This window comes from Streptomyces sp. NPDC005808 (genome assembly GCF_042871385.1).
In the GTDB taxonomy this organism is placed as follows: Bacteria; Actinomycetota; Actinomycetes; order Streptomycetales; family Streptomycetaceae; genus Streptomyces.
The window spans coordinates 57,672-141,020 of sequence record NZ_JBIAIK010000020.1; the positions used below are offsets into that span (position 1 = coordinate 57,672).

Genomic DNA, 83,349 nt, shown 5'->3' on the forward strand with positions numbered 1-83,349 from the left:
CGGTACGGCCGCCACGGTCTACGGCTGGGGCGATACGACGGGGGGCGGCGACTACGCGCACAGTCTGCGGGCCGCGCGTGTGAGTGTGCTCCCCGATACCGCCTGTGAGGGGGCCTACCCCGGCAGTGCGGTCGGCACCTACCGGGCGGCGTCCATGCTGTGCGCCGGGGAGCTCACGGGCGGGCGGGACGCCTGCCAGGGGGACAGCGGCGGACCCCTGGTCGCCCAGGGGCGGCTCATCGGCCTGGTGTCGTGGGGGAACGGCTGTGGCCGCGCCGGGAGCCCCGGCGTCTACACGCGGGTCTCCGATGCCCTCCGGACGCTCGAGGCGCCCCGGTGAGCCTCTGCGGGGGCTCTTCGGGTGCGCTGAGTCGGCGGACCGGCGCTGGTCGGGTGCCCGCTGGGCCGCTGAGCCGCTGGACGGGTGGCCGGGCCGGTCGCGGTGAGCCACCGTACGAGTGCTGAGCGAGCGCGCTGAGCGTTACCTGTCAAGCGGTACGAATGCGGGCGGCCACTCCCTGTGTCCAGGAAGTGGCCGCCCGCACACCGGCCTATGCCGGCACCCGCTCGTCGTTGATGCGAAGTGTCAGCGTTCTTCGTCGTTGACGCTTTCCGGAACGGACGTCAGTCGCTCCGTCTCGTCCTGTATCTCAGCGGCGATCTTCTTGAGTTCCGGCTCGAACTTGCGACCGTGGTGGGCGCAGAAGAGCAGTTCTCCGCCGCTCAGGAGGACGACGCGCAGATATGCCTGGGCGCCGCAACGGTCGCAGCGGTCAGCGGCCGTCAGCGGGCTCGCGGGGGTCAGAACAGTAGTCACGTCGCCTCTTCTCTAGCTCGACGAGCTGTCGTACCAGGGTCAACATCCAACCAGGCCGAAAACGTTCCCGCTCGGGGCCCTTCCTCGAAAATTTCTCTCCAGGGCGGCTGTCTGCTGCCAGGTGGCGGCGAATGGGCCGTATTGCGTGTCTTCGTGTCTTACGGGTTCGCGCTGTCTGTCAGGGTCGGTCCTCCCGGCTGGCTTGCCGGTTGTTCTTGAGGACGTGCCCGGAGCCTAAATGGTTCATGCCCCGAAGGGAACGTGATATGTACTTCACTCCATCGAGGGATCGAACACCCATGCGACCCTGGACTAGGGTGTTTTCATGCGAGGGTGGCGTTACAACGGCTCTACCAGGCCTCGGTACCCTCTGAGCGGCGACCGAAGCCGGGCCCTACCCAATTTGGCCCCATCCGAAATTCAGCGAGGAGCGAACCGCGTGACCGCCGAGACGTCCGTGCCGTCCACAGCGTTGCTGACCGGAGCAGACCGGGACGGTTCCAACTACACCGCGCGGCACCTGCTCGTCCTCGAGGGGCTCGAAGCCGTACGCAAGCGCCCCGGCATGTACATCGGGTCGACCGACAGCCGCGGTCTGATGCACTGCCTCTGGGAGATCATCGACAACTCGGTGGACGAGGCCCTGGGGGGCTACTGCGACCACATCGAGGTGATCCTGCACGACGACGCCTCGGTGGAGGTGCGGGACAACGGCCGTGGCATCCCGGTGGACGTGGAGCCCAAGACCGGCCTTTCCGGTGTCGAGGTCGTGATGACCAAGCTGCATGCCGGCGGAAAGTTCGGAGGCGGCTCGTACGCGGCCTCCGGCGGCCTGCACGGCGTCGGCGCCTCCGTGGTGAACGCGCTCTCCGCCCGCCTGGACATCGAGGTGGACCGCAGCGGTCACACCCACGCGGTGAGTTTCCGGCGCGGCACCCCGGGAGAGTTCAAGGCCGCCGGCCCCGACGGCGCTTTCGAGGCGGCCGGCGGGCTGCGCAAGCTCAAGCGCATCCCCAAGACGCGCACCGGCACGCGCGTGCGTTACTGGGCCGACCGCCAGATCTTCCTCAAGGACGCCAAGCTCTCCCTGGACAACCTGCACCAGCGCGCCCGGCAGACCGCCTTCCTGGTACCGGGGCTGACCATCGTCGTCCGCGACGAGTACGGGCTCGGCGAGGGCGGCAGCAAGGGCGAGGAGTCCTTCCGCTTCGACGGCGGCATCAGCGAGTTCTGTGAGTACCTGGCCGGCGACAAGCCTGTCTGTGACATCCTTCGGTTCTCCGGACAGGGCAGCTTCAAGGAGACCGTCCCGGTCCTCGACGACCACGGGCAGATGACGCCGACCGAGGTCACCCGAGAGCTGGGTGTCGATGTCGCGATGCGCTGGGGCACCGGGTACGACACCACCCTGCGGTCGTTCGTCAACATCATCGCCACGCCCAAGGGCGGCACTCACGTCGCAGGCTTCGAACAGGCCGTCGTCAAGACGATGAACGAGGTACTGCGGGCCAAGAAGCTGCTGCGCGTCGCGGAGGACGACATCGTCAAGGACGACGCGCTGGAGGGCCTGACTGTCGTCGTCACCGTGCGCCTCGCCGAGCCGCAGTTCGAAGGTCAGACCAAGGAGATCCTCGGCACGTCGGCGGCCCGCCGCATCGTGACGAACGTGGTGTCCAAGGAGCTCAAGGAGTTCCTGACCTCCACGAAGCGGGACGCTGCCGCGCAGGCCCGGGTCGTCATGGAGAAGGCCGTCGCGGCCGCCCGTACCCGGATCGCGGCCCGGCAGCACAAGGACGCGCAGCGCCGGAAGACGGCCCTGGAGTCCTCCTCGCTGCCCGCCAAGCTCGCCGACTGCCGCAGCGACGACGTCGGGCGCAGCGAGCTGTTCATCGTCGAGGGCGACTCCGCGCTCGGTACCGCCAAACTCGCCCGGAACTCCGAGTTCCAGGCGCTGCTGCCGATCCGCGGCAAGATCCTCAACGTTCAGAAGTCGTCCGTGACGGACATGCTGAAGAACGTCGAGTGCGGGGCGATCATCCAGGTCATAGGAGCCGGGTCCGGCCGGACCTTCGACATCGACGCGGCGCGTTACGGGAAGATCATTCTTCTCGTCGACGCCGATGTCGACGGTGCGCACATCCGCTGTCTGCTGCTGACGCTGTTCCAGCGCTACATGCGGCCGATGGTCGAGGCCGGGCGGGTGTTCGCGGCGGTGCCGCCGCTGCACCGGATCGAGCTCAGCCAGCCCAAGAAGGGGCAGGACAAGTACATCTACACGTACTCGGACCGTGAGCTGCGGGAGACGCTGCTCGAGCTCCAGCGCAAGAACGTGCGATACAAGGACTCGATCCAGCGGTACAAGGGTCTGGGTGAGATGGACGCCGACCAGCTGGCCGAGACCACGATGGATCCGCGCCATCGGACCCTGCGGCGGATCAACATCTCCGACCTGGAGTCGTCCGAGCAGGTGTTTGATCTGCTGATGGGGAATGACGTGGCTCCGCGTAAGGAGTTCATTTCCAACTCGGCGGCTACGTTGGATCGGTCTCGTATCGACGCGTAGGTGCGGCTGCCGGTCCGCGGTGCGTGGTGCCGGTGCGCGGTTCGGGGGCGCGCCGGTACGTCCCGCCCGTGGTCGCCGGATCCGACGTCGGGCAAGGGTGCGGGGGGTCCTCAGGCGGTCCGTTACGCCTATGGGAAGGGTCTCGTACGGCCACCGGCGGGCTGAGTCACCTGATGGAGTGAAGAGCGCGGAGAGAAGAGTCCGGGATCTTCCCGATCTGCACATCCTTGGGCACGCGGCCGAAACGGGCAGCGGACAAGGAGAGTTCGGTGGAGAAGCACGACGGTCGTGATACCGGGAAGGTCCGGTTCGACGACCCCTGGTACGACGCGCTTGCCTCCGGCTGGGGTGAGTTGGACGGCACGGGTGCGCCCGCTCCTGCCGTGCCGCCCGCGCACACGGAGCAGGAGCGTCGGACGGGCGGGGCGGCTGACGTCTATCTGGAGGTGCAGCGCAGCGCGGCCTTCCAGGAGGTGCGCAGCCGGTACCGGAGGTTCGTGGTACCCGGCTTCGTCGTCTTCTTCACCTGGTACGTGGGTTATGTGGTGACGGCGACGACGGCGCCCGGCTTCATGGCCCGGCCCGTCGCGGGTGCGGTGAATGTGGCGATGGTCGCGGGACTCGGACAGTTCCTCACCACCTTCCTGTTCACCTGGGCGTACGCGAGGCATGCGCGGCTGCGCAGGGACCGGCCCGCTCTCGATCTGCGCTGGGACACCCAGGAGCTGACCCGGAGCGCCAGAGGTGGTGGGCGATGAGCGGCAATCACCAGACACTGGCGCTGCTGCTGTTCAGCGCGTTCGTCGCGGTGACGCTGGCGATCACGACGTGGGTGAGCCGCAACCGGCATGGTTCGGCTGAGGAGTTCTATGCCGGCGGGCGGTTGTTCTCGCCTATGGAGAATGGTTTTGCCATCTCCGGCGACTACATGTCGGCGGCATCCTTCCTCGGCGTCACGGGTCTGATCGCGCTCTTCGGCTACGACGGGCTCCTGTACGTGGTGGGCTTTCTGGTGGCCTGGCTCGTGGTCCTTTTCCTGGTCGCCGAACTGGTGCGCAACTGCGGGCGATTCACGCTCGCCGACGTCGTCGCGTCCCGGATGAGTGAGCGGCCGGTGCGGATCGCGGCGGGAACTTCATCGGTGACCGTGTCCGTTCTGTACTTGGTGGCGCAGATGGTGGGAGCGGGCAGCCTGGTCGCGCTGCTGCTCGGGGGCACGAGCGAGGCGGCGCGGAACTGGACGGTGATCGGCGTCGGCGCGCTCATGGTGATCTATGTGTCGATGGGAGGGATGCGGGCCACCACGTGGATCCAGATCGTCAAGGCGGTTCTGTTGATGGGCGGGGCCATTGCCCTGACCGTGCTCGTCCTCGTTCGTTTCCACGGGGACTTCAACCAGCTGCTGCGTTCGGCGGCGGACCGAAGCGGCCACGGTGACGCGTTCCTCGCTCCTGGGCTGAGGTACGGCGGAGACTGGACGGCACGGTTCGACTTCATCAGCCTGGGACTCGCGCTGGTGTTGGGCACGGCCGGGCTGCCGCACATTCTGTCGCGGTTCTACACCGTGCCGACGGCGCGGGCCGCGCGGCGTTCGGTGGTGTGGGCGATCGGCCTCATCGGAAGCTTCTACCTGATGACGTTCGTGCTGGGCTTCGGCGCGGCCGCGATCGTCGGTCCGGAAGCGGTGCGCGGGTCGAACGCGGCGGGGAACACGGCGGTTCCGCTGCTGGCGCTCGATCTGGGCGGCGGCGCGAACTCGACAGGAGGAACGGTTCTGTTCGCGATCGTCGCCGCCATCGCGTTCGCCACGATCCTCGCGGTCGTCGCCGGAATCACCCTCGCGTCCTCGGCGTCCGTGGCACACGACCTGTACGCGTCAATGCGACGAAGGCGTGCCAAGCCGCGCAGTGAGGTCGCCGTGGCGCGCACCGCGGCGGTCGGTATCGGCGTGGTCGCGATCGCGCTCGGACTGCTCGCCCGCGATCTCAATGTGGCCTTCCTGGTGGGCCTCGCCTTTGCGGTGGCTGCCTCCGCGAACCTGCCGGTGCTGCTGTACTCGCTGTTCTGGCGGGGCTTCACGACACGCGGCGCCGTGTGGGCCGTGTACGGGGGTCTGGTGCCCGCCCTGGTGCTCGTCCTGCTGTCCCCCGTGGTGTCGGGCAGTCCCGAATCGCTGTTCCCCAGTGCCGACTTCCAGTACTTCCCCCTGCAGAATCCGGGCCTCGTGTCCATCCCCCTCGGCTTCCTCGCGGGCTGGCTGGGCACGGTCACCTCGGCGGAACCGCCGGACGAGGCCAAGCACGCGGAGACCGAGGTGCGGTCGTTGACGGGCGCCGGGGCTGTCTGAGGGGAGGTGCCGAGCAGTCCGGTCAGGTGTGTCCTCAGGTCCGGGTCGCCCACACGTAGCGATGCTCCGGGCGGCCCGCGTCGCCGTACTTCAGGGTGAGCCTGGCCCGCCCTGTGCGTTCCAGGAGCTTCAGATAGCGCTGGGCGGTCTGCCGGCTCAGCCCGGTCGCCTCCGCGACCTCCTGGGCCGACAGAGGGCCCTCGGACTTCACCAGGGCGCGGCGTACGAGCTCCGCGGTCGTGGGAGAGTGGCCCTTTGGCAGGTCCGTCTCCGTACTCGCCGACAAGGCGCCGAAGATCCGGTCCACCTCCGCCTGTTCGGCCTCCCCGCCGCCGTCGAGGGTGCGGCGCAGATCCGCGTACGCCTCCAGCTTCGCGCGCAGGCCGGCGAAGGCAAACGGCTTGACCAGGTACTGGAGCGCGCCCTGCCGCATTGCCGCCTGGACCGTCGAGATGTCACGGGCTGCGGTCACCATGATGACGTCGGTCTGGTGGCCGCGTCGGCGCATCTCCTGGACGACTGCCAGGCCCGTGTCGTCGGGCAGATAGTGGTCCATGAGGACCAGGTCCAGGTGGGGGAGCGCCTCCATCCGGCTCAGCGCCTCGGCCGCGCTGTGGGCCTCGCCCGCCACATGGAAGCCCGGAACCTTCGCCACGTACGCGGCGTTGACCCGCGCGACCCGGATGTCGTCGTCCACGACCAGGACCTCGATCATCGCGATCCTTCCTTGGCATCCATGGCATCCATAGCATCCGTGGCATCCATGGCGGTGGTGGTGACGGCGGCGGATCCCGGAGGCCGGTGCGGCTCGGGCACGAGCCGGGGGCCTGTCGCCGGCCCGGGGCCCGCCTCCGGAATGCGGCCCGAGTCCGCGGTGCGGCCGACGGCCGGTGCGCGGCCGGTGTCAGGCGCCTGACTTGCGTGGGGCGCGCGGGCTGCTTCAGGTGTCCGACCTGTATTGGTTGCCTGACCTGCATCAGATTCCTGACCAGCATCAGGTGTCTGACCTGTGTCCGGTGCCGCACCCGACTGCGGCTCGAACTCGGGTTCCCTGAGTGCCTCCGGCAGTACGACGGTGAACTCGGCGCCCCCGCCGTCGGCCCCGGCCACCTGCGCGCTGCCCCCCTGTCGTTCGGCGAGCCGACGCACCAGGGGGAGACCGATTCCGCGCTTGCCGTGTGCGGGGGGCTTCTTGGTGGACCACCCCTCCGTGAAGATCAGGCCCCACCGATCCTCGGGGATTCCGGGCCCGGTGTCCCGTACTCGCAGTACGGCGGTACGTTCCTCGGCGCGCAATTCGACCTCCACGCGCGCGTGGGGCGTGCCCGCGACGGCGTCGAGCGCGTTGTCGACCAGGTTGCCGACGACGGTGACCAGTCCCCCCGGGTCCACCAGCCGATCCGGCAGGAGGGTCCCGTCCGAGATCCACAGGGTCACACCGCGCTCGGCCGCGACGGAGGACTTGCCGACCAACAGTGCGGCGAGCAGCGGATCATGGACCTTCTCGGTGACCTGCTCGGCGGTGATCCGGTGGTCCCCGACCACCTCGCCGACGAACTCCTTGGCGTCGTCGTACATCTCCAGTTCGAGCAGCCCAAGGAGGGTGTGCATCCGGTTGGCGTGCTCGTGGTCCTGGGCGCGCAGGGCGTCGATCAGGCCGTGTGTGGAGTCCAGTTCGCGGCCGAGCCGCTCCACCTCGGTGCGGTCGCGCAACGTGGCCACGGCACCGCCGTCGTCCGTGGGCATGCGGTTGGCTACCAGGACGCGCTCGCCGCGGACGGTGAGCAGGTCGGTGCCGGTGACGCGGCCGGCCAGTACGTCGGTCGTACGGCCGGGCCCGAGCGCGTCGTCCAGCGGCCTGCCGATGGCCTCCCCGTCGAGTCCCAGCAGCCGCTGTGCCTCGTCGTTGAGGAGGCGTACGCGGCCACCGCGATCCAGCGCGACGACGCCTTCCCGTATGCCGTGCAGCATCGCTTCCCGCTCCTCGAGCAACGCTGAGATGTCGGAGAAGGCCAGGTCACGGGTCTGTCGCTGGACTCGGCGGGAGATCAGATACGCGGCCAGCGCACCGACGGCCAGAGCTCCGCCCGCGTACGCCAGCAGTCCGGGGATCGCGTGGATCAGCCGGGCCCGGACGCTGTCGTACTCGATCCCGACCGAGATCGCGCCGACGATGTCGCCGTCGCCGTCGCGCAGTGGCACCTTGCCGCGGGCGGAGCGGCCGAGTGTGCCGTCGTCGATCTCCATGACGTCCTTGCCGGCCAGGGCCTGGCTGGGGTCGGTCGAGACGACCTTGCCGATCTGTGTGGTGTCGGTGTGCGACCAGCGCACACCGTCCGTGTTCATCACCACGACGTACTCGGCCCCACTGGCCTTCCGTATCCGCTCCGCCTCGGCCTGCACGGGCCCGTCCACGGACGGCCGTGTCGTCTGGAGGTCCTCGGCGATCTGCGGTTGGACGGCCGTGGTCTGCGCGATGGCGAGCGCGCGACGCATCGCCTGGTCGTCCAGCTGCGCGCTGAGGGGGGCGAGGAACAGCCCCGTAGCGAGCACGGCGACCCCGGCGGCGATCGCCACCTGCATCAGCAGCACCTGCGAGAACACCCGCCGCGGCAGACCGAGGCGCAGTCGTCGTACGGGGGGAGTGGGGCTCATGGCTATGACGGTACGGCGGTGAGTGGGCTCTGCCGAGTGGGGTGTGGCGTGGATCTCCTGGTCGCTGTCGCGCGCGGGAGAGGTGGCGGGCGCGGCACGGTACGCGGCCGCCGGCCGTGGAGCTGATCAGCAGGGCAGGGCAAGCGCCGCCGGGATCAGCTCCCGTACCGCCACCACGTCCATCCGGGCCGGTGATCCCAGCGCCGAGCCGCAGCTCTCGGGGCGGGGCGGGAGGGAGGCGCCCTGCGCGACCACGACGCGCCACACACGGCCGTCGGTGTGGGCGACGGTCACCTCCCAGCGCGGAGCCTCGCCGTCCGTGCGGACGACGCTCAGGGTGTCCGCGGCGTACTCGCGGGCAGCCGTACGTACGGCCAGCTCGGCCGCCTGTCCGGGCCTCTCCCAGGCGGAGTTCCCGCGGCAGCCCTCGGTGACCACACGCCCTTCCTGGACGCCGTGGAGGATCTCCTTGACGGCGTGAGCCTCGGCCCGCCCGTACGCGTATCCGTACGGCAGGACGAGCAGGGTGGGGGAGAAGCGGTGACCGCCGAGGTGGGTGACCTCCCAGGCGCCGTCCACACCGGAGGCGGCGAGCTCGGCCGCGAGGGGTCGGCCGAGCAGGGCGCAGCAGCGGTCGCGCTTGCCGTTGGTGCAGACGAGGGCGAGTGGGTCCCCGGTGTGGGGCCGGCCCTCGAGAGCGGTGGCGAAGGTGTGAGGGTCGCCCATGCCGAGTGCGGTGAAGTCGAGGTTGAGCAACTGCTCAGGGTCGGACGTCGTGGCGTCGTGCAGCCATACGTTCCCCGGAGCTGTGTGGGCCGCGTACACCTGGCGCTCGGCGGGTGGACCGAAGTCGGCGTGCCGTCCGGGGCGCCGGATGAGTGCGATCCGTACGCCGGTGCCCGCCGCCGCAGTTTCGAGGGCGCGGCCGAGCACGGGGTCCAGGTGGCTCGAAGTGAGCGCCTTGGCACCCCAGGGACCGGGCTGTTCGAGCAACAGCCATGTCCTCGCGGTGGCCGCGGTCCCCGCCAGGGGCTCGTCGAGGTGGAGGGACGCGGTCGTGCACGTACTCACAGAGGTGAGCCTAACCTGACTTCGCGCGGGGCGACTTCCGGCCCCCGGGATGGGGGCGCACTTGGGGCGCGTTCAGCGCGCGCCAGCGTGCGGGGCGCTCACACGGGGAGCGCCTGTGGCGGCGGCGCGCCCACGTACCGGCCACTCGCATACGCAAGAGGTCCAGCACCGATCGGTGCTGGACCTCGGGAAGCTGATGTCGAGCGGCGCCGTGAAGGGTTGAACGGCGGGGCTGCTCGGGCCCTCTGGCGTCAGGGGGTACTGCGCCGGGCCGCTGGGGCAAGTGCGACGCAAGCCGGGGAACAAAGCCGTTTTCCGGAGATGGGACGGGGTGGCCGCTGAATCTCGACGGACTGGGGGCCTGCCCGGTAGCGGCCCTGCGGCCACTTCACTGGTCAGGGATGTCCGACTTCGCGCGGATAAGGGTTTCGCGGCTGATGACGACAATGCGTTCATAGTCTGCGCGCGCGGCGTCGTGGGGGAGCTGGCTGTCGAGAGTCGCTGTCGCCTCTGTGCCGATGACGGCGAAATTCCCGTCGCTGAGCTCAAAGATGTCCGGGCATGTCTCGCCTGACAGACTGCCGCGTTCGCGTGGAGATGCGCCGATGCGGCGCATGATCTTCAAGGGGATCCCGGTCCTCAAGTTTAGACAGTGAAAACGGGGACACAGTAGCCGACACTTTACCCATCTAAACCTCCACCCCTCACTAGGCCAACTGACCCAATCCGAGCGGCTGTTCACCCCTCAAACGTCAGATCTGCTCCGCCGGGGGCTCGCCTACGACCCACCACTCCTCGGTGTCGGATTCATCCAGATCATGGACAAGGTTATCCACCATTCGGCCTACCCGCGCTTCGTCCGACGACTCGTCGAGGCTGCGCCGATGGTGACGGGTGGCCTCCCAGTAGTCGCGGAAAACTCTGCTCTGGCAGAGCACCCGGACGTGGCCGTGCATCTCCTGCCAGTTGACGTTGCCCGTGAGGTAGGTCTGCAGGACGTTCGTGTACAGCGCGTTGGCGAAGAGGTATTGGCGACGCAGGCTGGTGTGTGTCTCGACGGGCTCGGCGCTGAGATCGACGGTGCTCATCACAGCCGCCAGCTCAGGGTCGTCCATGGCCTTGCTCAGTAGCTGGAAGTGCAGGCGCTGCTGTTCGACTCGCAGCCTCAGTTCGTTGTCGTTGCGTTGCTGCGCTGTGAGGAGCGCGAGAGCTCCTACCGCAAAGGCGAGCCCCGCCGCCGCGGCGGACCCCAACCCGCGTATCCCAGAACTCATTGTGACCATGTCAACCCCCGAATCAGGCGACCGCTCCGCCGGTCGTCGGTTACGGGGCGACAGGGAGGACCGGCGAGCGGTGGGCGGCGCGCTTGCCGTCTCCCAGTTTTGCCGAGCGGCTCTGATCGGCAGGGAGGCGGAGAGGAGGCGCACGGAGGGAAGTGCGGGTCGCGTTTCTCGGCGCCTTGCCCAACGTGTGCCCCGCGAGCGCCGCTAACAATCGTTCACTTCGCGGCGATTCCTCCCACTCGTATCCTGGGTCGGCGTTCATTCCTCGTACGGGTGCCGGTGCGTGAGCCGCACGCGTACGAGAGCCCGTTCCGAGCCGGTGTACGCACCGGCGTGAAAGAGGTCGCCCGTTGAGCCAGCCCACTCCGCAGCCGGTGCCGAGCAGGCAACCGTCGCCCGAGCAGCCCGAGCAGCCCGAGCAGCCCGAGCAGCCCGAGCAGCCCGAGCAGCCCGTGGACGAGCGACCGTCGGACGAGCAGCCCGCGGCCGGAAGGGCCGGCTCGCCGCAGATCCCCGTCATCGTCCTCGCCGGGTTCCTCGGCTCCGGCAAGACCACCCTGCTCAACCATCTGCTGCACCGCGGCGGAGGCAGCCGGATCGGGGCCGTCGTCAATGACTTCGGCTCGATCGAGATCGATGCGATGGCGGTGGCCGGGGCACTGGGGGACTCGACCGTCTCCTTGGGGAACGGGTGCCTGTGCTGTGCCGTTGACGGGAGTGAGCTGGATGTCTATCTGGGGCGGCTTGCTCAGCCCTCGGCCCGTATCGACGTCATCGTCATCGAGGCGAGTGGGCTCGCCGAGCCTCAGGAGCTCGTGCGGATGGTGCTTGCGAGTGAGCATCCGCGGATCGTCTACGGCGGGCTCGTCGAGGTCGTCGACGCCGTCGAGTTCGACGGCACGCGTGAGAAACATCCCGAGATCGACCGGCACCTCGGCCTCGCGGATCTCGTCGTCGTCAACAAGATCGACCGGGCGGCGGAGGGCGAGGGTGAGCGGGTGCTCCGTGTCGTTCGTGAACTCGCCGGGCCTGCCGCCGTCGTACCCGCCAGCTACGGGCGGATCGATCCCGAGTTCCTCTTCGACTGCCGTCCGACCGAGGAACGCATCGGGCAACTGTCCTTCGACGATCTCCACGAGCAGGTGGGGGACGAAGGACATGAAGGGCAGGACCACACCGGTCACCTCCACTCCGCCTACGACTCCCTCTCCTTCACCTCCGAAGTCCCGCTCAGCCCGCGGCGGTTGATGGAGTTCCTCGACAGCAGGCCCGAAGGGCTCTACCGCATCAAGGGGTACGTCGATTTCGGCGTCCACGACCGCGGCAACCGCTACGCCGTGCACGCCGTCGGACGGTTCCTGCGGTTCTACCCCGAACCCTGGCCCCCTGCCGGCGAGCGACTCAGCCAACTCGTCCTCATCGGCTCGGGCATCGACACGGCTGCCCTGGCGAAGGAGTTGGAGGCGTGCAAAGAGGACGCCCCACACGCCGATGAACACAGCATGTGGGGCGTCCTTCGCTACGTACAGGACACCCGCGTACAGGACGACGGGCCCGAAGGCCTCGAAGAGGCCTTCTGACCTACACCGGGCCCGCCACCACTCCCACCGTCTTGGCGAGCGACACACCCGAGCCGTCACGGCGCGGGTCCATCTCCGGCAACTCGGCCGGTGTGCCGTTCTTCTGCGAGGCCCGCGCCGGTGCCGGGCCCGCCCAGGCCAGCGAGAGGCAGTCCTCGCCCTTCAGGAACCGCTGGCAGCGCACGCCGCCCGTGGCGCGGCCCTTGCGCGGGTACTGGTCGAAGGGGGTCAGCTTGGCCGTCGTCTGGACGGAGTCGTCCAGGGTGCCGCGCGAGCCGGCGACCGTGAAGACCACCGCGTCCACCGCCGGGTCGACCACCGTGAAAGAGATCACCTTCGCGCCGTCGACGAGCTTGATGCCCGCCATACCGCCTGCCGCCCGTCCTTGCGGGCGGACCTGGGAGGCCTGGTAGCGCAGCAACTGGGCGTCGTCCGTGATGAAGACCAGGTCCTCCTCGCCGGTGCGCAGCTCGGCCGCGCCGACGATCCGGTCGCCGTCCTTGAGCGTGATGACCTCCAACTCGTCCTTGTTCGAGGGGTAGTCGGGGACCACGCGCTTCACAACGCCCTGCTCAGTGCCGATCGCCAGCCCCGGCGAGGACTCGTCGAGCGTCGTCAGGCAGATCACCGTCTCGTCCGCCTCCAGGGAGGACAGGAACTCGGAGATCGGAGCGCCTCCGGAGAGGTTGGGCGCCGATGCCGTGTCCGGCAGCCGAGGGAGGTCGATCACGTTCAGCCGCAGCAGACGGCCGGAGGAGATGACCGCGCCGATCTCGCCGCGGGCCGTGGCGGGCACCGCGGAGACGATCAGGTCGTGCTTGGTGCGCTTGTCCTCCTCGGCCTCTCCGAAGGGTTCGCCATTGGCCGTACGGGCGAGCAGGCCCGTGGAGGACAGCAGGACCCGGCACGGGTCGTCCGCCACCTGGAGCGGGACCGTGGCGGCGGTGGCGCCGGCGGACTCCAGCAGCACCGTGCGCCGGTCGGTGCCGAACTTCTTGGCCACCGCGGCCAGTTCGGTGGAGACCAGCTTGCGCAGCTCGGCGTCCGAATCCAGGATGCCGGTCAGCTCGTCGATCTCGCCGTTGAGCCGGTCGCGCTCCGACTCAAGCTCGATGCGGTCGAACCGGGTCAGCCGGCGCAGCGGCGTGTCCAGGATGTACTGCGTCTGGATCTCGCTGAGCGAGAAGCGCTCGATCAAACGCTCCTTCGCCTGCGCCGAGTTGTCGCTGGAGCGGATGAGGCGGATGACCTCGTCGATGTCGATCAGGGCGACGAGGAGGCCCTCGACCAGGTGCAGTCGGTCGCGCTTCTTGGTGCGGCGGAACTCGCTGCGCCGACGCACGACGTCGAAGCGGTGGTCGAGGTAGACCTCGAGGAGCTCCTTGAGACCCAGGGTGAGGGGCTGACCGTCCACCAGCGCCACGTTGTTGATACCGAAGGACTCCTCCATCGGCGTCAGCTTGTAGAGCTGCTCCAGGACCGCCTCCGGCACGAAGCCGTTCTTGACCTCGATGACCAGACGCAGACCGTGCATGCGGTCCGTGAGGTCCTTCACATCGGCGATGCCCTGCAGCTTCTTCGCGCCGACCAGGTCCTTGATCTTGGCGATCACCTTCTCCGGGCCGACGGTGAAGGGCAGTTCGGTGACGACGAGGCCCTTGCGCCGGGCCGTCACGTCCTCCACCGACACCGTGGCACGGATCTTGAAGGTGCCGCGGCCGTTCTCGTAGGCGTCCCTGATCCCGGAGAGGCCGACGATCCGGCCGCCGGTGGGCAGGTCTGGGCCCGGCACGTACTTCATCAGCGTGTCCAGGTCGGCGCCCGGGTGTCGGATCAGGTGACGGGCGGCCGCGATGACCTCGCCGAGGTTGTGCGGCGCCATGTTCGTGGCCATGCCGACGGCGATTCCCGACGCGCCGTTGACCAGGAGGTTCGGGTACGCCGCCGGGAGGACGCCCGGTTCCTGCTCCTGGCCGTCGTAGTTCGGCGAGAAGTCGACCGTGTCCTCTTCGATGGACTCGGTCATGAGTGACGTGGCGTCCGCCATCCGGCACTCGGTGTAACGCATGGCGGCCGGCGGGTCGTCGTTGCCGAGCGAACCGAAGTTGCCGTGGCCGTCGACCAGCGGCAGGCGCATCGAGAAGGGCTGGGCCAGGCGCACCAGAGCGTCGTAGATCGACGCGTCGCCGTGCGGGTGGAGCTTACCCATGACTTCGCCGACGACGCGGGCGCACTTCACATAGCCGCGGTCGGGGCGCAGGCCCATCTCGTTCATCTGGTAGACGATGCGTCGGTGCACCGGCTTGAGGCCGTCGCGGGCGTCCGGCAGGGCTCGGGAATAGATGACCGAGTACGCGTACTCGAGGAAGGAGCCCTGCATCTCGTCGACGACGTCGATGTCGAGGATGCGCTCCTCGAAGTCGTCGGGCGGTGGCGGGGTCTTCGTGCTGCGGCGGGCCATCGCTGCTGCGGCTCCTTCACAGTCTCTGCCGGGGCATGAACGGGTTCTGACGCGCACCATTGTGGACCGCCCCACTGACAACGCGGACCACGACCCGTCTGTTGAGGGCCTTTGCGGGCCGTTCAGAGAGGCCTGCGCCGCGTCCGGATCGGGTTCCTGGCGGTGCTGGGGCGGTACGCGTTCACCGCTCTTCTCCTGCGGGACTCAACGCTGTCCTCATGCGAGACGCACCGCTCTTCTCCTACGGGAGCCACCGCTGTCCCCCTACGAGATCCGTACGCCGATTCTCGCTCTCGGCGTACGAGGTGCGGGAACTTCGCCAGCTGTCCGCACGCTTGCATACAGTGGCAGGACCGACAGGAAATCCGTAGTTTTCCGCGATCGAAGGGACGTACATGCCCATGGGTCACACGGCCACAGCTGAGGCAGGCTCCGGCGGGCTGACAGCGACCGAGCACCGCCTGGCCAACGGCCTGCGCGTGGTGCTCTCCGAGGACCACCTGACCCCGGTCGCCGCGGTGTGCCTCTGGTACGACGTCGGCTCACGCCACGAGGTCAAGGGGCGTACCGGCCTCGCCCACCTCTTCGAGCACCTGATGTTCCAGGGCTCGGGCCAGGTGAAGGGCAACGGCCACTTCGAGCTGGTCCAGGGAGCCGGTGGTTCGCTGAACGGCACCACCAGCTTCGAGCGCACCAACTACTTCGAGACCATGCCCACGCACCAGCTGGAGCTCGCCCTCTGGCTGGAGGCCGACCGCATGGGCTCGCTGCTCGCCGCGCTCGACGAGGAGTCCATGGAGAACCAGCGGGACGTCGTCAAGAACGAGCGGCGCCAGCGCTACGACAACGTCCCCTACGGGACCGCGTTCGAGAAGCTGACCGCGCTCGCCTATCCCGAGGGTCACCCGTACCACCACACGCCGATCGGGTCGATGGCCGACCTGGACGCGGCCACCCTGGAGGACGCCCGCGCGTTCTTCCGCACCTACTACGCGCCCAACAACGCGGTGCTGTCGGTCGTCGGGGACATCGACCCCCAGGAGACCCTCGCCTGGATCGAGAAGTACTTCGGCTCGATCGCCGGGCACGACGGCAAGCCCGCACCGCGTGACGGCGCGCTGCCCGACACCATCGGCGAGGAACTGCGCGAGGTCCTCGAGGAGGAGGTCCCCTCACGCGCGTTGATGGCCGCCTACCGGCTCCCGGAGGACGGCACGCGCGCGAGTGACGCCGCCGACCTGGCGCTCACGGTCCTCGGCGGCGGCGAGTCGTCCCGGCTCTACAACCGGCTCGTACGCCGCGACCGCAGCGCCGTCGCGGCCGGGTTCGGCCTGCTGCGGCTCGCCGGAGCCCCCTCCCTGGGATGGCTCGACGTGAAGACGTCCGGCGATGTGGAGATCCCCGTCATCGAGGCCGCCGTGGACGAGGAGCTCGCCCGGTTCGCCGAGGAGGGGCCCACGGCCGAGGAAATGGAGCGCGCCCAGGCCCAGTTGGAGCGCGAGTGGCTGGACCGGCTCGGCACGGTCGCCGGCCGCGCCGACGAACTGTGCCGGTACGCCGTCCTGTTCGGCGACCCGCAGCTCGCCCTGACCGCCGTACAGCGCGTCCTCGACATCACCGCCGAGGAGGTCCAGGAGGTCGCCAAGTCCCGCCTGCGCCCCGACAACCGCGCGGTGCTCGTCTACGAACCGATCGCCGCTGAAGACGCCGAAGACGCCGAAGACGCCGAAGCCGCTGAAGACACCGACGAGGAGGCGGCGAAGTGACCGAGCTCGCCACCATGGAGTTCCACCCCCAGCCGCAGGCCGGCGAGGCCAGGCCGTGGGCCTTTCCCGCACCCGACCGGGGCACTCTGGGCAACGGCCTGACTCTGCTGCGCTGCCACCGCCCCGGCCAGCAGGTAGTCGCCGTGGAGGTGCTGCTCGCCGCGCCGCTGGACGCCGAGCCCGCGGGCCTCGACGGTATCGCCACGATCATGGCGCGGGCCTTCTCCGAAGGCACCGACAAGCTCTCCGCCGAGGAGTTCGCCGCCGAACTGGAGCGCTGCGGCGCCACGCTCGACGCGTACGCCGACCACCCCGGCGTACGCCTGTCGCTCGAAGTCCCCGTATCGCGCCTCCCCAAGGCCCTCGATCTGCTCGCCGACGCCCTGAGGGCACCGGCGTTCGCGGACAGCGAGGTCGAGCGGCTGGTGCGCAACCGGCTGGACGAGATCCCGCACGAGACCGCCAACCCGGCCCGCCGCGCCGCGAAGGAGCTCTCCAAGGAGCTGTTCCCGGCCACATCGCGCATGTCGCGCCCGAGGCAGGGCACCGAGGAGACGGTCACGGGAATCGACTCGGTGGCCGTACGCGCCTTCTACGAGAAGCACGTACGCCCCGCCACGGCCACCGCGGTGATCGTCGGCGACCTCACCGGAGTCGACCTCGACGCGCTGCTCGCCGACACGCTCGGCGCGTGGACCGGCTCGTCCGCCGATCCGCTCCCGGTGCCGCCTGTGACTGCCGACGACACCGGCCGGGTCGTCATCGTGGACCGCCCGGGCGCCGTCCAGACGCAGTTGCTCATCGGCCGTGTCGGCGCCGACCGGCACGACCGCGTGTGGCCCGCCCAGGTGCTCGGCACGTACTGCCTCGGCGGCACCCTCACCTCGCGCCTGGACCGCGTCCTGCGCGAGGAAAAGGGTTACACCTACGGTGTGCGGGCGTTCGGCCAGGTGCTGCGCTCAGCGCCGGACGGTACGGGCATCGCGATGCTCGCCATCAGCGGCTCCGTGGACACCCCGAACACCGGCCCGGCGCTCGACGACCTCTGGAAGGTGCTGCGGACCCTGGCCGCAGAGGGCCTGACGGACGCCGAGCGCGATGTCGCCGTACAGAACCTGGTGGGGGTGGCGCCCCTCAAGTTCGAGACGGCGGCGGCCGTCGCGGGCACGCTGGCCGACCAGGTCGAGCAGCACCTGCCGGACGACTACCAGGCGACGTTGTACCGGCAGCTCGCCGCGACCGGCACGGTGGAGGCCACCGCGGCCGCCGTGAGCGCCTTCCCGGTGGACCGTCTGGTGACCGTCCTGGTGGGCGACGCCGCGCAGATCGAGGAGCCCGTCAAGGCTCTCGGAATCGGTGAAGTGAGCGTCGTTCCGGCGGAGTAGGACAGCAGCTCCTCATGGGGGCCCAGGAGACCATCGAGTCTCCTGGGCCCCCATTTGTCCGTATTGATAGGGAGGTTGCCTGTCTGCCCTGTGGCATGCGCTACAAAAGGCGTGATCCGTTTGTTGATTGAAAGATGTCCCGTTTAGCGTCGGTCCGGCTGTTCGTCAGTCAGTGCGCCGCACCCGCGGCACCGGACAGCCATCGCTTAGTCCCCGTACGGCGCGAGCCAGGGGAGCCGGGGACCCACACGCAGTCCCTGGGGTGAATCGGACGCCCTCTCCGGAGGCTGTCCGTAGGAGACCTTCCTGCTCCGAACCCGTCAGCTAACCCGGTAGGCGAGAGGGAAGGAAAGGATCAGCCCCTACATGGCGTTCACCTGTGGCACAGGCAGGCATCGTCGCCCGAGCCGCGTGAAGCGCACGACCACGAACGCCATCGGCGTCGCGGCGCTCACCACGACCGGTGTCCTCGGCACCCTCGCTGCCCCGGCACTCGCCGCGGACAACTCCGTCGAGCAGACAGGCCTGACCCAGGCCGTCGAGATCGGCGACACGATCGCCGACCAGATCGACGCGCAGGCCGCCGCCCAGCAGCAGGCCGCCGACGAGGCCGCCGCACAGAAGAAGGCCGTGGCGGCCGCCAAGAAGAAGGCCGCCGCGAAGGCCAAGGAGGAGCGCGAGGCCAAGGAGCGCGCCGCCCGTGCGGCCGAGCGCAAGCGACTCAACACCTTCGTCGTGCCGATCACCGGCTCGTACATCTCCACCGGCTACCAGACCGGCGGCAGCCTCTGGTCGTCCGGCAGCCACACCGGCGTCGACTTCCACGCCGCGTCCGGGACCTCGGTCCACGCGGTCGGCTCCGGAACGGTCGTCACGGCCGGCTGGGGCGGCGCCTACGGCAACCAGATCGTCCTCAAGATGAACGACGGCACCTACACGATGTACGGCCACCTGTCGTCCATCGGTGTCTCCGTGGGCCAGACGGTCACCCCGGGGCAGCAGATAGGCCTCTCCGGGGCCACCGGCAACACCACCGGGCCGCACCTCCACTTCGAGGCCCGCACAACAGCCGAGTACGGCTCGGACATCGACCCCGTCGCCTACCTTCGCTCGCACGGTGTGAACGTCTGACCTCTCGCCCACGTACTTCACAAGGTCTCGGCTCGACGGAGCCGGGGCCTTGTCGTTTCGAACCGTTTCGGAAGACCGGCTGTCCAAAAAATATCCATGGATTCCGGTCCCCCGTCGGAAATTCCGAGTCTCTGCAATAGAGTCACTGAACAAGCGCCAATCGACGGCGTTTCACGGGGATTAAAGCGGAGGTCCGGTATGCGTGTTCCTGCGCACTCGGTATGCACAGCGATCCGCGACGACATCGTCGCGGGTGTCTACGAACGTGGCAGCCGGCTCACCGAGGAACTGCTGGCGCGCCGCTACGGCGTCTCGCGCGTCCCCGTCCGCGAGGCTCTGCGCACGCTGGAGGCCGAGGGCTTCGTGGTCACCCGGCGGCACGCGGGCGCGTGTGTCGCGGAGCCGACCGAGCAGGAGGCCGCGGACCTCCTGGAGATGCGCATGCTGCTGGAGCCGCTGGGCGCCGCACGGGCCGCGCAACGCCGTACCGAGGCGCACCTCAAGGTGCTCCGAGGCCTGGTCAGGCTCGGTCAGGAGCGGGCACGGAGGGGCAACAGCGAGGATCTGCGCTCGCTGGGCGGCTGGTTCCACGAGACCCTCGCGCAGGCCTCCGGCAGCCCCGCGCTGACCTCCACGCTGGCCCAGCTGCGGCACAAGATCGCCTGGATGTACACGGTCGAGGCGCCGGCCAACCCGGCGGAGTCCTGGGCGGAGCACGGCGGGATCGTGGACGCCGTCGCGCGCGGAGACAGCGAGCGGGCGCGGGCGGTCACCGCCCTGCACACCGAACGAGCGACGGCCGCACACCGCCTCCGCTTTCCCGGCGGAGCCGATCGCCCGGACCGCGTGAGGACTTCGCAACATCCCGTAAACATGACAGGCCTGCGGCATTAACAAGAGCGCCGTATACAAAGAGAAGTAATTCGCGGGAGATTATTCATGCTGCCCGCACAATGGAAATGCGAAGGGCCCACCCGATAATTCGGGCGGGCCCTTGCGGGTGTTTTGGAGTGATGAAAAGCGCCATCGAGCGCCACTCACCCTCAGACGGTCTCGGGAAGCTCCTCGAGTCCCTCGGAGACCAGCTTGGCCAGACGGTCGAGCGCGGCGTCCGCGCCCTCGGCGTCGGAGGCGAGCACGATCTCCTCGCCCCCCTGGGCGCCCAGGCCGAGGACCGCGAGCATGGAGGCCGCGTTGGCCGGGTTCCCGTCCGCCTTGGCGATCGTCACGGGGACGCCGGAGGCCGTGACGGCCCGGACGAAGATGGAGGCGGGGCGGGCGTGGAGGCCCTCGGCCCAGCCGACGTTGACGTGGCGCTCAGCCATGTGATGCTGCCCTTCAGGTGGCTCAGGTTGTCTAGACCAGTGTTCCATATGGTGAAGCATGCCGGGAGCGGGTCAGAGGGTGACAAACCCTTGCTCCCGTCCCGGATCCGGCGCCGGATCCCGGCCTGGATCCGGCTTCGGTTCCCCCAAGACTGCCTCGCGCCGTTGTCGTACGCGAGCCGTACTCTGGGGCGCATGCAGACCTCGTCGGACCGGCACGAGTACCCCTCCCACTGGGAGGCGGACGTGGTGCTGCGCGACGGCGGGACCGCACGGATCCGACCCATCACCGTCGACGACGCCGAGCGCCTGGTCAGCTTCTACGAGCAGGTCTCCGACGAGTCGAAGTACTACCGCTTCTTCGCGCCGTATCCGCGTCTGTCCGCAAAGGACGTCCGCCGCTTCACCCACCACGACTTCGTGGACCGGGTAGGACTCGCGGCCACGGTGGGCGGCGATTTCATCGCCACCGTCCGCTACGACCGGATCAACGCCGACGGCCGGCCGGCCTCCGCTCCCGCCGACGAGGCCGAGGTCGCCTTCCTCGTCCAGGACGCCCACCAGGGACGCGGCGTCGCCTCCGCCCTCCTCGAACACATTGCCGCCGTGGCCCGCGAGCGGGGCATCCGGCGGTTCGCCGCGGAGGTGCTCCCGGCCAACAACAAGATGATCAAAGTGTTCACGGACGCCGGGTACCAGCAGAAGCGGCACTTCGAGGACGGCGTCGTACGCCTGGAGTTCGACCTCGAACCCACCGACCGGTCGCTCGCCGTGCAGCGCGCGCGGGAGCAGCGCGCCGAGGCCAGGTCCGTGCACCGGCTGCTCGCGCCCGGCTCGGTCGCCGTCATCGGCGCCGGCCGCATGCCCGGCGGCGTGGGCCGCAGCGTCCTGACCAACCTCCGCGCCGCGGGCTTCACAGGACGGCTGTACGCCGTGAACAGGGCAGTGGAGGAAGGCGAGATCGACGGCGTGCCCGCGTACGGCTCCATCGTCGACATCGCCGAGCCCGTCGACCTCGCGGTCGTCGCCGTGCCCGCGCCCTACGTCCCCGAGGTCGTCGCGGAGTGCGGTGAGCGCGGCGTGCAGGGGCTCGTGGTCGTGTCCGGGGGATACGCCGAGAGCGGCCCCGAAGGGCGCGAACGCCAGCGCGAACTCGTCCGCCAGGCCCGCACGTACGGCATGCGCATCATCGGCCCGAACGCCTTCGGGGTCATCAACACATCCCCCGAGGTGCGGCTCAACGCCTCGCTCGCGCCGGAGATGCCGCGGCCCGGACGGATCGGCCTGTTCGCCCAGTCGGGAGCGATCGGGATCGCCCTGCTGTCCCGGCTGCACCGGCGCGGTGGCGGCGTCACCGGCACCACCGGCGTGTCGACCTTCGTCTCGTCCGGCAACCGTGCGGACGTGTCCGGCAATGACGTCCTCCAGTACTGGTACGACGATCCGGACACCGACGTCGCCCTGATGTATCTCGAATCCATCGGCAACCCGCGCAAGTTCACCCGGCTCGCCCGGCGGACCGCGGCGGCGAAACCGCTGGTCGTGGTGCAGGGTGCCCGGCATTCCACCGCACCGCCGGGGCATGCCGTACGGGCCACACAGCTGCCGCACGCCACCGTCTCCGCGCTGCTGGGGCAGGCCGGGGTGATCCTGGTGGACACGATCACCGAGCTGGTCGACGCAGGGCTCCTGCTGGCACGCCAGCCGCTCCCCACCGGGCCCCGGGTAGCGATCCTCGGGAACTCGGAGTCGCTGGGGCTGCTCACCTACGACGCCTGCCTGGCCGAAGGGCTTCAGCCCGCGCCGCCGTTGGACCTCACGACGGCGGCGTCGGCGGACGACTTCCGTCGGGCGCTGTCGAAGGCGCTTGCCGATGACGGGTGCGACGCCGTCGTGGTGACCGCCATCCCGGCGGTGGGGGAGCCCTCCGCTCAGGGCGCAGCGCTGGCCGAGGCCCTGCGCGCCGCCTCGGCCTCTGCTCCGGCCAAGCCGGTGCTCGTGGTGCACGTCGAGCTCGGCGGGCTCGCCGAGGCCCTGTCCGCCGCCGCCGGCACCGCACCCCAAGCAGCCCCGACCGCTCCCGGTGGAATCGACGACCCCGCGGAACACCTGCCCACCGAGGCGGAAGCGACCGACGAAGCTCGCCTCATCCCCGCCTACCCGGCCGCCGAGCGTGCCGTCCGGGCCCTGGCCGAAGCCGTGAAATACGCCCAGTGGCGGCAGGACGCCGCCGAACCCGGCAGGGTTCCGGAATACGAGGACATCGACGAGAAGGGCGCCGCCCAGCAGATCGACGCCCTCCTCACGCGCGAGGGGGACGGCGAGGGGCTGACCCTCGGCGCCGAGGAGAGCCGCGAGCTGCTCGGGCGGTACGGCATAGACGTACACCCGGCCCTGCCCGCCCCGACGCCGGACGACGCGGCGCGCGCCGCGAGTGACCTCGGCTACCCGGTGGTGCTCAAGACCACCGCCCCGCATCTGCGGCACCGCGCCGACCTGGGCGGCGTGCGGCTCGACCTGGCGGACGAGGAGCAACTGCGGCGGGCGTACGCGGAGTTGACCGAGCTCTTCGGGAAGCCGGCGGAGCTGCGCCCGGTCGTGCAGGCCATGGCACCGCGCGGGGTCGACACGGTCGTACGGGCCGTCATCGACCCGGCGGCCGGAGCGGTGCTCTCGTTCGGGCTCTCCGGAGCCGCCTCCGAACTGCTCGGGGACACCGCGCACCGGCTGATTCCCGTCACCGACCGGGACGCGAGCTCGCTGGTCAGATCGATCCGGACGGCACCGCTCCTCTTCGGCTGGCGCGGCTCGGCCCCGGTCGACACGGCGGCCCTCGAAGAGCTGATGCTGCGCGTCTCCCGGCTGGTCGACGATCACCCGGAGGTCGTCGCTGTGTCCCTGGAGCCCGTGGTGGTCGCCCCGCACGGCCTGAGCGCGCTCGGCGCCACCGTTCGGCTGCACCGCGCTCCCGTCCGCGACGACCTCGGCCCGCGGACGCTCCCCGTCTACTGATCTCCTGCACTGATCTCCTTCGCGGGGCCGTCGAACATCGATCTCCGCCGGGCGGTCCCCGCGAGCGGTGCCTCGCAGTCAGTGGGCGCCCGTAAGATGGACATCATGGCCAAGACCAGTACGACGACCCAGGGGCTGCGAGCGGCGATCGAGCGCAGTGGCTACTACCCGGCCCTCGTGGCCGAGGCGGTGGAGGCCGCGATCGGCGGCGACACCATCCGGTCGTACCTGGTTCATCAGGAGACGACGTTCGACGCCAACGAAGTGCGTCGGCACGTCACGGTGCTCGTCCTCACGGGCAACCGTTTCATCGTGAGCCACACCGACGAGCAGGCCGAGGACACCACCTCACCGACGCCGTACGCCACCACGTCGACGGAGTCCGTGAAGCTCGGCCGTATCTCCTCGGTCGTCGTCAGCCGAGTCGTCGCCAACCCCGAGTCGTACGCACCGGGCACGCTGCCCCGCGAGGTCGTCCTGACCATCGGCTGGGGCGCGGTCTCCCGTATCGACCTGGAGCCCGCCGCCTGCGGCGACCCCAACTGCGAGGCGGACCACGGCTACACGGGCAACTCGACGGCGGACGACCTGAGCCTGCGCGTCAGCGAGGCCGGGGACGGCCCGGAGACGGTGCGCCAGGCCCTCGTCTTCGCGCAGGCCCTCTCCGAGGCGACCGCGGACATCACGCGCTGATGGTCCTGCCCGCCTGGGACCACCCGGAACCCCTCGCCCTCGACACCGCACCCGTCCCGGAGTACGGCGCCGGCTCACTCGCCGACCTGCTGCCCACGCTCGCCGCGGGCATGGCCGTGCCCGGCATGACCGCCGCCATACCGGAACTGACCGGAGCCGACCGGAACTGCGTCTTCCTGATCGACGGCCTCGGCTGGGAGCAGCTGAAGGCGCACCCGGACGAGGCCCCCTTCATGACGTCACTCCTGGCGTCCTCACGAGGAGGCACCGGCCGCCCGATCACCGCGGGCTATCCGGCCACCACCGCGACCTCACTCGCCTCCGTCGGCACCGGCCTGCCGCCCGGCGCACACGGCCTGCCCGGCTACACCGCGCGCAACCCGAAGACCGGCGAGCTGATGAACCAGTTGCGCTGGCAGCCGTGGACGGACCCGCGCGCCTGGCAGCCGTACCCCACGGTCTTCCAGCTGGCCGACGCGGCCGGCGTGCACACCGCCCAGGTCTCCTCGCCCGCCTTCCAGAACACCCCGCTGACGAAGATCGCACTCAGCGGCGGAACGTTCCACGGGCGGCTGACCGGCGAAGAGCGCATGGACCTCGCCGCCGCACAACTCGCCGCGGGCGACCGCTCCCTGGTCTACACGTACTACGCCGAGGTGGACGGCAAGGGCCACGGCTTCGGCATCGACTCGGACCCCTGGCGCGGCCAGCTGATGTACGTCGACCGTCTGGTCCAGCGCCTCGCGGAGCAACTGCCGCCGCGTGCGGCCCTGTACGTCACCGCCGACCACGGCATGATCGACATCCCCTTCGACGAGCAGCACCGCATCGACTTCGACGAGGACTGGGAGCTGCGCGCCGGAGTCGCCCTCCTCGGTGGCGAGGGCCGCGCCCGGCATGTCTACGCCGTTCAGGGCGCCGAGTCGGACGTCCTGACCTGCTGGCGCGAGGTGCTCGGCGAGCAGTTCTGGGTGGCCTCGCGGGACGAGGCGATCGCGGCGGGCTGGTTCGGCCCGCGGATCGACGAGCGGGTGTACGCCCGGATCGGCGACGTAGTCGCCGCGGCCCGGGACGATGTCCTGATCACCGCGTCCGAGCGGGAGCCGAAGGAGTCGGTGATGGTCGGCAACCACGGCTCGATGACCCCGGCGGAGCAGCACGTACCGCTCCTGCAAGTACGCTCCTGACCCGCTCCTCCTTCCCCTCGCCGAAAGGTGCTCAACCCGCCATGCCCGAGCTGGTGTTCTTCTCCGGAACGATGGACTGCGGGAAGTCCACGCTGGCTCTCCAGATCGAGCACAACCGTTCGGCGAGGGGCCTGCAGGGCATGATCTTCACGCGCGACGACCGCGCGGGCGAGGGCAAGCTCTCCTCACGCCTCGGACTGGTCACGGACGCGGTGGAGGTGGCGGACGAGCAGGACCTGTACGGGTACCTCGTCGACCACCTCTCCCGGGGCGGCCGCGCGGACTACGTGATCGCGGACGAGGCCCAGTTCCTGGCCCCCGCGCAGATCGACCAACTGGCGCGCGTGGTGGACGACCTGGGCGTCGACGTCTTCGCCTTCGGCATCACCACCGACTTCCGCTCCAAGCTCTTCCCCGGTTCCCAGCGCCTGGTCGAGCTGGCCGACCGCGTCGAGGTCCTCCAGGTCGAGGCCCTGTGCTGGTGCGGCGCGCGTGCCACGCACAACGCCCGCACGATAGGCGGCGAGATGGTCGTCGAGGGCGCCCAGGTGGTCGTCGGCGATGTCAACCAGGCCGAGGACATCGGGTACGAGGTGCTGTGCCGCCGGCACCACCGCCGTCGTATGACGGCCGCCACGGCGCACGCGGGCGCCCTGTCACCGGACGTGCTGCCGATGACCTCGGCCTGACGTCAGTCGACCGGCCGGCGCCCCGGCGCCCGGAGTCCGTTCACCGGACGCTGTGGATGACGGAGAACATCGCGCCCTCCGGATCCGCCACCGTGGCCACACGCCCGTACGACGAGTCGTGGGCGGCCTGGAGGACGTGCCCGCCGAGATCCGTGACACGGGTGACGGTGTCGTCCACGTCACCGGCCTCGAAGTACGTCATCCAGTGCGGGCCGCGGTCGCGGGGCAGGCCATGGCCGACACCGTGGATGCCGGCCACCGGGCGCCCTTCGAGGTGCAGGGTCACGTAGTCGAAGTCGGCCGAGACGACCGGCTCCAGCTCGTAACCGAAGACCCCTCGGTAGAACTTGATGACGCTCTCGGTGTCGCGGGTCACCAACTCGTTCCAGGTGGGCGTACCCGGTACGCCGGTGATGCCCGTGCCCAGATGGGCGGCCGTCTGCCAGATACCGAAGACGGCGCCCGTGGGGTCCGAGGCGATCGCCATACGGCCGGCCTCGCCGGCGTCCAGGGGGCCCACCCCCACGGTGCCGCCGCTGAGCCGTACCGTCTCGGCGGTCAGATCGACGTCGTCCGAGGCGAGATAAGGCGTCCAGGCGATGGGCAGATGCCGGTCGGGCGGCAACTGCCCGATGCCCGCCACCTCTTCGCCGTGCAGCAGGGCGCGCACGTACGGGCCGAGCTGGTGCGGGCCCGGCTGGAACTCCCAGCCGAACAGTGCTCCGTAGAAGTCCTGGGTCGTGGCCATCCCGTGCACCATCAGGCTCACCCAGCAGGGTGTGCCGGGCGTGTGCGGAGCGTCCGCTGCGCCGTTCAGGCCGGCCGACCCCCGTGCCTCGGTCATCGTCACTCTCTTCTCGGCCCCTCGCGGTGGCCGGTAACCTTCCGCCTACCCGCACGCGTACCGCAATCGCGTACCCATAAGTCCCGTGCCGATGTTTGCACCACCGGCAGCACCCTGCGTCCCGGCCGCGCCGTCGTGCGGCGGCCTGCGAGCGGAGGATGCCCGATGTGCAGTTTCCCGTCCGTTTCCGCACCATTGCGGCACGGTGTCCATCGGCTGTACAGCATGTACCCGATCCCATACGCCTCGTGATCGGACCTGCCCGGCGGAGCACAGTAGCCCGACATGGCCGACGCGGCCACCCCGTGCGCAAGGATGGTGCCCATGAACGCCATCATCTCCGCGCCCGAGCTGGCGAGCGACCTGGCCGGACCGAACCCTCCCGTCGTCCTCGATGTCCGCTGGCAGCTCGGTGGCCCGAGTCTGCGCTCCGATTACGAGAAGGCGCACATTCCAGGGGCCGTTTTTGTCGATCTGGATGCCGAACTCGCAGGTCCGGCGGGGGCCGGTGGCCGTCATCCGCTGCCCGATCCCGAAGTCTTCGGCGCGGCGATGCGTGCCGCCGGCGTCTCGGCGGACCGCGATGTCGTTGTGTACGACGGCGGGCTCGGCTGGGGCGCCGCGCGCGCCTGGTGGCTGCTGGGCTATACGGGTCATCCCTCGGTGCGCGTGCTTGACGGCGGACTCGCCGCCTGGAGCGGGCCGGTGTCGTCGGAGGTCCCGGCGCCCACCCCCGGAGACTTCGTGCCGGCGCCGGGCGCGCGTCCCCTGCTGGACGCGGACGGGGCGGCGGCGCTCGCCCGTACCGGACTGCTGCTCGATGCCAGGGCCGGTGAGCGGTACCGGGGCGAGGTCGAACCGATCGACCCGGTGGGCGGGCACATCCCCGGCGCCGTCTCCGCGCCGACCACCGAGAACGTCAGGGACGACGGACGGTTCCGGCCAGCCGCCGAGCTCGCCGACCGCTTCAAGTCCCTTGGCGCGACCGGTACTCCCGAGGTCGGCGTCTACTGCGGTTCGGGCGTCTCCGGTGCTCACGAGGTGCTGGCACTCGCGGTCGCGGGCATTCCGGCCGCGCTGTACGCGGGTTCCTGGTCGGAGTGGACACAGGACGGCAGCCGGCCGGTCGCGGTGGGACCTGACCCGCAGTAACAGCGAGGGGGCCCGCGTCAGGTCGGCGCGGGCCCCCTCGTCGTACGACTGATCAGTCCTGCTTCTTCCGCCGTGTCCCGAACACGATCTCGTCCCAACTCGGGACCGCCGCACGGCGGCCCGGGCGGACGCCGTCGGCCTCGGCCTGGCGGTCGGTCGAGCCGACGAGGCGGTCGCGGTGGCTGCCGACCGAGCGGGGCATGAGGACGTCCGCGTAGGCGGAACCGGCACCGGCGGAGGCCGCGGGGGCCGGCGGCTCCTCGGCCTCGGGCTCGGTGTCGGGTTCCTCCGTTTCGGGCAGCTCGGTGCCGGTGGGCCGCTCGGGCACCACCATGTCGCCCCGGAAGCTCGGCACCGCCTCCAGGAGGCTGGTGAGCGAGTCCCGCTCGGACTCCTCGACCGGCTCCGGCGACGGCGCGGGCAGACCCGGCCGCTCCGACTGCCGGTCCAGGGCGCGGTCCATCGGGCGGTCCCGGGGCAGCCGCGCGATCCGCGGCACGAACGGGAAGCTCGGCTCGGCGGCCGCCGACAGGTCGTCGGACTCGCCGATCAGTGAGCGTGCTTCGTCGTCGACGGCCTGGACGAGCCGCCGGGGCGGGTCGTACGTCCAGCTCGCCGAATGCGGCTCACCGGCGACCCGGTAGACCAGCAGTACTTCCCAGGTGCCGTCGTCACGACGCCACGAGTCCCACTGGGCGGTGTCCTTCTCGGCGCCGCGCAGCGTCAGCCGCTCCTGCACGGCTTCGCCGAGCTGGGGTCCGGCGTTCTCGCCGGGGCGGCGGACAGGGGTCTTCCTGGCGCGCTCGGCCATGAAGGCACGCTCGGCGAGGACGGGCCCCTCGAAGCGGCGCACACGGTCGACGGGGATTCCGGCGAGCTGTGCGACCTCCTCCGCGGAGGCGCCGGCACGTATACGTGCCTGGATGTCTCGGGGGCGGAGATGGCTCTCCACCTCGATCTCGATCTGGCCGAGGCGGGGACGGTCGCCGCGTACAGCGGCGCGCAGACGCTCGTCAATCGGAAGCGTGTACTCCGTGCTGTCCGCAGCCTTCAGCACCAGCCGTGTGCCGTCGTTAGAGACGGCCACGACACGCAGTTCCGGCATGAGGACCTCCCGGGTGGTGCCTGCCGACGTCACGTGCGTCGCTGCTTCCGCTAGTCGAGTGTGGCCTGCCCGGGTGCAGCCTGCCACAACCCTGCCGAGTTGCCCGGCGTGTCGGGCACGGGCCCGGGATCGCCGTTATGGCACGGTTACCTATTTGCAACGCTAAGTGACGAACTCCATCACCCTGTGCAACGAGCCCCCTCCCGGCGGTCCTGCAAGGCCCCGGACACCCTGGCGGGAGACCGGACCCAGGGCTCGCAAGAGTACTCCATTCGGGCCACTTGCGCGGATCGGCACACCACCCAACTTCGATCAGGGGGTGGTAGTTGGCCGGCGGGGGCGTTGTTTCTGTGACCACGAAAAGTGGCGCACTTCACGTAATCACCGCAAACGGAACTTATCGCTTCGCCTGTCCGTCCCTTTCAGTGTGGTCAGTTGATCAATCGGGTCGGGTCGATCAAGTTCGGGAAAGGCAGGCAAGGTCCGGGCATGCGTGAAAAGCCGGATGTCGGTGGGGAGTCGGGTGTCGATGAGGAGCTCAGCAAGAAGCCACTGGACCTGAGCGTGCCCCAAGTGGCGGGCAGCGCGGTGGCAGCGGTGGTCGCCGCGAAACTCGCCTCCTACTTCGGGGTCTACGGGACGATGCTGGGCGCGGGCCTGGTGAGCGTCGTCGCCACCTGCGGCGGCACGGTCTTCCAGCACTTCTTCAGGCGCACCGGCGAGCAGATACGCGAGGTGACGGTGCAGGCCAGGCCGAGGACTCAGCAGGTCCCGGCCGCGGGGGAGTTCACCGAGGGGACCGTCTACCGCGCGCGGGCCAGGAGCTGGAAGCGGCCGGTGGTCGCGGCGGCGCTCGTCTTCGGCGTCACCATGGCGGGCGTCACCACCTACGAACTGGTGTCGGGCCACAGCTTCAGCGGCGACAGCAGCGGCACGACGGTGGGCGACGCCCTCAAGGGGAGCGGCTCCAACTCCCCGTCGGCGCCGAGTACGCCTCCCGTGTCCAGTACGCCTCCCGCGTCCGGTGCGACGCCCTCGGTCGCCCCCTCCTCCGAGCAGCCGTCCGGCGACAGCAGCACGGGCGCCGCCGAGGGCGGGGACGGCGCCACGACGCCCGCACCGACGCCGAGTTCGAGTGCCACGCCGGAAACCGGGGGCGGCGCACAGCCCTCGGCTCCCAGCGGGACCGCTACGACCCCAGCACCCTCCGCAAGTAGTCGTTCCCAAAGCGCCGATCCGGGTCAAGCCGATCCCGCAGCGCAGTGAACTCATCGAAGCGCGGATAGACGCCGGCGAAGTACTCGGCGTCGCGGGTGTGCACCTTGCCCCAGTGCGGCCGCCCCTCGTGCGCCGTGAGGATCCGCTCGGCGGCGGTGAAATACGCCTGATAGGGGGTGCCCTTGAACATATGGACGGCGATGTACGCGCTCTCCCGCCCCGACGCCGTCGAAAGCGTGATGTCGTCCGCGGGCGCCGTGCGTACCTCGACGGGGAAGCTGACCCGCAGGGAAGACCGGTCGACCATCGTCTTCAGCTCGCGCAGCGTCTCGACGAGGGCCTCGCGCGGAACGGCGTACTCCATCTCCACGAAGCGCACCCGGCGCGGCGAAGTGAAGACCTTGTAGGGAATGTCGGTGTAGGTGCGCGCGGACAGCGCGCGGCTGGAGATCTTCGCGATCGTCGGGATGGTGGCGGGCACCGCGCGGCCGACCAGATTGGCCGCGTGGAAGACGCCGTTGGAGAGGAACTCGTCCTCGATCCAGCCGTTGATCCGCGACACGGGCTTCTCGGGTCCCGCGCTGCGGTTGTTGCGCTTGGTGTTGCAGTTGCCGGTGTGCGGGAACCAGTAGAACTCGAAGTGCTCGTTCTCGGTGAACAGTTCGTCGAAGTCGGCGGTGACCTTGTCGAAGGTCATCGGCTCCTCGCGGGCCGTGAGCAGAAAAACGGGCTCTACGGAGAGAGTGATCGCGGTGATGATCCCCAGGGCGCCGATTCCGATCCGGGCGGCCGCGAAGACTTCGGGGTTCTCCTTCTCGGAGCAGGAGATGACCGAGCCGTCGGCCGTGACCAGCTCAAGGCCCTTGATCTGGGCGGCGATCGAGGCGGAGTCGCGCCCGGTGCCGTGCGTTCCGGTGCTGACCGCGCCGGAAACCGTCTGCTCCATGATGTCGCCCATGTTGGTGAGCGACAGTCCCTCGCGGGCGAGAGCGAGGTTGAGACGCTTGAGCGGGGTGCCCGCCTCCACGGTGACGGTGCCGGCTTCGCGGTCGATCCTGCGGATGCCGGTCAGCAGTTGAGGGCGGATCAGTACGCCGTCGGTCGCGGCGGCGGCCGTGAAGGAGTGCCCGGTGCCGACGGCCTTCACCTTCAGGCCGTCCTCGGCGGCACTGCGCACGGCCGCGGAGAGTTCCTCGACGGAGGCGGGAGTGACCTCTCGTGCCGGACGGGCGGTGACCGTGCCCGCCCAGTTACGCCACGTTCCGCTCTTCCCGTTCGCTGTGCTGCTCATGGGTCCCTCCCTGATGCGGAACCGGCCTGTTCAGCCGGCGATACCCGAGGAAACCGACCGCGACCGCGACGGCCCCGGCCACCGCCGGAACCCCGTACCCGGCCTTCGCACCGGCGGCGTCGATCACCCAGCCGGCCACGGAGGAACCGAGCGCCACCCCGACCGCGAGCCCGGTGCTGATCCAGGTCATGCCCTCGGTCAGTTTCGCGCGTGGTACGTGCTGTTCGATGAGGGACATCGTGGTGATCATCGTGGGAGCGATGGACAGGCCCGCAACGAACAGCGCCACGGCCAGGAACGGCAAGTTTCCGACCAGTAGGAGGGGGATCATACTCACGGCCATCGCACATACGCCCAGCAGCCACCGGCGTTCGGGGGCCCCCTTGAAGTGCAGCAGCCCGAACACCGCTCCCGCCGTACAGGAGCCCGCCGCGTACAGAGCGAGGACGACGCTCGCCGCGGCCTTGTGGCCCTGCTCCTCGGCGAAGGCCACCGTGACCACGTCGACGGCCCCGAAGATCGCTCCGGTCGCCACGAAGGTGACCACCAGAACCTGGAGCCCGGCCGAGGCCATCGCCGAACCGCCCTTGTCGTGCTCGCGCGGATGAGGCACCGGTTCGGTGCCGCGCTGGGCCGTCAGCCAGAAGACGCCGACGGCGAGGAAGCAGGCGGCGAGCAGCGGCCCGGCCTCCGGGAACCACACCGTGGACAGCCCGATGGAGATGATCGGCCCGAAGATGAAGCAGATCTCGTCCACCACGGACTCGAAGGAGTACGCGGTGTGCAGCTGCGGAGTGCCCCGGTAGAGGGCGGCCCAACGGGCCCTGATCATCGCGCCGATGCTCGGTACGCAGCCGATGCCGGCCGAACAGACGAACAGCACCCAGTCCGGCCACCCGAACTTCGCCGCGAGCAGCAGTCCCGCGGCCGCGGACAGCGCGAACAGCGTCACGGGACGCAGCACCCGCCGCTGCCCGTGCCGGTCCACCAGCCGGGAGACCTGCGGGCCCAGCGCCGCGGCGGCCAGCGCCATCGTCGCCGAGAGCGCACCCGCGAGCCCGTACCGCCCGGTGAGCTGGGAGATCATCGTGACCACGCCGATGCCCATCATCGACAGCGGCATCCGGCCGAGGAAGCCCGCGGCGGAGAAGCCCCTGGAGCCGGGGGCGGCGAACAGGGCGCGGTACGGGCTGGGCAAGGCGGAACTCCGGTCGGCTCGGCTCGGCCGCCCGGTCACCACGGGCGGCCTGAACACCGGTAAGGCGTGAATCTGGCCGATACAGCTTACGGGTCAGGTGACCCTAACGCACTCCCACGGACGCTCTTCCGGTGGCCGTTGTCCGCCTGTCACCGACGGATGGCAGGATCGAAGGCATGCCAGACGTGCTCGATGCCACCCCCTACGACGCCCTGCTCCTGCTCTCGTTCGGCGGCCCGGAAGGACCGGACGACGTGGTCCCGTTCCTGGAGAACGTGACACGGGGGCGCGGAATCCCCAAGGAACGGCTCAAGGAGGTGGGTCAGCACTACTTCCTGTTCGGCGGGGTCAGCCCCATCAACGACCAGAACCGCGCCCTGCTCGACGCACTCCGGAAGGACTTCGCCGACCACGGCCTGGACCTGCCCGTCTACTGGGGCAACCGCAACTGGGCCCCGTACCTGACCGACACCCTGCGTGAGCTGGTCGCCGACGGCCGGCGCCGCGTCCTGGTCCTCGCCACCAGCGCGTACGCCTCGTACTCGGGCTGCCGCCAGTACCGCGAGAACCTCGCCGAGGCTCTGGCCACGCTTGAGGCCGAGGGCCTGGACCTGCCGAAGGTCGACAAACTGCGGCACTACTTCAACCACCCCGGCTTCGTACGCCCCATGGTCGACGGCGTGCTGAAGTCCCTGGCCGAGCTCCCCGGGGACGTACGGGAGGGTGCGCACCTCGCCTTCACGACGCACTCGATCCCGGATGCCGCCGCCGACACCTCGGGGCCCGTCGAGGACCACGGCGACGGCGGCGCGTACGTCGAGCAGCATCTGGACGTCGCCCGGCTGATCGTCGACGCCGTGCGCGAGGAGACCGGCATCGACCACCCCTGGCAGCTCGTCTACCAGTCGCGCTCCGGCGCCCCGCACATCCCGTGGCTTGAGCCCGACATCTGCGACCACCTGGAGGAGTCGCACGGCGCCGGTGTCCCGGCCGTCGTGATGGCGCCCATCGGGTTCGTGTCGGACCACATGGAGGTGCTGTACGACCTCGACACGGAGGCCACCGCCAAGGCGGCGGAGCTGGGCCTGCCGGTGCGCCGCTCGGCCACCGTGGGCGCCGACCCGCGGTTCGCCGCGGCGATCCGTGAACTCGTTGTGGAGCGCGCCGCGACCGAGAGCGGACGGCAGGTGACACCCTGCGCCCTGGGTGCTCTCGGCGCGAGTCACGACCTGTGCCCGGCGGGCTGTTGCCCGGCCCGTGCCCCGAAGCCCGCCGCCGCGGGCGCCGACAGCCCGTACGCCTGAGGAGCCCCGTGATCGAGCCCCTGCACACCGCACTGCTCCAGCTCGCCCACCAGGCCGCCCGTAGCGCCGGTGAGCTGCTGCGGGACGGACGTCCGGCGGTCCTCACGGTCGCCGCGACCAAGTCCAGCCCCATCGATGTCGTCACCGAGATGGACATCGCCGCCGAGAAACTGATCACCGACCTGATCACCCAGCACCGCCCCGCCGACGGCTTCCTCGGTGAGGAGGGCGCCGCCACGGAGGGCACCAGCGGCATCCGCTGGGTCATCGACCCGCTCGACGGCACGGTCAACTACCTGTACGGGCTGCCGACCTGGGCGGTGTCCATCGCCGCCGAACAGGACGGCGAGACCGTCGTCGGAGTCGTCGCAGCACCGATGCGCGGCGAGACCTACCACGCGGTACGCGGCCGGGGCGCCCGGGCCACCGGAGCCTGGGTCGGCGAGCGCCGACTGAACTGCCGTCCGTCGCCGTCCCTGGACCAGGCCCTGGTCTCCACCGGCTTCAACTACGTGACCGAGGTCAAGACCCACCAGGCCGACGTCGCCCAGCGGTTGATCCCGCTGCTCCGTGACATCCGGCGCTCCGGCTCGGCGGCGGTCGACCTGTGCGACGTCGCCGCGGGCCGTCTCGACGGCTACTACGAACGGGGGCTCCACCCCTGGGATCTCGCGGCGGGCGACCTGATCGCCCGTGAGGCGGGCGCCCTGACCGGTGGGCGCCCCGGTGAGCGCCCCGGAGGCGATCTGGCGGTGGCCGCCTCCCCGGGCGTCTTCGAGCCCCTCCAGCGGCTCCTGGAGGAGTTCGGCGCCTGGCACGACTGACGGCGCGTACAACTGCGCGGCCGACCGCGCGTACGGAGCGGGCGGAAACGGAGCGGGGCCCCGGCACTGGATCGATGCCGGGGCCCGCTCTCGTACGAAGGAAGATCTGGTGAAGAGCTGAGACGAAGAACTGCAGAGCCGAAATCGGGAACTGATCAGACGCGTGCCGCGCCGACCTGTACACCGTGCTCGGCGGCGAGGCGGTGGAGGTCGTCGAGCTCGGCCTGCTCGACCTCCGCGAGGAAGTCGTCGCCTGTCTCGCGAGCCCGCGTCAGGTCGGACTCGGTAGCCCTTATACGCTGCAGAAGTCCTGCGGTGAATGCGTCCATGCTGCGCCCCCTCGTCCTGGGTCGTGGGTCGGTGGCACGGGGGTGTGCCGTTCGGAAGGGGCGATCACGTCTCCAAGGGGTGCCCAGCGCTGCCCGGCTGGGCGGCGACGGTGCCGGACACCCACGCCCGCTCTGCGGAAAGCGGTTGGACCTACCACAAGGTGGCTTGCCACAAGCAGAGCGTGATCGCGGGATGTAAAGCTGTCGTCCCCCCGCACCCTTCCGTGGAAACCTCAACCGCACGAGAAAATCTGGCATTCCCGCCCGCTCTCCCCGTCTTACAGCCGACTTATGGCCGAAAAGGGCAGGATGGAGGCCTTACCCCACGACAGGCCCTGCCCGCGTGCGCCGAAGAGGCGCTGCGCGAGCGGACAGAGGAAGGACAAGCGACGTGCGCGTACTCGTCGTCGAGGACGAGCAGCTGCTCGCCGATGCGGTGGCCACCGGACTGCGCCGGGAGGCCATGGCCGTCGACGTCGTGTACGACGGCGCGGCCGCCCTGGAGCGCGTCGGAGTCAACGACTACGACGTGGTGGTACTCGACCGCGACCTCCCCCTCGTGCACGGCGACGACGTCTGCCGCAAGATCGTCGAGCTAGGCATGCCCACGCGCGTGCTGATGCTGACCGCTTCCGGCGACGTCAGCGACCGTGTCGAGGGCCTGGAGATCGGCGCGGACGACTACCTCCCCAAGCCGTTCGCGTTCAGCGAGCTGACGGCACGCGTGCGTGCCCTGGGACGTCGTACCAGCCTGCCGCTGCCGCCGGTCCTGGAGCGCGCCGGGATCAAGCTCGACCCCAACCGCCGCGAGGTCTTCCGTGACGGCAAGGAAGTCCAGCTCGCGCCCAAGGAGTTCGCCGTCCTGGAGGTGCTGCTGCGCAGCGAGGGCGCGGTCGTCTCGGCCGAGCAGCTCCTGGAGAAGGCCTGGGACGAGAACACGGACCCGTTCACCAATGTCGTACGGGTCACGGTCATGACCCTGCGCCGCAAGCTCGGCGAGCCCCCCGTGATCGTCACCGTGCCCGGTTCCGGTTACCGGATCTGATCCACCGTGACCACGACCCCCGCGCCTCCCACGGCGCCTCCGAAGCCGACGTGGGACCCCAGACGGGTGGAGACTCCGTTCCCCTGGCTGAGGCCCACCATCCGGATAAGGCTGACGCTGCTGTACGGCGGCATGTTCCTGATCGCCGGCATCATGCTGCTGTCGATCATCTACCTGCTCGCGGCGCAGGCGTTGAACACCGGTGCAGAGCCTCTCTTCAAGATTGTCAGCGGGACCGATATCAAGGTCGCCAGCGACAACTGCCCCGCGGTCAACGCAGGCAACCAGACGCTCGCAGAGTTCAACGCCTCGATCAGCGCCTGCATCGACCACCAGCGCCAGGCAGCCCTGGACAACCTGCTCAGCCGCTCCCTGCTCGCCCTGCTCGGCCTCGCCATCATCGCCTTCGCCTTCGGCTACGCGATGGCGGGCCGGGTGCTCGCGCCGCTCGGCCGGATCACCCGCACCGCGCGCGCGGTGGCGGGCTCGGACCTCTCCCGGCGGATCGAACTGGACGGCCCGGACGACGAGTTGAAGGAGCTGGCGGACACCTTCGACGACATGCTGGAGCGGCTCCAGCGAGCCTTCACCGCGCAGCAGCGCTTCGTGGGCAACGCCTCGCACGAGCTGCGGACGCCGCTGGCGATCAACCGCACGCTTCTCGAGGTGCACCTCTCGGATCCCGCGGCGCCGGCGGAACTGCAACAGCTCGGCAAAACCCTGCTCGCCACCAACGAGCGCAGTGAGCAGCTCGTCGAGGGCCTGCTGCTGCTTGCCCGCAGTGACAACCAGATCGTCGAGCGCAAGCCCGTGGATCTCGCCGAGGTCGCTTCACAGGCCGTCGACCAGGTGCGCGCCGAGGCGGCCGCCAAGGGCGTCGAGATCCGCGCGGAGTGTGCGCCGGCGGTCGTCCAGGGCAACGGCGTCCTCCTTGAGCGGATCGCCCTGAACCTCGTCCAGAACGCCGCCCGGTACAACGTGCCGGAGGACGGCTGGGTCGAGGTCACGACCCAGGTTCAGCACGGTCAGGCGGTCCTGGTGGTGTCGAACACAGGTCCGGTCGTTCCCGCGTACGAGGTCGATAATCTTTTCGAGCCCTTCCGGCGGCTGCGTACAGAGCGCACAGGTAGCGACAAGGGCGTGGGCCTCGGCCTGTCGATCGCCCGGTCGGTGGCCCGTGCGCACCGGGGGCATATCCTCGCTCAGCCGCGCGAAGGAGGTGGGCTCGTGATGCGAGTCACCCTGCCGATCTGAGACCATGTCGCCCACACGCGAGGATGTTCGCTTTGCGCGGAATTTCCTGGGCGCACGTCCGGGAGTCTCGTGTGTGATCGATCACAAGGGCGAATTTCCAGCCATCTACTCTCCGTGATCAAGAAGGCTGCCGCAGAGCCGGGAACATCCGGGTTTTCGGGGGTCCAGATCACGGGAAGTACACGGTGGACGCCTTTGAAGTGCGGCCTTCGGACCGTGTACGGTCCGCATCGCCATCCAAGCCGATCACTCTTGAGGAGTCCGGTTGGGTGTCGATTGAGTAACAGACCTTGATGTGAGGCAAAATCTCCGCCTCGGGTCGGGCACAAGTCCGGCCTCTCACGCGTTACGTGCGCTGAGACACCGCAGACACCCAGAGGGGGAGAGCGACATGGCAACGGATTACGACACCCCACGCAAGACCGACGACGACGTCGATTCGGACAGCCTTGAAGAACTGAAGGCTCGCCGGAACGACAAGTCGACGTCGTCTGTCGACGTGGATGAGTTCGAGGCCGCAGAGGGCCTGGAGCTGCCCGGCGCGGACCTCTCGAACGAGGAGCTGGCCGTCCGGGTCCTGCCCAAGCAGCAGGACGAGTTCACTTGCATGAGCTGCTTCCTGGTGCACCACCGCAGCCAGCTGGCCCGAGAGAAGAACGGCCAGCCGATCTGCCGCGACTGCGACTGAGGCGGGGTCGGCCGTGACTGGCTCGACCCCTCCCTGGAAGCGCCGCTCCTCCGGACGGGGAGCGGACGAAGGGCCGTCAGACGGCCCTGAAGGCGTGCGTGACGACGAGCGGGGCTCTTCCCGACCAGGATCAGCCTCGCTCGACCGGCCGCCCGCCACGGCGTCGGCAGGGGCTTCGGCGCCCACCGGCGAACTGGTGCCCGTGGACACCCCGGCGCCCGCGGCCAAGCGCCGTGCGGCCGCCGTCCGTGACGGCGTCAAGGAAGGCGTTCGCAAGGGCAGAACCAGGGCGAGCGCAGGCCTGTCCTACCTCGCAGACCGCATCATCGACATCGCGCCGCGTATCCCTGTCCGGGACCTCGCGACCCTCCGTCGGCAGTTCCCCGGCCTGACCGCGGAGCAGCTCGCCGACAAGCTCGTCGCGGGCGCGGCCAACGCGACGTCCGCGGTGGGCGCCGGCATCGGCGCGGCCGCCATGCTTCCGGTGCCGCCCGCGATGCCCACGGAGATCGCCGCCGAGATCACCGGCGTCGCCGCGATCGAGCTGAAGCTGATCGCCGAACTGCACGAGGTGTACGGCGTCCGGCCGCCCGGGAACCTGACGCAGCGCAGTACCGGCTATCTGAACTCCTGGTCCACCGAGCGCGGGATCGACGTGACGAAGGTGGCGTCGCTCAACGCCGCGCTGGGCGGCCCCATGAAGCGTCAGCTACGCCAGCAGATCATGAAACGCATGGTCCGGGACCTGCCCAACCTGATGCCGTTCATGGTCGGCGCGGCGGTCGGAGCGGTCATGAACCGCCGCGACACCAGACGCCTCGCGGAGCACATCCGCAAGGACCTGCGTAAGTCCCAGGTGCCGTGGGACGCCCTTCCGGAGCTCCCGCCGCTCGACGCACCCGCCGACCCCCTGCGGATGGGGGAGATCCCCAAGGAGCTCGGGAACTGAGCCCGCCCTGCCTGTCCTGTCCGCCCTGAGGCGACCAGGTCCCTACGCCGTTGCCCGTGCGGCTTCCAGCGCCGCCGCCAGGCGCTCCGGCTCGCGGGTCGACAGGTACAGGTACGGCGTCGGGTCTGCGGGGTCGGTGACCTCGACCTTCAGGGCAGTGGGGATGTAGGCGCGCAGCAGCATGAAGGCACGGGTGTCCGCCTTGAACGTGCGCCAGGCGCGCGCCTCCTCCTGGTCCAGGGTCACGGCATCGCCGAGGGCCGCGACCGGGATCTTCGCGTCGCCCGCGATCAGGGAGTCGCCCACGACCCGGATGCGGATCGAGCCGTACGAACTCGTCACGACCGCCGCGACCGCGGTGCCGCCGACCAGACCGCCCAGCAGCGGCAGCGCACCGAACGGGAGGAAGATCAGGGCCATCGAGACCCCCACCAGGAAGCAGACCAGCCACCAGGTTCGGGGCGCGTTGAGGCGTTCTTCGTAGGGGGTGGCGGAGAGCTGCATGTGGTCAAGCTTGGCACGGGGCGTCTGCCGGCTTGACGCGCGGGTAAGGTCTGCGGCTGTGAGTCGTACTTCCGCAGCTCTGAAGCCTCCCGCCGACGCCGTCATGCCGGTGCGGCACCCCGACGCACCCCCGGCCGGTGAACTCCTCGGCGCGCACTACGGGGAGTGTTTCGGATGCGGCGAGGGACAGACCCATGGGCTGCACCTCGAAGCACGTGCGGGCGAGGGGGTCCGGATCACGGCGGAGTTCACCGTGCGGGCCGCCCACCAGGGTGCCCCCGGTCTCGCGCACGGCGGGGTGCTCGCCACCGCACTCGACGAGACGCTCGGCTCGCTGAACTGGCTGCTGCGGACCATCGCGGTGACGGGACGGCTGGAGACGGACTTCGTACGGCCCGTGCCCGTCGGCACCGTGCTGTACCTGGAGGCTGCGGTCACCGCGGTGGCCGGGCGCAAGATCTACTCGACCGCGACCGGACGGATCGGCGGCCCCGAGGGGCCCGTCGCCGTCCGCGCCGACGCCCTCTTCATCGAGGTGAAGGTCGACCACTTCATCGACAACGGCCGCCAGGAGGAGATCCAGGTGGCCATGAACGACCCCGACCAGGCCCGGCGCGCACGCGCCTTCGAGGTGAACCCGTGACCCGTAACCCAGTGGACGTGCTGATCAGGCGCGTCGACCCGGAAGTCCCGCTTCCCGAGTACGCGCACCCCGGTGACGCGGGAGCGGATCTGCGTACCACCGAGAGATGTGAACTGGAACCGGGTGAACGAGTCGTTCTGCCCACGGGAGTGTCTGTCGCGCTGCCCGAGGGGTACGCGGCCTTCGTACACCCCCGTTCCGGGCTGGCCGCCCGCTGCGGTGTCGCCCTCGTGAATGCCCCGGGGACGGTGGATGCCGGGTACCGTGGGGAGATCAAGGTGATCGTGGTGAATCTCGACCCGCGCGAGTCAGTGCGGTTCGAGCGCTTCGACCGGATTGCCCAACTGGTCGTCCAGCAGGTCGAGAAGGTCCGCTTCCAGGAGGTCGCGGAGCTTCCCGACTCGGTGCGGGCCGCAGGGGGCTTCGGGTCCACCGGCGGTCATGCCGCCGTGGGCGGCGGGGCGGGTGGGAATCGATACGCTTCGGTCGTATCCGACCGGGAAGGACAGTGACGTGTTCGGACGTCGCAAGAAGGGCAGTGCCGCCGAGGACGCGGCGGGCGAGGCCGAGCAGGTCGTCGACGACGTCGACACTGAGGCGGACGGGACGGACCGGGAGCGGGTGAGGCTCGAGCCCGAGCCGCGGCCCGACGGACCCTGGGACGACTCGGAGGTGCGCGACCCCGCCGAGGGCCGTGTCGACCTGGGCGGCATTCTGGTGCCCGGAGTCGACGGCATGGAGCTGCGGGTGGAGGTCGCGGGCGACGCGATCGTCGCGGCCACCGTCGTCCTGAAGGACAGTGCCATCCAGTTGCAGGCCTTCGCCGCTCCCAAGCGTGAGGGCATCTGGGGCGAGGTGCGTGAGGAGATCGCCTCCGGCATCACCCAGCAGGGCGGTGTCATCGACGAGGTCGAGGGCCCGCTGGGCTGGGAGCTGCGCGCGCAGGTTCCGGTGCAGCTGCCGGACGGCACGGGCGGTTTCCAGGTCGTACGGTTCGTCGGCGTGGACGGCCCCCGTTGGTTCCTGCGCGGAGTGATCTCCGGACAGGGCGCGGTACAGCCACAGGCCGCGGGTCTGCTTGAGCAGATCTTCCGGGACACGGTCGTCGTGCGTGGTGAGGGTCCGATGGCCCCCCGCGACCCGATCGTCCTGAAGCTGCCGAACGACGCGCAGATGGTGCCCGAGGGTGTCCAGCAGGAGGAGCAGGCCGGGTCCCGCTTCTCCGGCGGCATGGGGCAGTTGCAGCGCGGACCGGAGACCACCGAGGTTCGCTAGCCACTTTCGGCATACGAGTCGGGCCGTATCCCCAGCAGGGGGTGCGGCCCTTTCGTATGCCCGAGCCCTCCTCACCGAAGGGCGGTTGAGCTGCAGGTGCTTCGGCAGGTCTTGACGGAAAGTTGGTCTGGACCTATGGTCCCGGCCAACGCGTGTGTTCAGTCCCCAGTGTGTCGTTCACATATGAGAACGGATCCCGTCACATGCCTGAAACCCCCACAGTCCGTCTCCGCAGACGCCGCCCGGCCTTCCTCGTCACCGTCGCCACGACCGCCGCCCTGGTCGCCGCGCTCCTCTCCCTGCCCGGCACCCAGCAGAAGGCCGAAGCCGCGCCCGCCACCTTCGTGCATCCCGGAGTCGGCGTCTCCAGGGGGCAGCTGGACTTCGCCCGCACCCAGGTACTCGCCGGCGCCCAGCCCTGGAAGGCCGCGTACGACCAGATGCTGGCGAGCAAGTACGCCTCGCTGACGCGCACCCCCCTTCCGCGCTCGGTCGTCGAGTGCGGCTCGTACTCGAACCCCAACAACGGCTGCACGGACGAGCGTGAGGACGCGATAGCCGCGTACACGACGGCTCTCGCCTGGTACATCACCCGCGATGTCCGCTACGCGCAGAAGTCCATCCAGCTGATGGACGCCTGGTCGGCCACGATCACCGACCACACCAACAGCAACGCGCCTCTGCAGACCGGCTGGGCCGGCTCCTCGTGGACCAAGGCCGCCGAGATCATCAAGTACACGTACACCAGCACCTGGACCAACTCCGCGCGCTTCGGGACCATGCTGCGCAACGTCTACCTGCCCGAGATCATCAACGGCTCCAATTCCAACGGGAACTGGGAGCTGACGATGATGGAGGCCGCCATCGGCATCTCCGTCTTCCTCGAGGACAAGGCGGTGTGGGACTCCGCCATGGCGAAGTTCCGTACGCGTACGGCCGCCTACATCTACCTCTCCTCCGACGGCGCCGTACCGAAGACCGTGCCGAGCCAGAACCTCGACACCACGGCCAAGATCGTCGCCTACTGGCAGGGGCAGTCGACCTTCACCACCGGCCTCAGCCAGGAGACGTGCCGCGACTTCGTGCACACCGGGTACGGCATCTCCTCCATCTCGCACGTCGCGGAGACCAGTCGTATCCAGGGCATCGACCTGTACACCACCGACGTGGGTGAGCGGCTGCGTCAGGCGCTCGGCTTCCACGCCAAGTACCAGCTGGGCGAGGCGGTGCCGAGTTCGCTGTGCGGTGGGTCCCTCACTCTCGGGCTCGGACCGGTCACCGAGGTCGGCTACAACGCCATGCACAACCGCCTCGGCTATGGCATGACCAACACCCAGAACCTGACCCTGCAGAGCCGCCCGGCCGGCACCAACAACCTGTTCGTGGCCTGGGAGACCCTGACCCAGGGGGACAACCTCAGCTGATGCACGGGGACGACCTCAGCTGAACCGTCCCGCGGCCGGGTGCCCACCAGCGACACGGGTGCCCGGCCATCAGGGTTGCGTCAAAACGCCCGCCGTCCAGCCTCCCGTCCCTTTTGCCGGGATTATTGGCCGTAAGGTCGACGCTGCGTACACAGCGGTGACGGGAAGACAATAGGGGCCATGGGACGCGGCAAGCTTCGGATCTACCTGGGCGCGGCGCCGGGCGTCGGCAAGACGTACGCGATGCTCTCCGAGGCGCACCGGCGCGTCGAGCGGGGCACCGACTGTGTGGTCGCGTTCGTCGAGCACCACCATCGCGCGCGTACCGAGGTGATGCTGCACGGCCTGGAGCAGGTCCCGCGCACGGAACTGGAGTACCGAGGCTCCGTCTTCACCGAGATGGACGTGGACGCCGTACTGGCCCGGCACCCCCAGGTCGCCCTCGTCGACGAGCTTGCCCACACCAACGTCCCCGGCTCGCGTAACGCCAAGCGCTGGCAGGACGTGCAGGAGCTGCTCGCGGCCGGGATCGACGTCGTCTCGACGGTCAACATCCAGCATCTCGAGTCGCTGGGCGATGTGGTGGAGTCGATCACGGGTGTACGGCAGCGGGAAACCGTTCCGGACGAGGTGGTCCGGCGGGCGGATCAGATAGAGCTGATCGACATGTCGCCCCAGGCGCTGCGGCGGCGGATGGCGCACGGAAACATCTACAAGTCCGACAAGGTCGACGCGGCGCTGTCGAACTACTTCCGTCCCGGCAATCTCACCGCTCTGCGCGAACTGGCGCTGCTCTGGGTGGCGGACCGGGTCGACGAGTACCTCACCGAGTACCGCACTGATCACAGCGTGAAGAAGATCTGGGGTTCGAGGGAGCGGATCGTGGTGGGGCTGACGGGCGGTCCGGAGGGGCGGACCCTGATCCGGCGTGCGGCACGCCTCGCGGAGAAGGGAGCGGGCGGCGAGGTGCTGGCCGTGTACATCGCCCGCAGCGACGGGCTGACCTCCGCCTCGCCCAAGGAGCTGGCCGTCCAGCGCACTCTGGCCGAGGATCTCGGCGGCACCTTCCACCACGTGGTCGGGGACGACATCCCCGCCGCCCTGCTGGACTTCGCGCGGGGCGTCAACGCCACGCAGATCGTGCTCGGCTCCTCACGCCGAAAGACCTGGCAGTACGTGTTCGGGCCGGGCGTCGGCGCCACGGTCGCCCGCGAATCGGGCTCCGACCTGGACGTGCACATCGTCACGCACGACGAGGCGGGCAAGGGGCGGGGGTTGCCGGTGGCGCGCGGCGCGAGGCTGGGGCGTTCCCGGATCATCTGGGGCTGGCTCGTCGGCGTGGCCGGTCCGGTGGTCCTCGCGCTCTTCCTGAACACGGTGGATCTGGGCCTCGCCAACGACATGCTGTTGTTCCTGGCGTTGACGGTGGGGGCGGCTCTGCTCGGCGGCCTGTATCCGGCGCTCGCCTCGGCGGCCCTGGGTTCCCTGCTGCTGAACTACTACTACACGCCCCCGCTGCACCGGCTGACGATCGCCGATCCGAAGAACATCGTGGCCATCACGATCTTCTTCGGGGTCGCCGTGTCAGTGGCGTCGGTGGTGGATCTGGCGGCCCGGCGCACGCACCAGGCGGCCCGTCTGCGTGCCGAGTCGGAGATTCTCTCGTTCCTGGCGGGCAGTGTGCTGCGGGGCGAGAACAGCCTGGAGGCGCTGTTGGAGCGAGTCCGGGAGACGTTCGGGATGGAGTCGGTGGCGCTGCTGGAGCGGGAGAGTGACGTCGATCCGTGGACCTGCGCGGGGAGCGTGGGCCCGAGGCCGTGCGTGCGCCCCGAGGAGGCGGACGTGGACATCCCGGTGGGCGACCACCTGGCGCTCGCGCTGTCCGGGCGGGTACTGCCGGCCTCGGACCGCCGGGTCCTGGCTGCCTTCGCCGCGCAGGCCGCGGTGGTCCTGGACAGGCAGCGTCTTCAGCACGAGGCCGACCAGGCCAAGGAGCTGGCCGAGGGCAACCGCATCCGCACGGCCTTGCTGGCGGCGGTGAGCCACGACCTCCGTACTCCCCTGGCCGGGATCAAGGCGGCGGTCTCCTCCCTGCGGTCGGACGACGTGGCCTGGTCGGAGGAGGATGAGGCGGAACTCCTCATGGGCATCGAGGACGGCGCGGACCGCCTCGACCACCTGGTGGGCAACCTGCTGGACATGTCCCGTCTCCAGACCGGCACGGTCTCTCCGCTGGTCCGCGAGATCGACCTCGACGAGGTGGTCCCGATGGCGCTCGGCGGCGTACCCGAGGACAGCGTCGAGCTGGACATCCCGGAGAGCCTGCCGATGATCGCCGTCGACGCGGGGCTGCTGGAGCGGGCTGTCGCCAACCTCGTCGAGAACGCCGTCAAGTACAGTCCCGCCGACGAACTCGTCCTGGTGTCGGCGAGCGCCATGGCCGACCGGGTGGAGATGCGGGTCGTGGACCGCGGCCCGGGCGTCCCCGACGAGGCCAAGGACCGCATCTTCGAGCCCTTCCAGCGCTACGGCGACGCCCCGCGCGGCGCCGGTGTGGGCCTCGGCCTCGCCGTCGCCCGCGGCTTCGCGGAGGCGATGGGCGGCACACTGAACGCCGAGGACACCCCCGGCGGCGGACTCACCATGGTGCTCACACTCCGGGCGGTGCCCGGCCGCCCCGACCTGAGCACCGCTGTGTCAACACCTGCGTCAACACCAGCAGCAGCAGCGAATGCATCAGCACCGGCAGCAGATGCGTCAGCACCAGCGACAGATGCGTCGGTACCACCAGATGCGTCGGCACCATCAGCAGAAAGGCAGGCCTCATGACCCGGGTCCTCGTGGTCGATGACGAGCCCCAGATCACGCGAGCCCTCGTCATCAACCTGAAGGCACGCAAGTACGAGGTCGACGCGGCCCCCGACGGCGCCACCGCGCTCCAGCTCGCCGCCGCCCGGCACCCCGACGTCATCGTGCTCGACCTCGGCCTGCCCGACATGGACGGCGTCGAGGTGATCAGGGGGCTGCGCGGCTGGACCCGGGTGCCCATCCTGGTGCTCTCCGCCCGGCACTCCTCCGACGAGAAGGTCGAGGCGCTCGACGCGGGCGCCGACGACTACGTCACCAAGCCCTTCGGCATGGACGAGCTGCTGGCCCGGCTGCGCGCCGCCGTCCGCCGCGCGGAGCCCACCGGGGGCGGCGAGGACGACGTGATCGTCGAGACCGAGGACTTCACCGTCGACCTGGCCGCCAAGAAGGTCAACCGCGACGGTCGCGATGTGCGCCTGACCCCCACGGAGTGGCACCTCCTGGAGGTCCTGGTGCGCAACACCGGCCGCCTGGTCAGCCAGAAGCAGCTGCTCCAGGAGGTCTGGGGGCCGTCGTACGGCACGGAGACGAACTACCTGCGGGTCTACATGGCGCAGCTGCGCCGCAAGCTGGAGGTGGACCCCTCGCACCCGCGGCACTTCATCACGGAGCCGGGGATGGGATACCGGTTCGAACGCTGACCCTCGGGGGTACGGTCGAACCCCGGCCCTCGGGATGCGTTCGAACGCCGACCCTCGTGGGTACGAGGCCTTCAGCGCCCCCGGTACGCTTTCGGTATGAGTGCTGTTCCGCGTTCCGAAAAGTCTGTGGGCCGGTTCCGGCGCATGCTGGACAGGCTCTCCTCGTCCCAGGAGGACCTGGAGTCCGAGGAGCTGCGCGAGGACTCCGAGACCGCGGGCTGCACGCGTATCGGCGACTGCCACGACCGGCAGATCGTGACGGTTACTGGTACCTTGCGCACGGTCACTCTGCGTCCGCGCGCCGGAGTCCCGGCCCTGGAGGCCGAGCTGTTCGACGGCTCGGCGGCCCTGGACGTGGTGTGGCTCGGACGGCGCTCCATCGTGGGCATCGAGCCAGGGCGCAAACTCATCGCATCGGGCCGCGTCTCCATGAGCCGGGGCCGTAGGGTGCTGTTCAACCCGAAGTACGAACTCAGACCGCGTGGACGGGAGTAGCCGGTGACGTCGCTCGACAAGCCGACCGAAGACCCCCAGCAGGACTCGAGGGCGGTGACGGAGGCCGCGCTCTTCGAGGCGTTCGGCGGTGTGCGGGGCATGGTCGAGACCGTCGTGCCCGGCCTCCTCTTCGTCACCATCTTCACGATCAACAAGGACCTGCATTCGGCGGCCATCGCAGCCCTCGCCATGTCCGTGCTGCTCGTCGTGGTCCGCCTGGCCATGAAGGACACCGTCAAGCACGCCTTCAGCGGCGTCTTCGGCGTCGCCTTCGGCGTGGTCTTCGCGATGATGACGGGCAACGCGAAGGACTTCTACCTGCCGGGCATGCTCTACACGCTCGGCCTGGCCCTCGCCTACATCGTCACCACCCTCGCGGGCGTCCCCCTGATCGGCCTGATGCTCGGCCCGGTCTTCAAGGAGAACCTCTCCTGGCGCACCCGCAACCCCGGCCGCAAGAAGGCGTACGCGAAGGCCAGTTGGGCCTGGGGACTGATCCTGCTGGCCAAGTGCGCCATCCTCTTCCCGCTCTACTGGTGGGGCGACACCACCCAGTTCGGCTGGGTCCTGATCGCCCTGAAGATCCCGCCCTTCCTGCTCGCCGTCTGGCTCACCTGGGTCTTCCTCGCGAAGGCGCCGGCGCCGATCGACGTGTTCGCCGAGATGGAGGCCGAGGAGAAGGCGGAGAACGAGCGCAAGGCCGCACTGGCACAGGAGCGCGGCGACACCGCGCCGACCAGCCACCGCCGGGAGGCGTGAGCACTTCCGCCGGTACGAGGATTCAGCCGGTACGAGGATTTCAGCCGGTACGAGGATGGGGGCGCCCGGAGATCTCCGGGCGCCCCCATCCTCGTACCGGACAGGTCCTAGCTGCTCGCGTCCTCGCGGCGCACCGAGAGCAGGTCCTCCAGCTGCTCCTCGCGGGCCTGTGCGGCCACGAAGAGGAGTTCGTCGCCGGCCTCCAGGGAGTCCTCCCGGGAAGGGGTCAGGACGCGGGTGCCGCGGATGATGGTGACCAGGGACGTGTCCTCGGGCCATTCCACGTCGCCGACCTGGGTGCCGGCCAGGGCGGACTCCGGCGGCAGGGTCAGCTCGACGAGGTTGGCGTCGCCGTGGCTGAAGCGGAGCAGGCGGACCAGGTCGCCGACGCTGACGGCCTCCTCGACCAGCGCCGACATCAGGCGCGGGGTGGAGACGGCGACGTCGACGCCCCAGGACTCGTTGAACAGCCACTCGTTCTTGGGGTTGTTGACGCGGGCGACGACCCGCGGGACTCCGTACTCGGTCTTCGCGAGCAGTGAGACGACGAGGTTGACCTTGTCGTCGCCGGTGGCCGCGATGACCACATTGCAGCGCTGGAGCGCGGCCTCGTCCAGGGAGGTGATCTCGCAGGCGTCGGCGAGCAGCCACTCCGCCTGCGGGACGCGCTCGACCGAGATGGCGGTGGGCGCCTTGTCGATCAGTAGGACCTCGTGACCGTTCTCCAGGAGTTCGCCCGCGATCGAGCGGCCCACGGCGCCGGCCCCGGCAATGGCGACTCTCATGAGTGACCGGCTTCCTCTTCAGGGCCCTTGGCGAAGGACGCCTCGACCTTGTCCACGTCGAAGGTGCGCATCATCACGTGCACCAGGTCGCCTTCTTGCAGGACCGTCTGCGAGCTGGGCAGCACCGCTTCGCCCAGTCGGGTGAGGAAGGCCACGCGTACGCCGGTCTCGTCCTGGAGCCGGCTGATCTTGTGACCGACCCAGGCGGTGGATGCGTGCACCTCGGCGAGCTGTACGCCGCCGGTCGGGTCGCGCCACAGCGGCTCGGCGCCCGAGGGCAGCAGTCGGCGGAGCATCTGGTCGGCCGTCCAGCGGACGGTGGCGACGGTCGGGATGCCCAGGCGTTGGTAGACCTCGGCTCGGCGCGGGTCGTAGATGCGCGCCGCCACGTTCTCGATGCTGAACATCTCGCGGGCCACCCGGGCGGCGATGATGTTCGAGTTGTCACCGCTGGAGACCGCGGCGAAGGCTCCGGCCTCCTCGATCCCCGCCTCGCGCAGCGTGTCCTGGTCGAAGCCGACTCCGGTGACGCGACGGCCGCCGAACCCGGAGCCCAGTCGTCGGAAGGCGGTGGGGTCCTGGTCGATCACGGCGACCGTGTGCCCCTGTTGCTCCAGGGTCCGGGCAAGAGCGGAACCGACTCTTCCGCAGCCCATGATGACAATATGCACGGCCTTACCCCGCACTCCCCGCTAGGCCTTTGACCTGCGTAAATGTCCTGCTCATAGCTCTCTCTCGGCTCGCCGGGCAACACGCTGCGGTCAGTTTTCGGCCACTGGGCAACATCATGCCGGTGAATCCTGATGGTGATCCCGCGCAGGTGTGAGCCGTCTGCATCGCTTGTCAGCCTCCACCGTAGCGGCAAAGCCGTACGGATCGACGGGGGGTCGTGGCCTGGGAGTGCGCCCAGGTGATCTGGGTCACGCCGGCCTCGCGCCAGGTAACTGACCGGAAGCCGTCAGTCGACATCTGTCGGCGGCGACGTACTCGGAGCGGTGCTGCGGCCGACCGGAGGTGCGGAGGCGCGGAGGCGCGGAGGCGCGGGGATCAGCGGCGGTTGATGCTGCGGACGCTCAGAAGGGTCAGGATTCCGAGGCCGATGAGCCCGGCGGTCGCGCCGATGAACTCCGCGGTGGTGTGCATGGAACCTCCATAAGCGGGCAAGTGTGGATGTTTTTCATATAGGCATGCGGATCTGCGTGACTGCGGAATCCGCAACGTGGCATGCACCCGTTTTCACTCGGAGGGCAGATGTCGTGCGGCGGGTGGGCGGCCTCCCGTTCGAACGCTTACGATCCTCTGCGTGTCCAAACTGACCGACGTGCCCAAACGGATCCTCATCGGGCGCGCACTGCGCAGTGACCGGCTCGGAGAAACGCTCCTGCCGAAGCGCATCGCACTCCCCGTCTTCGCATCCGACCCGCTCTCCTCCGTGGCCTACGCACCCGGAGAAGTGCTCCTGGTCCTCTCCATCGCGGGCGTGTCGGCCTACCACTTCAGCCCGTGGATCGCGGTCGCGGTCGTGGTGCTGATGTTCACCGTGGTCGCCTCCTACCGGCAGAACGTGCATGCCTACCCGAGCGGTGGCGGCGACTACGAGGTCGCCAACACCAACCTCGGCCCCCGTGCCGGCCTCACCGTCGCCAGCGCGCTGCTCGTCGACTACGTCCTCACCGTCGCCGTGTCGATCGCCTCCGGCATCGAGAACCTCGGCTCGGCGATCCCGTTCGTGATCGAGCACAAGGTGCTGTGCGCGGTCGGCGTCATCGTGCTGCTCACGCTGATGAACCTGCGCGGAGTGAAGGAGTCGGGCAAACTCTTCGCGATTCCGACCTACGTCTTCGTGGCGGGCGTCTTCATCATGATCGCGTGGGGTTCGTTCCGTGGACTCGTCCTTGGCGACACCATGAAGGCGCCGACCGCCGACTTCCACATCGAGGCCGAGCACCAGGGACTCGCCGGCTTCGCCCTCGTCTTCCTGCTGCTGCGCGCCTTCTCCTCCGGCTGCGCCGCGCTCACCGGCGTCGAGGCGATCTCCAACGGCGTCCCGGCCTTCCGCAAGCCCAAATCGAAGAACGCCGCGACCACCCTCGCGGCGATGGGCCTGCTCGCCGTCACGATGTTCTGCGGCATCATCGGCCTGGCCATGGTGACTAAGGTGCGGATGGCCGAGAACCCGGCCGTCGACCTGATCCACAACGGTGTCGCGGTCGGCTCCGGCTACATCCAGAACCCGGTGATCTCGCAGGTCGCCGAGGCGGTCTTCGGCAAGGGCAGCTTCCCGTTCGTCGTACTCGCCGCCGCCACCGCGCTGGTCCTGTTCCTCGCCGCCAACACCGCGTACAACGGCTTCCCGCTGCTCGGCTCGATCCTCGCCCAGGACCGCTACCTCCCGCGCCAGTTGCACACCCGTGGCGACCGCCTCGCCTTCTCCAACGGCATCGTGCTGCTGGCGCTCGCGGCCGCGCTGCTCGTCTGGGTCTACGGGGCGGACTCGACCAAACTCATCCAGCTCTACATCGTCGGTGTCTTCGTCTCCTTCACGCTCAGCCAGACCGGCATGGTCCGGCACTGGAACCGTCATCTGCGCACCGAGAAGGACCAGGCCAAGCGCCGCCACATGATCCGCTCCCGGGCGATCAACACCTTCGGAGCCTTCTTCACCGGGCTGGTGCTGGTCGTCGTACTCGTCACGAAGTTCACCCACGGCGCCTGGGTCGCGCTGCTCGGCATGGTGATCTTCTACGCGACGATGAGCGCGATCCGCAGGCACTACGACCGGGTGGCCGAGGAACTGGCCGCGCCCGACGGGCCGTCCGACGACAGCGTCCGCCCCTCCCGCGTCCACTCCGTCGTCCTGATCTCCAAGATCCACCGCCCCTCGCTGCGGGCCCTCGCGTACGCCAAGCTGATGCGCTCCGACACTCTGGAGGCGCTCAGCGTCAATGTCGACCCGGTCGAGACGAAGGCGCTGCGCGAGGAGTGGGAGCGGCGCGGCATCGACGTACCGCTGAAGGTCCTGGATTCGCCTTACCGCGAGATCACGCGGCCGGTCATCGAGTACGTGAAGGGGCTGCGGCGCGAGTCCCCGCGCGACGCGGTGTCCGTGATCATCCCCGAGTACGTGGTCGGCCACTGGTACGAGCAGCTGCTGCACAACCAGAGCGCGCTCAGGCTGAAGGGCCGGCTGCTGTTCACGCCGGGCGTCATGGTGACGTCGGTGCCCTACCAGCTGGAGTCCTCCGAGGTCGCGCGGAAGCGGGCCCGTAAGCGGCAGGACTGGAACGCGCCGGGGGCGGTGCGGCGTGGTCCGGCCCAGGACCGCCCGAAGGAGCCGTCGGGGCCGACGAAGAGCTGACGCCCCTCGGGCGTGACGCCCTCTGGCCGTGACGCCTCTCTGCCGTGATGCCGCCTCTCTGGCCGTGTACCTCTCTGCCTTGATGCCCCTCGGCTTCGTGGTGAGCGGCCGGGCGGTGGCCACGTAGACTGGTGGGCTGTTGTCCGGCCGTTCTCCCTTTCCGCAGCGTTTTTCCGCACCCTTTCGCATCTCTTTCGCATCTGGAGTCACCCCGCCATGCAGGCAGAACCGAAGAAATCGCTGGTGGGGGAGGAGTACGAGGTCGAGATCGGTCCTGTCGCCCACGGCGGGCACTGCATCGCCCGTACGGCCGAGGGACAGGTCCTCTTCGTCCGGCACACCCTGCCCGGCGAGCGGGTCCTGGCGCGGGTGACCGAGGGCGAGGAAGGCGCGCGGTTCCTGCGCGCCGACGCCGTCACCGTGCTCGAACCGTCCAAGGACCGCGTGGCGGCCCCCTGTCCGTACGCCGGTCCCGGCCGCTGCGGCGGCTGCGACTGGCAGCACGCCAAGCCGGGCGCTCAGCGACGGCTCAAGGGCGAGGTCATCACCGAGCAACTGCAGCGGCTCGCCGGCCTCACTCCGGAGGAGGCCGGCTGGGACGGCACGGTGATGCCCGCCGAGGGCGACAAGCTGCCGGCGGGTGAGGTCCCGGCCTGGCGCACGCGCGTGCAGTACGCCGTCGATCCGGACGGCAACGCGGGGCTGCGCCGCCACCGCTCGCACGAGGTCGAGCCGATCGCGCACTGCATGATCGCAGCCGAAGGGGTCAGCGAGCTCGGTGTCGAGGAGCGTGACTGGTCCGGCATGGTCTCGGTCGACGCGATCGCAGCGACGGGCTCCCAGGACCGCATGGTGATCCTCGAACCCAGGCCCGGCGCCCGGCTGCCCCTCGTCGAGCTCGACAAGCCCGTCTCCGTCATGCGCGTCGAGGAGCACGACGGCGGCATCCACCGCGTCCACGGCCGCGCCTTCGTCCGCGAGCGCGCCGACGGCCGTACGTACCGTGTCGGCAGCGGCGGCTTCTGGCAGGTCCACCCGCAGGCCGCGGACACCCTGGTCAAGGCCGTCATGCAGGGCCTGATGCCGCGCAAGGGCGAGATGGCGCTCGACCTGTACTGCGGCGTCGGCCTCTTCGCCGGCGCCCTCGCCGACCGTCTCGGCGACAAGGGCGCGGTCCTCGGCATCGAGTCCGGCAAGCGCGCGGTCGAGGACGCCCGTCACAACCTCGCCGCCTTCGACCGCGTCCGCATCGAACAGGGCAAGGTCGAAGCCGTCCTCCCGCGCACCGGAATCACCGAGGTCGACCTGATCGTCCTCGACCCGCCGCGCTCCGGCGCCGGCAAGAAGACCGTCGAGCACCTCGCGTCGCTGGACGCCCGCCGCATCGCGTACGTCGCCTGCGACCCGGCGGCACTCGCGCGCGACCTGGGGTATTTCCGGGACGGCGGCTACAAGGTGCGGACGCTGCGGGCGTTCGATCTGTTTCCGATGACTCATCACGTGGAGTGCGTGGCGATTCTGGAGCCGGTGGCCAAGGGCGTCTGACCTGCAGGTTCTGGGTAATGGCTCCTGAGTTCCCACACCTCGACAGTGCATGTCTGTCGCCGCTGCCTCTGCTTGTGGTCTGGTCCAGGCTGACGTCCATAGCCGTGGCCGCTGGGCTTGCGGGGCGTCAGACGGTGGTGGCCGGGGGGATCCACCGGTGGGTGCGGGGCACCGCGCTGGTGATGCCGTAGTCCTTCTTGAGGGTTTCGGGGATCGCGTAGTGCATGACGCGTCCACGGGTGAGGGAGGACAGCTCGAGGACCGTGGTGAGGTGGCCGAGGCGGTCCAGGGCCCAGGCGCCGAGTGGAGAGCGGTCCTCGACCGTCTCCAGGACGCCGAGGAGGTGGGGCACGGCCTTGACGACGGTGTCCCACGATGTGCGCGGGACGTGGAGCCAGTCGGCGCAGGTGTCGCCGATGAGGTGGCGGATGAGGGCGGAGACGATGGGATCGAAGAAGGTGCCGGGCACTACCTCCTCGTAGAGGTCGATCAGCTGCCGGGTCAGATGCGTGCCCTCCTCGGAGGGGCCCATGTGCCGGACCATGTACAGGTCGATGAACTGGCGGGCCTCGTCGAGGGTTCGGGGGACGGCGTCCTGGTCGACGCCGAGCATGGCGCCGACGACGCGCCACGCGTAGTAGTAGGCTTCCGCGCCCTCCGTCGACATGTGGATGCCGAGGCGGTGCAGGCTGTCCAGGACGAGCAGGGAGAAGAACATCTGCCCGCCGATCATGTCCTCCTGGCAGATCGGTGTTCCGTAGGTCGCGGTGTCCCAGCGGTTCTCGCGGGCGAGGTGGTGGCGGATGGAGGCGTGCAGGAGGCGGACCTTCTGGGCGGCGGGGATGAACCGGCTGCCGGCCTCGAAGGCGTCGGGCTGCATCAGGTGGACGGTGAACTGGCCGGTCTCCGCCATCCGTTTGGACGGGTACTGCATTCCGTGGGTGGCCGACAGCAGCTTCGCCACGTGCGGGACGAGGTAGCAGGCGGGCATGGCGGCGAAGGACAGCGCGGTGGAGATGTGCACGTTGTTGTCGATGAAGAACAGCCGGGCCTTCTCCATCTCCGCCCAGTCCACCCAGGCGGGTGGGGTGCGGGTGGCTTCCAGGTACTCGCGTGCGACGTCGGGCAGTCCGTCCGGCAGGGGAGCGCCGGCGGTGGAGACGTAGCGCATCAGGGTGTTGAACTTGCCCACCTCTCCCCGTTCGAAGAGCTCGGCGACGGTGGCATCGGCGAGTTCGTCGCCGGCCCGCCGCAGGGCGTTCATCGATGCGTCGGTGTAGGTCATGGCAGGGTTCCTCATCTTCCTCGGCGGCGTCCGCGACAGACGGGAGAGGCGCCCGCCCGGGAGCGCACGGGCTCGCGCAGATGCAGCGGTCATGGCAGGTGTGCTGATCGCTCGCGCCGGATGCGAGCGGTCAGGACAGGCGTACTGCCGCGGAATGCGCCAGCGCGGTCAGTCCGATGGCGGCGTGCGCCGGTAGATCCAGTTCGTGGAGGGCACCGAGAGCCTCCTCGACCCGTGCCCTGATCATGTCCTCGATGCGGTCGGGCGCCCTCAGCCGGTTCATCAACTCGCGCACCGCGTCCAGGCCTTCCCTGTCCAGGTCGCCCCGGCCCAGTAGGGAGTTCAACAGCTCGCGCTCCGCGTCGTCGGCGAGACGCCAGGTCTCTGCCAGCAGCGCGGTGGGCCGGCGACCGCGCACATCGTCGGCATTGGCCTTGCCGGTGTGCTCGGGGTCTCCGAACAGCCCGAGCAGATCGTCCCGGAGCTGGAACGCCTCGCCCAGCGGCAGCCCGTAAGCGGAGTAGCCCTCGCGCAGCCGCGCGCCCGCCCCGGCCAGTGCACCACCGATCAACAGGGGCTGTTCGACGGTGTACTTGGCGGTCTTGTACCGGATCACCTTCAGCGACGCCTCGGTGTCCGGGCCGACTCCGGTGCGCAGGATCTCCAGACACTCGCCCGCGATCAGCTCGCGGGCCATCACCGCCCACAACGGGCGGGCCCGGACGAGATACGCGGAAGGCAGACCGCTGGTGGCGAACAACTGCCCGGCCAGCGCCATCAGCAGGTCTCCCACCAGCATCGCCAACGACCGCGCGGCGGCATCGGCGTCCGGACGAGCCCCTACGGCTCCGCGCAGGGCGACGTGGGTTGTGGGCCGCCCATGCCGCAGCGGACTGTCGTCGATGAGGTCGTCGTGCACGACCGCTGCGGCGTGCACCAGTTCCATGGACGCCGCCGCCCGCAGCAGCGCGTCGCTGTCCGGTTGTCCCACCGCACGCCAGCCCCAGTAGCAGAACGCCGCCCGTAGCCGCTTGCCGTCCGCGACCGCCGCCTCCAGCCTCTCGGCCACCGTGCCGAGCAGCGGATCGATTACCGCCAACTCGTCGGCCTCCCGGGCGACGAACCGGCACAACACCTCGTCCACACGGACCTTGAACGCGGCCCACTCCCACCGGTCAGACGTCACAGGCGGCCTTCCGAGCCAGGGCGCGCCGGGCGAGGATCTCCAAGTCGGCCGGGGGCACGGCCGCGTACCGGTCCAGCACCAGGCGCCCCCGCGCGACGAGTTCGTTCTCGGCCTCGGCCGCCAACTCCGCGGCGTCCGACCGGCGCAGCAGCCCGCGCACCGTCTCCAGGGTCGAGCCCACCGTGCTCACCGCCAGATCGGCCAGCCCGAAAGCCAGCAACAGGGCCTGTGCGTCCAGGCCTTCGCGCCGTCCCGCTTCTTGTGTCACGCCATCCCCCTCGTCCGTCGTACGTCCAGGGAGCCCTGGGCGCACACCGTCCTTCCGAGGATCGCGTCCCGCCGGGTGCGACAGCGGAAGAACTCACGATCGAGTGATCCCACCGCTCGACCGTGCGGATCTTGGATGCCGCTACTGCTGGGGCAGGCGAGGAGAGACGCGGTGCTGCCACCCGACCGCGGCCCGCCGTGACGCTCTGCTCGGGCAGCAGGGCCGGCTGGCGCCGCCCGGAAGGCGCCCGGAGATTCCGCGCGCCGCACAGCCGGCACAGGTCCGATTGACGGTGCGGCGGCAGCCGGGAGTCGCCGAACGGGGTTCCGGCGGACCTGACGGACACCCCGCGCAGTGGGACCGTGCGCGGGGTGTGTGTGAGTCGGTTGGTGGGCGGTCAGGCGCAGAGGACGCGCGTCTCCGGTGTGTAGACCGGGCCGCCGCTGGTGTTCGTGGCGTCGCTGAAGTCCGCGTAGTAGTAGGAGTAGAAGCCGATGTTGCCGTTGCAGCCCGAGTCGGCGGCGACCTGCAGGGTCAGGGTCACGGTCCGGCTCTGCCCGGGCGGGATCGTGGCGCCGTAGTTCGTGCCCAGGTTGGTGGGCCCGGTGCCGGAGCAGGGGGTGCTGCCGGTGTCCGTGGTCAGACTGCAGCCGGTGAAGCTGTACTTGAGGTCGGGCCGCTGGGTGGTCAGCCAGGTGGGGTCGATCGTCTGGTAGACGAACAGGACGTCGTAGGTCTTGTTGTTGGTCAGCGTCATCGAGAGGTTCACCGTGCCGCCGGGCGTCGTGGTGGCGGAGTCGGTGGCGAACGTCAGGTCGGCGTCCGCCGCGCTCGCACTCGTGCCCAGGCCGAAGACGGCGAGGAGGAAACCGAGGAGGGTGGCGAGGCCCAGTCGTCTCATACGTGGTGATCGCATGGCTCGGGAGGCTAGGCGGGCCACGCGCGCGCCGTCTGCCCCGAGAAGAGCCCGCCGACCGTGGACCGGCCGAATGTGTTCCTTGTGTGACGGTCATGCGGCGAGTGTGTGAAGTGGGTGCCTGGGCTGCATATCCGCACGGCATGGGGAGGAGGTGCGGGGCTCGCGGGGCGGAGTCAGGCATGGTTCGGCTGCCCGGCGAAGCACGCCGATATTGGCGTGATTCCTGATGCGCGAGATGCCGTGACGTCTCGTCTGGTGCGGATGTTTCTCGGCCGGTTGTGGAAACCTGCTTGAGCCGCCAGCCGCCAGCCGCCAGCCGCCAGCCGCCAGCCGCCAGCCGCCAGCCGCGAGCCAAGAGCCGGGTGTTCGGGTGTTCGGGGGACCGGCGTCCGGGTCGGCGCTGGGCGCAGCGCCGACCCGGAGCGCGTCTACTTGCTCACGGCGAAGCGCATCAGGGCCTTTTCGTCGCCCTGCTTGATCTTCCCGGTCTCGTTGATGACCTGGAGCTTCCAGGTCGCGCCGTCCCGAATGGCCTTGGCCACGGCGCAGCCGTTGTCGGCGCTGAGCAGGCTCGGCCAGATGTCGGCGACCTGCTGGGTGCTGCCGCCCGTCGCGTCGTACACCTTGAAGCTGATGTTCCGGGCCTTCTGGAAGTTGCTGCCCTTCTTGTACGCGGCGGCGACGAACACGATGGACGTGATGTTGGCCGGCACCTTGGCGAAGTTGACGGTCACCGTCTCGTCGTCGCCATCGCCCTGGCCGGTCTGGTTGTCCCCGCTGTGCAGCAGCGAGCCGTTGCCCAGCGGATCCGGGGAGTCGAGGCCGGCCAGCCGCACCGGGTCCGCGCCCTGCATCGCGATGGCGATCAGGTCGAGGTCCGTACCGACCTTCTGTCGGATCTTGCCGATCAGGCCGCCGCTGCTCCCGACGGTCGGGTCCCAGGACGCGCCGATGGTCAGGTGGGTCACCCCATCCAGATCCGCCGGGCCGTCTTCTTTCGTGAGTGTGATCATGCGTGAACCCCTCGGTGAGGCGACTGCGACACACGAATTGTGTCTGGCGCCACCGAAGTCGAGCACATCAGGTCCAGAAATACCGGGACAGAGGAGTCGACGGAGGGGATCCGGCCGAAGAAGGTCGCTGAACGTGACAGGTGTACCACTGCCTGTGTTCATCTCGTTCGGCTCTGGCCGACACTGGAACTGGAGCTGCAACTGGAGCGGCAACAGGGACCGGGAACGGAGGCGGGGACTGGAACCGGACGCGGCGACTGGGACTGGAACCGGAGGTGGGGAGCGGAACCGGACCCGCGTGCCGCGCGTCGTCGTAGCGTGTGACGTCGTGCGAACGGAGGCAGGGGCGGGTTCATGCGCTGATTGCCGGATTGGCTGCCTCCCGTTGGCCTGTCATGGTGTTGTCCCCGCTAGACGCTGTACCCGCCGTCCACGCCCAGTGCCTGCCCGGTGATGAAACCGGCCCGGTCCGACGCCAGGAACGTGACCGCCTCCGCGATGTCCGTCGCGTCCCCGAACCGGCGCAGGGGGATGTTGCGCCGGGTGATCTCCAGGGCCGCCTCGTCGAGTTCGCCGGAACTGATCAGCCGGGCGGCGATGCCGTCGGTCAGCATGCCGGGGCCGACACAGTTCACGCGCACCCCGTACCGCCCCTCTTCGGCGGCCAGTGCTCGTGCGACCGCCTCGACGGCGCCCTTCGTGCCCGACGACAGCCCGTCCCGGACGGGGAACCGGCGGGTGGCCACGGTGGTGACGGCGACGATGCTGCCCCGACTCTCCCGCAGTCTCGGCAGCGCGGCATGGACCAGGTTGAAGAACGCCCCCGCGTCCGCGTCGAGTTGCGCGCGGTACTGGCTCGGCGTGACCTTGCTCAGATGCACCATCGGCACGTGCGGGCCCGCCGCGTACACCAGGGTGTGGACACCGCCGAACGCCGAGGCGGCCTCGGACACCGCTCCCGCCGTGGCCGACTCGTCGGTCAAGTCGAGCCGCAGGGAAAGCACTTGGCGCCCGTACGCCTTCACCTCATCGGCGAGGGCGTCGGCAGCGGCCTGGTTGGCGCGATACGTGAACGCCACGTCGCTGCCCCGCTCGGCCAGCGTCCGTACGACCGCCGCGCCGATACCGCCCGTGCCGCCGGCGACGAACGCGGCACCCGTTCTGTTGGCGAAGTCCCGCATCACAGCATTCCAACACGCGCCTGTACCCGCCGAACAGCCGCGGCACCCGAGTGCGAGCGGGGGAGGGGGAGGAGGAGGGGGAGGGGGCGGTAGGGCCGGACGCGATGAACCAAGAGCGGCTCCTGCCCCGGCCCGTGGTGAGGGGGCAGCGGAGCCGCCCATATCGCGGGCACTGACGGGGAGTTCGGCGAGGGCGCCGGTGGAGCGGCGTGCGCCGACGGCCTGCATCCGCAGGGGTGGGAGCCCGTCGTCGCCAGGATTCCGGTGTGAGGCAGGTGCGGTCGGAGGCGGCCGTCAGGCGTTCGAGAGTGACACCTCGGTCGCCTTGACGAGTGCCACGACCGGGGAACCGGGGGCCAGGCCGAGTTCCGTGGCCGCGTCCCTGGTGATCGCGGCGGTCAACTTGCCGCCCGCGACATCGACCTTCACGCGGGCCATGGCGCCCCCGGTGGCGACGTCGCTGACCGTGCCGGGGAGTTGGTTGCGGATGCTGACCCCGCTCACCGGGCCGGTGGCCAGGGACACCTCCGTCGACTTGATGAGGGCGCGGACCGCGGAACCCTGGGTCAGTCCCAGGTCCTCGACGGCCTCCAGGGTGACGGCCGCCGTGAGGTCCTGACCGCCCTCGAGACGTACCTTCACCGTCGCCATCACCTCACCCGGGGTGACGGAGGTGACGGTGCCGGGGAGTTGATTGCGGATGCTCAGACTCATGAGGAACGCCTCGATCGCGGTGCGGGCCGGAAGGTTCGGCACATTATGTCTGTCTTGCCGTCGGCCCACTGCCCGCGGACGCGTCGCGGACCGTGTCGCTGTTGGGCCGAACGGGTGACCATGCGTAAGAATTGCCCGGTGCAGACAACGAGTGCGAGCCAGGACGGGGTGGACCTGTGAACGGCCACGACGCCACCGACGAACAGTGGGAGGGGCTCGCCCAGGTAGTTCCGTTGCGGGGCCGGGACGCCTGGCCTTCGGCAGTCGACCACCGGTCGATACCCGAGGCCCCGACGGAGGCGCGCCGCCGCTTCATGGTGCTGCGGATCAACGTGTTCGCGGACGCGCGCGAGGTCGCCGAGACCCTGATGGCAGGCATACCCGTCCTCCTCGACCTGACCGGCGCGGAGACCGAAGTCGCCAAGCGGGTACTGGACTTCAGCACCGGTGTGGTCTTCGGGCTGGCGAGCGGCATGCACCGGGTCGACAAGAACGTGTTCCTGCTGACGCCGCCGGGTACCGAGGTCCAGGGGCTGATGGAGGGAGCGCGGATTCCTGGGGCGTGACACGAGCTTCTCGGTACGCCGTAGTTCCCGGGTGCGCTTTGGTGCCAGTCGGGGCGCCGTCCCTCGATCGTAGGAAGGTCCTCGAGGCGGAACGGTTCGCCTGACGGCGGAGGCCTACCGTCCGGATATGACCCTGCCCTCTCTCGAAGCCCCCGCGGTGGCGGAGGTGCGCCCCGACCGCCCGGGCGTCACCGAGCTGCGGCTCGCCGCCTTCGCCGCGCACCGGCGCGTCCGGTTCCCGCTCGGACCGCTCACCCTCGTCGCCGGGCCGAGCGGCAGCGGCAAGACCAGTGCCCTGCGGGCGTACGAGGCGCTGGCACAGCTCGGCAGCGGCGCCGAGCTGGGTGAGGTGTTCCCGGCGCCGGTCACCTGTGTGCCCGAGCGTGCCCGCCCCGACGCCCAGGGACGGCGCGGCTTCCGTATCGGCTGCACCGTCAACGGGCCCGAAGGCCCCGTCCGCCTCGACATCGCCGTCCAGGCCGAGCCCGAACTGCGCATCGTGGGTGAGCGGTTGACGGTGGGCGGCCTGACCCTGCTGGAGACGGCGCTACGGGACCCGGGGCGCCCTGTGGTCCAGGCCGCCTGGCACACCGGGGGTTCGTCCGGGGTGACCCGGGGTCCGCTCCCCGACGACCGCCTCGGCACCGCGCTCCTGCCGCTGCGCGTCTCGGGCAGGACGGCCGGCGAGCGCCAAGTCCTTGCCGCCGCCGAGCAGATGGTGCTCGCGCTGCGATCCGTCTTCGCCTGCGACCCGAGCCCCCGGCTGATGCGTGCCCCCGTCCCGGTCGGGTCCGGCCTGCTGCTGAGGGGCTGCGACAACCTCGCCGAAGTGCTGTGGCGTACGCGGGCGGAGTGCGGCCGGCGGCACGCGCAACTGGTCACCGCGGTCGAGGCCGGATGCGCGGGCTCCGTCGTCGATGTACTGGGCGAGACCCTGCGCGACGGCACCATCCGAGCCTTCCTCGACCGCGGCGACGGCGTTCGTACGGAGCTGGGGCTGCTCGGGGACGGCGAGTTGAGGTATCTGGCGCTGGCCCTGGTGCTGCTCACGGGGCCGGGCGTGCTGGCGGTCGACCAGGCCGGTGAGGTTCCCGCGGCCTTGCAGACGCTGACTGTCCTGACCGACGGCCTCGACCGCTGCCTGGACGCCCGGCAGACGGGGGAGTTGGTGCGGCTGGCGGCGCGGATGTGCGAGCGTGGGCACATCCGGCTGGTCGGCACCGTGAGCGACGCCTCCTGGGGGTACGGGGTGCCTGGCGTGACGGTGGTGGAGCTGTAGGCCTTCAGCGGTCGCGGGGGCCGGCAGGCGGGTCTGGTACTGGGACGAGACGCAAGTCGTGACGGAAGCTGGACGTGAGCTGTGACGGAAGCTGGACGTGAGCTGTGAGTGAACTGGACGTAGGGAAACTGCAGCGCCGGCTGGCCGAGTTCGCGGCCGCGCGGAACTGGCAGCCCTACCACACCCCCAAGAACCTCGTCGCCGCCCTGAGCGTGGAGGCCTCCGAACTGGTGGAGATCTTCCAGTGGTTGACGCCGGAGGAGTCGGCCCGGGTGATGGACGACGCGGACACCGCTCACCGCGTCACCGACGAGGTCGCGGACGTCCTGGCCTATCTGCTCCAGTTCTGCGAGGTGCTAGGCATCGACCCGCTCGCGGCGCTCGACGCCAAGATCGACCGGAACGAGCGGAGGTTCCCGGCGCCGGAGGGGCCGTGACGGCCGGGGTGTTACAGGAATCCGGGGAGTCGGGGTAATCGGGGTATCGGGTATTCGGGGTAAGCCGGACGGTACGGGCAGTCCTGGCAGTCCTGGCGGTACGGGCGGTCCGGGCAGCCCGATTGGTCCGAGTAGCTCGAAGGATCCGCGGGATTGTCACTCTATGGAGTCGTCGAGTTGTCCACGCACAACTCCGTGTCCACAGATTTCGGGCTTCCTCTGGCTTTTCGTCCCGCTTGAACTCACTCTGGGTAGTGGACGGCCGAGTTCGAGTTGACGTGCGGTGAGTGCGTCGGGACAGACGGGGACAGCGCATGGAGGCGGTGCGGCTCATAGTGGCGAGCAGGCGTGCCCTGGCGGGGACCGGCGAGGCTCCGGAGGTGATGGAGGAGGCGTGGCAGGCGCATGCCCTGGCCCAGGCGATAGGCAGCCGGTTCGCCGTCTCGGGTCCCCCCGAACTCCGGGGAGAGGCACTGGGACTGACCGAGCTGGCGGGCCGGGGCTGCGGAGTCCTCGGCGCCCATGCCCTCGACGTCAGCGCCTTACGGGCCGCCCGGCTCACCGAGCTGGGCGACGCCCGCGAGGCCCTCGTCTGCCTGGGCTGTCTCCTCGGCGAGGTCGGGATCGCCCTCGTCGGGATCGCCTGCGCGTCGGACGACCAGGCGACGTACTGGCAGTGCATGGAGGCCATCGACGCGGCGGACGAGTCCCGGGACCGGGTGCTGGAGATGCTGAGACGACTGACGGTGCAGGACAAGGCGGCCGGGTGAGGTGCCTTCAGCCGTCCGGCGTTTGAGGACGACTGGCCGTCCGGCGTTTGAGGGCGACGCCGACGACGCCGTGCCGTCCCGAGGGCGGTGGGGCGAAAAACGCCCCCTGCGTCAGCCGCGGTCGCCCTCCTCGGCGAGTGCGGGCCGGGGGCCCGAAAGATCCGCGTCCAGCTGGCACAGATCGGCGTTGAGCGCCGCCATCAGCTCCTCCATCTGCTGGAGCAGCCCTTTCGGCTGCGCCGGCACTGCCTGCTGTGGAACTGCGTCTTGGGACATGACGGCCTCCTCGGCCCGTGGCCCCGACAGGGGACCGGTGCGGGTGACGCCCCGGCGACCGCCGGCGACGGTGCCGGGCGGTCCGGCTCCGCCCGAGCCAACGATCATCACCGGGCCGGGTCACTGGCGCGGAGACGCGCCACACGCCGGGTCGACGGATTTCACCCGACCGGGGACAGGAGTAGCCGCGTGGGGCCGATGGGTTGACCGGTACGCGACCGTGCAGGATGGAGGCATGGATCTTCGAATCTTCACCGAGCCCCAGCAGGGCGCGACCTACGACACCCTTCTCGCGGTCGCCAAGGCCACTGAAGACCTCGGCTTCGACGCCTTCTTCCGCTCCGACCACTATCTCCCCATGGGCTCGGCAGACGGCCTCCCGGGCCCGACCGACGCCTGGATCACCCTCGCCGGGCTAGCCCGGGAGACCCAGCGCATCAGGCTCGGCACACTGATGACCGCCGGCACCTTCCGGCTGCCCGGCGTCCTCGCGATCCAGGTCGCGCAGGTCGACCAGATGTCCGGCGGACGGGTGGAACTGGGCCTGGGCGCAGGCTGGTTCGAGGAGGAGCACAAGGCTTACGGCATCCCGTTCCCGAAGGAGAAGTTCGCACGCCTGGAGGAGCAGCTCGCGATCGTCACCGGGCTCTGGGCGACCGAGCCCGGCAAGACCTTCAGTCACCACGGCACCTACTACGACCTCACCGACTCGCCGGCTCTGCCCAAGCCCGCCCAGGCGAAGGTGCCCGTCCTCATCGGCGGCCACGGCGCGGTCCGCACCCCGCGGCTCGCCGCCCAGTACGCCGACGAGTTCAACATGCCGTTCGCGTCGATCGAGGACAGCGAGCGGCAGTTCGGCCGGGTGCGCGCCGTGGCGGAGCAGGCCGGGCGCAACGGTGGGGACATCACGTACTCAAACGCGCTCGTGGCCTGTGTCGGCAAGGACGACGCGGAGGTCGCCCGCCGCGCCGCCGCGATCGGCCGGGAGGTCGACGAGCTGAAGGCGAACGGTCTGGCCGGCACCCCGGACGAGGTCGTCGAGAAGATCGGCCGGTACGCGGCGATCGGGTCCCGGCGCATCTACTTCCAGATCCTCGATCTCGACGATCTCGACCACCTCGAACTGATCTCGGCGCGGGTTCAGTCGCAGCTGACGTAGTTCTGGGCCCGCGGCCCGCAAAACCCATGACGCAACGGCATTGGACCCAGAACCGGGTGCCTGGCGAGGGTGTGGGCGGCGCGCTCCATGAGTGCGCCGCCCCCGGCTCACCGATTGGGCGGGTCCGTCCCGGTCGTCTGGGCGAGCCGGTCGGTGAGTTGCCGGCCGATGTTCAGCCGGTCAGTGCCGTGGTCACGTCGTCGAGGACGATCCGGGCCGCCAGCGGGCCGCCCGCGCTGTTCCACGCCGAACCCTGGATGACCACCACGTGGCCCTGCTTCTCGGCTTCCAGCTTGCTGAAGTTGGGCACCTTCCGGGCCTCGGCGTAGGCCTTCTCCCCGTCCGCCTTGTCGCCGAGGGTGCCGAAGAAGAGCCAGTCCCCGTCGATGGTGGTGAGCTTCTCCAGGCTGACCGGCTCGCTGTGTCCGCTGCTCTCGCCCTGCTGGTCCGCGGGGCGGTCGAGGCCCAGCGTGGAGAGGGTGGAGCCCACGTGGCCCTTCCCCTTGCCGACGACCGAAGGGGCGTTGTCCTGCCAGCGGATGACGCTGACGGTCGCGCCGGCGTTGGCGCCGAGCTTCTCCTTCGTGGCGGCGACGTCGGAGTCGAAGTCGCTCAGTATCTTCTCGCCCTGCTCCTTCTTGTTCAGCGCGTCGGCCGTGGCCGTGAAAGCCACCTTCCAGTCCTCGTTGAGCTTGGCGGTGACCACGGTCGGCGCGATGGCCTGGAGCTTGGCGAGCTCCCTCTTCGCGCCGGTCGTCTCGTCGAGCAGGATGAGGTCGGGCTGGAGCGTGGCCAGCTTCTCCATGTCCGCCTCGGCGACGGTGGCGACGACCTCGGCCTTCGAGGCCTTGTCGGCGAGATAGGTGGACACCCCCGTCTGCCCCCGGCCCGCCGTGGCGCCGACAGGCTCGATACCCAGGGCGAGCGCGGCGTCCAGCGTGGGCTCACTGAGCGCGACGACCTTCCGCGGCTCTGCGGGCACCTTGACCTTGCGGCCCTGTGCATCGGTGATCGTGCGCGTGGCCGACGCGCTCGAGTCCGCGGCGGCGCTGCTGCTGTCGTCGGCACTGCCACAGGCCGTCAGGAGCAACGCCCCCGTCATGACGGCGGCAGCCGAGGTCAGGATCGCTCTGCGGGAGGCTCGGGTGGAGGACATCTGCTTAAGCTCCTTGGTGGCAAAGGGAGTTCATGAATGGGTGGTGTGCGGGGGTGGGTCTTGGGGAGGCGCGGGTCGGTCTTGGGGAGGCGCGGGTCTGTCTTGGGGAGGCGCGCGAAGCCGGGCCGGGTCAGCCGGGTCCTCGGCCCAGCAGCCGCACCAGGCCGTCGGCCAACGCGCTGTGCCAGCAGGCGTAGTCGTGGCCGCCGTTGTACTCGTTGAAGGTCATCCGGTAGCCCGCCGAGGTCAGGGCGTCGTACACGACGCGGCTGTGGTCGACCATGAGCCCCTCGTGCAGTCCGACGTCCAGGTGGATGGTGAGGGGCCGGGGGCCTGCTTCGGTATAGAGGTCGATGACCCAGGGGATGCCGGCGACCGCCGTCTTGGGCACGCCCGGTGGCAGGCCGGGCCGCCACCACAGGGAGGCCGACTGGGCGAGCACCTTGCCGAACCGGTCGGGCCGCAGGTGAGCGGCGTACAGCGCGGTCAGGGCGCCCAGGCTCTGGCCCGCGACGACGGTTCGTCCCGGGTCCGCGGTCAGTGGCCAACGGCCCGCCGCCCAGGGCAGCAGTTCGTCCGTGAGGAAGGACACGAACTCCTCGCGTCCGCCCAGTTCGTTCCAGCGGGTGTGCCGGTCCACGGCGTCGGGTGACAGCACGGCGAGCGGCGGCAGCGCACCGTCGGCGATCAACGCGTCGAGCGTCTGCCCGAGCCCGAGCCGGCCGAACCACATGTCGCCGTCGCAGAGCACGAGGACGGGCAGTGGGTCCGCACCGCCGGAACCGACAGCCCTGCCTGGGCCGCCTGGGCCGCCTGGGCCGTCTGGGCCGTCTGGGTTTTCTGGGGCGCTCTGTTCGCGGTCCGGCGGTAGGTAGACCCATACGTCGCGATCGCCGCCGAGCGCGGTGGCCGTTACCCGGTGCCGTTCGACACGCCCGGCCGGTACGGTGCCGTGCCGCCCCGCCCAGGGCTGCGCGGGGGAGTCCGGCAGCGCGAAGACGGAGCTGTCGGCCGGGTGCCAGCGGGTCGGCATGGCGTGCCGGTTCAGCGGGTCGGGTGCGGCGTGCCCGGACAGGGACCGCAGCCGCTGCTGGAGTTCGTCCGGGTCCTTGGGCGGTTCCTCGGCCGAGATGTCGGCGGCCATGCGGTAGGAGCCGGCGTGGTCGGCGCGCAGCCGCAGCCCCAGGTACCAGACGTCGGTGCCGGGGATGTGCTCCAGCAGGGAGCCCGCGAGGTTCTCGCGGTCGATGATGCGGTTGCCGAGCAACAGCACCTGCCGGGTCGCACCGTCACCGCGCCACACGAAGGTGACGGCCCGGTGGCCGGGTTCGTCCGCCAGTTCCTCGACGAGTGGGGTGCCGAGGCGCTCCACGTCGGCCCAGAACTGCTCCGTCAGGACCGCGCGTCGGTCGTCGTCGGTGGCCGCCAGGTCCCTCACCAGGCGTGCGACTCGCGGTCCGGTGATGCGGACCGGACGCGCGCCGGTCCGGGGGTCGGGCGGTGCGGCGTCGGGGCCGGCCACTCGCGCGAGCGGCGCGCTCACCGCAACTCTCCATGGGTGCGGGCGAGTTCGAGAAGCCGCGGCACGGTCTCCGCGGGGCTCGGCATGGCGGCCATCTCGCCGGCTGTCTCCCTGGCGGCGGCGCGAAGACCGTCGTCGGTCAGGAGGCGGTCGAGCAGCCCGGCCGTGAGGTCGCCGGGTCCGTCGGGTACGAGGCCGCAGCCACGGGCCCGTACGGCGGCCGCGTTGGCAGGCCGGTCGGCGCCCTCGCCGAGGACGATCTGCGGCAGCCCTGCATCGAGTGCGGTCAGGGTGGTACCGGAACCTCCGTGGTGGACGACGGCGTCGCTGCGGGCAAGCAGAAGACCCAGCGGGATCCAGCCCACCGGCCGCACGTTGTCGGGCAGGATGCCCAGGGCGCTGAGATCCCCGCCGCCGAGCGCGAGGACGAACTCCGCGTCGGTCTCTTTCGCGGCGTCCACCACCCACTTCACCGGTGACACCCCGCCGACGACGGGCTGCACGGTGCCGAGGGTGACAGTGACGCGAGGACGCTCACGGGTTACCGAGAGCCAGTCGGGCAGCCTGCCGCCACCGTTGTAGGGGACGTACCGCATGAACCAGCGGCGGGGCTCGGCGTTGGTGCTCATGCTGGGCGGCGCGATGTCGAGCCAGGCGGCGACGGGCGCGGGGCCTTCGAGCCCGTGCCGTTCGTAGGCGGGCGCAAGGGTGTTGTTGATCATGCGGACGTGTGCCCCGGTGTGGCCGAAACCCACGGCATGGAGGACCGAGGGGACGCCGAGACGGGCGGCCACCAGCTGTCCGGCCACGCCGAGCGGAGTGTGGACGACGAGGTCGGGCTGCCACTCCTCGGCGACCTTGACCATCGTGTCGGCCATCTCGTCGCTGAAGAACGAGAATCCCTTGCCCTTCGGCGGCTCCCCGCGCTCACCGGGTGCGGGCGGTTTCCGGTTTCCCTTGTCCTTCTCCATGCGGGCGTAGAGCGCGTCGGGGTCGATGCCGGGCGCGCAGTCGACTGCGTTGAGGCCGGCGCGTTCGGTGTGCCCGACGGCAGCGCCGCAGGTGGCCACGAGGACGTCATGACCAGCTGCCCGCAGCGCGTGGGCGAGCGTCACCATGGGATACAGCAGCCCGAAGAAGGGCGGGCCTGCCAACAGGACGCGCATGTCTCCTCTTCTCGACGAGTCGCGCACCGGGGGGAGTTGGACATGGGTGCACGGGCAGAATGGCTGTCGGTGAATTCGTCAACAGTAGAGGTAAGGTTAGCCTAAGCTAAGTCCATGTCCACCGGATCGCGTCCCCAACCGGGTGGAATACGGCGGCTCGCCACGGCCTGCCGCAGCCACCCCCGCCTCTTGACCGCCCTCGTCCTCGGCTCCGTGTTCGGCACCGGCCTCGAAGCGTTCGGCCCCCTGATCGCGGGGATCGCCGTGAACGACGCCGTGGCCGGGCACACCCACCGGGTCGGCGTCCTGGTCGCCGTCCTGTGTGCACTGGCCGTCGTCCAGTTCGGCGCCGAGTTCACCCGCCGCTTCTTCGCCGGCAAGCTCGCACTCGCCGTGCAGCACCAACTGCGTACCGCCGTGTTCGCATCGGTCCAGCGCTACGACGGCGTCAAACAGGACGAACTGCGCACCGGACAGGTCGTCTCACGCGCGAACAGCGATCTCCAGCAGATCCAGATCATGCTCGGCATGCTTCCCATCCCGATCGGCGTGACCGCGCTCTTCACGGTCTCCCTCGCAGCGATGCTGTGGCTGTCCGCGCCGCTCACGCTCGTCGCCCTCGCCGTGTTGCCGGCGCTCGCGTTCACCGCGGCCCGCAGCCGCACGCGTCTGGTGCCCGCCACCCGCAACGCACAGGCACAGGCCGCCACGATCGCCGAACACGTCGAGGAGACCGTCACCGGCGTACGCGTCGTCAAGGCCTTCGGCCAGGAGGACGCGGAGACGGAACGCATGGCGCGCGCCTCCCGCACCCTCTTCACACGCCGGGTGGTGGTCGCCCGCCTCCAGGCCGCGGCCACCGCAGGCATGTCCGCGCTGCCCGCGGCAGGACAGGTCGGGGTACTCGCCGTGGGCGGCTGGCTCGCGTTGCGCGGCAGCATCGACGTCGGTACGTTCCTCGCCTTCGCCGGCTATCTGACGCTGCTGGCCGGGCCGGCCCGGCTCCTGGCCAACTTCACCGTCACCGCCCAGCAGGCCCGGGCCGCCTCCGAGCGCGTCCACGAACTCATCGACGCCACACCGGACATCACGGACCACCCGCACGCCGCGGATCTCCCCGACGGCCCGCTGCGGATCGAACTGCGCGACGTCACCTTCGGCTACGCGCCCAGCGATCCGGTCCTCGCCGGTCTGTCCCTGACCGTGCGCCCCGGCGAGACGCTCGCCGTCGTCGGCCCGCCCGGCTCCGGCAAGTCCACCGTGTCCCTGCTCCTCAACCGCTTCTACGACCCACAGTCCGGCAGCGTCCGCGTCGGCGCACCTGGCGCGGCGGTCGATGTACGGGGGGAGACAACGGGTGTGCACGGCGCGGGAGATGGCGTATCCCGCGCGGTAACCGGCTTGCGGGTCGCTGCGGATGGCGTATCCCGCGATGTAACTGGCGTGCCGGTCGCCGCAGATGGTGTACCCCGCGAGGTAACCGGTGTGCCGGTCGCCGCAGATGGCGTACCCCGGCAGGCAGCGCGCCCGCCCCGACCGGCACACGGCAGGGCCGACGAGACCACCGACATCCGCATGGTGCGCCTCGCCTCCCTCCGCGCCGCCGTCGGCAGTGTCTTCGAGGATCCCTTTCTCTTCTCCTGCTCCGTGCGCGACAACATCGCGCACGGCCGCCCCGGTGCGACCGACGCCGAGGTGGAGGCGGCGGCGCGGGCCGCCGACGCACACGGCTTCATCAGCGACCTGCCCGACGGCTACGCGACCGAGGTCGGCGAACGGGGCATGGCACTGTCGGGCGGCCAGCGGCAGCGAGTCGCCCTCGCACGCGCCCTGATCACCGACCCGCGCATCCTCGTCCTCGACGACGCGACGTCCGCCGTCGACCCGACGACCGAGGCCGTCATCCAGGACGCGCTCCGCAGCGCCGCGAACGGACGTACGACCGTCCTGATCGCCCACCGCCGCTCCACGCTCGCCCTCGCCGACCGCATCGCCGTCCTCGACGGCGGCCGCCTCGTCGACCTCGGCACCGAGGCCGAACTCACCGAACGCTGCGCCCTGTTCCGCGAACTGCTCGCAGGCCCCAGCGGCAGCCTCGACGACCGCGCCGCACCCGCGCCGGCCACCGCGCAGGACGGCGTCACCCCCGAGCTGTGGCCCACGCCCCCCGCCGACCGCACCGGGAGCGGCGAAACCCCGGACAGCGACCCCGGCCTCGACGAGCAGGCACTCCGCTCGCCGGGTCCGCGCCCCACCCTGCGCCGACTGCTGCGCCCCGTACGCGGACCGCTGCTGCTGGGTCTCGCGCTGCTCGCCGTGGACACCGCGGCCGGCATCGCGCTGCCGCTGCTCGTGCGGCACGGCCTCGACAACGGTGTGTCCGCCGACGAGGGCGCCGTGCTCGCGGTGTGTGTCCTGCTGGCCGCCGCCGCGGTCGCCATCAGCTGGGCCGCTCTGAACATGCAGGCCCGCATCACGCGCCGCGCCGGGGAAAGTGTCCTGTACGGGCTGCGCGTACGCACCTTCGCCCATCTCCAGCGCCTCGGAATGGACTTCTACGAGCGTGAGCGCGGCGGCCACATCATGACCCGGGTCGTCAACGACATCGACGCCCTGTCCGCCTTCCTCCAGAACGGGCTGCTCACGTCCATCGCCTCGCTGGCCACCATCACCGGCGCCGTGTGCGCCATGATCGCCGTCCACCCGCCGCTGGCCCTGGCGGCACTCGCACTGCTGCCGCTGATCCTCGTCGCCACCTATGTCTTCTGGCGGTTGTCGTCGGCCGCCTACGACGAGGCGCGCCGCCGCATCGGCGAGGTGAACTCCTCGCTCCAGGAGAACGTCAGCGGACTGCGCACCTCGCAGGCGCAGGGCCGCGAGCAGGGCGCCGCACGTGACTTCGACAAGCTCTCGGACGCCTACCAGGCCTCGCGCCTGCGCGCCCAGCGCTACGCCTCCGTCTACTTCCCCAGCATCAACCTCACCGCCGAACTCTCCCGCGCCCTGGTCCTGTTGGTGGGCGCGCACCGGGTGGCCTCCGGCGACCTGTCGTCCGGCGTGCTGGTCGCGTTCATGCTCTACCTGGGCATGTTCTTCTCGCCCATCCAGCAGCTGTCCCTCACCTTCGACAGCTACCAGCAGGCCTCCGTCGGCCTGCGCCGGATCATGGAACTCCTGCGGATCACACCGTCCGTGCCCACATCCGCGGACGAGGCCCCGCTTCCCGAGCGGCTGAGGGGCGACGTCGAACTGCGGGGCGCGGGGCACACCTACGCGGGCGCCGAGCGGCCGTCCCTGCGCGAGGTCGACCTGCGTATCGCCGCCGGTGAGACGGTCGCCCTGGTCGGCACCACCGGCGCGGGCAAGTCCACCGTCGTCAAGCTGCTCGCCCGCTTCTACGACCCCGACGAGGGCAGCGTCCTGGTCGACGGCACCGACCTGCGCCGCTGGCCCGTGTCCGGCTACCGCCGTCTCATCGGCTATGTCCCGCAGGAAGCCCACCTGTTCAGCGGCGACATCGCGGGCAACATCCGCTACGGCCGGCCCGCAGCGACCGACGCCGACGTGGAGGCGGCGGCCCGTGCTGTCGGTGCCCTCGAAGCGATCGCCGCACAGCCCTACGGCTTCCGGCAGCCCGTCGGCGAGGGCGGCAGGTCACTGTCCGCGGGCCAGCGCCAGCTCATCGCGCTCGCCCGCGCCGAACTCGTCGACCCCGCAGTGCTGTTGCTCGACGAGGCCACCGCCTCACTCGACCCGGCCACCGAGCAGACCGTCGCCCTCGCCGGCGAACGGGCGGCCCACCGGCGTACCACGGTGGTCGTCGCCCACCGCATGTCGACCGCGGCCCGCGCCGACCGCATCGTCGTCCTCGACCACGGCCGCATCGCCGAACAGGGCACGCACACCGAGCTGTTGGACGCCGACGGCGCGTACGCCCGGCTGTGGCGGCACGGGACCGCCGACGTCGCCGACAATCCCGGCCAGTACCGGGAGCCGACCGCCAACACCACAGGGGTACGGCAGTGAGCGCCGCGACGACGTCCGCGCCGACCGAGGCAGTGGACGGCAAGGAAGGGCGCCGCACCCAGCCCTCGGTGCGTGCCGCGGGCCTGCTGCTCGGTCTGGTGCTGCTGGTCGCGGCGATCGCGCTGTCCCTCGCCGTGGGCACCAAACAGATACCGCTCGGCGAGGTGTGGTCAGGACTGTTCGCACCCTCGGGCACCGAGAACGACGCGATCATCCGGGACCTCAGGCTGCCGCGCACCCTCATCGGGATCGCCGTCGGCGCGGCGCTCGGCATCGCGGGCGGCGTCATGCAGACCCTGACCCGCAATCCCCTCGCGGACCCCGGGCTGCTCGGCGTCAACGCCGGCGCGTCGGCCGCCGTCATCACCGCGATCAGCGTGCTCGGCATCACCTCGTTCACCGGATACCTGTGGTTCGCGCTCGCCGGGGCGGCCGTCGCCGCGACCACCGTGAACGCGCTCGGCGGCGGCCGGCTCGCCACCCCGGTCCGCCTCGCCCTCGCCGGAACAGCCATCAACGCGGCCCTCTTCGGTTACGTCAACGGGCTTCAGCTCTGGAACCTGAGCGCCCTGGACGCCATGCGGCACTGGTCGGTGGGCACGCTCGCCAAACGCGACCCCCAACTCCTGCTCACCGTGCTGCCGTTGCTCGTGGCCGGCGCCCTGCTCGCCTTCGCCCTTGCCCGGCCGCTCGGCGCGCTCGCCCTGGGCGAGGACCACGCCAAGGCACTGGGCACCCAGGTGAGACGCACGCGAGTGCTGTCGGTCCTCTCCATCACGCTGCTGTGCGGCGGCGCGACCGCGGTGTGCGGGCCGATCGGCTTCATCGGGCTGATGATCCCGCACGCGGCACGCGCGTTCGCCGGTCCCGACCCGCGCCGGCTGCTGCCGTACTGCGCGGTGCTCGCGCCGGTGCTGCTGCTCGTCTCGGACGTGATCGGGCGGGTCGTGGTCCCGCCGTCCGAGATCGAGGTCGACATCGTCACGTCGTTCCTCGGCGGGATTCTCTTCATCCATCTGGTGCGGCAACGGAAGGTGGCCCAGCTGTGACCCTGATCGAGGACGAGCGGCGCCCGTCGGGGACGGTCCGTACCGATCTGCGGCACGGTCTGCTGCGTACCGGCCGCTGGTCGCTGCGGTACGACACGCGCGCACTGCTGGTCTGCCTCGTCATCGCGGTGCTGGCCGCGTGCGTGACGGTGCTCTCCATCGGCACCGGCACCTACCAGCTCTCGCCCGTGGAGGTCGTGCGCACTTTCGCCGGGAACGGCCCTCCCGGAGCCGAGTTCATCGTGCTCGATCTGCGGCTGCCGCGCGCCCTGGTGGCACTCCTGGTGGGCTTCGGGATGGGCATGGCGGGCGCGGTGTTCCAGTCGCTGACCCGCAACCCGCTCGGCAGCCCGGACATCATCGGCTTCGGAAACGGCGCCTCCGCGGGTGCGCTCGTCGCGATCATGATCTTCGACGCGGGAGCACCCCAGACCGCACTCGGCGCGGTGGCCGGCGGCTTCGCCACGGCCGCCGCGGTGTATGTGCTGGCCTGGAAGCGGGGTGTGCACGGGTACCGGCTCGTCCTCGTCGGCATCGGCGCGTCCGCGGTGCTCGGCTCGGCGACCAGCTTCCTCTACGTACGCGCCGAGATCGGCAAGGCGGCGCAGGCCGCGAGCTGGATGATCGGTTCGCTCAACGCCCGCGACTGGAACGAGGTCCGGATCGGCGCCCTGAGCCTGGTGCTCCTCGCCCCCGTCGTCCTGGTGTACGGGCGGCGGCTGACGATGCTGGAGATGGGCGACGACACGGCCGCCGCGCTCGGTGTGCCGCCCGAGCGCAGCCGCCTGCTGCTGCTGTGCGCGGGCACGGGGCTGACTGCGATGGCGGTCGCCGCCTCCGGCCCCATCCCGTTCGTCGCGATGGCCGCGCCCCAGCTCGCCCGCCGGGTGACCAGGGCAGCCGGACCGAACGTCCTGCCCGCGGCGTGGATGGGCGCGCTCCTGGTCTCCGCCGCGGACCTGGCCACCCAGCGGATCACCGGCTCCGCCCTGCTGCCTGTCGGTGTGGTGACGGGCGTGGCCGGCGGCATCTACCTCGCCTGGCTGCTCCTGCGGGAACGCCGCGACCACCGCCTCTGAGACGCCGGGCGGCGCGGAAATTCCTGGGCCCTGCCGGTGAGTTCGATGTACGTTGAGCATGCGCGCCGCGCCGGTCCCTAGGCCAAGTATCCGCAGCTCAGCAGAGGTTTCGAGGCAACCCACCGTGTTCCTGACGATCACCGCAACCGGCACCCCCGAGCGCCCCGCGACCGACCTCGGCTTCCTGCTGCACAAGCATCCCGACAACGCGCAGGCGTTCTCGACGTCCTACGGCACGGCCCACGTCCTGTATCCCGAGGCGTCCGTCGAGCGGTGCACGGCCGCGCTGCTCCTTGAGGTCGACGCCGTCGCGCTGGTCCGGCGAGGCAAGGGCAAGGGCCGCGGCGGCGCACCCGACGCCGCGCTCGCGCAGTACGTCAACGACCGTCCGTACGCGGCCTCTTCGCTGCTCGCCGTGGCGCTGAGCGCGGTGTTCTCCAGCGCCATGAAGGGCCAGTGCAACGCCAGGCCCGAGCTGCCCGCGCGGCCCCTCCCGCTCCGTGTCGAGGTGCCCGCACTGCCCGCACGCGGCGGCGCGGATCTCGTACGAGAGCTGTTCGAGCCGCTGGGATGGACGGTGACGGTCGAAGCCGTGGCGCTGGACGCGGAGTTCCCCGAGTGGGGCGACTCGCGGTACGTGAGCCTCGTACTGGAGTCGGCGCGGCTGACCTTGTCCGAGGCCCTGCGGCACCTCTACGTCCTCCTCCCGGTGCTCGACGATGCCAAGCACTACTGGGTCTCCTCCGACGAGGTCGACAAGCTGCTGCGGGCGGGTGAGGGCTGGCTGCCCGACCACCCGGAGCAGAAGCTGATCACCAGCCGGTATCTGTCGCGCCGCTGGTCGCTGACGCGTGAGGCGATGGAGCGGCTGGAGCTCGTACGGCTCGCCGAGGCCGACGACAGCGCGGTCGAGGAGATCGACAACGCGGTGGGCGCGGAGACGGAAGCGGACGACGCCGAGAACTCCGAGGAGAAGGAGGAGAAGACCGTGTCGCTCGCCGTCCAGCGGCGGGACGCGATCCTCGCCGCACTGCACGCGTCCGGCGCGGCACGGGTGCTCGATCTCGGCTGCGGGCAGGGCCAGTTGGTGCAGGCGCTGCTCAAGGACACACGGTTCGACGAGATCGTCGGCGTCGACGTGTCGATGCGCGCGCTCACCGTCGCCTCTCGGCGGCTCAAGCTGGACCGCATGGGAGAGCGGCAGGCCGCGCGCGTCAAGCTCGTCCAGGGCTCGCTCGCGTACACCGACAAGAGGCTCAAGGGTTACGACGCCGCCGTGCTCAGCGAGGTCATCGAGCACCTCGACCTGCCCCGGCTGCCCGCCCTGGAGTACGCGGTGTTCGGCTCCGCACGCCCCAAGACCGTGCTCGTGACCACGCCGAACGTCGAGTACAACGTCCGCTGGGAGACCCTCGCGGCCGGCCACTCCCGGCACGGCGACCACCGCTTCGAGTGGACCCGGGCGGAGTTCCGGACGTGGGCGGGACACGTAGCCCAACGGCACGGATACAGCGTGGAGTTCACACCCGTCGGTCCCGACGACCCGGAAGTCGGACCGCCGACCCAGCTGGCCACGTTCACGATCAGCGCAGGCACGCTCACCACGAAGGAGGAGAAGGCAGCATGACCGACACCAAGGGGCGCACCCTGCCCGTCACCGACCTCTCCCTCGTGGTCCTGGTCGGCGCGTCCGGCTCGGGCAAGTCCACCTTCGCCCGCAGGCACTTCAAGCCGACCGAGGTCATCTCCAGCGACTTCTGCCGGGGCCTGGTCGCCGACGACGAGAACGACCAGAGCGCCAGCGGCGACGCCTTCGACGTGCTGCACTACATCGCGGGCAAGCGGCTCGCGGCGGGCAGGCGCACGGTCGTCGACGCGACGAACGTGCAGCAGGAGGGCCGCAAGCAGCTCATCGAACTCGCCAGGCAGCACGACGTGCTGCCCATCGCCATCGTGCTCGACGTGCCCGAGGAGGTCTGCGCCGAGCGCAACGCCGCCCGCGTCGACCGCGCCGACATGCCGCGCCGCGTCATCCAGCGCCACACCCGCGAACTCCGCCGGTCCCTGCGGCACTTGGAGCGCGAAGGGTTCCGGAAGGTGCACATCCTGCGGGGTGTGGAGGAGGCCGAGAGCGCCGAGATCCGCACGGAGAAGCGGTACAACGACCTCACCCACCTCACCGGCCCCTTCGACATCATCGGCGACATCCACGGCTGCGCCTCGGAGCTGGAGACCCTGCTCGGCAAGCTCGGCTATGTCGACGGGGTGCACGCGCAGGGCCGTACGGCCGTCTTCGTCGGCGACCTCGTCGACCGCGGCCCGGACACCCCCGGCGTACTACGGCGTGTGATGTCCATGGTCGGATCCGGCAACGCCCTGTGCGTGCCCGGCAACCACGAGAACAAGCTCGGCCGCCACCTCAAGGGCCGTCAGGTGCAGCACACCCACGGACTGGCCGAGACCGTCGAGCAGTTGGCGGGCGAGAGCGACGAATTCATCGCGGGCGTACGGGAGTTCGTCGACGGGCTCGTCAGCCACTACGTCCTGGACGGCGGACGCCTGGTCGTCTGCCACGCCGGCCTGCCCGAGAAGTACCACGGCCGTACGTCGGGCCGGGTCCGCTCGCACGCCCTGTACGGGGACACCACCGGCGAGACGGACGAGTTCGGGCTGCCCGTGCGGTACCCGTGGGCGGAGGACTACCGGGGCCGGGCGGCCGTGGTGTACGGCCACACCCCCGTCCCCACCGCCACGTGGCTCAACAACACGATCTGCCTCGACACCGGCGCGGTCTTCGGCGGCAAGCTCACCGCGCTGCGCTGGCCCGAGCGCGAGCTCGTCGACGTACCGGCGGAACAGGTCTGGTACGAGCCCGCCAAGCCGCTCGCCTCCGAGGCGCCCGGCGGACACGAGGGGCGGCCGCTCGACCTCGCGGACGTGCACGGCCGGCGGGTCGTCGAGACGCGCCACGCGGGCCGGGTGTCGGTCCGTGAGGAGAACGCGGCCGCGGCCCTGGAGGTCATGAGCCGCTTCGCCGTGGACCCGCGGCTGTTGCCGTATCTGCCGCCGACCATGGCACCGACCGCGACCTCGCACGTCGAGGGCTACCTGGAGCACCCGGCCGAGGCCTTCGCGCAGTACGAGGCGGACGGGGTCGAGCGGGTCGTGTGCGAGGAGAAGCACATGGGTTCGCGGGCGGTGGCGCTGGTGTGCCGGAACGCGGAGGCCGCGCGGGAGCGGTTCGGCGCGGAAGGCCCCACGGGCGCGCTGTACACGCGCACCGGGCGTCCCTTCTTCGACTCCACCGAGGTGACGGAGGAGATCCTCGGGCGACTGCGGGCTGCCGTGGACGCAGCGGGACTCTGGGCGTCGCTGGAGACCGACTGGGTGCTGCTGGACGCCGAGTTGATGCCGTGGTCGCTGAAGGCGTCCGGACTGCTGCGCACGCAGTACGCCGCTGTGGGCGCCGCGTCCGGGGCCGTGTTCCCCGGCGCGCTGGCCGCGCTGGAAGGAGCCGCTGCCCGAGGCGTCGACGTACGGGAACTGCTGGACAAGCAGCGGGAGAGGGCGGCCGACGCGGCGGCGTTCACCGACGCCTACCGGCGGTACTGCTGGACCACGGACGGACTGGAGGGCGTGCACCTCGCCCCCTTCCAGATCCTCGCGGTCCAGGGGCGCAGCCTGGCCGGCCTCCCGCACGACGAGCAGCTCGCTCTGCTCGACCGCCTTGTCGAGCACGACAGCAGCGGACTGCTCCGGACGACCCGGCGGCTGTTCGTGGACACGGGGGATCCCGAGTCCGTGCGGGCGGGCGTCGACTGGTGGCTGGAGATGACCGGACGCGGGGGCGAGGGCATGGTCGTCAAGCCGGTCGCCGCGCTGGTCCGCGGCGAGAACGGGCGACTGGTGCAGCCCGGCGTCAAGTGCCGGGGGCGGGAGTACCTGCGGATCATCTACGGCCCCGAGTACACCCGCCCGGAGAACCTCGCCCGGCTGCGCGGCCGCTTCCTCAACCACAAGCGCTCCCTCGCCGTCCGCGAGTACGCCCTGGGCCTCGAAGCCCTGGACCGCCTGGCGGAGGGCGAACCGCTCTGGCGCGTCCACGAGGCGGTCTTCGCGGTACTGGCCCTGGAATCGGAGCCGGTGGACCCGAGGCTGTGAGAGGCAGACGCCGGCTGGGCCGGAGATCTCCAGCCCAGCCGGCGTTCGGGGCTGTGCCGGTCAGCTGTCGGCAAGGCGACGGTCGATTATCGTCAAGGCGACGAAATGAAACGGGGCGGGTCGGCGCGATCAGTGGGTGAACACGCGTCCGGATGGTCAGGATGGAGGCATGGGATTCCATGTCGACTCCGAGGCCGGGCCGCTGCGCCGCGTCATCCTGCACCGGCCGGACCTCGAGCTCAAAAGGCTCACCCCCAGCAACAAGGACGCCCTGCTCTTCGATGACGTGCTGTGGGTGCGCCGGGCGCGCGCCGAGCACGACGGGTTCGCGGACGTGCTGCGCGATCGCGGGGTCACCGTCCATCTCTTCGGTGACCTGCTGACCGAGGCCCTGGAGATCCCGGCGGCCAGATCGCTCGTCCTGGACCGGGTCTTCGACGAGAAGGAGTACGGGCCACTCGCCACCGACCACCTACGGGCCTCCTTCGAGACCCTGCCGGCCCCGGAACTGGCGGCCGCGCTGGTCGGCGGCATGACGAAGCGGGAGTACCTGGACGCGCACATGGAGCCGACCTCCGTGCGCTTCCATGTCATGGACCTCGACGATTTCCTGCTCGGCCCGCTGCCCAACCACCTCTTCACCCGGGACACCTCCGCCTGGATCTACGACGGGGTCTCCATCAACGCCATGCGCTGGCCGGCGCGGCAGCGCGAGACCGTGCACTTCGAGGCGATCTACCGGCACCATCCGCTCTTCCGCGACGAGACCTTCAACCTGTGGTCGGAGGGGCAGGCGGACTACCCGTCCACCATCGAGGGCGGTGACGTGCTCGTCATCGGCAACGGCGCGGTCCTCATCGGCATGAGTGAGCGGACGACGCCCCAGGCCGTCGAGATGCTCGCGCACAAGCTGTTCGAGGCCGGGTCCGCGAGCACCATCGTGGCGCTCGACATGCCCAAGCGGCGGGCCTTCATGCACCTCGACACCGTGATGACCATGGTCGACGGCGACATCTTCACGCAGTACGCGGGCCTCGGCATGCTCCGCTCGTACACCATCGAACCGGGCGTGGGGGACAAGGAGCTGAAGGTCACCGACCATCCCCCGGAGCACATGCACCGGGCGATCGCCGCGGCACTGGGCCTCAGTGAGATCCGGGTCCTCACCGCCACCCAGGACGTGCACGCCGCCGAGCGTGAGCAGTGGGACGACGGCTGCAACGTCCTCGCCGTCGAACCGGGGGTCGTGGTCGCCTACGAACGGAACGCGACCACCAACACGCATCTGCGCAAGCAGGGCATCGAGGTGATCGAGATTCCGGGGAGCGAGCTGGGGCGGGGGAGGGGCGGGCCGCGGTGTATGAGCTGTCCGGTCGAACGAGGGGCCGTATAGACATCGTGCTGGCTGTATAGAAATGCCAATCATCGTATAGAATTCCAGAGTCCTCCTCTCCCTGCCCCTGATCCTGGAGCGCTCTCATGGCGACAGTTCCGAACGCCCTCGCAGGCCGCCACTTCCTCAAGGAGCTGGACTTCACGGCAGAGGAGTTCCGCGGGCTGATCGAGCTGGCCGCCGAGCTCAAGGCGGCCAAGAAGGCCGGGACCGAGACCCAGCGCCTGCGGGGCAGGAACATCGCGCTGATCTTCGAGAAGACCTCGACGCGTACGCGCTGCGCGTTCGAGGTCGCGGCGGCGGACCAGGGCGCCTCGACGACGTATCTCGACCCGTCCGGTTCGCAGATAGGCCACAAGGAGTCGGTGAAGGACACCGCGCGGGTGCTCGGGCGGATGTTCGACGCGATCGAGTTCCGGGGTGACAGCCAGGCCGCCGTCGAGGAGCTGGCCGCGTACGCCGGTGTGCCCGTCTACAACGGCCTGACCGACGACTGGCACCCCACCCAGATGCTCGCCGACGTGCTCACGATGACGGAGCACAGCGACAAGCCGCTCGGCGAGATCGCCTTCGTCTATCTCGGCGACGCCCGTTTCAACATGGGCAACTCGTATCTGATCACCGGCGCGCTGCTCGGCATGGACGTCCGCATCGTCGCTCCGCAGGCGTACTGGCCCGCCGACGAGATCGTCGCCAGGGCCCGCAAGCTCGCCGAGAGCGCCGGCGGCCGCGTCACGCTCACCGAGGACGTCACCGAGGGAGTCCAGGGCGCCGACTTCGTCGCCACCGATGTCTGGGTCTCCATGGGCGAGCCGAAGGACGTGTGGGACGAGCGGATCGGCGCACTCTCCCCGTACGCCGTGACGATGGACGTCCTGCGCGCCACCGGCAACCCGGACGTGAAGTTCCTGCACTGCCTCCCGGCCTACCACGACCTGGGCACGAAAGTCGGGCGGGAGATCCACGAGAGCCATGGCCTGGACTCGCTGGAGGTCACCGACGAGGTGTTCGAGTCGGCACACTCGGTCGTCTTCGACGAGGCCGAGAACCGGCTGCACACGATCAAGGCCATCCTGGTCGCGACGCTCGCCTGACCGGACGGCGGCCTGCTGCCGGGGGTTACACCGGTCGTCGTCGCTGCGGCGGTACGACGGGCAGCCTGAACCAGACCGCCTTGCCGGAGCCGGCCGGGCGGTGGCCGCAGGACGAGCTGAGGGTGCGGATCAGGAGGAGACCGCGCCCGTGCTCCTGCCAGGGGTCGGGCGCGCGGGCCGGGTCGGGGACCGTGAGATCGCCGGGCGGCGCGGGATCCGGATCGTGCACCTCGACCTGGCAGCCGGTCGGCAACAGTTCGACGACCAGCTCTATGGGACCATCCCCCGCGGTGTGCTTCACGGCATTGGCGACCAGTTCCGCGGTGAGCAGTTCGGCGGTGTCGCTGTCAGCCGCGTGCTCCAGGTCGGCCAGCGCCGTGCGGACCAGCGCACGCGCGACCGGCACTGCCGCGGCGGTGTGCGGCAGTGCGATGCGCCATGAGGCGGAGGCGGGGGTGTCGGGCAAAAGGGGTCCGTTCATTGAGCAGGTCGTCCTGCTTTCAACTTTAGAAATGGTACGACTCGTCCGGACAGAGGCTCCCGGCGGGCCTGTCCCGGGACTTTCGGCCCGGCATGAGGCTGTGTACGAGGCTGTGTACCCAGGCGAACGGCCCGCGTCCCACGTGGTGCTCCCGCCGTTACGGGGCCATCGAGGATCCGTGACTCAGTGACGGTTCTGCCGTGCTTCTATCGCGCGCTCGTGACGGAAGCGACAGGAGAGGCATAGGTTGACAAGGTAGCGCCGCGCGCTCGCCCTCGACAGTGCCGAACGCACGAAAGCCCCGAGCGCCTCGGCGCGGGCCGGGTGCTCGGGGGCGGGGGCTTCGGACGATGCTCTACAAGCTCCTTCGAGGTCCTGCGGGCCCTACGCGGGAAGCTTGACCATTCCCGCTGTCAGGGTCGAGCCGTCCGCCGGGTCGATCAGGAGGAATGCGCCGGTGCGGCGGACCTCGGCATAGTCGTCGAGCGCGAGCGGCTCGGCCGTGCGCAGGGTGATCGTGCCGAGGTCGTTCGCCGTGAGCTCGGCCGCGTCGCCCAGATCTTTGACGACGGCCTTCACGGTCCGTGTCGTGTGCCTGACGAGAACCCGGTCCCCGACGCGCAGCGCCCGGTCGGACAGATGGCAGACGGCGCCTCGGACGTCCTGTGTGAGGGTGGGCGCGTCCGCTCCCGCAGTGATCATGTCGCCGCGCGAGACGTCGCGCTGGTCGGCCAGGCGCAGGGTCAGCGACTGGGGCGCGTACGCGAGGTCCGAGTCCCTGCCGAGTACGTCGATGCCGATGATCTCGGAGCTCTCCCCTGACGGATGCACCGTCACGCGGTCGCCGACCCGCAGCGTGCCGGACACCAACTGGCCGGCGTAGTGGCGGACTTCGTCGTGCCGGATCACGTACTGCACAGGAAAGCGAGCCGGCGCGGACCCGGCGTCGGAACCGACCGGCACGGTCTCCAGGAACTCCAGCAGCGCCGGCCCCTCGTACCACCCCATGTGCGCCGAACGCTCCACCACGTTGTCACCGCACAACGCGGAGACCGGGATCGGCGTGAAGCCGGGCAGCCCCAACTCGGCGGCGTGGCCCGCGAAGTCCTCGACGATGCGGTCGAAGTCCTTCGCCTCGTAGCCGACGAGGTCCATTTTGTTGACGGCGAGGACGACGTGGGGGACGCGCAGGAGGGCGGCGACGGCGGCGTGCCGGCGGGTCTGCTCGATGACGCCGTGGCGGGCGTCGACGAGGACGACGGCGAGGTCGGCGGTGGAGGCGCCGGTGACCATGTTGCGGGTGTACTGCACGTGGCCGGGGGTGTCGGCGAGGATGAAGCGGCGGCGTGCGGTGGCGAAGTAGCGGTAGGCGACATCGATGGTGATGCCCTGTTCACGTTCGGCGCGTAGTCCGTCGGTGAGGAGGGCGAGGTCGGGGGTGTCCTGGCCGCGGCTGGCGGAGGCGCGTTCCACGGCTTCCAGTTGGTCGGTGAGGACCGACTTGGAGTCGTGCAGCAGACGTCCGACGAGGGTGGACTTGCCGTCGTCGACGGAGCCGGCCGTCGCGAACCGCAGCGTGTCGATGGTGGTGGGTGCGCCGACCATGGCGGTGGTGGTGCTGGTCATGTCTAGAAGTACCCCTCGCGCTTGCGGTCTTCCATCGCGGCTTCGGACATTTTGTCGTCGGCGCGGGTGGCGCCCCGTTC

General features: G+C 70.1%; 72 protein-coding genes and 1 riboswitch (1 of these 73 cut by a window edge). Of the genes, 43 read left to right on the top strand and 29 right to left on the bottom strand.

The window, feature by feature from the left end; all coding sequences use genetic code 11:
* A protein-coding gene (locus ACFYPC_RS32785; protein ID WP_391890215.1) for a S1 family serine peptidase crosses the window boundary here: on the top strand, positions 1 to 340 show its 3' end. It extends 479 nt beyond the left edge of the window; only the last 340 of its 819 coding nucleotides appear in the window; its start codon lies beyond the left edge, outside the window; the stop codon is at positions 338 to 340.
* A 246-nt stretch (positions 341 to 586) separates the two neighbouring features.
* Here ACFYPC_RS32785 and ACFYPC_RS32790 read toward each other — a convergent pair whose 3' ends face one another.
* Positions 587 to 817, bottom strand: a complete 231-nt coding sequence (locus ACFYPC_RS32790) for a hypothetical protein (RefSeq protein ID WP_121406526.1) — start codon at positions 815 to 817, stop codon at positions 587 to 589.
* Positions 818 to 1,256: 439 nt separating this feature from the next.
* On the opposite strand from ACFYPC_RS32790, the gene ACFYPC_RS32795 reads away from it, so the two are divergent.
* The 3 genes from ACFYPC_RS32795 to ACFYPC_RS32805 all read left to right on the top strand — a co-directional run bounded on the left by ACFYPC_RS32795 (position 1,257) and on the right by ACFYPC_RS32805 (position 5,727).
* Positions 1,257 to 3,380 carry a type IIA DNA topoisomerase subunit B gene (locus tag ACFYPC_RS32795; protein WP_391890218.1) on the top strand — a complete coding sequence of 708 codons (2,124 nt, stop codon included), beginning with the start codon at positions 1,257 to 1,259 and terminating at the stop codon, positions 3,378 to 3,380.
* A 269-nt stretch (positions 3,381 to 3,649) separates the two neighbouring features.
* On the top strand, positions 3,650 to 4,138 hold the full coding sequence (locus ACFYPC_RS32800) for a DUF485 domain-containing protein (RefSeq protein WP_391890220.1): 489 nt from the start codon (positions 3,650 to 3,652) through the stop codon (positions 4,136 to 4,138).
* Positions 4,135 to 5,727 carry a cation acetate symporter gene (locus ACFYPC_RS32805; protein ID WP_391890222.1) on the top strand — a complete coding sequence of 531 codons (1,593 nt, stop codon included), beginning with the start codon at positions 4,135 to 4,137 and terminating at the stop codon, positions 5,725 to 5,727. The genes ACFYPC_RS32800 and ACFYPC_RS32805 overlap by 4 nt, the downstream gene beginning before the upstream one ends.
* Before the next feature lie 34 nt (positions 5,728 to 5,761).
* Here ACFYPC_RS32805 and ACFYPC_RS32810 read toward each other — a convergent pair whose 3' ends face one another.
* The 5 genes from ACFYPC_RS32810 to ACFYPC_RS32830 form a co-directional block, all read right to left on the bottom strand.
* Positions 5,762 to 6,442 carry a response regulator gene (locus ACFYPC_RS32810; RefSeq protein WP_391890225.1) on the bottom strand — a complete coding sequence of 227 codons (681 nt, stop codon included), beginning with the start codon at positions 6,440 to 6,442 and terminating at the stop codon, positions 5,762 to 5,764.
* On the bottom strand, positions 6,439 to 8,382 hold the full coding sequence (locus ACFYPC_RS32815) for an ATP-binding protein (protein WP_391890228.1): 1,944 nt from the start codon (positions 8,380 to 8,382) through the stop codon (positions 6,439 to 6,441). The genes ACFYPC_RS32810 and ACFYPC_RS32815 overlap by 4 nt, the downstream gene beginning before the upstream one ends.
* A gap of 126 nt (positions 8,383 to 8,508) precedes the next feature.
* Positions 8,509 to 9,453 carry a sucrase ferredoxin gene (locus ACFYPC_RS32820; RefSeq protein WP_391890230.1) on the bottom strand — a complete coding sequence of 315 codons (945 nt, stop codon included), beginning with the start codon at positions 9,451 to 9,453 and terminating at the stop codon, positions 8,509 to 8,511.
* Between the two features lie 388 nt (positions 9,454 to 9,841).
* A complete protein-coding gene (locus ACFYPC_RS32825; protein ID WP_391890232.1) occupies positions 9,842 to 10,078 on the bottom strand; it encodes a hypothetical protein in 237 nt (78 codons plus the stop codon).
* Positions 10,079 to 10,205: 127 nt separating this feature from the next.
* Positions 10,206 to 10,727, bottom strand: a complete 522-nt coding sequence (locus tag ACFYPC_RS32830; protein ID WP_391890234.1) for a DUF6082 family protein — start codon at positions 10,725 to 10,727, stop codon at positions 10,206 to 10,208.
* 461 nt (positions 10,728 to 11,188) lie between these two features.
* Here ACFYPC_RS32830 and ACFYPC_RS32835 point away from each other — a divergent pair, with 461 nt between their 5' ends.
* On the top strand, positions 11,189 to 12,316 hold the full coding sequence (locus tag ACFYPC_RS32835; protein WP_391890395.1) for a CobW family GTP-binding protein: 1,128 nt from the start codon (positions 11,189 to 11,191) through the stop codon (positions 12,314 to 12,316).
* Between the two features lies 1 nt (position 12,317).
* Here ACFYPC_RS32835 and ACFYPC_RS32840 read toward each other — a convergent pair whose 3' ends face one another.
* Positions 12,318 to 14,777, bottom strand: coding sequence for a DNA topoisomerase (ATP-hydrolyzing) subunit A (locus ACFYPC_RS32840; RefSeq protein ID WP_391890237.1), 2,460 nt, complete (start codon positions 14,775 to 14,777; stop codon positions 12,318 to 12,320).
* Between the two features lie 401 nt (positions 14,778 to 15,178).
* Between ACFYPC_RS32840 and ACFYPC_RS32845 the strand changes: the two genes are divergently transcribed.
* The 4 genes from ACFYPC_RS32845 to ACFYPC_RS32860 all read left to right on the top strand — a co-directional run bounded on the left by ACFYPC_RS32845 (position 15,179) and on the right by ACFYPC_RS32860 (position 19,953).
* Positions 15,179 to 16,543 (top strand): M16 family metallopeptidase, encoded by a 1,365-nt coding sequence (locus ACFYPC_RS32845; RefSeq protein WP_391890398.1) that lies wholly within the window; start codon positions 15,179 to 15,181, stop codon positions 16,541 to 16,543.
* Positions 16,540 to 17,928: a M16 family metallopeptidase gene (locus ACFYPC_RS32850; RefSeq protein WP_391890239.1), complete on the top strand. Its 1,389-nt coding sequence runs from the start codon at positions 16,540 to 16,542 to the stop codon at positions 17,926 to 17,928. Before ACFYPC_RS32845 ends, ACFYPC_RS32850 begins: the two co-directional genes overlap by 4 nt.
* 193 nt (positions 17,929 to 18,121) lie before the next feature.
* A riboswitch (cyclic di-AMP (ydaO/yuaA leader) is annotated at positions 18,122 to 18,282 on the top strand.
* A 12-nt stretch (positions 18,283 to 18,294) separates the two neighbouring features.
* Entirely contained in the window at positions 18,295 to 19,059 is a 765-nt protein-coding gene (locus ACFYPC_RS32855) for a M23 family metallopeptidase (RefSeq protein WP_391890242.1), read from the top strand.
* A 198-nt stretch (positions 19,060 to 19,257) separates the two neighbouring features.
* Positions 19,258 to 19,953, top strand: a complete 696-nt coding sequence (locus ACFYPC_RS32860) for a GntR family transcriptional regulator (RefSeq protein ID WP_391890245.1) — start codon at positions 19,258 to 19,260, stop codon at positions 19,951 to 19,953.
* A 149-nt stretch (positions 19,954 to 20,102) separates the two neighbouring features.
* Here ACFYPC_RS32860 and ACFYPC_RS32865 read toward each other — a convergent pair whose 3' ends face one another.
* A complete protein-coding gene (locus tag ACFYPC_RS32865) occupies positions 20,103 to 20,384 on the bottom strand; it encodes an HPr family phosphocarrier protein (RefSeq protein ID WP_391890248.1) in 282 nt (93 codons plus the stop codon).
* Between the two features lie 195 nt (positions 20,385 to 20,579).
* Between ACFYPC_RS32865 and ACFYPC_RS32870 the strand changes: the two genes are divergently transcribed.
* The 4 genes from ACFYPC_RS32870 (at position 20,580) to ACFYPC_RS32885 (ending at position 25,965) form a co-directional block, all read left to right on the top strand.
* Entirely contained in the window at positions 20,580 to 23,396 is a 2,817-nt protein-coding gene (locus ACFYPC_RS32870; RefSeq protein WP_391890251.1) for a GNAT family N-acetyltransferase, read from the top strand.
* 96 nt (positions 23,397 to 23,492) lie between these two features.
* Positions 23,493 to 24,089, top strand: coding sequence for a DUF5998 family protein (locus ACFYPC_RS32875; RefSeq protein ID WP_391890401.1), 597 nt, complete (start codon positions 23,493 to 23,495; stop codon positions 24,087 to 24,089).
* Positions 24,089 to 25,276 (top strand): alkaline phosphatase family protein, encoded by a 1,188-nt coding sequence (locus ACFYPC_RS32880; protein ID WP_391890254.1) that lies wholly within the window; start codon positions 24,089 to 24,091, stop codon positions 25,274 to 25,276. The genes ACFYPC_RS32875 and ACFYPC_RS32880 overlap by 1 nt, the downstream gene beginning before the upstream one ends.
* A 41-nt stretch (positions 25,277 to 25,317) precedes the next feature.
* Positions 25,318 to 25,965, top strand: coding sequence for a thymidine kinase (locus ACFYPC_RS32885; RefSeq protein WP_384376445.1), 648 nt, complete (start codon positions 25,318 to 25,320; stop codon positions 25,963 to 25,965).
* Between the two features lie 40 nt (positions 25,966 to 26,005).
* On the opposite strand, the gene ACFYPC_RS32890 is transcribed toward ACFYPC_RS32885, so the two are convergent.
* Positions 26,006 to 26,809, bottom strand: coding sequence for a VOC family protein (locus ACFYPC_RS32890; protein ID WP_391890257.1), 804 nt, complete (start codon positions 26,807 to 26,809; stop codon positions 26,006 to 26,008).
* Positions 26,810 to 27,133: 324 nt separating this feature from the next.
* Here ACFYPC_RS32890 and ACFYPC_RS32895 point away from each other — a divergent pair, with 324 nt between their 5' ends.
* Positions 27,134 to 27,961 carry a sulfurtransferase gene (locus ACFYPC_RS32895; protein ID WP_391890260.1) on the top strand — a complete coding sequence of 276 codons (828 nt, stop codon included), beginning with the start codon at positions 27,134 to 27,136 and terminating at the stop codon, positions 27,959 to 27,961.
* A gap of 52 nt (positions 27,962 to 28,013) precedes the next feature.
* On the opposite strand, the gene sepH is transcribed toward ACFYPC_RS32895, so the two are convergent.
* Positions 28,014 to 29,066, bottom strand: coding sequence for a septation protein SepH (gene sepH, locus ACFYPC_RS32900; RefSeq protein WP_391890263.1), 1,053 nt, complete (start codon positions 29,064 to 29,066; stop codon positions 28,014 to 28,016).
* A gap of 489 nt (positions 29,067 to 29,555) precedes the next feature.
* Here sepH and ACFYPC_RS32905 point away from each other — a divergent pair, with 489 nt between their 5' ends.
* Complete coding sequence (locus ACFYPC_RS32905; RefSeq protein WP_391890266.1) at positions 29,556 to 30,332, top strand: hypothetical protein; 777 nt, start codon at positions 29,556 to 29,558, stop codon at positions 30,330 to 30,332.
* Here the strand turns inward: ACFYPC_RS32905 and ACFYPC_RS32910 are convergent.
* On the bottom strand, positions 30,256 to 31,575 hold the full coding sequence (locus tag ACFYPC_RS32910) for a D-arabinono-1,4-lactone oxidase (RefSeq protein ID WP_391890269.1): 1,320 nt from the start codon (positions 31,573 to 31,575) through the stop codon (positions 30,256 to 30,258). The genes ACFYPC_RS32905 and ACFYPC_RS32910 overlap by 77 nt on opposite strands.
* Positions 31,535 to 32,773, bottom strand: coding sequence for an MFS transporter (locus tag ACFYPC_RS32915; RefSeq protein WP_391890272.1), 1,239 nt, complete (start codon positions 32,771 to 32,773; stop codon positions 31,535 to 31,537). The genes ACFYPC_RS32910 and ACFYPC_RS32915 overlap by 41 nt, the downstream gene beginning before the upstream one ends.
* Positions 32,774 to 32,949: 176 nt before the next feature.
* On the opposite strand from ACFYPC_RS32915, the gene ACFYPC_RS32920 reads away from it, so the two are divergent.
* Both ACFYPC_RS32920 and ACFYPC_RS32925 read left to right on the top strand, forming a co-directional pair.
* Positions 32,950 to 34,077, top strand: a complete 1,128-nt coding sequence (locus ACFYPC_RS32920; protein WP_391890275.1) for a ferrochelatase — start codon at positions 32,950 to 32,952, stop codon at positions 34,075 to 34,077.
* Positions 34,078 to 34,085: 8 nt separating this feature from the next.
* On the top strand, positions 34,086 to 34,901 hold the full coding sequence (locus ACFYPC_RS32925) for an inositol monophosphatase family protein (RefSeq protein WP_391890278.1): 816 nt from the start codon (positions 34,086 to 34,088) through the stop codon (positions 34,899 to 34,901).
* A gap of 155 nt (positions 34,902 to 35,056) precedes the next feature.
* Here the strand turns inward: ACFYPC_RS32925 and ACFYPC_RS32930 are convergent, their stop codons facing one another.
* Positions 35,057 to 35,230 (bottom strand): hypothetical protein, encoded by a 174-nt coding sequence (locus ACFYPC_RS32930; protein WP_391890281.1) that lies wholly within the window; start codon positions 35,228 to 35,230, stop codon positions 35,057 to 35,059.
* A gap of 391 nt (positions 35,231 to 35,621) precedes the next feature.
* Between ACFYPC_RS32930 and ACFYPC_RS32935 the strand changes: the two genes are divergently transcribed.
* The 4 genes from ACFYPC_RS32935 (at position 35,622) to ACFYPC_RS32950 (ending at position 39,166) form a co-directional block, all read left to right on the top strand.
* On the top strand, positions 35,622 to 36,275 hold the full coding sequence (locus tag ACFYPC_RS32935) for a response regulator transcription factor (protein WP_365426214.1): 654 nt from the start codon (positions 35,622 to 35,624) through the stop codon (positions 36,273 to 36,275).
* A 6-nt stretch (positions 36,276 to 36,281) separates the two neighbouring features.
* Complete coding sequence (locus ACFYPC_RS32940; RefSeq protein WP_391890284.1) at positions 36,282 to 37,529, top strand: sensor histidine kinase; 1,248 nt, start codon at positions 36,282 to 36,284, stop codon at positions 37,527 to 37,529.
* A 391-nt stretch (positions 37,530 to 37,920) separates the two neighbouring features.
* Positions 37,921 to 38,217, top strand: a complete 297-nt coding sequence (locus ACFYPC_RS32945) for a DUF4193 domain-containing protein (RefSeq protein WP_003997302.1) — start codon at positions 37,921 to 37,923, stop codon at positions 38,215 to 38,217.
* Between the two features lie 13 nt (positions 38,218 to 38,230).
* On the top strand, positions 38,231 to 39,166 hold the full coding sequence (locus ACFYPC_RS32950) for a hypothetical protein (RefSeq protein ID WP_391890287.1): 936 nt from the start codon (positions 38,231 to 38,233) through the stop codon (positions 39,164 to 39,166).
* Between the two features lie 42 nt (positions 39,167 to 39,208).
* Here the strand turns inward: ACFYPC_RS32950 and ACFYPC_RS32955 are convergent, their stop codons facing one another.
* Positions 39,209 to 39,670, bottom strand: coding sequence for a DUF3093 domain-containing protein (locus tag ACFYPC_RS32955; protein WP_391890290.1), 462 nt, complete (start codon positions 39,668 to 39,670; stop codon positions 39,209 to 39,211).
* Positions 39,671 to 39,728: 58 nt separating this feature from the next.
* Between ACFYPC_RS32955 and ACFYPC_RS32960 the strand changes: the two genes are divergently transcribed.
* From ACFYPC_RS32960 to ACFYPC_RS32995, 8 genes are all read left to right on the top strand, one after another.
* The gene (locus ACFYPC_RS32960) at positions 39,729 to 40,313 is read left to right on the top strand and encodes a PaaI family thioesterase (protein ID WP_391890293.1); all 585 of its coding nucleotides are present in this window, start codon (positions 39,729 to 39,731) and stop codon (positions 40,311 to 40,313) included.
* Positions 40,310 to 40,825: a dUTP diphosphatase gene (dut, locus tag ACFYPC_RS32965; protein WP_391890296.1), complete on the top strand. Its 516-nt coding sequence runs from the start codon at positions 40,310 to 40,312 to the stop codon at positions 40,823 to 40,825. Before ACFYPC_RS32960 ends, dut begins: the two co-directional genes overlap by 4 nt.
* A gap of 1 nt (position 40,826) precedes the next feature.
* Positions 40,827 to 41,588 (top strand): DUF3710 domain-containing protein, encoded by a 762-nt coding sequence (locus ACFYPC_RS32970; RefSeq protein WP_391890299.1) that lies wholly within the window; start codon positions 40,827 to 40,829, stop codon positions 41,586 to 41,588.
* Between the two features lie 203 nt (positions 41,589 to 41,791).
* Positions 41,792 to 43,012, top strand: coding sequence for an alginate lyase family protein (locus tag ACFYPC_RS32975; RefSeq protein WP_391890302.1), 1,221 nt, complete (start codon positions 41,792 to 41,794; stop codon positions 43,010 to 43,012).
* 180 nt (positions 43,013 to 43,192) lie between these two features.
* Entirely contained in the window at positions 43,193 to 45,841 is a 2,649-nt protein-coding gene (locus ACFYPC_RS32980) for an ATP-binding protein (RefSeq protein ID WP_391890305.1), read from the top strand.
* Complete coding sequence (locus ACFYPC_RS32985; RefSeq protein ID WP_391890308.1) at positions 45,838 to 46,521, top strand: response regulator; 684 nt, start codon at positions 45,838 to 45,840, stop codon at positions 46,519 to 46,521. The genes ACFYPC_RS32980 and ACFYPC_RS32985 overlap by 4 nt, the downstream gene beginning before the upstream one ends.
* 96 nt (positions 46,522 to 46,617) lie before the next feature.
* On the top strand, positions 46,618 to 47,016 hold the full coding sequence (locus ACFYPC_RS32990) for an OB-fold nucleic acid binding domain-containing protein (protein ID WP_391890311.1): 399 nt from the start codon (positions 46,618 to 46,620) through the stop codon (positions 47,014 to 47,016).
* Between the two features lie 3 nt (positions 47,017 to 47,019).
* On the top strand, positions 47,020 to 47,775 hold the full coding sequence (locus ACFYPC_RS32995) for a DUF3159 domain-containing protein (RefSeq protein WP_391890314.1): 756 nt from the start codon (positions 47,020 to 47,022) through the stop codon (positions 47,773 to 47,775).
* Positions 47,776 to 47,882: 107 nt separating this feature from the next.
* Here ACFYPC_RS32995 and ACFYPC_RS33000 read toward each other — a convergent pair whose 3' ends face one another.
* A complete protein-coding gene (locus ACFYPC_RS33000) occupies positions 47,883 to 48,560 on the bottom strand; it encodes a potassium channel family protein (RefSeq protein WP_391890317.1) in 678 nt (225 codons plus the stop codon).
* Entirely contained in the window at positions 48,557 to 49,231 is a 675-nt protein-coding gene (locus ACFYPC_RS33005; RefSeq protein ID WP_391890320.1) for a potassium channel family protein, read from the bottom strand. Before ACFYPC_RS33005 ends, ACFYPC_RS33000 begins: the two co-directional genes overlap by 4 nt.
* Before the next feature lie 632 nt (positions 49,232 to 49,863).
* Between ACFYPC_RS33005 and ACFYPC_RS33010 the strand changes: the two genes are divergently transcribed.
* A complete protein-coding gene (locus ACFYPC_RS33010) occupies positions 49,864 to 51,918 on the top strand; it encodes an APC family permease (RefSeq protein WP_391890323.1) in 2,055 nt (684 codons plus the stop codon).
* Between the two features lie 216 nt (positions 51,919 to 52,134).
* Complete coding sequence (locus ACFYPC_RS33015; RefSeq protein ID WP_391890326.1) at positions 52,135 to 53,463, top strand: class I SAM-dependent RNA methyltransferase; 1,329 nt, start codon at positions 52,135 to 52,137, stop codon at positions 53,461 to 53,463.
* Positions 53,464 to 53,590: 127 nt separating this feature from the next.
* Here the strand turns inward: ACFYPC_RS33015 and ACFYPC_RS33020 are convergent, their stop codons facing one another.
* The 7 genes from ACFYPC_RS33020 to ACFYPC_RS33050 form a co-directional block, all read right to left on the bottom strand.
* Entirely contained in the window at positions 53,591 to 54,748 is a 1,158-nt protein-coding gene (locus ACFYPC_RS33020; RefSeq protein WP_391890329.1) for an oxygenase MpaB family protein, read from the bottom strand.
* 130 nt (positions 54,749 to 54,878) lie between these two features.
* Positions 54,879 to 55,934 (bottom strand): polyprenyl synthetase family protein, encoded by a 1,056-nt coding sequence (locus ACFYPC_RS33025; protein WP_391890332.1) that lies wholly within the window; start codon positions 55,932 to 55,934, stop codon positions 54,879 to 54,881.
* The gene (locus ACFYPC_RS33030) at positions 55,924 to 56,202 is read right to left on the bottom strand and encodes a polyprenyl synthetase (protein ID WP_391890335.1); all 279 of its coding nucleotides are present in this window, start codon (positions 56,200 to 56,202) and stop codon (positions 55,924 to 55,926) included. The genes ACFYPC_RS33025 and ACFYPC_RS33030 overlap by 11 nt, the downstream gene beginning before the upstream one ends.
* A gap of 397 nt (positions 56,203 to 56,599) precedes the next feature.
* A complete protein-coding gene (locus ACFYPC_RS33035) occupies positions 56,600 to 57,103 on the bottom strand; it encodes a hypothetical protein (RefSeq protein ID WP_391890338.1) in 504 nt (167 codons plus the stop codon).
* A 446-nt stretch (positions 57,104 to 57,549) separates the two neighbouring features.
* The gene (locus tag ACFYPC_RS33040; RefSeq protein ID WP_391890341.1) at positions 57,550 to 58,134 is read right to left on the bottom strand and encodes a TerD family protein; all 585 of its coding nucleotides are present in this window, start codon (positions 58,132 to 58,134) and stop codon (positions 57,550 to 57,552) included.
* A gap of 410 nt (positions 58,135 to 58,544) precedes the next feature.
* Positions 58,545 to 59,315 (bottom strand): SDR family NAD(P)-dependent oxidoreductase, encoded by a 771-nt coding sequence (locus ACFYPC_RS33045; protein WP_391890344.1) that lies wholly within the window; start codon positions 59,313 to 59,315, stop codon positions 58,545 to 58,547.
* Between the two features lie 294 nt (positions 59,316 to 59,609).
* Positions 59,610 to 60,029 (bottom strand): molybdopterin-binding protein, encoded by a 420-nt coding sequence (locus tag ACFYPC_RS33050; RefSeq protein WP_391890404.1) that lies wholly within the window; start codon positions 60,027 to 60,029, stop codon positions 59,610 to 59,612.
* A gap of 176 nt (positions 60,030 to 60,205) precedes the next feature.
* Between ACFYPC_RS33050 and ACFYPC_RS33055 the strand changes: the two genes are divergently transcribed.
* From ACFYPC_RS33055 to ACFYPC_RS33070, 4 genes are all read left to right on the top strand, one after another.
* The gene (locus ACFYPC_RS33055) at positions 60,206 to 60,595 is read left to right on the top strand and encodes a cell division protein SepF (protein WP_385735554.1); all 390 of its coding nucleotides are present in this window, start codon (positions 60,206 to 60,208) and stop codon (positions 60,593 to 60,595) included.
* Positions 60,596 to 60,722: 127 nt separating this feature from the next.
* Positions 60,723 to 61,874, top strand: coding sequence for an AAA family ATPase (locus ACFYPC_RS33060; RefSeq protein WP_391890347.1), 1,152 nt, complete (start codon positions 60,723 to 60,725; stop codon positions 61,872 to 61,874).
* A gap of 104 nt (positions 61,875 to 61,978) precedes the next feature.
* Complete coding sequence (locus tag ACFYPC_RS33065; RefSeq protein ID WP_391890349.1) at positions 61,979 to 62,311, top strand: nucleotide pyrophosphohydrolase; 333 nt, start codon at positions 61,979 to 61,981, stop codon at positions 62,309 to 62,311.
* 314 nt (positions 62,312 to 62,625) lie between these two features.
* Positions 62,626 to 63,081 (top strand): DUF6099 family protein, encoded by a 456-nt coding sequence (locus ACFYPC_RS33070; RefSeq protein WP_391890352.1) that lies wholly within the window; start codon positions 62,626 to 62,628, stop codon positions 63,079 to 63,081.
* Between the two features lie 111 nt (positions 63,082 to 63,192).
* Here ACFYPC_RS33070 and ACFYPC_RS33075 read toward each other — a convergent pair whose 3' ends face one another.
* Complete coding sequence (locus ACFYPC_RS33075; protein ID WP_391890355.1) at positions 63,193 to 63,357, bottom strand: hypothetical protein; 165 nt, start codon at positions 63,355 to 63,357, stop codon at positions 63,193 to 63,195.
* 235 nt (positions 63,358 to 63,592) lie between these two features.
* On the opposite strand from ACFYPC_RS33075, the gene ACFYPC_RS33080 reads away from it, so the two are divergent.
* Positions 63,593 to 64,516: an LLM class F420-dependent oxidoreductase gene (locus tag ACFYPC_RS33080; RefSeq protein ID WP_391890358.1), complete on the top strand. Its 924-nt coding sequence runs from the start codon at positions 63,593 to 63,595 to the stop codon at positions 64,514 to 64,516.
* A gap of 172 nt (positions 64,517 to 64,688) precedes the next feature.
* On the opposite strand, the gene ACFYPC_RS33085 is transcribed toward ACFYPC_RS33080, so the two are convergent.
* The 3 genes from ACFYPC_RS33085 to ACFYPC_RS33095 form a co-directional block, all read right to left on the bottom strand.
* A complete protein-coding gene (locus ACFYPC_RS33085) occupies positions 64,689 to 65,672 on the bottom strand; it encodes an ABC transporter substrate-binding protein (RefSeq protein WP_391890361.1) in 984 nt (327 codons plus the stop codon).
* Positions 65,673 to 65,802: 130 nt separating this feature from the next.
* Positions 65,803 to 67,215: an alpha/beta hydrolase-fold protein gene (locus ACFYPC_RS33090; RefSeq protein WP_391890364.1), complete on the bottom strand. Its 1,413-nt coding sequence runs from the start codon at positions 67,213 to 67,215 to the stop codon at positions 65,803 to 65,805.
* Positions 67,212 to 68,360, bottom strand: coding sequence for a nucleotide disphospho-sugar-binding domain-containing protein (locus tag ACFYPC_RS33095; RefSeq protein ID WP_391890367.1), 1,149 nt, complete (start codon positions 68,358 to 68,360; stop codon positions 67,212 to 67,214). Before ACFYPC_RS33095 ends, ACFYPC_RS33090 begins: the two co-directional genes overlap by 4 nt.
* Positions 68,361 to 68,474: 114 nt before the next feature.
* Between ACFYPC_RS33095 and ACFYPC_RS33100 the strand changes: the two genes are divergently transcribed.
* The 7 genes from ACFYPC_RS33100 (at position 68,475) to argF (ending at position 81,162) form a co-directional block, all read left to right on the top strand.
* Entirely contained in the window at positions 68,475 to 72,386 is a 3,912-nt protein-coding gene (locus ACFYPC_RS33100) for an ABC transporter ATP-binding protein (protein ID WP_391890370.1), read from the top strand.
* A 32-nt stretch (positions 72,387 to 72,418) separates the two neighbouring features.
* The gene (locus ACFYPC_RS33105; RefSeq protein ID WP_391890407.1) at positions 72,419 to 73,435 is read left to right on the top strand and encodes a FecCD family ABC transporter permease; all 1,017 of its coding nucleotides are present in this window, start codon (positions 72,419 to 72,421) and stop codon (positions 73,433 to 73,435) included.
* Positions 73,432 to 74,514, top strand: coding sequence for a FecCD family ABC transporter permease (locus tag ACFYPC_RS33110; RefSeq protein ID WP_391890373.1), 1,083 nt, complete (start codon positions 73,432 to 73,434; stop codon positions 74,512 to 74,514). The genes ACFYPC_RS33105 and ACFYPC_RS33110 overlap by 4 nt, the downstream gene beginning before the upstream one ends.
* A 124-nt stretch (positions 74,515 to 74,638) precedes the next feature.
* The gene (locus ACFYPC_RS33115; RefSeq protein ID WP_391890376.1) at positions 74,639 to 76,141 is read left to right on the top strand and encodes a 3' terminal RNA ribose 2'-O-methyltransferase Hen1; all 1,503 of its coding nucleotides are present in this window, start codon (positions 74,639 to 74,641) and stop codon (positions 76,139 to 76,141) included.
* The gene (locus tag ACFYPC_RS33120; protein ID WP_391890379.1) at positions 76,138 to 78,675 is read left to right on the top strand and encodes a polynucleotide kinase-phosphatase; all 2,538 of its coding nucleotides are present in this window, start codon (positions 76,138 to 76,140) and stop codon (positions 78,673 to 78,675) included. The genes ACFYPC_RS33115 and ACFYPC_RS33120 overlap by 4 nt, the downstream gene beginning before the upstream one ends.
* 169 nt (positions 78,676 to 78,844) lie before the next feature.
* A complete protein-coding gene (locus tag ACFYPC_RS33125; RefSeq protein ID WP_385735524.1) occupies positions 78,845 to 80,068 on the top strand; it encodes an arginine deiminase in 1,224 nt (407 codons plus the stop codon).
* Positions 80,069 to 80,154: 86 nt separating this feature from the next.
* Positions 80,155 to 81,162, top strand: a complete 1,008-nt coding sequence (gene argF, locus ACFYPC_RS33130; protein WP_391890383.1) for an ornithine carbamoyltransferase — start codon at positions 80,155 to 80,157, stop codon at positions 81,160 to 81,162.
* A gap of 25 nt (positions 81,163 to 81,187) precedes the next feature.
* Here the strand turns inward: argF and ACFYPC_RS33135 are convergent, their stop codons facing one another.
* Together ACFYPC_RS33135 and ACFYPC_RS33140 are read right to left on the bottom strand one after the other, a co-directional pair.
* Positions 81,188 to 81,643 carry an ATP-binding protein gene (locus ACFYPC_RS33135; protein WP_391890386.1) on the bottom strand — a complete coding sequence of 152 codons (456 nt, stop codon included), beginning with the start codon at positions 81,641 to 81,643 and terminating at the stop codon, positions 81,188 to 81,190.
* 384 nt (positions 81,644 to 82,027) lie between these two features.
* On the bottom strand, positions 82,028 to 83,269 hold the full coding sequence (locus tag ACFYPC_RS33140) for a sulfate adenylyltransferase subunit 1 (protein ID WP_391890389.1): 1,242 nt from the start codon (positions 83,267 to 83,269) through the stop codon (positions 82,028 to 82,030).
* Between the last annotated feature and the right edge of the window lie 80 nt (positions 83,270 to 83,349).

Excerpts from the sequence above, each read along its gene's own strand:
- ACFYPC_RS32980 (WP_391890305.1), top strand. The coding sequence starts at position 43,193 with ATGGGACGCGGCAAGCTTCGGATCTACCTGGGCGCGGCGCCGGGCGTC.
- ACFYPC_RS32910 (WP_391890269.1), bottom strand. The coding sequence starts at position 31,575 with ATGAGCAGCACAGCGAACGGGAAGAGCGGAACGTGGCGTAACTGGGCG.
- ACFYPC_RS33015 (WP_391890326.1), top strand. The coding sequence starts at position 52,135 with ATGCAGGCAGAACCGAAGAAATCGCTGGTGGGGGAGGAGTACGAGGTC.
- ACFYPC_RS33020 (WP_391890329.1), bottom strand. The coding sequence starts at position 54,748 with ATGACCTACACCGACGCATCGATGAACGCCCTGCGGCGGGCCGGCGAC.
- ACFYPC_RS32880 (WP_391890254.1), top strand. The coding sequence starts at position 24,089 with ATGGTCCTGCCCGCCTGGGACCACCCGGAACCCCTCGCCCTCGACACC.
- ACFYPC_RS33085 (WP_391890361.1), bottom strand. The coding sequence starts at position 65,672 with ATGTCCTCCACCCGAGCCTCCCGCAGAGCGATCCTGACCTCGGCTGCC.
- ACFYPC_RS32945 (WP_003997302.1), top strand. The coding sequence starts at position 37,921 with ATGGCAACGGATTACGACACCCCACGCAAGACCGACGACGACGTCGAT.
- ACFYPC_RS32815 (WP_391890228.1), bottom strand. The coding sequence starts at position 8,382 with ATGAGCCCCACTCCCCCCGTACGACGACTGCGCCTCGGTCTGCCGCGG.
- ACFYPC_RS32855 (WP_391890242.1), top strand. The coding sequence starts at position 18,295 with ATGGCGTTCACCTGTGGCACAGGCAGGCATCGTCGCCCGAGCCGCGTG.
- ACFYPC_RS33060 (WP_391890347.1), top strand. The coding sequence starts at position 60,723 with ATGACCCTGCCCTCTCTCGAAGCCCCCGCGGTGGCGGAGGTGCGCCCC.
- ACFYPC_RS32895 (WP_391890260.1), top strand. The coding sequence starts at position 27,134 with ATGAACGCCATCATCTCCGCGCCCGAGCTGGCGAGCGACCTGGCCGGA.
- ACFYPC_RS33000 (WP_391890317.1), bottom strand. The coding sequence starts at position 48,560 with ATGAGAGTCGCCATTGCCGGGGCCGGCGCCGTGGGCCGCTCGATCGCG.
- ACFYPC_RS32990 (WP_391890311.1), top strand. The coding sequence starts at position 46,618 with ATGAGTGCTGTTCCGCGTTCCGAAAAGTCTGTGGGCCGGTTCCGGCGC.
- ACFYPC_RS32890 (WP_391890257.1), bottom strand. The coding sequence starts at position 26,809 with ATGACCGAGGCACGGGGGTCGGCCGGCCTGAACGGCGCAGCGGACGCT.
- ACFYPC_RS32920 (WP_391890275.1), top strand. The coding sequence starts at position 32,950 with ATGCCAGACGTGCTCGATGCCACCCCCTACGACGCCCTGCTCCTGCTC.
- ACFYPC_RS32870 (WP_391890251.1), top strand. The coding sequence starts at position 20,580 with ATGCAGACCTCGTCGGACCGGCACGAGTACCCCTCCCACTGGGAGGCG.
- ACFYPC_RS33040 (WP_391890341.1), bottom strand. The coding sequence starts at position 58,134 with ATGATCACACTCACGAAAGAAGACGGCCCGGCGGATCTGGATGGGGTG.
- ACFYPC_RS33100 (WP_391890370.1), top strand. The coding sequence starts at position 68,475 with ATGTCCACCGGATCGCGTCCCCAACCGGGTGGAATACGGCGGCTCGCC.
- ACFYPC_RS32975 (WP_391890302.1), top strand. The coding sequence starts at position 41,792 with ATGCCTGAAACCCCCACAGTCCGTCTCCGCAGACGCCGCCCGGCCTTC.
- ACFYPC_RS33070 (WP_391890352.1), top strand. The coding sequence starts at position 62,626 with ATGGAGGCGGTGCGGCTCATAGTGGCGAGCAGGCGTGCCCTGGCGGGG.
- ACFYPC_RS33135 (WP_391890386.1), bottom strand. The coding sequence starts at position 81,643 with ATGAACGGACCCCTTTTGCCCGACACCCCCGCCTCCGCCTCATGGCGC.
- ACFYPC_RS33080 (WP_391890358.1), top strand. The coding sequence starts at position 63,593 with ATGGATCTTCGAATCTTCACCGAGCCCCAGCAGGGCGCGACCTACGAC.
- ACFYPC_RS32865 (WP_391890248.1), bottom strand. The coding sequence starts at position 20,384 with ATGGCTGAGCGCCACGTCAACGTCGGCTGGGCCGAGGGCCTCCACGCC.
- ACFYPC_RS32885 (WP_384376445.1), top strand. The coding sequence starts at position 25,318 with ATGCCCGAGCTGGTGTTCTTCTCCGGAACGATGGACTGCGGGAAGTCC.
- ACFYPC_RS32905 (WP_391890266.1), top strand. The coding sequence starts at position 29,556 with ATGCGTGAAAAGCCGGATGTCGGTGGGGAGTCGGGTGTCGATGAGGAG.
- ACFYPC_RS33045 (WP_391890344.1), bottom strand. The coding sequence starts at position 59,315 with ATGCGGGACTTCGCCAACAGAACGGGTGCCGCGTTCGTCGCCGGCGGC.
- argF (WP_391890383.1), top strand. The coding sequence starts at position 80,155 with ATGGCGACAGTTCCGAACGCCCTCGCAGGCCGCCACTTCCTCAAGGAG.
- ACFYPC_RS32830 (WP_391890234.1), bottom strand. The coding sequence starts at position 10,727 with ATGAGTTCTGGGATACGCGGGTTGGGGTCCGCCGCGGCGGCGGGGCTC.
- ACFYPC_RS32875 (WP_391890401.1), top strand. The coding sequence starts at position 23,493 with ATGGACATCATGGCCAAGACCAGTACGACGACCCAGGGGCTGCGAGCG.
- ACFYPC_RS33075 (WP_391890355.1), bottom strand. The coding sequence starts at position 63,357 with ATGTCCCAAGACGCAGTTCCACAGCAGGCAGTGCCGGCGCAGCCGAAA.
- ACFYPC_RS33120 (WP_391890379.1), top strand. The coding sequence starts at position 76,138 with ATGACCGACACCAAGGGGCGCACCCTGCCCGTCACCGACCTCTCCCTC.
- ACFYPC_RS32860 (WP_391890245.1), top strand. The coding sequence starts at position 19,258 with ATGCGTGTTCCTGCGCACTCGGTATGCACAGCGATCCGCGACGACATC.
- ACFYPC_RS33035 (WP_391890338.1), bottom strand. The coding sequence starts at position 57,103 with ATGAGACGACTGGGCCTCGCCACCCTCCTCGGTTTCCTCCTCGCCGTC.
- ACFYPC_RS32845 (WP_391890398.1), top strand. The coding sequence starts at position 15,179 with ATGGGTCACACGGCCACAGCTGAGGCAGGCTCCGGCGGGCTGACAGCG.
- ACFYPC_RS32805 (WP_391890222.1), top strand. The coding sequence starts at position 4,135 with ATGAGCGGCAATCACCAGACACTGGCGCTGCTGCTGTTCAGCGCGTTC.
- ACFYPC_RS33140 (WP_391890389.1), bottom strand. The coding sequence starts at position 83,269 with ATGACCAGCACCACCACCGCCATGGTCGGCGCACCCACCACCATCGAC.
- ACFYPC_RS32810 (WP_391890225.1), bottom strand. The coding sequence starts at position 6,442 with ATGATCGAGGTCCTGGTCGTGGACGACGACATCCGGGTCGCGCGGGTC.
- ACFYPC_RS33050 (WP_391890404.1), bottom strand. The coding sequence starts at position 60,029 with ATGAGTCTGAGCATCCGCAATCAACTCCCCGGCACCGTCACCTCCGTC.
- ACFYPC_RS32985 (WP_391890308.1), top strand. The coding sequence starts at position 45,838 with ATGACCCGGGTCCTCGTGGTCGATGACGAGCCCCAGATCACGCGAGCC.
- ACFYPC_RS33095 (WP_391890367.1), bottom strand. The coding sequence starts at position 68,360 with ATGCGCGTCCTGTTGGCAGGCCCGCCCTTCTTCGGGCTGCTGTATCCC.
- ACFYPC_RS33125 (WP_385735524.1), top strand. The coding sequence starts at position 78,845 with ATGGGATTCCATGTCGACTCCGAGGCCGGGCCGCTGCGCCGCGTCATC.
- ACFYPC_RS32840 (WP_391890237.1), bottom strand. The coding sequence starts at position 14,777 with ATGGCCCGCCGCAGCACGAAGACCCCGCCACCGCCCGACGACTTCGAG.
- ACFYPC_RS32955 (WP_391890290.1), bottom strand. The coding sequence starts at position 39,670 with ATGCAGCTCTCCGCCACCCCCTACGAAGAACGCCTCAACGCGCCCCGA.
- ACFYPC_RS32930 (WP_391890281.1), bottom strand. The coding sequence starts at position 35,230 with ATGGACGCATTCACCGCAGGACTTCTGCAGCGTATAAGGGCTACCGAG.
- sepH (WP_391890263.1), bottom strand. The coding sequence starts at position 29,066 with ATGCCGGAACTGCGTGTCGTGGCCGTCTCTAACGACGGCACACGGCTG.